We start from the raw sequence: 115343 nt of genomic DNA on the forward strand, positions 1-115343 counted from the left end.
GCCGTGGCCGCGGCGGCCCGCGAGGCCGGACGCCGGTCGGTGGTGCTGGTCAACGCAGCCACCCCGGTGCTGATGCCCTGGCGCGACGAGGTGGACGCGATCGTCTGGATCGGGCTGCCCGGTCAGGAGGGTGGCCACGCCGTCGCCGCCGCGCTGACCGGGGCGATCGAGCCCGCCGGCCGGCTGGTCACCACCTTCCCGGCGGCCGACGGTGCCGCCCCAGCCTGGGAGGTCGTGCCGACCGACGGTGCGCTCGCCTACGCCGAGGGCACCGCGATCGGCTATCGCGGCCACTTCTCCGGGACCGTCGACGGCCCGGTCGCGGCGCCGGCGTTCTGGCTCGGCCACGGGCTCGGCTACGCCGACTGGTCCTACGACGCGGTCGCCGGCGACACGTCCGCGGTGCGGGTGCGGGTCACCAACACCGGCAGCCGGGACAGCCGCGAGGTGGTCCAGGTCTACTACGCCCCGGCCGAGCCGGGCCAGCCCGTCCGGCTGGTCGGCTGGACCGCGGTCGAGGTCGCGGCCGGCGCCTCCGCCGAGGTCGAGGTCGTCCCGGACGCCCGGCTGTGGCGCCGCTGGGACACCGCGGCCGACGCCTGGGGCGAGCCGCTGACCGACGGCGAGCTGCTGGTCGCCCGCGGCCTCGGCGACGTCCGGGCCCGGCTGGCGGTCTGACCCCGGGCTCGACCCCGACGTCGCACCGTCGCCGGGCTCAACCCCCGCCCCGACGTCGCACTGTCGCCGGGCTCGACCCCGACGTCGCACCGTCGCCGGGCTCGACCCCCCACCCCGACGTCGCACCGTCCGCGGCCACCTCGCACCGCCTATACGTGGTGCGAGGTGGTACCGGGCGGTGCGACGTGGGGTGTTCGGGCGGCGTCGGCTGCCAGACTGTTCGGGTGCGCCACGTCACCGACACCGAGCGCCGCGCGCGACTGGCCCGGCGCCACGCGATCGCCCCGCCCCACCGGGTCGCCGATCCGGAGGAGGCCACCCGCGCGGTCGCCGTGCTGCACGCCACCGAGCCGGCGACGGTCTACCTCTCGGTGCACGCGCGGGTCGACGGCGTCCGGGTCGAGGACGTCGATCGGGCGCTCTACACCGACCGCAGCCTGGTCAAGCAGCTGGCCATGCGCCGTACCCTCTTCGTCTTCCCGCGCGAGCTGCTGCCGGCCGCCTGGGGCAGCGCCTCGGCGCGGGTGGCCGAGGCCGAGCTCAAGCGGATGGCCAAGGACGTCGAGAAGGCCGGGCTGACCGCGGACGGGACCGGGTGGGTGCTCCGGGCCCGCGAGCTGATCCTCCGCGAGATCGGCACCCGCCCGGACGGGATGACCGCGCTCGAGATCCGTGACGGGCTCCCTGAGGTGGCGGTGAAGTTCGACGTCACCGCCGGTTCGGTCTGGAACCACAGCCGGGTGCTCACCCACCTCGGGCTGACCGCCGACCTGGTCCGCGGGACGAACACCCAGCACTGGCGACTGTCCCGGCCGCGCTGGACGCGGATGGCCGACTGGCTGGGCGAGGTGCCCGAGGCCTGGCCGGTCGAGGACGGCTACGCCGAGCTGGTGCGGCGCTGGCTGGCCCGGTTCGGACCGGGCACCGAGGCCGACCTGGTCTGGTGGCTCGGAGCGACCAAGGGCGCCGTCCGGGAGGCCCTGACCCGGCTGGAGGCGGTTGCGGTCACCCTCGACGGTGGTGGCCGCGGCTGGCTGCTCCCCGAGGACCTCGAGCCCGAGCCCCCGGTCGCACCCTGGGCGGCCCTGCTGCCGGTGCTCGACCCGACGGTGATGGGGTGGAAGGAGCGCGACTGGTACCTCGGCACCCACGGTCCCCAGCTGTTCGACAGGAACGGCAACGCCGGCACCACCGCCTGGTGGGACGGGCGGATCGTCGGCTGCTGGGTGCAGGACGACGCCGGCGTGGTCGAGGTGCGGCTGCTCGAGCCGGTGCCCGCAGTGGCGCAGCGGGCGCTGCGGACCGAGGCCGAACGCCTCACCGCCTGGCTCGACGGCGTCCGCATCGGCACGGTCTACCCATCGGCCGCGATGAAGCCGGTCGCCACCGTCACCGGCTGAGCAGCTCCGGCTCTGGAGCGCCGCGACGCGGCGCGATCGGCGGTGCGATTGCACCCGACGCTCTCGCCGCGAGCGACTTTCTTTCCTTTCCGTCACAACCGGTGGGGTCTCGCTACCGTCGGGTCCATGAGAACCCTTCGCGGCGCGGGCGCGGTCCTGACCCTGCTCGTGCTGTGCGGCTGCTCGGGCGGGGCACCGGACGGACCGGCGACCCCTCCCGCGACCGACGCCCCGTCCGGCTCGACTCCCGGACCGGGCCCGGCGTCACCGTCCCCCTCGGGCTCCACCGGCGACCCGGCCCAGCAGATCATCGGACCGGTGCCGATCGGCACCGTCGCCCGGACGCCTGACGGGGTCAGTCTGCAGCTGATCACGATCACCGCGGCGGCCCCGGACAAGGTCAGCTTCGTGCTCCGGCTGACGAACCACTCGGCGTCGACGGTCTTCGCCGATGCCGGGCAGATCCAGGTGACCCCGGACGAGGGCGCCACCAGTTACCCGGTGCTGCACCCTCTGGGTGCGCGACCTGAGGAATGGAGCGTGACCGACGGCGTGCCGCCGGGAGCCCGGGCCGACGAGGTCTTCGTGGTGAGCAAGGAGCCCTCCGCGCTGCGTCGGGTCGACGTCGCCGTCGGGGGCCCGGCCGCCGCCGGCGCGGCGGACCCGCCGCCGGTCGTGTTCCGCGGCAGCCTGGTGCCCGAGCCCGGACGCGGCTGACCGCGACGCGGCCGGTGAGCCGGCGACGCGCAGCGGGACGTCAGTCCCGTCGGTGGGCGTCCAGTCGGCGGCCGAGCACGAAGCTCAGCACATACAGCGCGAGGAACATGATCCCGACCACGAACATGCTCGGGGTGAGCACGCCGAGCGCGATCCCGGCCAGCTGGGCCAGCCACCCGAGCGGATAGCCGAGCGACGTACGGAACAGCCCGGCGGCCACCGCGCAGAACGCGGCCACCGCTCCCCCGGCGATCGCCGCGGTGCCGGGGTCGACCGACGACACCTTGATCATCACCGGGATCGACAGCGCGAACGCGATCACCTCGAGCAGCAGCGTGGTCATCAGCACCCGCCCCATCGGGTTCCCGGCGGACAGCGCGATCGGCGACCGGGACGCGGTCACACCGATCCCCCGCGCCCATGATCGGGACCGGCGTCGCGACCACGATCAGGACCGTGATCAGGACCGTGGTCATCGCGGGCGGTGCCGTCGGAGTCGGTGTAGTCGCGGGCCCCGATCTCGTCGAGCAGCCGGCGGTCGTCCTCGGTGAGCTCGTCCTCGTCGAACTGCTCGCCGTACTCCGGCCCGTAGCTCAGGTCCTTCTCGCCGTCGTCGTCCTCGTCGTCGAGCTCGTCCTCGTCGTCCTCGTCCTCGTAGCCCTCGTCGTAGCCCTCGTCGTCAGGCCCGTCGACGGTGTCGTCGTAGCCGTCGAAGCTGCGTGCCCCGAAGGCATCCGGGCCGTCGACGCCGTCGACCGCACGGACCTCGGCGAAGTCGGCCAGCTCGGCCCGGTCGGGCTGCTCGTCCTCCTCCACCGGCCGCCGGTCCTCACCGGCGCCGACCAGCAGCGTCCGGGCCTCACCGACCGCGACCACCGAGCCGGTGATCAGCACGCCCGGCGACTCGGCGGCGTCGTTCTCGGCGATGGTCACCGCCCGCTCGATCGCGTCGTCGAGCCGCGGCACCACCTCCACCCGGCCCGCGCCGAAGATCCCCTCGGCCAGCTCGCCGAGCTCCTCGGCCGGCGTCCCGCGCTCGGTGGAGGCGACCCGGGTGATCACCACCTGGTTGAGCAGCGGCTCCCAGATCCGCAGCATCCCCTCGGCGTCCTTGTCGCGCATCGCGGCGATCACGCCGACCAGCGGCGAGAACGCGAACGACTCCTCGATCGCCGCGGCGGCCGCGGTCGCCCCGTGCGGGTTGTGCGCGGCGTCGAGCAGCACCGGTGGGGACCGCCGGACGATCTCCAGCCGCCCCGGCACCCTGACCTGCGCGAAACCCTCGCGGACCAGGTCGGGGTTGATCGCCTTCATCCCGAGGAACGCCTCGGCGGCCGCCAGCGCCTGAGCCGCGTTCGCCGCCTGGTGCGCACCGAAGAGCGGCAGGAAGACCTCGTCGACCGGGCCCTCGGCCGCGTTGAGCCGGAGCATCTGGCCACCGACCGCGACCCGGCGATCGAGCACCCCGAACTCGAGCCCTTCGCGGTGCACCAGCGCACCGACGTCGGCGCACCGCTGGAGCAGCACGGTCGCGGCCTCCGGGTCCTGCCCGGCGAGCACCGCGTTGGCGCCCGGCTTGATGATCCCAGCCTTCTCGGCAGCGATCTCGGCCACCGTGTCGCCGAGCAGGTGGGTGTGGTCGAGGTCGATCGGCGTGATCACCGCGACCGCGGCGTCGGCGACGTTGGTGGCGTCCCAGGTGCCACCCATCCCGACTTCCATGATCGCCACGTCGACCGGAGCGTCGGCGAAGGCGGCGAACGCCATCCCGGTGACGATCTCGAAGAAGGTCATCGAGACGCCGTCGATCGCGCGCTCGTCGACCATCCGGACGTAGGGCTCGATGTCGTCCCAGGTGCGGGCGAAGTCCTCGCGGCTGATCGGGGCGCCGTCGATCTCGATCCGCTCGGTGACGTCCATCAGGTGCGGGCTGGAGAACCGGCCGGTCCGCAAACCCGAGGCCCGCAGCAGCGATTCGATCATCGCGCCCGTGCTGCCCTTGCCGTTGGTGCCGGTGATCGCGATCACCGGGTAGCTGTGCTGAGGGTCGCCGAGCAGCTCGCAGAGCGCCTGGATCCGGCCGAGCCCACGGGCCACCCGGTGCTCGGGCCAGCGGGCGGTGAGAGCGGCGACCAGCTCGGCGTGCGCGGCGTCGTCCGCCGGTGACGCCGAGGAGGACGGGGACGGGGATCCAGACAGTTCAGACATGGCCTCTCGAGCTTAGTGGGACCGACGTATCCAGCGGCCGTCCCGGCGCTCCGTCCGGGTGAGGCACCGACCGCACACCGCACCCACCAGGAGGACCCGATGACGTTCCCGCGACCGACCCACTCGATCTCCCACTCCGGCCACACTGCCGGCCGCCACTCCGACCAGCGCTCGCGCGCCGCCCGGCTCGTCCCGCTCGGGCTGGCCACCGGCGCCCTGGTCGTCGGCGGACTGAGCCTGGGCGGCCCGACCGCCCAGGCCGCCCCGTCGGCGCCGGCCTTCGCCACCGGACGCGTGGTCGCCACCGGCGGGGTGACCGCGCGCAGCCTGCCGACGACCGCCTCGACCGGGTACGGCGCCTACCCGCACGGCGACCGGCTGACCCTGCTGTGCAAGGTCCGCGGCTCGACCGTGGCCGGCAACGCCACCTGGTACCTCGTGCCGGCCGAGGGCTGGGAGTTCGTGTCGGCGCGGTACGTGGCCAACGTCGGCCCCGCGCCCGCCTTCTGCGGCCGCGCCGGCGACGCCGCCGGGCGCACCACCGGCGCCGTCCGCACCCGGGTCGCACCGACCACCCGTGCCGCGGCTGCGGCCACCCTGCCCCGGGGGACCCGGGTCTCGCTGCGCTGCGAGGTCGAGGGACCGGCCGTCCAGGGCAACCGGACCTGGTACTACCTCGACAACCACCGCTGGGTCAGCGCCCGCTACGTCGCGAACGTCGGCCACGCCCCGCGGTCCTGCTCTCCGGGCTGACCGGGGACCGCGGCTTGAGTCTGGCCGGGAAGCGGGCACGATCGCAGGGTGACCGAGCCCGCACCCCGGACCGCCGAGCCCCGCCGCCCCGCACGGATCGTGGTGGTCGGTGCCGGGCTCGCGGGGCTCTCCACCGCCCGCGCGCTCCGGTCCGGGGGCCACGACGGTCCGCTGACCGTGGTCGGGGCGGAGCCGCACCGCCCGTACGACCGGACGCCGCTGTCCAAGGAGCTCCTCACCGGCGCGCTGACCGAGGCCGACCTCTTGCTCGAACGGCCGCACGAGGACCTCGACGTCGACTGGCGGCTCGGTCGTCCCGCCGTCCGGCTCGAGACCGGGCCCGACGGCCACCGGGTGGTGCTCGCCGACGGCACCGCGCTGTCCGCGGACGCGGTGGTGCTGGCCACCGGCGCCCGGGCCCGCAGTCTCGGCGCCGAACTGCCGGAACCGGGCAGGCGGACCGGCGTGCACACCCTGCGCACCCTCGACGACGCCCGCGCGCTGCTCCCCGAGCTGGAGCCCGGCCGACGGCTGGTGGTGATCGGAGCCGGCTTCGTCGGCTCGGAGATCGCCTCGTCGGCGCACAGCCGGGGAGTCGACGTCACCGTGCTCGAGGCCGCTCCGGCTCCGCTGTCGGTGCCGCTCGGGGCCGAGGCCGGAGAGCTGGTCGCCGGGTTGCACGCCGCACACGGCGTCACCCTCCGGGTCGGCGCCGCGGTGGCTGGGATCGTCGGGGAGGACCGGGTCACCGGGGTCGCGCTGGCCGACGGCGAGGTGGTGCCGGCCGACGTGGTGGTGATCGGGATCGGCGCCCGGCCGGACGTCGACTGGCTGGCCGGCTCGGGCGTCCGGACCGGCCCGGACGGCGTGCGGTGCGACGCCACCGGTGCCACCACGGTGCCCGGCGTGTACGCGCTCGGCGACTGCGCCTGCTGGTTCGACCCGGCGCTCGGCCGGCACCACCGGGTCGAGCACTGGACCGACGCCAAGGACCGCGGGCCGGTGGTGGCCGCCGCACTGCTCGGGGCCGCCCCGGTGGCGCCCAGGGCGCCGTACTTCTGGTCCGACCAGTACGGCACCAAGATCCAGTTCGCCGGGCGTCGCCACGGGGACGAGACGCTGGTGGTCGAGCACCGGGACGACGACGGCCTGTTCGCCACCTACCGGCGCGACGGGGCGGTCACCGCGGCGCTCGCGGTCGGCCGGCAGCCGGAGTTCGCCCGGCTGCGCAAACGACTCGCGGCCGGACCGGTCGTTCTGACAGCCTGACGCGGTGCCGGAGCTGATCACCGTCCCGCTGACCGACGACCTCTTCCACGGGGCCGTCGAGCTCGAACGCGTCGACGACGCGGTCGTCCCGCACCGGCTGCCTGCGCGGGCCCGCGCGCAGGTGGACGACCCGCAGCTGGCGATGGCCGAGTCGCAGCCCTCGGGCGTCCGGCTCGTCGTCGACACCGAGGCGACCGTCCTCGAGCTCGTCACCCGCCCGACCAAGATCGTCTACGTCGGGGCGCCGGCCCGGCCGGACGGCGTCTACGACCTGCTGCTCGACGGCGTCCTGCACACCCGGGCCACCGCGGCCGGCGGCCGCACCCTGCGGATCGACTTCAGCGACGGCTCGTTCACCCCGGTCGACGGCCCGCCCGCCGTGGTCCGGTTCGCCGGCCTGCCCGCCGGTGACAAGCGGGTCGAGGTCTGGCTGCCGCACACCGAGGCGACCCAGGTGCTCGGCTTGCGGTGCGACGCGCCGGTCCGGGCCGCGACCAGCACGCGTCCGGTCTGGGTGCACCACGGCAGCTCGATCAGCCACGGCTCGAACGCCGACTCCCCCACCGGCACCTGGCCGGCCCTGGCGGCGGCGGCCGGGGGCGTCGAGCTGGTCAACCTCGGTTTCGGCGGCAGCGCGCTGCTCGACCCGTTCACCGCCCGCGCGATCCGCGACCTGCCCGCCGACCTGATCAGCGTCAAGCTCGGCATCAACCTGGTCAACGCCGACCTGTTCCGCCGCCGCGCGCTCGGGCCCGCGGTGCACGGGTTCCTCGACACCATCCGCGACGGTCACCCGGACACCCCGCTGCTGGTGGTCTCGGCGCTGCTCTGCCCGATCCAGGAGGACACCCCCGGGCCGCTGGCCCCGGACTTCTCCGCCGCCGCTGAGGGGGTCGTCCGGTTCGTCCCCACCGGCGACCCGGCCGAGGTCACCGACGCGCCCACCGGCCGGCTCTCGCTCCGGGTGATCCGCGCCGAGCTGGCCCGGATCGTCGCCGAGCGAGCGGCGACGGACCCCGCCCTGCACTACCTGGACGGCACGACCCTCTACGGCGCGGCCGATGTCGACACCCACCCGCTCCCCGACGCCCTGCACCCGGACGCCGCCACCCACCGGCTGATCGCCGAGCGGTTCGCCGCCCACGCGTTCGCCCCCGGCGGCCCCTTCGCCGCCCCCACCTCAGCTCCCTGAGCGAGCGCCGCCCTTTGAGCACCCCCCCATCCCCGCCCCCTGAGCCTGTCGAAGGGGTGAACGCGCTTCGACAAGCTCAGCGCACGGATCGGGCTTCCACAAGCTCAGCGCACGGGCTCCCGCGGTGCCCTGAGCAACCCACCCACGGTGGTGCTCTGAGCAACCCAGCCACGGTGCCCTGAGCCTGTCAAAGGGCGAGGAGCGCACGACTCGACCGGCTCAGCGCTCGGGGCGGGCGGCGCGCGGCGCCACAACCCATCGGGCAGCCTGGGACGGTGAGCGACCGACGGGTGGCCGAGGGGCCCGAGGACGTGGCCCGGCTGGCCGGCAGCGCGCCGGACGCGTCCGCGCTCGAGGCCGGGATCGTCGGCTGCCGGGCCTGCCCGCGACTGGTCGCCTGGCGCGAGGAGGTCGCGGCCTCCAAGCGCCGCGCGTACGCCGACCAGACCTACTGGGGACGCCCGGTGCCCGGCTTCGGCGTCGAGCACCCGGCGATCATGATCGTCGGGCTGGCGCCGTCGGCCCACGGGGCCAACCGGACCGGCCGCAACTTCACCGGCGACCGCTCGGGCGACGTGCTGTTCGCCGCCCTGCACCGGACCGGCCTGGCGAAGCTGCCGATCTCGGTCTCCCGCGACGACGGCAACCAGCTCCTTCACACCCGGATGAGCGCCGCCGTCCGGTGCGCGCCACCGGACAACAAGCCGACCGCGGCCGAGCGCGACACGTGTCTGCCGTGGCTGGTCCGCGACCTCGAGCTGGCCTGGCCGAGCCTCCGCGCGGTGGTGGTGCTGGGCGGGTTCGGCTGGCAGGCGCTGTGGCCGGCGATCGCCGGGCTGGTCCCGCTCCCGACCCCGCTGCCGCGGTTCGGCCACGGCACGGTGGTCGACCTGGACGAGCGCCGGCGGGTGTTCGGCTGCTTCCACGTCAGCCCGCAGAACGTCAACACCGGACGGCTCACTCCGTCGATGCTCGACGAGGTGCTGACCACCGCGCGGACCTGGGCCGGGCTCGGCCCGCCGGCCGGCTAGAGGTCGAGCTCGCGGCGCAGGAACCGCAGGCTGTCCCGCATCGCCGCGCCCCACTGGATGCTGAACGTGTGTTCCTCGCCGCGCCGCTCGCTGAGGATGACCCGCACCCCGGCCTGCTCCATCAGCGCGGCCGTCCGGCGCGACCACCGGATCGGGCAGGTCGAGTCGCTGGTGCCGTGCTCGATCCGTACCGGGACGGCGATCCCCGGTCGAAGAAGCTCCGCGGCGACAGGTCCGCATAGAACGGCTTCGCGTCGTCGGGTGTCCCCCACCGCCGGCGCAGCTCGTCGGCCGTCCCGCCGCGCTTGGGGGCGGTCCAGCGCTCGTAGTTGTCGGTGAAGCTCGAGCTCACCGGCGCCCAGACCAGCCCGGCCCGGACGACCTCGGGAGCCACCACCAGCGCGCTGTAGGTCACCCCGCCGCCCATCGACCGACCGAACATCGCGATCTTGTCGTCGGCGACCTGCGGCATCGCGCGCAACGCCTGCGCGGCGTTGACCGCGTCGACCGCGTACCCCAGTCGCAGCTCGCGTTCGAGGGCGGAGGCGCGGCTCGACCGGGCGTGCCCGCGGTAGTCGGTGTGCAGTACCACGAACCCGCGGTCGGCCAGGTAGCGCTGCTCGCGCGGCATGCCCTGACCGCTCCAGTAGGTCCGCGGATCGATGTAGCCGTGGTTGAGCACTACCGCCGGGTGCGGCCCGTCGCCGCGCGGCGTCCAGAGCACGCCGCTGATTGTTGCGTCCCCGCTGCGGTAGCGGATCGCCGTGGACGTCCACCGGTCGTTCCGCTCGAGCGTCCGCACCCGGCGCGGTGCCGCGCTGCGGTAGGTCCCGCGCATCAGCGCGGGCAGGGACCGCGGGTCGCGGACCGGCGGCAGCTGCTCCTCGGCCGGCGCGGCCGACCCGGTCGAGGGGGCCGACGGCGTCGCCGGCGTGGCGGAGCCGGTGGCGGACGGGGTGGCGGACGGGGTGACGGACGGGGTGACGGACGGTGTCGTCGAGGCGGAGGCACCGGGCGTCGCGCTCGTCCCGGCCGGGGGCACGACCCGCGACGGGCTCGGTCTGCCGGACCCGTCGCCCGCCGGGCTGCACCCGGCGGCGACGCCCACCGCGCTCGCTCCGAGCAGCCCGGAGCCGAGCACCAGCAGGTCGCGGCGGCGGAGGCGGTTCACCCCGTCCACGGTAGCCAGCCGGGCCACCCGCCCTCGGCGGCCGGGAGCTCCGCGGGCCCGCAATCGATGTGCGACCGGCGTGGCCCGCTCCGTAGGATCGGGACCATGACGACCACCGATTCCGGCACCCGACCCGACGCACCGCTCCCCGGCGCGCCGGTCGTACCGGACCGCCCCGCGCTGGAGGGGCTGGAGTCGGTCTGGCGCGAGCGCTGGGAGAACGACCAGACCTACGCGTTCGTGCGTCCCGAGGGTGACCCGGCGGCCGCGCGTGCCTCGGTGTTCAGCATCGACACCCCGCCACCCACCGTGTCCGGGTCGCTGCACGTGGGCCACGTGTTCTCCTACACCCACACCGACCTGATCGCGCGCTACCAGCGGATGCGCGGCAAGCACGTCTTCTACCCGATCGGCTGGGACGACAACGGGCTGCCCACCGAGCGCCGGGTGCAGAACTTCTACGGCGTGCGGTGCGACCCGAGCGTGCCCTACGACCCCGACTTCACCCCGCCCGCCAAGCCCGACCCCAAGCGCCAGGTGCCGATCAGCCGGCGCAACTTCGTCGCGCTCTGCCACGAGCTGACCTCGGTGGACGAGAAGGCGTTCGAGGACCTGTGGCGGACCGTCGGGCTGAGCGTGAACTGGCGGGGGCTCTACACCACCATCTCTGACGACAGCCAGACCGTGGCGCAGAAGGCGTTCCTGCGCAACGCGGCCCGCGGCGAGGCCTACCTCTCCGAGGCCCCGACGATGTGGGACGTCACCTTCCAGACCGCGGTCGCCCAGGCCGAGCTCGAGGCCCGCGACTACCCCGGCGCCTACCACCGGGTGGCCTTCCACCCGACCGCGGCCGGGGATCCGGTGTACATCGAGACCACCCGGCCCGAGCTGATCGCGGCCTGCGTGGCGTTGATCGCCCACCCCGACGACGAGCGCTACCAGCCGCTGTTCGGCACCACCGTGACCAGCCCGGTGTTCGGCGTCGAGCTGCCGGTGCACCCGCACCCGGCGGCCGAACCGGACAAGGGATCCGGGCTGGTGATGTGCTGCACCTTCGGCGACCTGACCGACGTGACCTGGTGGCGCGAACTGCAGCTGCCGGCCCGGGTGATCATCGGCCGCGACGGCCGGATCCTCCGCGACACCCCGGACTGGATCCCGTCGGGCGCGACCGGTGCCTACGACCAGCTGGCCGGCAAGACCACGTTCAGCGCTCGCGAGGCGATGGTCGCTCTGCTGCGCGAGAGCGGTGACCTCGACGGCGACCCGAAGCCGACCCAGCGGATGGCGAACTTCTACGAGAAGGGCGACAAGCCGCTGGAGATCGTCTCGACCCGGCAGTGGTACATCCGCAACGGCGGCCGCGACGAGGACCTGCGCCGGCAGATGCTGGCCAAGGGCGACGAGCTCGCCTGGGTGCCGCAGCACATGAAGTACCGCTACGACAACTGGGTGAGCGGGCTCAACGGCGACTGGCTGATCAGCCGGCAGCGCTTCTTCGGGGTGCCGTTCCCGGTCTGGTACCCGCTCGACGCGAACGGCGAGCCGCGTCACGACAGCCCGATCTTCGCCGCCGAGGACAGCCTGCCGGTCGACCCGAGCAGCGACTGCCCGCCCGGGTTCGACGAGCAGCAGCGCGGCGTGCCCGGCGGGTTCGTCGGCGACCCCGACGTGATGGACACCTGGGCGATCAGCTCGCTGACCCCGCAGATCGTCTGCGGCTGGGAACGCGACGACGAGCTGTTCGCGATGACCTTCCCGATGGATCTGGCCCCGCAGAGCCACGACATCATCCGCACCTGGCTGTTCTCACGGGTGGTGCGGGCCTGGTTCGAGAACGGCTCGCTGCCCTGGGCGCGGGCCTCGATCTCGGGCTTCGTGATGGACCCGGACCGCAAGAAGATGAGCAAGTCCAAGGGCAATGTGGTGGTGCCCACCGACGTGCTCGAGACCTACGGTGCCGACGCCGTCCGCTGGCGGGCGGCCCGCGCCCGGCCGGGGCTCGACTCCCCCTTCGACGAGAAGGAGATGAAGGTCGGCCGGCGGCTCGCGCTCAAGGTGCTCAACGCCAGCAAGTTCGCGCTCGGCTACGGCACCCCGGATCCCGACGCGCCGATCACCGAGGCGGCCGACCTGGCGCTGCTCGCCCAGCTGCGTCGGGTGGTGGTGGAGGCGACCGAGGCGTTCGACCGGTTCGACTACACCGGGGCGCTGGACGCCACCGAGCGGTTCTTCTGGCAGTTCTGCGACGACTACCTCGAGCTGGTCAAGGAGCGCGCGTACGGGTCGATGGGCGCCGGTCCGGCGGCCAGCGCGCACGCCACCCTGCGGCTCGCCCTCGACGTGGTGCTGCGCCTGCTCGCGCCGATCATGCCCTTCGTCACCGAGGAGGTGTGGTCGTGGTGGAAGACCGGATCGATCCACACCGCGTCCTGGCCGACCGAGGCGGAGATCGACGCCGCACCGACCGCCGGGAGCGCCGATCCGCTGCTGCTCGACGACGTGGCCACCGCGCTGATCGCCATCCGCGGCGCCAAGAGCAAGCAGAAGGTCTCGATGAAGACCGAGGTCGAGCGGATCGAGTTCTCCGGTCCGGGTGAGGCCCTCGAGCGGCTCCGGCTGGTCGAGGCCGACCTGCGCGCCGTCGGCCGGCTGACCGGCGAGGTGCTCTGGGCCGAGTCGGACACCCCGGTCACGGTCGAGGTCGAGCTGGCCGAGGCCACCGCCTGACGCTCGCTGAGCCGGTCGACGCCCCCTCCGCCCGCTGAGCCTGGCGAAGCGCCCTCCGCCCCTTCGACAGGCTCAGGGCGCGTGGGTGGTGAACGCGCGCTGAGCATGTCGAAGCGCCCCGCCGCCCTTCGACAGGCTCAGGGCCCGTGGATGGTGAACGCGCGCTGAGCATGTCGAAGCGCCGTCACGGGTGCATGCGCGCACCCTTGGTGATCTTGTCGACGGCGCTCCGCGGCCCGTGCACGGCCAGCCCCACCAGGTCGAGGTCGGCGGTGCGGACCCCGCGCACCGCAGCCCGGTTGGCGGAGTCGTGGCCGGTGGCGAACAGCTCGGCGGTGAAGATCGCCGGCGTCAGCCCGCGGGCGAGCGCCCGCGCGTGGGCGGCGGCCAACCGGGTCGCGTCGGCCTCGAACACGAGGGTCGGCTGCCGGAACATCGGCAGGTACTCGACGTCGTCGGCGTCGCGGTAGGGCTCACCGACCAGGTCGGGGTGCCGCGCGGCCAGTCCGCTCACCAGGAACGCGGTGACGTTGAGCCGCTGCCAGACCGCGAGGTCGTCGCGGACCAGCACGGCGAGCTTGGTGTCGAACCGGACCGGCGCGTCGGGGTCGTCGGCGCTGGGGACGGGTGTCGTGGTCACCGCCCCAGTCCAGCCCGGGTGGGCGCGTGCTTCTTGTACGTTCTTCGCATGCCCGCCGCCAACCGCGTCCGAGCCTGGCGGCCGCAGACCGCGGGGATCCGCGAGGTGTTCTGGGCCGAGTTCACCGACCACGCCTACCCGATGCACACCCACGACAGCTGGACGGTGCTCACCATCGAGACCGGCGCGGTCCGCTATGCCCTCGACCGCCGTGAGCACGGTGCGCTGACCACGCTGGTCACCGTGCTGCCGCCGCACGTCGCGCACGACGGCCAGGCCGCCCAGCCGAGCGGGTTCCGCAAACGGGTGCTGTATCTCGAGCCCGCGACGCTCGGCGAGCGCCTGATCGGTTCCGCCGTCGACCGGCCCGAGATCGACGACGCCGCGCTGCAGCGCCGGATCGGTGCGCTGCACCGGTCGCTGGCCGCGGCTCGTGACGGCCGGGCGGACGGCTGGGAGACCGACAGCCGGCTGGCGCTGGTGACCGGTCGGCTCCGCGACCACCTCACCGGAGATCCGGAGCGAAGGGGGCCGGTCCGCACCCGGGCCGGCGACCGGCTGGCCGACGGGCTTCGCGCCCTGCTCGACGCCGACCCGGTCGCCCCGCCCGACCTCGTCACGGCCGGGCGGCTCCTCGGCGCCGACCCGCGGCACCTGGTCCGGACCTTCAGCGCCCGGTTCGGGTTGCCACCGCACCGCTACCTCACCGGGGTGCGGGTCGACCGGGCCCGCCGGCTGTTGCTGGCCGGGGTGCCGGCCGCCGACGCGGCGACGGGTGCCGGCTTCTACGACCAGTCGCACCTGGCCCGGCACCTGCGGACCATGATCGACACCACCCCGGGGCGGTACGCCGGGGGCATCGGGCGCAGCCGCTGAGGCTCCGCCCTTCGGCGGGCTCAGGGCACCGTGGTGGGGCAGAACGCGCGCTGAGCCTGTCGAAGCGCCCCCGCCGCCCTTCGACAGGCTCAGGGCACGTGGGTGGGTGGTGAGCCCCTGCGCGTCGCTCCTGGTCAGCGCTGGTGAAAAGCCCACCGGGAGTGCTGGACAGGGGTGAACTTCCGGCGTTTGATGGTCCCGCCGCTCGCTGTCCCCCGCGGGGCGTGACGGCACCGGATCGTGACACGAGGGAGTGTTGTCGATGGGAGCCACGCTGACCCGTCGCCGGCTGCTGGCCGGCGCGGCCGGGGCAGCCGCGGCCGCCGCGCTCGGCGGCTGCGGGACGGACGACCCGAACACCCTGGTGGTGATGGGGAACAACCCGGCCGAGGTCACCGACCAGGACGTCGCCGAGTTCGTGCACGCCCATCCCGGGGTCACGGTGAAGTTCGTCGCGGTCGACCAGAGCCTGCTCACCGCGATGTTCGCGGCCGGCAACCCGCCGGATCTGGTCCGCGACCAGGGGGTCAACAACACGCCCTATCTGGTCGCGCGCGACCTGGCCGAGAACCTCGACCCCTACTTCGCCCGCAGCACCGCGCTCAGCGTCGACAAGCTCGCCCCGGCCAACGACGTCTGGCGCTACGACGGCAGCCGACAGGGCTCCGGTCCGCGGTACGGGCTGGTCAAGGACTACTCGCAGGACGCGATGTTCTGGTGCAACACGACGGTGTTCGACGCCGCCGGGGTGGACCTGCCCTCGACCACCGAACCGATCGACTACGACGAGTGGCTCGACCTGGCGCGTCGGCTGACGAAGCGCAACGGCGCCCAGTACCGCACCTACGGGCTGGTCCCGCCGTTCGACAACAGCCTCTCGGCCGGGTTCATCAACATGGTCTCCTCGGCCGGCGGGTCGATCTTCAGCGAGGACTTCAGCACCGTCGACTTCAGCTCGCCCGAGGCTGCCGCGGCGCTCCGCTGGTACCTGACCTACGCCGCCGACCAGGTGGGCAGCACGGTGGCGCGGCCGCTGCCGGCCGGCTCGTCGCCGACCTTCAGCGCCGACCAGCTGGCCATGCTCGGCTACGGCTACTGGTTCTCCGGGCTGGTCAGCGCCGACGACACCCTGGCCAAGGACGTGATGTTCTTCCCGGCGCCGCGGTTCGGGCCCAAGCGCACCAGCCCGTGCCTGGCCGGGACGGGCTTCTGGATCCCCAAGCGGGCCAAGCACAAGGACCTGGCCTGGGCCTTCTGCGAGCACTACTTCGGCGGCCCGCCGGCCACCCGCCGGGCCCAGTCCGGCTGGGGGCTGCCCGGGATCACCTCGCTGCTGTCCGACCTGCCCTCGGACAAGCCGTACCAACGGCAGGCCCTCGGCGTGCAGAAGACCGAGCTCGACCACTTCTCGGTGCTCGACTTCTCCCCCTACGTCGCCTACACCGCGCTCGACGCGTCACTCTCGCAGCAGCTGCGCAAGGGCATCGAGGCCGGGCTGCCCGCCGGCAAGGTGGCGGACCTGATCAACGACACCCTCAACCCGCTGCTCAAGCTCGGGAAGGAGCTGGTCTCGTGACCGCCACCCAGACCGGCGGGACGCTCCGGGTCCCGGCCCGCACCACCGCCGGCACCTCGTCTGCGGCCCGCGGCTGGCGCCGCTACCGGCCGGCCACCTTCTACGGCTTCATCGCGCCGTGGCTGGCCGGCTTCGTGCTGCTCACGCTGTTCCCGCTCGGCTACGCGCTCTGGCTCAGCACCACCAACTACGACGGCATGACCGGCCGGTACCGCTATGTCGGGCTGGACAACTACACCGCGATCGCCAGTGACCCCGACGCGCTGCACGCCCTGGCCCGCACCGGGCTCTACACCCTCGGCACCGTCCCGCTGAGCATCGCCTTCGGGCTGCTGCTGGCCGTCCTGCTCAACCAGCAGATCCGGGCCCGCGGAGCCTTCCGGGCCCTGATCTACCTGCCCGCGGTGGTGCCGATCGTCGGGTCGGCGCTGTGCTTCAAGATGCTGTTCAACGCCGACTTCGGTGCGGTCAACGCGGTGATCGGCCTCGTCGGGATCCCGCCGGTGGACTGGCTCTCCGACCCCGGGGTGTTCGTGGTGCTGGTCGCGGTCACGCTGTGGGGCGTCGGCGCGAGCATGATCATCTCGCTCTCGGGTCTGCAGGGCATCCCGCGCGAGCTGCAGGAGGCAGCTCGGGTCGACGGTGCCGGGGCCTGGCAGGTGTTCAGCAAGATCACCTTGCCGCTGCTCAGCCCGATCATCCTGTTCCAGGTGATCACCGGGATCATCGGCTCGGTGCAGGGCTTCGTCGCACCGCTGCTGCTGACCGCGAGCTCGGGCACCGCCTCGGTCACGTCGGTCCCGCAGAGCACCTACCTCTACATGATCCACGTCTACGCCCAGTACTTCGCCTACGGCCGGTTCGGGTACGCCTCGGCGCTGCTCTGGGTGCTGTTCGTGCTGATCCTGCTGCTCACCGTGGTGATCTTCCGGGTCAGCGCCCGCGCCGTCTTCTACGAGAACGCGCCGGACACCCCCACCCGACGACGCCGGACCCGCGAGACCCCGGAGGTGACCCGGTGACCGTCCTCGAACGCCCCGCCACCCTGCCGACGCCGGCGCTCGGCCCGGCCCCCTCGCGGCGCGCCGGTCGCCGCCGGCGCCGGGCCGTCTACGTCCCGCTGGTGGTGATCGCGGTGGCGTTCCTGATCCCGCTGGTCTGGCTGGTGTCGATCTCGCTCAACGACGACGCCGGGCTGGCCAGCGGGAGCCTGCTGCCCAAGACCCTGCACTGGTCGAACTACCGCGACGCGGTGACGCTGATCCCGTTCGGCCGGTACGCGGTGACCTCGCTCCTGCTCGCCGGCGTGCACGCGGTGCTGGCCACCCTGAGCTCGGCGATGGTCGGCTTCGGGTTCGCCCGGCTCCGGGCGCGGGGCAAGGGCGTGCTGTTCATGATCGTCATCGCGACGATGATGGTCCCGGCCATCGTCACGCTGATCCCGACCTACCTGATCTTCGCCCGGATCGGTCTGGTCTACACCTACTGGCCCTGGGTGCTCTGGGGCCTCGGCGGGTCGGCGTTCCTGATCTTCCTGTTCCGGCAGGCCTTCAGCGCGATGCCCTCCGACCTCGAGGACGCCGCCATCATCGACGGCTGCGGCTGGATGCGGATGTTCGTCTCGGTGTTCCTGCCGCTGGCCAAGGCGCCGTGCCTGGCCGGGTTCATCCTCACCTTCACCGGCGGCTGGGCCGATTTCATCTCCCCGTCGCTGTTCCTGTCCAACGACCAGACCACCCTTGCCGTGGGGCTGTCCGCGGGCTACACCACCCCGGCCGGGACCCCGCTCTACACCACCCTGGCCGCCGGCGCGGTGCTCTACATCCTGCCGGTGCTGGTGATCTTCCTGGTGCTCCAGCGCGGCTTCGTCAACGGCTTCGTCACCTCCGGGATGAAGTAGGGGCACTCGCTCCCCCGCCGGGCTCCGGCGCGCCACCCACCGCTCCACGCCCCCGCTGGCTAGCCTGCGACCAGGATCGTTGGACGCCAGGAGGCGGCGATGAGTGCCCACACCCTCGGTTCTGCCCGCCCGACCGGGCCCGACCCGGCGCACGCACCCGGGGCGAGCGTCGAGGCGGTGCTGCCCGCCCCCGAGCCACCGCCGGTCGTGCTGCACCGGCCCACCCCGCCGGCCGTCGCGCTGGCCGTGGCCGGGCTGCTCTTCGCGCTGTTCCCGGTGCTCCGCCCGTTCGCGGCCGACGCCGCCGGGCTGACCGCCGCCGACGGCTGGTCGTCGCCGGCCTGGCTGGTCGCCCACCTCTGCGCGATCGTCGGTTACGTCGCCGCCGGGTTCGGGGTGCTCGGCCTCCGCGACGCGCTCGCCGGATTCCTCGGTGGCCGGGTCGCCGGGGCCGCGCTCGCGGTCTGGTGGGCCGGAGCCGGGCTGGTGCTCGCCGCGCTCGGCGCCGAGGCGTTCGGGCTCGGCACCCTCGGCGACTGGATCGAGCGGACCCGGCAGTTCGACCTGGTCGCCCTCGGCGGTGCGCTGGACCACGGGCAGCCGCGGTTCGGGCTGCACCTGGCCGGGCTGGCGCTGCTCGGCGTCGCCGGGGTGCTGGTCGCGCTCGCGGTGCTCCGGTCGGACGCGATGCCCCCCGGCGCCGGGGTGCTGTTCGGGCTCGCCTTCGTCGCCGCGCCGGTCCAGCTGGTCGCGCCGACCTGGGTGCAGGTCCTGCTCGGGATCGTCACCGCGCTCGGTTGCCTGGTGCTGGCCCTCCAGCTTCGCCGGCTCGGCGCCCCGGTCACGGTCGCCACCGAGGAGGCCGCCGGGGACGACGGTCTCGACGACCCCGACGCCTGACCGGGATCAGCCCGCCGCCACCAGTCGACGGGCGGCCGCGCCGTGCTCGGCGAGCACCGCGGGCAGGTCGAGACCGACCACCGCACCGTCGGTGACCCGCCAGCGGCCGTCCACCATCACCCGGTCCGCCCGGTGTGCCCCGCACAGCAGCAGCGCGGCCACCGGGTCGTGGCTGCCCGAGAACGCCGGCTCGTCCAGCCGGAACAGGGCGAGGTCGGCCGGACGGCCGGGCGCGATCACCCCGAGGTCGTCGCGTCCGAGGGCCCGGGCGGAGCCGCGGGTGGCCCAGCCGAGCGCGCGGGCCGGGCTGACCGCCTCGGCGCCGTACCGCAGCCGCTGGAGCAGCAGCGCCTGCCGAGCCTCGACCATCAGGTTGGAGTGGTCGTTGGACGCCGACCCGTCGACGCCCAGCCCGACCGCGCACCCGGCATCCTCGAGCTCGACCGCCCGGGCGATGCCGGAGGCCAGTCGCATGTTCGAGCTCGGGCAGTGCGCGACGCCGACGCCCGCGGCACCGAGCCGGGCCACCTCGTCGTCGTCGAAGTGGATGCCGTGGGCCAGCCAGGTGCGGTCCTCCAGCCAGCCGACGCTCTCCAGGTAGTCGACCGTGCGCAGCCCGAACCGCTCGCGGCAGAAGTCCTCCTCGTCCAGCGTCTCGGCCAGGTGGGTGTGCAGCGCGAGTCCACGCGCGCGCGCCAGCTCGGCGCTGTCGATCATGGTCTGCCGGGTCACCGAGAACGGCGAGCACGGTGCCAGGGCGACCTGAACCATCGCGCCCTCGCCGGCCTGGTGGTAGCGGTCGACCACCCGTTCGCAGTCGGCCATGATCACGTCCGGGTCCTGGACGGTCGACTGCGGCGGCAACCCGCCCTGGTCGCGGCCGAGCGACATCGACCCGCGGGTGACCACCGCCCGTAGCCCGAGCGTCCCCAGGGTGGCGACCTCGACGTCGATCGCCTCGGTCAGCTGGGCCGGGAACAGATAGTGGTGGTCGGCCGCGGTGGTGCAGCCCGACAGCAGCAGCTCGGCGGCGGCCACCGTGACCGCGAGCTCGAGGTCGCGCGGCGTGATCCGGGCCCACACCGGGTAGAGCCGCTGCAACCAGTCGAACAACGCGGTGTCGATCACCGGCCCCCAGGCCCGGGTCAGGGTCTGGTAGAAGTGGTGGTGGGTGTTGACCAAGCCGGGCAGCAGCACGTGCGCCGAGCAGTCGACGACCTCCGCGCAGGCCTCCGACGGACGTCCGCCGGTCGGCACCAGCTCGGCCACCAGCGAACTCTCGACCACCACCCCACCGCCGGCGTCTCCCCCGCCGTCACTCCGCGGACCACCTCGGCTGTCGAACGAGTGGCCGGACGGGTCACCGGTCCAGACGGCCAGTGGGTCGCGCAGCCAGACACGCCGCCGGGGACCGGCAGCGTGCGCGTCGAAGGTGGGGGCGGTCATCGCCGGTCCTCTCGTCGGGGGAACCGGGGCCGGCTCCCGAAGGTGCCAGCTCAGTGACCTGTCTGCTGATCCAGGGACGCACCGGCGGGCCGGACGTCGCCGTCACTGAAGCAAAACCACGCCCGGTCGTCAAGAGCGGACCGGTCCGGACGGCGCCACCGGTCACGGCCCCGGGAGCCCCGGTGCGGGGAGGTGTCGGACCCCTCCGGCAGGATGGACCGAGTGACTCCGAGATCAGTCCCCCACCCGCGGGGCGTCAGGTTGGTCGAGGGCGGCGCAGACGTTGCCGTCTACACCGAGTCGGCTGAGGCGGTCGAGTTCTGCCGCTTCGACTCCGACGGCAACGAACACCGCACCCGGCTCGACCAGCGCACCGGCCACACGTTCCACGGATTCGTCCCGGACGTGGAGGTCGGCACCCGCTACGGGCTGCGGGTGCACGGACCCTGGGACCCGGCCAACGGGCTGCGGTTCAATCCGAACAAGCTGCTGCTCGACCCCTACGCCACCGCCGTCGAAGGCGGCTACGACTGGGGTCAGCCGGTCTTCGGCCACGACATGAACAACCCCGACCAGCTCGACGAGTCCGACTCCGCCGGCTCGGTCCCGCGCTGCGTGGTCACCGACCGGCACAGCTTCGACTGGGGCGACGACCGCCCGCCGCGGACCCCGCTGGCCGAGACGATCGTCTACGAGACCCACGTCAAGGGCTTCACCCAGCGGTTCCCCGGGATCGACGAGTCGCTCCGCGGCACCTACGCCGGCCTGGCCCAGCCCGCGGCGATCGAGTACCTGACCGACCTCGGCGTCACCGCGGTCGAGCTGCTGCCGGTGCACCAGTTCGTCCAGGACAGCCACCTCGGCGAGAAGGGGCTGCGCAACTACTGGGGCTACAACTCGATCGGCTTCCTCGCCCCGCACAACGAGTACGCGGCCGGCGGCGACGGCGGCCAGCAGGTCGACGAGTTCAAGGCGCTGGTCAAGGCGCTGCACGCGGCCGGGCTCGAGGTGATCCTCGACGTGGTCTACAACCACACCGCCGAGGGCAACCACATGGGCCCGACGCTGGCGCTCAAGGGCATCGACAACGCCTCCTACTACCGGCTGGTCCCGGACGATCGGGCGCACTACTTCGACACCACCGGCACCGGCAACAGCCTCAACGTCGGCCACCCGGCCGCGCTGACGCTGATCATGGACTCGCTGCGCTACTGGGTCACCGAGATGCACGTCGACGGCTTCCGCTTCGACCTGGCCACCACGCTGACCCGGCAGGGCGGCGACGCCGACGTGCACAGCGCCTTCCTCGACCTGGTCGCCCAGGACCCGACGCTGGCGCCGATCAAGATGATCGCCGAGCCCTGGGACACCGCCGGCTATCAGGTCGGCGGTTTCCCGGCCGAGTGGTCGGAGTGGAACGGCAAGTTCCGCGACGACGTCCGCGACTTCTGGCGGAGCGCCGACTCGGTGCTCGGCACCGTCTCGCAGCGGATCCTGGGCAGCCCGGACGTGTACGAGCCGACCCGCCGCTCGCCGCTGTGCAGCGTCAACTTCATCACCGCGCACGACGGCTTCACCCTGGCCGACCTGACCTCCTACGACCAGAAGCACAACGAGGCCAACGGCGAGGACAACAACGACGGCGAGAGCGACAACCGCTCGTCCAACAACGGCGCCGAGGGGCCGACCGACGACCCGGAGATCAACGACCGGCGCAACCGGCAGCGGCGCAACTTCCTGGCCACCCTGCTGCTCTCGGCCGGGGTGCCGATGATCCTCGGTGGCGACGAGATGGGCCGGACCCAGGGCGGGAACAACAACGCCTACTGCCAGGACGACGAGATCTCCTGGTTCGACTGGGACGCCGCCGACCAGGGTCTGCAGGAGTTCACCCGGATGCTGATCCGGCTGCGTCGGCGCGAGCCGGCGCTGCGGCCCGAGTGGTACCGGCGCGGCCCGCGGGACCGCAGCACGCCCGACCGGGTGCAGATCCTGCGCAGCGACGCCAAGGGCTTCGACCCGCCGGACTGGAACAACCCGACCGCGAGGACGATCACCTTCGTCTTCCACCACGACGACGCGGACAGCTTCGCGCTGCTGCTCAACGCCGCCGAGAACGGGGTCGAGTTCACCGTGCCCAAGGCGCCCGGGCAGGAGTGGCGGCTCGAGCTGAGCAGCGACGACGCCCAGCGGGTCGAGGGCAAGGTGACCACGCTCATCCTCGAGGGCCGCTCGTTCACCCTGCTCCGGTCGGTGACCCGCAAGGACGTTCGCGGTTGGGCCCGCGCGCACGGGTACGAGGTGAGCAGCAAGGGCAAGGTGCCCCGCCAGGTGCAGCAGGCCTTCGACGACGCCCACCGCTGAGCCGGGGCCGCTCCCGGCCACCTCCGGCCCGCTCCGGAGGAGGTCATCGTCGTGGTCCGACGGCCGAGCCGGCCGCGAGGGTGGTGCCCTCGCGGCCGGCTCTTCGCTACGGTGTCGTGGTCGATCACCACCGTCGTCGGATCGAGGAGTCGTGATGGCCGTCTTCCGGACCAAGAGCATCGAGCAGTCGCTGGCCGACACCGACGAACCGGAGTACTCGCTCAAGAAGAACCTCAGCGCGCTCGACCTGACCGTCTTCGGCATCGGGGTGGTGATCGGCGCCGGCATCTTCACCCTGACCGGCAAGGCGGCGGCCACCATGGCCGGGCCGGCGATCGTGATCAGCTTCGTGATCTCGGCGGTGGCCTGCGCCCTGGCCGCGGTCTGCTACGCCGAATTCGCCTCGACCGTCCCGGTGTCCGGCTCGGCCTACACGTTCTCCTACGCCAGCCTCGGCGAGATCATCGCCTGGATCATCGGCTGGGACCTGATCCTCGAGCTGCTGGTCGGCGCGGCCAACGTCGCGCAGGGCTGGAGCGCCTACGTGATCGCCCTGCTCGACCAGGCCGGGATCACCTTCCCGAAGGCGATCGGCAACGAGGGTGGCTTCAACCTGCTGGCGGTGCTCCTGGTCGCCGCGCTGAGCGTGCTGATCACCATCGGGGTCAAGGAGTCGCTCCGGGTCAACATGGTGCTGGTCGCGGTAAAGCTTTTCATCGTCGTCTTCGTGATCGTCGCCGGGCTGTTCTTCGTCAGGGCCTCGAACTACTCGCCGTTCATCCCACCCACCCAGCCCGGCGACGGTGAGACCGGGCTGACCCAGCCGCTCATCCAGGCGGTGCTGGGGTTGCAACCGACCGCCTTCGGCGTCGGCGGGATCTTCGCCGGGGCCGCCCTTGTCTTCTTCGCCTACATCGGGTTCGACGTGGTGGCCACCACCGCCGAGGAGGCCCGCAACCCGCAGCGCGACCTGCCGATCGGCATCATCGCCTCGCTGACCATCTGCACCGTGCTCTACGCCGCGGTCTGCCTGGTGATCACCGGCATGGTCAAGTACGACCGGATCGACCCGAGCGCGGCGCTGGCCAAGGCGTTCAGCTCGGTCGGCCAGGGCTGGATGGCGGTGGTGATCTCCGCCGGCGCGGTGGCCGGTCTCACCACGGTGGTGCTCACCCTGCTCACCGGCGCGGCCCGGGTGGTGTTCGCGATGTCGCGCGACCACCTGTTGCCGCCGACGCTGAGCAAGGTGCACCCGCGGTTCAAGACGCCGTACGTGATCACCGCGGTGCTCGGGGTGCTCGGCATGCTGATCGCCGGGTTCGTGCCCTTCGACGCGCTCAGCGAGATGGTCAACATCGGCACCCTGACCGCGTTCATCCTGGTCTCGATCGGGGTGATCGTGCTGCGCCGCACCCGGCCCGACCTCAAGCGCGCCTTCCGGGTGCCGGGCGTGCCGGTGGTGCCCGCACTGGCCGCCCTAGTCTGCTTCTATCTGACGATCAACCTCTCGGTGGAGACCTGGATCCGGTTCCTGGTCTGGATGGCCGTCGGCTTCGTGATCTACGCGATCTACGGCTACCGCAAGGCCCGGCTCGGCACCGGCGAGACACTCCAGCAGATGTCGGCCGAGCACGGTCTGCACGCCGAGACCGACACCAAGCTCTGAGGGTGCCCGAACTGATCGAGCCCCAGCTGGTCGAGCCCGAGACCGAGCGGCTCCGGCTCCGCCGGTGGCGCCCGGAGGACCGCGAGCCGTTCGCCGCGCTCAACGCCGACCCGGTGGTGATGGAGCACTTCCCCGCGGTGCTCACCCGCGAGCAGTCGGACGCGACCGTCAACCGGATCGAGGCGGCGATCGCCGGGCAGGGCTGGGGGCTGTGGGCGACCGAGGTCCGTGAGACGAAGGAGTTCATCGGCTTCGTCGGGCTGGCCCGGCCGAGCTTCGAGGCGCACTTCACCCCGGCGATCGAGATCGGCTGGCGGCTGGCTCGGCCGTTCTGGGGCCACGGCTTCGCCACCGAGGCGGCCCGCGCGGCACTCGACGTCGGCTTCGACCGGCTGGGTCTGGACGAGATCGTCTCCTTCACCGCGGCCAGCAACCTGCGCTCGCAGGCGGTGATGCGCCGGATCGGGATGACCCACGACCCCGCCGACGACTTCGACCACCCCCGGCTCCCCGAAGGCCACCCGATCCGCCCGCACGTGCTCTACCGGATCCGCCGCCCCCGCGGCTGACCCCGCCACCGTGCCCTGAGCCCGTCGAAGGGCGCGAGCCTGGGTCAGAGCAGGTCGCGCCAGCGGGTGCCCGGACCCGAGCCGGGCTCGGGGAGGCCGAACCCGGGCAGGTCGGGGGCGCCCAGGCTGCGGCCGTCGAACCGGTAGGCCGACGTGTCGAGGCCGTCGACCCGGCCGGGCACGGCCTCGAGCTGGACCACGGTGCCGAGGCCGCGGGCCAGCTGCGCCGCGTAGAGCGTCTTGGGCAGCTCGCCCCAGGCGTGCGGCGAGGAGGCGACCCCGAGCCCGGCGAGCCGCGGCACCAACGAGCGCCAGGCGGTGAAACCGAATCCGATCACGTCCATCAGCAGCACGTCGACCAGCCCGTCGGCGGCCAGCGCCACCACCGCCTCGACGTCCGGGCAGGTCTCGCCGTCGGCGACCAGCAACGACGACCCGTTCTCGTCCCGCCAGCGCCGCAGCACCTCCAGGTCGGACCGGTTCTCGACGAACGGCTCCTCCAGCCAGAACAGCCCGCAGTCGGCGGTCGCGTCCAGGTAACGCAGCGTGGTGGCCAGGTCGTAGCCGTCGTTGGCGTCCACCAGCAGCACGGCGTCGGGGTGGGCGTCGCGGACCGCGCGGGTGACGGCCACGTCGCGGGCCAGACCGTCCGCCGGATCGGTCCAGCGGTGACCGCGACCGATCTTGAGCTTGAACGCGGCGAAGCCGTCGGTGGCGTCCTCGGCCACGTCGGCCAGCACCACGCCCGCGGCCGGGCGGTCGCGGGCGTCGAGGTCGGAGAAGTAGATCCCGCCGTCGTAGACCGGGGTGGTCTGCGGGCCGGCGGTGCCGAGGAGGCGGTGGACGGGCAGGTCGAGCGCTCGACCGGCGAGGTCGTGCAGCGCGAGGTCGAGCGCCCGCGCGTCGGGGTCGACGACGCCGGTGACCGGGTCGAACAGCTCGCCCACCGTGCGTCCGACGAACCGCTCGACCGGGCCCGGGACCGCCCCGGCCAGACCCCACCCGCGCAGCCCGTCGGTGGTCTCGACGGTGACCGTGGTGCTGACCGGTCCGCGGCCGTGGTCGCCCAGCCGGGCGTTCTTGCCGATCAGCCGCGGGTAGCGACCGGTCAGCGAGCCCGTCTCCACCCGCCCGATCCGTCGACGGCCGAGCTCGTCGCTCACCCCGCCGCGTCGCCGTCCGACTCGGCCGGGACGGGCTGGGTGGGTGCCGGGCCGAGCTCGTCGAGCAGCTCCTGGAGCCGGACGTAGGCCCGGTTGCGATAGCTGATCAGCTCGGGCACCTGCTCGGCCGTCAGCGGCAGGAAGCCGCCACCGGTCTTGGTCCCCAGGTGACCGCCCTCGACCAGCTCGGCCAGCGCCCGCGGGGTCGCGAACCGCTCCGGATAGGTCTGCTGGAGCGAGCGGTAGCAGGCGGCGTAGACGTCGAGCCCGGCCATGTCGGCGATCACGAACGGCCCGAAGAACGGCAGCCGGAAGCCGAAGGTGGTGCGGACGATCGCGTCCACCTCCTCGGCGCTGGTCACACCCTCCTCGACCAGCCGGGACGCCTCGGTGAACAGCGCATACTGCAGCCGGTTGAGCACGAACCCGGTCACGTCCTTGATCACCGCACCGCGCTTGCCGGCCTCGGCGACGATCGCCACCGCGAGGTCGGTGGCGGCCTGCGAGGTCCGCTCGTGCGGGATGATCTCGACGCCCGGGATGAACGGCGCCGGGTTGGAGAAGTGCACCCCGAGGAAGCGCTGGGCGCCCTCGACCGCCTCGGCGAGCAGCGCGATCGACAGCGTCGAGGTGTTGGAGGCGATCACCGCGTCGGTGTTCGCCCGGCTGATCCGGGTGAGGATCGGGTGCTTGATCTCGACCTGCTCGGGCACCGCCTCCATGACGAACTCGGCACCCGCCACGGCCTCCTCGATGCTGTCCGACGCCTGCAGCCGGGCGGTCAGCCGCTCGACCGCGTCGGCCGGGAACAGCCCGTCGGCGGCGAACTGTCCGGCCTCGGTCAGGAGCCGGTCGTAGCTGGCGTGGGCGGCGGCCGCGGACACGTCGGCGAGCTTCACATCGGCCCCGGCCAGCCCGAGCACCTGGGCGATGCCGCCGCCCATGTAGCCGGCGCCGACCACGGCGATCTGCCGGCCGGCGCCGTCGCCCGGGCTCCCGGACGGGACGTGCGTGGGTGCGGTCGCGGCCTCGTCGGCGGCGGGGGTGGTCACAGGGCCTCCATCGGCTCGGGTTGGGTGACGTGGCTGGTGCCCAGCGCGTAGCCGGGACGCTTGGGCAGCGCGTGACGCCGCAGGTAGTCACGGTTGGTGGCGCTGACGCTGAGCCCGTCGCCGCCGTAGTGCTCGCAGCAGATCGCCCCCTGGAAGCCGCCGGCCAGCGCGATCTTGACCGCCTCGCGGTAGCTCATCACGCCGGTCTCCAGCGGCGTCGGGACCGCGGTGTAGAAGTCGCGGGCCTCGTCCTCGTCGCGGGCGTAGTTCTTGACGTGCCAGTAGTTCGCCCACGGCAGCGTGGCCTCGCACAGCTCGCGCCACGGCTCGATCGGCCGGTGCAGCCGGAGCAGGTTGCCGAGGTCGGGGTTGAGCCCGACGTTGTCCATCCCGATCTCGCTGACCAGCCGGACCGAGGAGGCCGAGGTGCCGAGGAAGGTGTCCTCGTACATCTCCAGCGAGACCAGCAGCCCCAGCTCGGCGGCGTGCCGGCCGAGCTCGCGGAACCGCGCGACCGCACGGTTCCAGGCCTCGGCGTCGTCGCGGTCGTCCTGGTGCCCGACGACCGTCCAGAACCAGAGCTGCTGCTTCTGCTCCTCGCTGAGCGCCTGGTGGAGCCCGAACGAGACCAGCGGGATCCCCAGTGCGGCCGCCGCCTCGAGCGTCCGGTGGCTGTAGGCGAGGTTGTCGTCGCCGTGCTCGGCGTCGATCACGCTGCGCCGGATCGCCGACACCGCCGGCGCCCGCAGCCCGGCCTCGTGGATCGCCTGGGCCAGCTCGACCAGCCGCTCCGCGCTCAGGTCCCCCGGCCGGATCGCCGCGTCGGTCAGGTCGACGAAGTCGAACCCTGCGTCCTTGATCTCGGTGAACGCCTCCAGCCACTCCTGGCCCGAGGCCTCGGTCAGCGGCGGGAACTGCAGCATGGCGGCCGCGATCGGCCAGTCCTCAGCGGTGTAGGTCATCGGCCCTCCTGACGGTGGACCTCGATCCTGTCAAAGCGACGAACGGCGTCCACCACCACCCCGGAGCGACAGCCCGCACGCAGTGCGGTCCTCCTCGGCCACCCACCCGGACGAGAGACAGGCCGAGACCGAGGAGGTCGGGTGCTCGGCGTCCCCGAGGGAGCGTGGATGGGCCTGGCCGTCGACCGAGCCTGCGAGGGAGACTGGTTGCGAACGAGGGGACGCCGAGCACCAGGCCGACGACCGCACCCACCGCGCTTCGACAGGCTCAGCGCACGTGCCACCGCGCTTCGACAAGCTCAGCGCACGTCCCACCGCGCTTCGACAAGCTCAGCGAGCGGTATCCCGCGCGAGCCTCAGGCGCTCTTGTCGCGTCGCTCCCGCTTGGCCAGCTTCTCGCGCGGCACCAGCGTCGGGAGGACGTTGTCGTTGACCACGTCGGCGGTGATGATGACCTGGGCCACGTCCTCGCGGCTGGGCACGTCGTACATCACGTTGAGCAGCACCTCCTCGAGGATGGCCCGGAGCCCGCGGGCGCCGGTGCCGCGGAGCAGCGCCAGGTCCGCGATCGCCTCGATCGCCTCGGGGGTGAACTCGAGCTCGACGCCGTCGAGCTCGAACAGCTTCTTGAACTGCTTGGTCAGCGCGTTCCGCGGTTCGACCAGGATCCGGATCAGCGCGTCCCGGTCGAGCGGGGCGACCGAGGAGATCATCGGCAGCCGGCCGATGAACTCGGGGATCAGGCCGAACTTGACCAGGTCCTCGGGCCGGACGTCCACGAACGGGTCGTCGGAGACCGGCTTGCGGGTCTCGAGGTCGTTGTTGAAGCCGAGCGGGCGCTTGCCGACCCGGCTGGCGATGATGTGGTCGAGCCCCGCGAACGCACCCCCGACGATGAACAGCACGTTGGTGGTGTCGATCTGGATGAAGTCCTGGTGCGGGTGCTTGCGGCCGCCCTGCGGCGGGACGCTGGCCGTGGTGCCCTCGAGGATCTTGAGCAGTGCCTGCTGGACGCCCTCACCGGAGACGTCGCGGGTGATCGACGGGTTCTCGCTCTTGCGGGCGATCTTGTCGACCTCGTCGATGTAGATGATCCCGGTCTCGGCCTTCTTGACGTCGAAGTCGGCGGCCTGGATCAGCTTGAGCAGGATGTTCTCGACGTCCTCGCCGACGTAGCCCGCCTCGGTCAGCGCGGTGGCGTCGGCGATGGCGAACGGCACGTTCAGCATCTTGGCCAGCGTCTGGGCCAGATAGGTCTTGCCGCACCCGGTCGGCCCGATCAGCAGGATGTTCGACTTGCCCAGCTCGACGCCGTCGTCCTCGGGACGCCGGGCGCCGCTGCCGGCGTGCGCCTGCACCCGCTTGTAGTGGTTGTAGACGGCCACCGCGAGCGCCCGCTTGGCGCTGTCCTGCCCGATGACGTACCCGTCGAGGAACTGCCGGATCTGCTGGGGCTTGGGCAGCTCCTCGAGCAGGCCGACGTCGGAGCCCTCGGAGAACTCCTCCTCGATGATCTCGTTGCAGAGGTCGATGCACTCGTCACAGATGTAGACGCCGGGACCGGCGATCAACTTCTTGACCTGCTTCTGGCTCTTGCCGCAGAACGAGCACTTCAGGAGGTCGCCGCTCTCTCCGATGCGGGCCATCACCTCTCCTCTCGGGGAGCGCTCCGGTGCGGGTTCAGGGCCCCCGACCGACGTGGACGGATCAGCCCACCCTAACCGGGTGGGAGTCCGACGGACAGGATTTTCTGCTGTGCGTCCGTGCCGCCCAGCTCAGGCCGGGACGGCCTTCAGCGAGGTCAGGACGTCGTCGATGATCCCGTACTCCTTGGCCTGCTCGGCCGTCAGGTACTTGTCGCGCTCGATGTCCCGGCTGATCTCGGTGACGTCCTTGCCGGTGTCGGAGCTGAGCATGTTCTCCATCAGCTCGCGGATCCGGAGGATCTCCTTGGCCTGGATCTCGATGTCGGAGGACTGCCCGTAGCCGCCCTCGGTGGCCGGCTGGTGGATCAGGATCCGGCTGTTCGGGAGCGCGAGCCGCTTGCCCTTGGTGCCGGCGGCCAGGATCACCGCGGCGGCCGAGGCGGCCTGCCCGAGGCAGACGGTCCGGACGTCGGGCTTGATGTAGCGCATCGTGTCGTAGATCGCGGTCAGCGCGGTGAACGAGCCACCCGGGCTATTGATGTAGATCTCGATGTCGCGGTCGGTGTCCATCGACTGCAGGCAGAGCAGCTGGGCCATCACCGCGTTGGCGATCTCGTCGCTGATCGGGGTGCCGAGGAAGATGATCCGGTCCTCGAACAGCTTGGTGTAGGGGTCGATGCGGCGCATCCCGTAGGAGGTGCGCTCCTCCCACTGCGGGATGTAGTAGTCCATCTGCGGCGCGAAGGGCTGCCCCTCGGCGAAGGGCGCGCCGAACGTGTTGCTTCTCATCACAGGCTCTCTCACTGGTTGGGCGCGTCGGCCGAGTCGGGGATCTGCGCGGCCGAGCTGAAGACGTGGTCGATGAAGCCGTACTCGAGCGCCTGCTCGGCGGTGAACCACCGGTCGCGGTCGGAGTCGGCCTCGATCTTCTCCAGCGTCTGGCCGGTGTGCTCGGCGATCAACTGCTGCATCACGTTCTTGATGTGCAGGCTCTGCTCGGCCTGGATCCGGATGTCGCTCGCGGTGCCGCCGAGGCCGCCGGACGGCTGGTGCATCATGATCCGGCTGTGCGGCTGGGCGTAGCGCTTGCCCTTGGTGCCGGCGCTGAGCAGGAACTGCCCCATCGAGGCGGCCAGCCCCATCGCCACGGTCGCGACGTCGTTGGAGATCCACTTCATGGTGTCGTAGATCGCCATCCCGGAGTCGACCGAGCCACCCGGGGAGTTGATGTAGAGCCAGATGTCCTTGTGCGGGTCCTCGGCGTTCAGCAGCAGCATCTGCGCGCAGATCGCGTTCGAGTTCTCGTCCTTGACCTCGGAGCCGAGGAAGATGATCCGGTTGGCCAGCAGGGCCTGGTAGACGTTGTCGTCGAGTCCGTAGCCCTGCGGGCGGGTCGCCATCCGCGGGCCGGGGAACGGGGTCCCGCCGGTCGGGTCGATGTGGTCGTTCACACCGGCGAACCTACAGCCGGGTGGGGACGAACCCGAGGGGTGTCTTGCCGTGTTCGCTGTGGGCGCACGACCCCGTCCGCACGACCGCCGCGGCCCCCGGGAGCGCGGTGCCCGCGCACTAGATTGGCGCCATGACGTCTCTCGCCGATTTCCGCGCCCGCAGCATCGACGGGCGCGAGGTGTCGCTGTCCGACTACCTCGGTCAGGTGGTGCTGGTGGTCAACACCGCCTCGCAGTGCGGCCTGACCCCGCAGTACGAGGGCCTGGAGAAGCTGTACCGCGACTACGCCGACCGGGGTCTGGTGGTGCTCGGCTTCCCGTGCGACCAGTTCGGGCACCAGGAGCCGGGTGACGACGCGAGCATCAGCGACTTCTGCTCGATGAACTACGGCGTGAGCTTCCCGATGTTCGCCAAGGTGGAGGTCAACGGCGACGACGCGCACCCGCTGTGGAAGTGGCTGCGCGACGAGAAGCGCGGGATCCTCGGCGGCGCCATCAAGTGGAACTTCACCAAGTTCCTGGTCGGCCGCGACGGGCAGGTGCTCGACCGGTACGCCCCGACCACCACGCCGGACAAGATCGCCCCCGACATCGAGAAGGTGCTCGCCGAGCAGGCGGCCTGAGCGCCTGACGGCCGGGAGAGCCGACGAGCCGGTGAGTTCGCCGCGATGTCGCGGCCGAACTCACCGGACAGTCCGGCGCAGGCTCAGGCCACGAGCCGGCAGCGGTGGCACCGGCTCGGCCTGCCGGGCCAGCCCCGGGCGGCCAGCACCCCGGCCACCTGGGCGGCGACCACGCACGGCCGGGTCGACACGTCGCGGTGGCCGTAGCGGAGCGTGACCAGCCCGTCGAGCGGGGCGACGTTGTCGCGGTCGAGGTCGCGGAACCGGGCCTCCCCGGTGTGCCCCGCCCGCCCGTCGAGCTCGACCAGGACGCCGAACTCGCGGGAGAGCGCGTCGGCCACGGTGCTGCGGCGACGCACCTGCCGTTCGGCCGCCGGCAGCCCGTGCGCCCGCTCGACGTCGTGCAGGTAGGCGATCTCGAGGGCACTGTGGGCGCCGGTCGCCAAGTCGTCGAGCAATCGGAGCACCAGCGCGCGGTGCCGTACCCGCTGACGCGCCTCCGCAGCGACCCGGAGCCGCTGGGGTGTGGTCCGGTGGCTCTGGACGGCGGCCGACAGCCAGGTCACGACGTCGTCCACCGCTGCCTCGCCGACCAGGTCGAGGGCGGTGTCCTCGACGGTGGTCCGTGGCGGGGAACCGGGTGAGCGCGGGCTCCGCACGCCCTCCTGCTCGCGGCGGAACCGCCAGCGGCCGTCGCGGCTCGGCGCCGAGCCCGCACCGGGGACGAGGACGTCGATCGGCTCCGGCGGGCTGCCGGTCCAGCCCCACGCGTGGGCGGCCGCTGTCCCACCGAGACGAGCGCGGTCGCCACCCAGGAGCACACCCGCCCAGGCGAGCGCCGGCCACCCGGCCGGACCGCCGCCGACCAGGTAGACCCCACGCGCCAGCGGCACCCAGAGGCCGTCGCGGACCAGCCGGACGATCGCGTGCCGGCCGAGGCCGCACCCGAGGGCCTGCTCGCGGGTGACCACCCGGTCCTGCAGGGCGGCCAGCCGGAGCAGCGCGGACGGAACGGGCTGGCGCGGGTGCACCCGTGCATCGTGGCCAGCGGACCGGCCCGGCGCCACCGCCCCTGTGGACAACCCCCGGAACGCCGACGAGCCGGTGAGTTCGCCGCGTTGTCGCGGCCGAACTCACCGGCTCGTGGTGAGGAGTCCGGGTCAGGCCTTCGACTCGACCTCTTCGGTGGCCTGCTCGGCGTCGCCGTCCTCGACGGTCGCCTCGTCAGTCGGCTCCGGGCTCGACTGCTCGGTGGACTCGTCGGTGGACTCGTCGGTGGTCTCGTCGGTGGTCTCGTCGTTCGTGGCGACCACGGCGTTCGGGTCGGCCAGCGAGCCGTCGGGCTGCAGGTTGACCAGGTCGACCGGCTCACCGTTGCTGTCGACGACCTTGGCGGCCTCGACCACCATGGCCAGCGCCTTGCCGCGGCGGATCTCGGTCATCCACTCGGCGGTGTGGTTGTGGTCGACCATGTGCCGGGCGACCTCGTCGGGGCTGACGCCCTCGGCCTGCGCGCGCCGGATGACGTGCTGGGTCAGGTCGTTCTGGTCGACCCCGATCTGCCGGTCGTCGGAGATCTTGTCGAGCACCATCTGCGCCTTGAGCGCGTCGGCGGACCGCTTCTCGCTGTCGGCCCAGAACTGCTCGGGGGTCTCGGCAGTCTCGTCCTCGGCGTCCTTGAGGTAGTCCTCGAGGGTCATCCCGGCCTGGCTCAGCTGGCCCTCGATCTGCTCGCGGCGGGCCGCGGTCTCGCTGGTCAGCAGGTTCTCCGGCACCTCGGCGTCGACCTTGGCGATCAGGTCCTCGAGCACCTTGTCGCGGGCCTGGCTGGCCTGCTCGAGCCGGGCCATGTTGGTCAGCCGGGCGCGCAGGTCGGCCTTGAGCTCGTCGATGGTGTCGAACTCGCTGGCCATCTGGGCGAACTCGTCGTCGGCGGCGGGCAGGTCCTGGACCTGCACCTTCTTCACCGTGACCTCGACGTCGGCCTCCTCGTCCTTGAGCGGACCGCCGACCAGGGTCGAGCGGAACTCCTTGGACTCGCCGACCGACAGCCCGGTCACGGCCTCGTCGAGGCCCTCGAGCATCGAGCCGGAGCCGACCACGTAGCTGAGGCCCTCGGCGGTGGCGTCCTCGAGCGGCTCGCCGTCCTTGCGGGCGACCAGGTCGATGGTCAGGTGGTCGCCGTCCTCCACGGGGCGGTCGACCTCGTCGAGCGAGCCGAACCGGCTGCGCAGGGTGTCGAGCTGGCTGTCCACCAGGTCGTCGGGGACGTCCAGCGCGTCGACGGTGGCGGTCAGGGTGTCGAAGGACGGGACGTCGAAGTCAGGCCGGACGTCCACCTCGGCGGTGAACTCGATCAGCTCACCGTCCTCGAGCTTGGTGACCTCGACCTCGGGCTGGGCCAGCGGGTTGAGGTTGTTGTCGGTGATGGCCTGACCGTAGAAGTCGGGCAGCGCCTCGTTGAGCGCCTCCTGCAGGATCACCCCGCGGCCGAACCGCTGGTCGATGATCCGGGGCGGCACCTTGCCCTTGCGGAAGCCCGGGATGTTCACCTGCTGCGCGATGTCGCGGTAGGCCTTGTCCATGCTGGGCTTGAGCTCGGAGAACGGGATCTCGACGGTGAGCTTCACCCGGGACGGGCTCAACTTCTCGACAGTGCTCGGCACGTGCTACTCCTGCGGGCTGCTGGTGGTGTGGTGCTGTCTGGTGGTCTCTGGTCTGGTTCTGCGGGCGCCGCGGGTCCGGCCGGAACACGGCGCGGAGGACGGTGCGCGACCGCCGGCAGCGGCGGCGCGGTCGACGTCCGGGCGTGACACAGGACGGCCCGAGGGCCTTCGCCATCCTACGGACGCGCGCAGGAGCGGCCAAAACGCGCGGGCAACGCGGTTGGTCGGCCGCGCGTCCACCGCTTAGGATCGAGCGCGCACCGCGCCCGCCGTCGCCCTCGGTCAGTGCCAGAAGGCAGCGGGGACCGGTGAGTGCGGGGCGTAGCGTAGTGGCTAGCGCGTCTGCTTTGGGAGCAGAAGATCGCAGGTTCGAGTCCTGTCGCCCCGACCGCGGACCCGGCGCGCCGGTCGTTCCGCCCGCGGGTGTAGCTCAATGGCAGAGCCCCAGCCTTCCAAGCTGGTCATGCGAGTTCGATTCTCGTCACCCGCTCCATCACCCACTCCACCGCCTGGTCACCGCCGGCGGAGCGCCTCCGGCGGCAGCACCGCGTGCACGCCCCAGGTCTGATTCGCGACCTGGGTCACCCGCAGGTCGACGCAGGTGCTGGCCAGGGCCAGCGCGGTCGTCCGCTCCACCGCCAGGTCGGCGGCCATCCAGGTGACCATGTCGTCGAGTGCGTCGCCCATAGCCTCGTTCAGATCGGCGGAGAACCCGAAGGTGATCGCCCCGGCCGGGGTCTCGGCGTGCACCGACCGCAGCGGGCGGTCGGACGCCAGGTCCACCGTGAGCTCGGTGGTCATCGGGCACTCGATGGCCGTCCCGCCGACCTCGCCGTCGCCCTGGGCGGCGTGGCCGTCCCCGAGATAGAGCAGGGCGCCGTCGACCTGGATGGGCAGGTACAGGGTGGAGCCGACGACCAGCTCGCGGCAGTCGATGTTGCCGCCGGTGCCCGGTCGCGGCGGGATGGTGGAGTGCTCCCCCGGTTCGGCCGGGGCCAACCCGACCACGCCGAGGAACGGGGCCAGCCGGCGCTCGAAGCCGTGGGTCTCCACCCCGGTGCCCGCGGCCGCGTCCAGCTCCCAGATCAGCCGGGCCGGCTCCGCCCCGGACACCCCGAGCCGGTCGTTCACCGGGGTCGGGAACCCGCCGGCCACCGTCCAGCCCCAGGCCCCGGGGGTCAGCGCATCGAACCGCACCGCGAGGACGTCCCCGGCGGTGACCCCGGTGACCGCGATCGGACCGGTGAGGCAGTGCCCGCGCCCGGTGGGGAACATCACCGGCGGATGGTGGTCCGGTCCGGTCGGACGCTCCAGAAAGCCCGACGCGTCCAGCGATCCGACGGTGAGCGTGTCGCCCGGCCGGATCTCCAGGACCGCGTCGTGGTCGCGGGAGAAGTGCTGGACGGTGGTCTCCGCGCGGGCGACGAGGCGGTGCGTGCTCATGCCCCGATGCTCGCAGCCGTCTCCGGCGCGGGTCGACCAGCCCGCGCAGGGGTCAGAGCTTGCGGAGCTTCCGGAACGGGCTCGGCACCCGGATCCCGCGGCCCTCGAAGTCGACGGTCACCCAGGCGGTGTCGACAGCGACCACGCGGCCGAGGCCGTAGGTGTCGTGAGTGACCCGTTCGCCCACCTCGAACACCTCGATCGGTGTCTCGGCTCGCGGCTGGAACGGGCTGCTGGGTAGGTGCGGTCGTCGCGCTGGCGTGCTCATCACCCCTCAGTCTGCGCCCAGTCGCTCACCGCAGCGACGCCAGGGCCGGACATGAGAACGAGTGTCGCGCCGAGAGCCCCACCTGGTTCATGTACCGCAGCACGATTCCCCAGGCCGAGACCAGGTTCGTCTCGGTGTAGGCGACGTCGTGGGCGCGGCAGTGCTCGCGGACCAATCGCCGGGCGGCGGCCAGGTGCGGCCGGGCCATGCTCGGGAACAGGTGGTGCTCGATCTGGTAGTTGAGCCCGCCCATCAGCGCGGTCGCCCACCAGCCCCCCGAGACGTTGCGCGAGGTGCGCACCTGCTTGCTGAAGAAGTCGAGCTTCTCCTCGCGCGGGACCACCGCCATCCCGATGTGGTTCGGGGCGAACGAGGCCCCCATGTAGAGCCCGAAGACCGCCAACTGCACCCCGAGGAAGGCGAAGGCCATCCCGAGCGGCAACGAGGCGAACACCACGGTGAGGACGACCACGAAACGTCCGGCCAGCACCGCCAGCTCGACCCTCCGGCCCGGCTGGGTGCGGGTGCGCCACAGGCTGCGGACCGACTTCGCGTGCAGGTTGAGTCCCTCGAGCAGCAGCAGCGGGACGAAGAAGAGCCCCTGGTGCCGGGTGATCCAGCGCAGCAGGCCGCGCGAGGCGGCCGCGTCCTCGGCGATGAAGGACACGGTGTCGACCTCGATGTCCGGGTCCTTGCCGATCCGGTTGGGGTTGCCGTGGTGCCGGGTGTGCTTGTCCATCCACCACGAGTAGCTGATCCCGACCAGCGCGACGGCGAGCCACCAGCCGACCCGGTCGTTGCCCTTGCCCGAGCTGAGCACCTGGCGGTGCGAGGCCTCGTGGCCGAGGAAGGCGACCTGGGTGAACAGCACGCCGAACGCGCCGGCGATCAGCAGCTGGAGCCAGGAGTGGTCGAGCAGGACGAACCCGGTGACGGCGCCGCCCAGCCCGAGCAGCAGCCCGGCGCCGAGGGCCAGGTAGAAGCCGCGGGCCCGCCGCAGCAGCCCGACCTCGCGGACCTGCTGGGCGAGCCCGGTGTAGACGTGGACCGCCCGGTCGGTGACGCGACGGCGTCCCGGGGCCAGGGCGGATGCGGTGATGAGTGCCCCCATGGGGTACCCCGATCGTGGTCAGGCTCCGCGGAGCCGGCGATGCCGCGCCCACCGTGAACGGTGGTCGACCGACCGGGCACGGGTGCCGGACGGGAAACACAGGCAAATCGCTCCGACGACCCACTGCATGACGACTCCTCCACGGTAGCAGTCGCTGCCGCACCCCGGGCCGCCTTCGCCCGGACGCTGGGTCGTCCCTCAGCCCAGGCTCGCGGCGGCCTCGCGGTAGCGGTCGAGCGCGGCGACGGCCATCGGGGCCAGCTCGTCGCCCTCACCCTCCGACCAGGCCGCGAACGCCTCCTTGAAGGCCAGCACGCCGAGCTCGGCGGCGGTGCTGGCCACCGCCTCGGCCACCCCGCGGGCGCGGAGCGCGTCGGCGATCGCCGCGGCCATCCCGACCTTCTTGAGCAGGGCGCGCTCCTGGAGCTCGGCGCTGGTGGCGATCACCGCCTCGATCCGCGGGCCGATCTCGCGGTTGAACGAGGTCATCGCGCCCGACGCGCGGACCAGCCCGGCCGAGACCGCCTCGAGCGGCGTCGCGGTCCCGGGAGCCGCCGCGATGCCCTCGGCGAACAACCGCGAGAGCGTCTCCTGACCGGCGGCCAGCACCTCGCGCTTGTCGCTGAAGTGCCGGTGGAACGTGCTCCGGGTCAGTCCGGCCCGGTCGGCGATCTGGGCGACGGTGGTCTCGTCGTAGCCCTGCTCGGAGAACAGCTGCAACGCGGCGGCGACGAACCGCTCACGCGCGTCCGGTTCCCAACGTGGCACACCGGAACGGTACCCGATGCGACATCTGTCGCATGACGTCGTACAGTGATGGGACAGATGTCGCATCACCGTCGGCGACCCGATCCGGGCTCCGACGTCAACAGCTCGTGTCAGGAGTCATCCCATGCGTGTTCTCGTCACCGGCGCCTCGGGCGCCATCGGCCGCGCCGTCACCGAGGAGCTCGTCGGCCACGGTCACCAGGTGCTCGGCCTGGCCCGCTCCGACCGCGCCGCCGAGCTGGTCAGCGCGGCCGGCGGCACCCCGCTGAGCGGAGGACTCGGCGACCTCGACGTCCTCGGCGAGGCCGCCCGCGACACCGACGGAGCGATCCACCTCGCCTTCAGCAACGACTTCTCCGATCTCGAGCGGAGCATCGCCGAGGAGGGTGCGGCGATGGACGCGATCGGGGACGCCCTGGTCGGGACCGACAAGCCGTTCGCGATCGTGTCGGGCACGACCTTCTCGGAGGGCCGGTTGGCCACCGAGCAGGACCCGCTGTCGACCACCGGACCGGTCGGCGGCCGCGGCACCAATGCGGCCCGGATCGTCGGGCTCGCCGACCGCGGCGTCCGCGCCACGGCGGTCCGGCTCCCCCGCTCGGTGCACGAGCGCTACGTCGCCTACGGCTTCGCGGGCATCCTGATCGAGGCCGCCCAGCGGTCCGGCGTCTCGGCCTTCGTCGGCGACGGCAGCCAGCGCTGGCCGGCGGTGCACCGCCGCGACGCCGCCAGCCTGTTCCGGCTGATGATCGAACGCGGTGAGCCCGGCACCGCGGTCAACGCGGTCGCCGACGAGGGCGACACCATGCTCGAGCTGGCCACGGTGATCGGCGAGCAGCTCGGGGTGCCGGTCCGCCGGGTGCCGACCGAGAGCTTCGGGCCGATCGGTCCGCTGTTCGCGATGGACCAGCCGGCCTCGAGCGCCTGGACCCGCACAACCTACGGCTGGCAACCGACCCACCCGAGCCTGCTCGCCGACCTCGCTGCGGGCGACTACCCGCCGCCGGTCGGCTGAGACGGCCGACCGCCCGTCAGCGGGCTGGCGACGACCAGGCCCGGAGCTTCTCCGGGTTGACCTGGAGCCAGACGTCGGTGACCACGCCGCCCCGGACGCCGAGGTTCAGCACGGCCCGGACCCCGGTGCCGTCGCTGAGCAGCAGGGCTGCGCCGTCACCGGTGCTGACCTCGCTGAACGCCAGGTCGGGGCTCTTGGTCCGGACGCCGGCCAGGAACCGGGCGACCTTGTCCGCCCCGAACACCGGGCGGCGGGCCGCCGAGACCACGCCGCCGCCGTCGGACCGCAGCACCACGGCCGGGTCGAGCAGGGCGGCGAGGGCGCCGAGGTCGCCCTCGCGGCTGGCCCGGGCGAAGGCCCGGACCACCTCGTCGTGCCGGGCGCGGTCGACCTCGCCGGGGGTCTGGCTCCGCACCCGGCGGCGCGCGGCGCTGGCCAGCTGCCGGACCGCCGCGGGGCTGCGACCGACGATCCCGGCGATCTCCGGGAACGGCACCGCAAACACGTCGTGCAGCACGAAGGCGACCCGTTCCGCCGGCGTCATCGACCCCATCACCACCAGCAGCGCGGTGCTGACCTCGTCGTCGAGCGTGACCTGCGCGAGCGGGTCGGCCCGCGGCGACGGCTCGGCCGGCGCCGGGACCGTGCCGCGGAACAGGTCGGCCGGCACCGGCTCGGGCAGCCACTCGCCGACGTAGCGCTCGCGGCGGGCCCGGGCCGAGCCGAGCAGGTCGAGGCAGATCCGGCTGGCCGTCCGGGTCAGCCAGCCCTGCGGGTTGAGCACGGCCTCGCGCTCGCGCTGCTCCATCCGGTACCAGCGGACGTAGGTCGCCTGGACGGCGTCCTCGGCCTCGGCCAGCGAGCCGAGCATCCGGTAGCAGAGCGCGAGCAGCCGCCGGCGCTCGGCGACCACCGCCTCGAGGTCGACGTGCTCGGGGTCGTCGTCGAGCTCGCCCGCGGTCACCGCCGCTCCCCCGCCGGTTCCGCGGCTCGCTCGCCCGTCTGCTCGGCCGCCCGGACCGCAGGTCGCCGCGGCACCCCGCCGCGGACGAACGCGTCGCGGGGCGCGGCGAGGTCGGCGAGCGAGACGATGTCGCGCCCGGCCACCAGCTGGCCGAGCCAGACCAGCAGCACCCGCACCTTGCGCTCCCACGACGGCACCGCGAGCACGTGGTAGCCGCGGTGCATCAGCCAGGCCAGCGGCCCGCGGATCACCAGCCGGTGGTACTCGAAGACGCCGTGGCCGACGCCGAGGGTGGCCACCGTGCCGAGCGAGTGGTGGACGTACGGCCGGGGCGGCCGTCCGCGGAGCGCCGCGACCAGGTTCTCCCCGAGCACCCGGCCCTGGCGGACGGCGTGCTGCGCGTTGGGGACGGTCCGCGCGCCGGGCCGGTCGGCGGCCAGGTCGGGCACCGAGGCGTCGTCGCCGGCCGCCCAGGCGTGCGGGACCACCACCGGCTCGGCCCCGTCCGCCCCCAGCGCGACGACCCGCAGGTCGGCGCCGACGGTCACGAACCCGCGCTCGTCCAACGGCAGGTCGGTGTGCCGGGCCACCACCGGGTTCGCGCCGTTGCCCGCGGTCCAGACGACGAGGTTCGCGTCGAACGCGGTGCCGTCGGACAGCACGACGTGCCCGTCGACGGCCGAGACCAGCTGGGTGCCGAGGTGCACCCGCCCGCCGCGTTCGCGCAGGTGCTCCACCACCCACCGCCCGGTCCGGGGAGCGACCTCGGGCAGGATCCGGTCGGTCGCCTCCACCAGGTGGATCGAGACCTCCTCGGCGCTCAGCTCCGGATAGCGCGCCAGCAGCGCGCGGGTGAAGGCCAGCGTCTCACCGAACCCCTCGACGCCGGAGAAGCCGCCGCCGACGAAGACGACGGTGAGCAGCCGCGACCGCTCGGGCCCCGGCGGCAGCCCCGCAGCCCGGTCGAACGCGGTGAGCACGCCGTTGCGGATCGCCACCGCCTCCTCGATCTGCTTGAGCCCGATCGCCTGCTCGAGCAGCCCGGGGACGGCGAAGGTGCGGGTGACCGCGCCGGCGGTGACCACCAGCTCGTCGTAGTGCTCGGTGCGCTCGCTGCCGTCGGGCAGCGTGATCACCGCCCGGCGTTCGGCGTGCACCACCTCGGTGACCCAGCCGCCGACCACGCGGGTGCGACGCAGGTGGCGGCGCAGCGAGACCGCCGCGTGCCGGGCCTCGACGCCGCCGGCGGCCACCTCGGGCAGGAACGGCTGGTAGGTCATGTAGGGCCGCGGGTCGACCACGGTGACCCGCGCCTCACCGTGGCGGAGCTGCTTCTCTAGCGTCCAGGCCGTGTAGAGCCCCGCGTACCCACCGCCCACGATCAGGATGTGCCTCACATCGTCCCTCCTCGTCACCGTCGCTCACCGAGCGCCGTCACCGTGGTGACGAGACAGCCGGGCCGGGTGTGAGGTCGGGCCCGCGGGCGGCTCAGGGGCGCGTCGCGCGGGCCGCCCGGGCCAGTGCCCGGAGGGTGAAGGGCCCCGACGGCCGACCGAGCCGGTCGTCCAGCGCCGCCCGGATCGCGGCGCGACGCTCCGCGTCCTGGGCCAGCAGGTAGCTCCCGGCCGGCCCGATCCCGGCCAGCAGGGTGTCCCAGAGCTCGTCCACGTCGCGGTAGGTCGACTCGACCCGGAGCAGGTGCTCCTCGGCGTCCACCAGCCCGCCGGCGGTGAGCAGGTCGGTGATCTTGTGCTCGCCGCCGAACCGCAGCGTCCGTGCCTCGTCCGGCGCGGCCGGGTCGACCCGGAGCGCGGCGTCCCAGAAGAACCGGAGCAGCTCCATCCCCTCGGCGAAGTCCCACACCGCCGCGGCGACGGTGCCGCCGGGCCGGGTGACCCGCGCCATCTCGGCGACCGCGACCTCGGGCCGGTCGACGAAGTGCAGCACCAGCTGGGCCGCGGTGACGTCGAAGGCGGCCTCGCCGAACGGGATCGCCTCGGCCGGTGCCTGCCGGACGTCGACGCCGGGGAAGCGGCTGCGGTAGAGCTCGACGAACCCCGGGGTCGGGTCGAGGGCGCACAACGCGTCCGGTCCGACCCGCTCGACCGCCACCGCGCTCAGCGCACCCGGGCCGCACCCGACGTCGAGCACCCGCATCCCCGGTGCGATCCGGCAGACGTCGGCGAACAGCGTCGCGAGCGGCGTCGCGTAACGGCCCATGAACCGGTCGTAGGCGCTCCCCGCGTGCGCGAACGTCCGGGTGCCCGGTACCTCGGTCATCGCTTCTCCTCCCCACCCCGATCGTTCGGACGGCTCACCGCGATGATCCGGACGCTAGCCCCGGGCCCGCCCGCCGTCATCCACCCGGGGACGGACCTGCCCGGGAGCCGGTCGGGTACGTTCAGCACCGGATCGCGGAAGGAGCCGACGCCAGGTGAACCAGTACGAGGTGACCGTCCATCCGAGCGGCGAGGGATTCCCCCGCGACCAGGAGCTCGCCTGGCGGCTCGCGGAGCTCGCCGCCGACCCGGCCGAGGTGACCGACGCGGTCGCCGAGATGGTGATCAACCGGGTGATCGACAACGCCGCGGTGGCGGTCGCCTCGCTGGGCCGCTCACCGGTCGTGGTGGCCCGCGACCAGGCCGACGCGCACCCGGCCGGTCCCGGCGGCGCCGGGGCCACGGTCTTCGGTCAACCGGCGAGCCGACGGGTCGCCCCCGAGTGGGCGGCCTGGGCCAACGGCACCGCGGTCCGCGAGCTCGACTACCACGACACCTACCTGGCCGCCGAGTACTCGCACCCGGGCGACAACATCCCGCCGCTGGTGGCGGTCGCCCAGCACGCCGGGCGGGACGGCGCCGCGCTGGTCCGCGCCATCGCCGTCGGCTACGAGGTGCAGGTCGACCTGGCCACCGCGATCTGCCTGCACGCCCACAAGATCGACCACGTCGCGCACCTCGGGCCGTCGGTCGCCGCCGGGCTCGGCACCCTGCTCGGTGCCCCGGTCGGGACGACCTACCAGGCGATCGGGCAGGCGCTGCACACCACCACCGCCACCCGGCAGTCGCGCAAGGGGGCGATCTCGAGCTGGAAGGCGTTCGCCCCGGCCCACGCCGGCAAGGCGGCGATCGAGGCCTTCGACCGCGCGCTCCGCGGCGAGGGGGCCCCGGCCCCGATCTGGGAGGGCGAGGACGGCGTGATCGCCTGGCTGCTCGACGGCCCGGACGCCCGCTACACCGTCCGGCTGCCCGGACCCGGCGAACCGCGCGACGCGATCCTGCGGACCTACACCAAGGAGCACTCGGCCGAGTACCAGGCGCAGGCGCTGATCGACCTGGCCCGCAAGCTCCGCGACCGGGTGCCCGACACCGACCGGGTGCAGAGCATCGTCATCCACACCAGCCACCACACCCACCACGTGATCGGGACCGGGGCCGGCGACCCGCAGAAGCTCGACCCGCACGCCAGCCGCGAGACGCTCGACCACTCGATCATGTACATCGTCGCGGTCGCCCTGCAGGACGGCCGCTGGCACCACGTCGACAGCTACCGGCCCGAGCGCGCGCAGCGGCCGGACACCGTCGCGCTCTGGCACAAGATCACCACCGTCGAGGACCCGGAGTGGACGCGCCGCTACCACGACCCGGACCCCGACCGGCGGGCCTTCGGCGGGCGGGTGGTGATCACCCTCGACGACGGCACGGTGATCACCGACGAGCTCGCGGTCGCCGACGCGCACCCGGCCGGGGCCCGGCCGTTCGCCCGTCCCGACTACGTGGCCAAGTTCCGCACACTGGCCGAGGGCGTCGTCTCCGCGGCCGAGCAGGACCGGTTCCTCGGGCTGGTCGCCCGGCTGCCCGAGCTCGGCCCGGACGAGCTCGACGGGCTGACCGTGGTCGCCGACCTCGTCGAGCTGCCGACCGGCGCCGCGGGGCTGTTCTGATGACCGCGGTCCCCGCCGGGACGGGCGTCCCGGCCCCGCACCCGGCGAGCGCAGCCCGGCGCGCCTTCCGGGCCGGGCTGGAGAGCGGGCGGCTGCTCCGCTTCCCCGGCGCGTTCACCCCGCTGTCGGCGAAGTTGATCACCGAGCTCGGCTTCGACGGCGTCTACATCTCCGGCGCGGTGCTCTCGGCCGAGCTCGGCCTGCCCGACATCGGGCTGACCACGCTGACCGAGGTGGCCGGCCGGGCCGAGCAGATCATCACCGCCACCACGCTGCCGACGCTGATCGACGCCGACACCGGCTTCGGCGAACCGCTCAACGTGGCCCGCACCGTCCGCACCCTGGAGGCCAAGGGCGTCTCCGGCTGCCACCTCGAGGACCAGGTCAACCCGAAGCGGTGCGGCCACCTCGACGGCAAGGCGCTGGTCGGGCCCGACGTGATGGTGCAGCGGATCGCGGCCGCGGTCGCCGCCCGCACCGATCCCGACTTCGTCATCTGCGCCCGGACCGACGCCCGCGGCGTCGACGGGTTCGACGCGGCGGTCGAACGGGCCCGCGCCTACGTCGCCGCCGGTGCCGACCTGGTCTTTCCCGAGGCGCTCTCCGGCCCCGACGAGTTCGCCGCCTTCCGGGCCGCGGTCGACGCCCCGCTGCTGGCCAACATGACCGAGTTCGGCAAGTCACCGCTGCTCGACGAGGCCACCCTGGCCGACCTGGGCTTCAACCTGGTGATCTATCCGGTGACCCTGCTCCGGCTGGCCATGGGAGCGATCGAGGACGGGCTGCGGACGATCGCCGAGCGCGGCACCCAGCGCGACCTGGTCGACCGGATGCAGACCCGGGCCCGGCTCTACGAGCTGGTCGGCTACGCCGACTACACCGCCTTCGACTCCGAGATCTTCGCCTTCGACGTCCCTGCCGGCGTCGAGCCGCCCACCACCGACGAACAGGACCCCGCATGAGCGAGCAGACCGAGCCGACCATCCACCGCGGGCTGGCCGGGGTGGTGGTCGACACCACCTCGGTGTCGATGGTCAACCCCGAGACCAACTCGCTGACCTACCGCGGCTACCCGGTGCAGCAGCTGGCGGCCGCGTGCACGTTCGAGGAGGTCGCCTACCTGATCTGGCACGGCGAGCTGCCCGACCCCGGCCAGCTCGAGGCGTTCACCGCCGACGAGCGGTCGCGGCGGGCGATCAGCCCCGAGCTGCAGCAGGTGCTGCTGGCGATGCCCACCGACTGCCACCCGATGGATGTGCTGCGCACCGCGGTGAGCTGGATCGGCGCCGCCGACCCGACCGAGGAGGACGCCTCCCCCGAGGCCAACCTGGCCAAGTCGGTCGACCTGCTGGCCAAGCTGCCCACCGTGGTCGCCCTCGACCAGCGGCGGCGCCAGGGCCGGGAGCCGATCGCGCCCGACCCCGAGCTCGCCTACACGCCGAACTTCTTCCGGATGTGCTTCGGCGAGGTGCCCGGCGACGACGTGCTGCGCGCCTTCGACGTCTCGCTGATCCTCTACGCCGAGCACAGCTTCAACGCCTCGACCTTCACCGCGCGGGTGGTCACCTCGACGCTGTCGGACCTGCACAGCGCGGTCACCGCGGCGATCGGCGCGCTCAAGGGCCCGCTGCACGGTGGCGCCAACGAGGCCGTGATGCACACCCTGGACGAGATCGGCACCGCCGACCGGGTCAGCGGCTGGCTCGACGAGGCGCTGGCCACCAAGCGCAAGATCATGGGTTTCGGCCACCGGGTCTACAAGAACGGCGACTCCCGGGTGCCGACCATGCAGGCCGAGCTCGACAAGATCACCGCCGACGGCCGGGCCGGCGACCTGCGGGCCACCTACGACGCGCTCGGGGCCGAGATGCTGGCGCGCAAGAGCATCCACCCCAACCTCGACTACCCGAGCGGGCTCGTCTACCACCTGATGGGGTTCGAGACCGCGGTGTTCACGCCGATCTTCGTGATGAGCCGGATCACCGGCTGGACCGCGCACGTGATGGAGCAGCTGGCCGGGAACGCGCTGATCCGGCCGCTGAGCAGCTACGTCGGACCGGCCGAGCGCGCGGTCCCGCCGCGTTCCTGACCGTCCGGCGGCAGCACCGCCGGCGGCTCAGCCGTGCCGGCCGGTCTCGTGGTCGGCGTGCCCGGCCGGCTCGAGCTGGAAGGTCGAGTGCTCGACGCTGATCGGGAAGTGCTCGGCCACGCAGCGCTGCAGGCTGTCGAGCAACCGGGGGACGTGCCCGTCGTAGAAGCAGTCGGGGTCGACCACCACGTGCGCGGTCAGCACCGGCAGCCCGGTGGCGATCTGGGTGGCGTGCAGGTCGTGCACCTCGCGGACGTGCGGCAGCTCGACGATGTGCGCGCGGACGTCGTCGAGGTCCAGCCCGGCCGGGGTCGACTCGAGCAGCACCCCGGCGGTCTCCCGGAGCAGCCGGACGGTGCGGGGCACGATCAGGGCGGCGATCAGCAGCGACACCACGGCGTCGGCGCGCAGCCACCCGGTCAGCGCGATCACCGCGGCGGCCACGATCACCGCCACCGACCCGAGGGCGTCGTTGAGCACCTCGAGGAAGGCGGCCCGCAGGTTGAGGTTGGCGCCGCGCCGGGCCGACAGCACCGCCATCGAGACCGCGTTGCCCACCAGCCCGACCACGCCGAAGACCAGCATCCCGGTGGAGGCGACGGACTCCGGGCTGATCAGCCGACGGATGCCCTCGACCAGGACGTAGCCGCCGACGCCGAGCAGCAGCAGGGCCTGGGCCGCCGCGGCCAGCACCTCGGCCCGCCGGAACCCCCAGGTCCGGGCCTTGCTGCTGGGCAGCCCGACCAGGTGGGCGGCGACCAGCGCGAGCACCAGCCCGACCACGTCGGTGAGCATGTGGCCGGCGTCGGCGAGCAGCGCGAGGCTGCCGGTGAGCCCCGCCCCGACCACCTCGGTGACCAGCACCACGCTGGTGATCCCCAGCACCACGGCGATCCGGCGCCGGTCGGCCGGGTCGTGCGCGTCGCCGTGGCTGTGCCCGTGTCCTGTCCCGTGTTGGGGACCCTGCGCGTGGTGGTGCCCGTCGTGGGCGTGACCGCTCATCGATCCATCCCGGCGTCGACCCGGTGGGCGGGATCGACCACCAGCGCCAGGTCGACCAGATCGCCGAGCGCGTGGGCGATCCGGGCGTCGGCCAGCTCGTAGCGGCTGCGACGGCCCTCCGGCGCCACGACCACCAGTCCGCACCCGCGCAGGCAGGACAGGTGGTTGGACATCTTCTGTCGGCTCACCCCGGCCAGCTCGGCGAGGTCGGCCGGGTAGGCGGGACCGTCCCGGAGCGCCAGCAGGACCCGGGTGCGGGTCGGGTCGGAGAGGGCGTGGCCGAAACGGGCCAGGGCCTCAGGACCGGCCGTGAGCACCGGGATCGCTGCGCGCACGGCGCTACGGTACATCCGAAGCTGTATCCAGCCGATGCTGTGGCGCTGCTCGAGCGGAGGCGTTCCGGCCCCAGAAACCCCGAAGGGCCCTCGCGCCTCCACACGCGAGGGCCCATCGTGAACCGCCACCGTGGCCGGGGACGATCAGTTGGGGTCGGCACTGCCGATCGGGTGACCAGGGAGAACGCTCAGCATCCGCTCCGGCTCCGTCCTCCCATTCAATCAAAGGAGAGCGCCCGGACCGAAGTCGAGGTCCGCATCCCGGCACCCGACCCGGTCAGCCGGCCGGATCGGGGGTGCTCCCGGCCGCGGCCGGCGGACGGGTGACCCCGGTGATCGCCACGGCCAGCGCGAGCAGGGCGGCGACCACGACCACGGCCCGCAGCACCCCGACGTGGTCGCCGAGGAAGCCGACCAGCGGCGGCCCGCCGAGGAAGGCGCAGTAGCCGACCGAGGCGATCACGCTGACCCGCGGCGCCGCCATCGCCGGCTCGTCGGCCCCGGCACTCATGCCGACCGGGAAGCCGAGCGACGTCCCGACACCCCACAGCACCAGGCCGAGGAACGCGACCACCGGGAGCTGACCGAACACGAACAGGGCCACCCCCAGCACCGCGAGCCCGGCCATCACCCGGATCACCACCACCCGGCCGTGCCGGTCGAGCAGCCCGGGGCCGAACCAGCGTCCGGCGGTCATAGCGGCCAGGAAGACCGCGAACCCGAGGGTGCCGAGGCTGGCGGGCAGCCGGTAGCCGTCGATCAGCGCCACGCTGGTCCAGTCGTTCCCGGTGCCCTCGGCGAACGCGAAGGTGAGCACGAAGACGCCGATCAGCACCGTCCGCGGCTCGCGCCAGGCGCGCAGCGCGTGCAGCCGAACGGCCGTCGGCCCGGGGGCCGCCTCCAGTGCGGACGCCGTGGCCGGCTCGTGGTCGTGGTCGGGCAGGAAGCGGCGGACGCCGAACGGCACCACCACGGCGACCAGCACGCCGACCACCAGCAGGTGCGCGCTCACCGGCACCCGCAGCGCGACCATCGCCGCCCCGGTCAGGGCGCCGGCCACGGTGCCGACGCTGAAGCCGGCGTGGAACCGCGGCATGATCGCCCGCCCCAGCCGGCGCTCGGCGAGCGCGCCCTGGACGTTCATCGCGACGTCCCAGGCCCCCTGGCCGAACCCGAAGAGGAACAGCCCGACCACCACCACCGGGACGCCGAGCAGGAACCCGGCGGACACCACGAGCAGCGCGACGCCGTCGAGCACGGCCATCAGCCGCACGGTCCGCCGCGAACCCAGGTGGCTGACCAGCACCCCCGACAGCGGCAGCGCGATCAGCGACCCGGCCGCGATGGCCAGCAGCACCAGCCCGAGCTGGGCCGGATCGAGGCGGAAGTGGTCGCGGACCTGCGGGATCCGCGAGGCCCAGCTGGCGAAGGCGAACCCGGTCGCGATGAAGGCCAGGTAGGTCGCGCCGACGGCGCCCCGTACTTCCGCGGCCGGTCGGGTGCCGGTCGCCGGGGCTCCGTCGGTGCCGCTCGTCATCACCCCAGCCAACACGATCGTCGCGGGAGCGGGCGACCCGGTTCCCGGGTCGGAGTAGGTTGCCGGGCACAGCCCCACAGCCGATCCAGGAGGTCAGCGATGCCGAAGAAGAGCGCCGATCCCGGCCCCAGCGTCAAGGACCCCGAGCTCTACGAACGGCTCCGCGACGAGGGCAACAGCAAGCAGAAGTCGGCCCGGATCGCCAACGCCGCCGCCAACAGCTCGCGGAGTGCCGTCGGCAAGAAGGGCGGCCGGTCCGGGGACTACGAGGACTGGAGCAAGCAGGACCTCTACGACCGGGCCAAGGAGATCGGCATCGACGGCCGGTCCTCGATGAGCAAGAGCCAGCTGATCGACGCGCTCCGCCACAGCTGAGCCGCCGGTTCGGCCGGCTCAGGCCGTCGGCAGCCGGTCGCGGGCGGCCTCGTCCAGCGGGGTCCCGGCCCGCGCGGCCGCGGCCAGCGCGGCGCCGATCACCGGTGAGAACCTCGGCTCGGTGATGGTGTAGCCCTCCTCGCCGGACCCGGCCTCGAGCCCGCGGCGGAAGGCGTCGCGGACCAGGTCGGCCTGGAAGACGCCACCCGAGTAGGACACCGGCACGACCTCGCCCTCGGCGAAGTCGAGCCGGTGGCGGGCGGTGCGGACCAGCGTGATCAGCTCGACCGCGGCGTCGGCCAGCACCTCGGCGGCGGCCCGGTCGCCCGCCTCGGCGGCGCGGACCACCAGCGGGGTCAGCGCGGCGATCCGGGCCCGGTCGCCGCCCCAGCGGTGGTGCACGAGCTCGACGAGGTCCCAGGGGCTCGGCAGCCCGAGCTCGTCCTCGAGCAGCTCGAGCAGCGGCCCGGCCGTCCGCCGGCCGTCGCTCATCCGGGTGGCCTGGGCCAGCGCGCGGACCGCGATCCAGTACCCCGAGCCCTCGTCGCCGATCAGCTCGCCCCAGCCGCCCACCCGGGCGGTGGCCTCGCCGCGCTGGCCGTAGGCGATCGAGCCGGTCCCGGCCACGACGTTGATCCCGTCGGCCAGCCCGAGCGAACCGGCCCAGCCGCAGACCATGTCGTTGTCGACGGCGTACCGGTCGTGGCCGAGGATCCCGGCCGGGATCGCGTCCAGCGCGGCGACGTCGCCGCTGGCCTCGCCGTAGCCGGGCAGGGTCACGAACGCGTAGTCGAGCCCGGCCGGCGTGAGCCCGGCGTCCGCGCAGACGGTGGGGATCGCCTCGCCGAGCACCCGGGCGACCAGCCCGGTCCCCTCGGTGGACCCGGCCTCGAGGTAGTAGCAGGTCGGGGCACGGTGCTCGGCCAGCACCCGGCCGGTCTCGTCCACCACGGCCAGGGCCGTCTTGGTGCCGCCGCCGTCGATCCCCAGGTAGCTCCGCACCCGCCCATCCTGCCCGGTGGCCGGAAGCGGCGTCGCCGGGCTCAGGGCTCGAGCGGGTGGATGGTGACGCCCTGGACCACCCGGTTCACCTGGCCGCCGGGGAACGGGTTGTCCGGGGTCAGCCCGGCGCGGACCGAGCAGGCCAGCGCGAAGAGCTGCACCGCGACCGCGAACGGCACCGCGAGCACGGCGTCGTCGAGGCCCTCGAGCCCGGGGAGCACCAGGTCGTGCTCGCCCGCCGGGCCGTCCGTCCGGGCGGTGAGCCGGAGCACGTGGTCCGACCCGACCGCACCGACCAGCTCGGCGGCGATGTCGTCGTCGTAACGCGCGGTGTAGGCGTCGTCGGACCGGAAGGCGATCACCAGCGTGGCGTCGTCCAGCACCGCCTTGGGTCCGTGCCGGAAGCCGAGCGAGCTGTCGTGGAAGCTGACCGTCCGGCCGGCGGTGAGCTCGAGCAGCTTGAGCGCGCCCTCCTGGGCCAGTCCGGCCAGCCCACCGCTGCCCAGGTAGACCACCCGGGCGTAGTCGCGGGCGGCCAGCGCGGTGACCGGTGACGGGTCGGCGAGCAGCGGCTCGACCGCGATGGCCAGCCGGTCGGCCAGCGCGGCCGGCTCGGCCGCGCCGGTGAGGGTCAGCCAGCAGCCGAGCACCATCGAGGTGAAGCTCGAGGTCATCGCGAAGCCGGTGTCGTTGGTGGCCGGCGGCATCAGCACGACCAGCGATCCGTCGCGCGGGCCGGCGTCCGGGTGGTGCCGGCTGGCCAGCTCGCCACCTGGGTTGCAGGTGATGATCAGGTGCGCCACCGAGGTCAGGCACTGCTCGGCCAGCTCGGTGGCGGCCACCGACTCGGGGCTGTCGCCGGAGCGGGCGAACGAGACCAGCAGCGTCGGGACGTCGTCGGCGAACACCTCGCGCGGGTTGGAGACGATGTCGGTGGTGGGGACGGCCTCGACCCGACGGGCCAGCTCCCGGCTCAGCGACGGCGCCAGCACCCGACCGGCGAACGCCGAGGTGCCGGCGCCGGTGAGCACGATCCGGGTCCGGGCGTCGGCCAGCAGCGGGGCGAGGAACGCCGCCCGCTCGGCGGCGTGCTCGGCATGATCACGACCGACCTGGCGCCAGACGGCGGGCTGCTGGGCGATCTCCCGGGCGGTGGCCACCTCGGGGCCGCCAAGGGCGCCGGCACCGATCACCGGCTCGCTGCCCGTCGTGGTCGCCGCCTGTGTCGTCGGGCTCGTCATGATCGTTCCTTCCCCTCGCCAGCGTCGTCGTCGTGGTCCCCGTCCCCCGGTGCCGCCCCGAACACCGCCGGGACGGTGCCGGCGGCGACCGCGTCGTCGATGATCCTCGCCGCCACCGCCGGACCCGGCACCAGCGGGTCGAGGGCGAGCGCCTGCACCGCGAGCGCGCGGTCACCGGTCAGCGCCGCACGCACCACGATCTCCTGCTGCGCCGCGCGGGCGGCCAGCACCGCGGTGATCCCGGCCGGCAGCGCGCCGACGGCGAGCGGGGTGACGGTGCGGCCGATCACCGCCGGCACCTCGACCACCGCCTCGTCGGGCAGCCCGGCGATCGCCCCGCGGTTGGGCAGGTTGACCGCGAGCTCGAGCCGGTCGGCGCCCTCGACCAGCGCCGCGCAGATGGCCACCAGCCGCTCGGCCTCCTGAGCGTCGGGCGCCGCGGGTAGCGGCTCCATTCCGGCGGCCTGGGCGCGCAGCCGGTCCCACAGGTCGGTCTTCTCGTCGATGTAGCGGTCGGTGTCGTCGCGGCCGTGCTGGAGGCCCCAGCGCAGCGCCCCGGGGTCCTCGCCGGTCAGGTACCAGCCGAAGAACTCCGAGACGTGGCGGTCCCCCGGCGCCGGGTAGCGACCGAAGGTGCGCAGCAGGTCGGCCGACACCGGCTGGGCCAGGCCCTCCCCCTGGCTCGGTGGCGCGTCGATCCCGCCGGCGCGCTCCTCGACCAGGGCGAGCACCCGCGGGTAGAGGTCCTCGGCCCCGAGCCGCAGGTCGAGCAGCCAGCAGAGGTGGTTGAGCCCGGCGAAGGTGGCCCGGACGTCGCCGCTCCGGTCGGTCAGCCCGAGGTCGCGGACCAGGGCCGCCAGCGTGTGCATGGTGCCGTGGCACAACCCGATCACCGCCAGGTCGGTGGTCGAGGTCACCGCGCGGACGTTGGCGGTCAGCGGGTTGGAGTAGTTGATCATCGTCGCGGCCGGGGCCAGCTCGGCCACGTCGGCGGCGATCGCGGCCAGCTCGGGGACGTGCCGGAGCGCGCGGAGCACCCCGCCGGGCCCGACGCTGTCGCCGACGGTCTGGGTGATCCCGTGCCGCTGCGGGAGGTCGAGGTCGGCGCGCCAGCCGTCCGCCCCGCCGACGGCGACGGTGGTGGCCACGAACCGGGCACCGAGCAGCGCTTCGCGCCGGTCGGTGTGCGGCTCGAACCGGAGGTCGGCGCCGGTTGCCGCGGCCATCCGGGTGCCCAGCCGGGCCATCACCTCGGCCGCCTCGGGGTTGAGGTCGACCAGGTGGACCGTCCAGCCGGCGAACACCGGCGTCCGGGCCAGGTCGGCCATCAGGCCCGGAGTGAAGACCGTACTCCCGGCGCCGATCAGCACCAGCGACCGGCCGGCCCCTGAACGCGGGGAGGTCCCTGCGCGGCCGGTCACCGGGTGCTGCCGGCGAGCAGGCCGTTGACGATGTAGCGGTTGAAGGCCAGCGCCAGCACCGCCGGGACGATGATCGCCAGCACCCCGGCCGCGTTGAGCAGGCTGGCCGGGACGACGTGCCGGCCCTGGAGCGAGGCGATCACCACGGTCAGCGGCTGGGTGGAGAGATCGCTCGAGAGCACCAACGGGAACAGGAACTGTCCCCAGGCGAACAGGAAGGTGATCAGGGCGGTCGAGATGATCCCGGGCCGGGCCAGCGGGAGCAGCAGGTGCCAGAGCACCTGCAGCCGCTTGGCGCCGTCGACCAGCCCGGCCTCCTCGATGCTCTCGGGCAGGCTCGAGAAGTAGTTGTGCAGCACCCAGGTGGCCAGCGGCAGGAAGCCGGAGACGTAGACCAGCACGATGCCCGTGTAGGTGTTCACCAGACCGAGCAGGCTCATGATCCGGTAGAGCGGGATCAGCGTGGTGTACGGCGGGAAGGCCATGGTGGCCAGCACCGCGTAGAAGAGCACGTTGCGGCCGCGGAACCGCATCCGGGCGAACGCGTAGCCGGCCAGGGTGGCCAGCAGCACGGTGACGACGGTGGCCGCACCGCACTCGACCACGATGTTCAGCGCCGCCCGCCGGATCTGCCCGGGCACGTCCGAGTCGGCGGTGAGCAGCGTCCGGTAGTTCTCCAGCGTCGGCCGCAGCGGGACGTACTGCGCCGGGTTGGCGCGGGCGTCGGCGTCGGTCTGGAAGCTGGTCTTGACCGCCCAGTAGATCGGGATCACCGACCACAGCAGGGTGAGCGCGACCCCGATCCCGCGCCCGGTGTTCCCGGCGCGCGCGCCCGGCCGGCTCACAGCTCCACCCGCCGGTAGATCGTCCGGACCACCACCAGGCTGATGATCAACGTCACCACGGTGATCATGAGGCTGAGCGCGTAGCCCTGGCCGAAGTCGAGGTCCTGGAAGCTGATGAAGTAGGTCTGCATGGTGATCGAGGACCCGGTGGCCGCGGCGCCGTTGAGCACGTAGGGCTGGTCGAAGACGTTGAGGGTGGCGATCACCGCCTGCACCATGCAGACCGCGATGCCCGGCCGGGCCAGCGGCAGGGTGATCCGGCGGAAGGCGCCCCAGCGGGTGCAGCCGTCGATCTCGGCGGCCTCGTAGAGCTCGCCGGGGATCAGCTGGAGCGCGGCCAGGATCAGCAGCACCGACAGCGGGGTGATCTGCCAGACCTGGACCAGCTCGATCAGGCTGATGGTCAGCAGCCGGTTCTGGCCGAGCAGCAGCGTGGTGCCGCCGGCGCCGGTCCCGAAGATCTGGCCGACCTGGGTGACGATGCTGTTGATCAAGCCGGCGTTGGGGTCGAAGATCCCGGTCCAGAGGATGCCCTCGACCACCCCGGGGAGCGCCCAGGGCAGGATCAGCACGGCGATCACCAGGCTGCGGCCACGGAACGGACGCTGCAACAGCACCGCCATCGCGATCCCCAGCACGGTGGAGAGCGTCACCCCGACCACCACGTAGAACGCGGTGTTGCCGAGGCTGCCGATCACCGCGTCGTCGGCGAGCAGGGCACGGAAGTTGCCCAGCCCGGTGAACCGGGTCGGCGGGTCGAGCGGGTTGACCTTGAAGAACGACTGCACGACGGTGAACACCGCGGGGATCAGCGCGAGCCCGACGATGAAGATCGCCACCGGGGCGACCAGCAGGTAGGGCAACGGGTCGAAGCGGCGTCCGCGCCGGCGGACCGGGGCGGTCGGCCGGGCCTCGGCAGTCAGGCCGGGGCCCGGCGTCGCCGAGCGGGTCAGGCTCACGAGCCGCTGGCCAGCCGATTGGCGGTGTCGGCGATGGTCTTGATCGCCGCGTCGACCGTCATCGACCCGGTGGCTGCCGCGTGCAGGTTGGTGTAGACGGCGTTGGAGAACTGCGGGTACCAGGCCGGGGCGCCCTCGGGGAACACCGGCTTTGAGCCCTGCAGCATCGGCACCAGCGACTTGCCCTCGGGCAGCGTCCCGGACTCGCTCATCTTCTGCAGCACCGACAGGTGCGACGGCAGCGCGTAGCCCTGGAAGATCTTGTCCTGCCCGTTGAGCCCGGCGAAGTCCTCCTGCTTCTTGGCGCTGGTGAACCACTCGATGAACTTGGCCGCGGCCTGCGGGTACTTGGCCTGCTTGGGGATCCCGATGCCGTCGGGGTTACCGAGGTTGGCCGCGGTGCCGGTGACGCCGGGCGTCGGGATGTACTTGACCTGGTCGACCACCGACGAGGCCGACTTGATGTTGTACAGCGTGCCGATCCCGCCCGAGTAGTCGGAGAAGATGCTGGCGACCTGGCCCTTGGCCATCAGGGTCTGCGAGCCCTGGCTGTCGGTGACGTTGATGTTGCCGGGCGGCACCAGGCCGTTCTTGATCGCGTCGACCATCCAGGTGGCGGCCTTGTAGCCGGCCGAGTCCGGGGTGGTGAACTGCGGCTTGCCGGCGCCGTCGAGCACGGTGCCGCCGAACGCGCCGGTGGTCTCGTACCAGTAGGTCGAGAGCCCCTCGGCAGCGGCGAACGGGATGTTGAGCGGGTACTTGACCACGCCCGCGCTCTTCACCTTGTTGAGCGCGGCGGTGTAGTCGTCGATGGTCTTCGGCATCTCGGTGACGCCGGCCTTCTGGAACATCTTCTCGTTGACCGTGGTAACCATGAACGAGGCGTCGTAGGGGATGCCGACGACGTGGCCGTCCTTGGTGAACGAGGTGAGCTGCGGCATGTCGGAGGCCATCGTCTTGGTGTCGACCATGGTCTCCATCGGGTAGAACCAGCCGAGCTTGCCCAGCTGGCCGACCCGCGACCAGTCGACGTCGGTGGCGTCGGCGAAGTAGGTCTTCGCGGTGGCCGCGGCGCTGATCTTGGTCTGCAGGCTGTCCCAGTCGATGTTGACCCAGTTGACCTTGATCCCGGTCTCCTTGGTGAACTCGTCCAGCGCCGCCTTGGGCGGCGGGTCCGAGGCCAGCGCGACGGTGATCGTCACCCCGCTGGTCTGGCTCGAGCCCCCGCTCGCGCTGCCGCCGCTGCTCGACCCGCCGCAGGCCGACAGGGTGAGCGCGAACGCCGCCGCCCCGGCCGCCCCGGCCAGCAGGGCCCGACGAGATGTCCTGGTGATCATGACTGCCTCCGTCTCCCCGAGCGGGGGGCGCTCGCTGCGCGATGCGCAGATGAGCAGCCGTGAACGGCCGCCTGCGCACTTGATGGCCTGAACGTAAGGCTGGTGCGCGAAGCGGTCAACACAACTCCCCAAACGAGCACAAACTTGCACACTTGTCCACGAACTGCGCACTCGAATGTGTCAGGACTGTTACCGTGACGACGTGCGACGCGAGCAACGCCTGAGCGCGATCCTCGACCGGGTCGGCGCCGACGGACAGGTCGACGTGGCCACGCTCGCCGACCAGCTGGGCGTCTCGGGGGCGACCGTGCGCCGGGATCTGCAGGCCCTGAGCCGGAGCCAGCTGCTGGTGCGGACGCACGGCGGCGCGACCTCGGCGCAGAGCGGCGAGGAGGTGCCGATGCGGGTCAAGGCCGCGCTGCGGCTGCCCGAGAAGCGCCGGATCGGACGCGCCGCCGCGGACCTGATCGCCGACGGGTCGGTGGTCGGGCTGACCGGCGGCTCGACCACCCGCGAGCTCGGCCGGGCGCTGGCCGGCCGGCGCGGGATCACCGTGGTCACCAACGCCATCGACATCGCCGGCGACCTGGCCAGCGGGCACCTCGGTGCGCTGGGCATCCGGCTCGTGGTGATCGGCGGGATCGTCCGGCACTCGCTCGAGCTGGTCGGACCGGCCGCCGAGGCGATGCTCGCCAACTACCACCTCGACGTCGCCTTCGTCGGAGCCGACGGGCTGACCGCGCAGGACGGCTGCACGACCTACGACGAGATGGAGGCACAGACCGACGCGGCCTTCCTCCGCCGGGCCGACCGCCGGGTGGTGATCGCCGACAGCACCAAGCTCGGCCGCGCGACTTTCGCCCGGATCGCCGACCTCACCGACCTCGACGACCTGGTCACCGACCGCGGCGCCGACGAGGCCCGGCTGGCCGAGCTCCGCGCCGCCGGTCTCCGGGTCACCACGGTGTGAGCCCGACCCCGTCGGCCGAGCCTGCCGAAACCGGCCGAAGCCGACTCCGCCGGCTGAGCCTGTCGAAGCCGGCCGAGCCCGTCTAAGCCGGTTGAGCCTGTCGAAGCCAGCTGAGCCTGTCGAAGCCGGCTGAGCCCGTCGAAGCCAGCTGAGCCCGTCGAAGCCAGCTGAGCCTGTCGAAGCCGGCTGAGCCCGTCGAAGCCAGCTGAGCCTGTCGAAGCCAGCTGAGCCCGTCGAAGCCGGCCGAGCCGACCCCGCCGGCTGAGCCTGTCGAAGCCGCTACCCCGCGACCGCGTCCAGAGTGGCCAGCAACCGGGCGACCGCACGGGTGAACCCGTGCTCGGGCGGCGTGCCGTAGCCGACCACCAGGGCGGGCGGGCGGCTGGCCACCGGGCCGGGGAGCAGGGAGGACGATCCGGTCAGCCGGTAGTGGTCGAGCCCGTCGAGGTCGACCCCGTGGCGCCGGCCCGCCTCGACCGCCTCCGCCTCGGAAACGCGCGACGGGAGGCCGACCACCAGGTGCAGTCCGGCGTCGAGTCCGGTGACCGGCAGTCGCGGGTGCCGCCGGGCCAGCGCCTCGACCAGCCGGTCGCGGCGCCGTCGGTAGGCCAGCCGCCTCGCCCGGACCTGACGGTCGTAGCCGCCCTCGGTGATCAGCTCGGCGAGGGTCAGCTGCTCGAGGGTCGGGCTCAGCCGGTCGGCGAGCTCCTTGGCGGCCAGCACGGGACCGACCAGCGGCTCGGGCAGCACCATCCAGGCCAGCCGCAGCGCGGGCGCCAGGCTCTTGCTCGCGGTGCCCAGGTAGACCACCCGGTCGGGGTCGAGGCCCTGCAGCGCCGCCACCGGCTGCCGGTCGTAGCGGAACTCGCCGTCGTAGTCGTCCTCGATGATCATGCTGTCGGTCCTCCGCGCCCAGGCCAGCAACGTCCGGCGGCGGTCGGGTGACAGCGCCGAGCCGAGCGGGAACTGGTGCGCGGGGCTGACCAGCACCGCGCCGTGCGGCCCTCCGCGCCGACCGTCGCGGGTGACGAGCGGCTCCGGGTCGACCCCGTCGTCGTCGGCGTCGAGCACGGTGGTGCCGAGCCGGTGCGCGCCCGCGATGCGCGGCACCACCGGCAGTCCGTACGGCTCGAGCGCGAGCACCGCTTCGGCCCGGCCGGCCAGCACCCGGGCCAGCAGGTCCATCGCCTGCACGAAGCCGCCGCACACCACCACCCGGTCGGGCGTGGTGGTGACGCCGCGCACCCGCGCCAGGTAGTCGGTCAGCGCGGCCCGCAGCTCGGGCCGCCCCTGCGGATCGCCGTACCCGAACGCCTCGGCGGGCGCCCGGTCGAGGGCCTTGCGGCTCGCGGCCAGCCAGGCCGCGCGGGGGAAGGCCGCCACGTCGGGCGCCCCGGGACGCAGGCTGAGCCGGGCCGGTTCGCGGGCCGCGACCTCGGCAGGGGCCGGCGGCCGGGCGGCGGGAAGGTCGTCGGCGACCGCCGTGCCCGACCCCTGCCGGGCGGTCAGCCAGCCCTCGGCGACCAGCTGGGCGTAGGCCTCCGCCACCGTGTTGCGGGCCAGACCGAGGTCGGCGGCGAGGGCCCGCGACGGTGGCAGCCGGGCTCCCGCCGGCAGTCGTCCGCTCCGGATGGCGCCGCGCAGCGCCTTCTCGAGCCGGACGCGGGACCCTCGCGCCGGCCCGCGGACCACCCGGAGGTCGAGCGGCAGGTCGACTCCGGTGGTCATCGATTGGCCCACGAACTTCGCACAGAAGTGGACCTTACTGCCGGGCCGCCCGCCCGTTAGCGTCGTCGTCATGACCACCACCGATGACCCCACCCGGACGACCGCCGACCGGGCTGAACGGGCCGCCGACCAGGCCGTCGAGGTGCCGGTGCGCCTCGAGGTCGACCAGCTGGCTGCGAGCTTCCTGCGGGCGATGGGAACCCTCGACGCGGCCGCGACCCGCGAGCTCGACCGGGCCGGCATCGACCCCGGCCTCCGCGAGCTGGTGCGCGTCCGCGCCTCGCAGCTCAACGGCTGCGCCTACTGCGTCGACCAGCACACCCGGGACGCCGCGGCCGGCGGTGAGTCCGCGCAGCGGCTGAACGCCGTCGCGGTCTGGCGCGAGTCGCCGTGGTTCACCGCGCGCGAACGGGCCGCGCTGGCCCTCACCGAGTCGATCACCCGGCTCAGTGAGACCCACGTCCCCGACCGCGACCACGCCGCCGCGGCGGAGCACTTCGCGCCGCCCGAGGAAGCCGCCCTGATCGCGCTGATCACCACCATCAACGCCTGGAACGCGCTGTCGGTGGCCACCCGGGCCTGGACCCCGGTGCTCGGTGCCGCCTGAGCGACCCACCCGACGAGAGGAGACGACGATGACCACCACCCCACGCGAGCTGGCCACCGACTACTTCGAAGGCTGGCGGACCGGCGACTTCGACCGGGTCGCCCGCACCCTGGCCGAAAAGGTGACCTTCCGCGGTCCGCTGGGGAGCGCCGACGGTCGCGAGGAGTGCCTCCGCGGGCTGCGCGGCATGGCCGCGATGATCACCGGGATCGACGTCCAGACCATGATCACCGCCGGGGACGGCGACCAAGGCGAGGTGATCACCTGGTACGACCTGCGGACCAGCGGCGCCGACCCGCTTCCGACCGCCAACTGGAGCCGGGTGCGCGACGGACGGATCGTGACGATCCGGGCTGCCTTCGACCCGCGGCCACTGCTCGGCTGACGTCGATCCACCCGGACACGGATCGCCTCCGGCACCTCCCCACGGCGAGGCTCAGCGGACGCTAGGGTTCCTTCACCGGTCGCACCGCAGCGGCCCGACCGAAGGGCGCGTCATGGGTATCGGAGTGGGCATCTTCCTGCTGGTCGTGGGCGCGATCCTCGCGTTCGCGGTGGAGTTCAAGGTGAGCGGGATCGACCTGCAGACCGTCGGCTACATCTGCATGGTGATCGGCGTGATCGCGCTGGTGCTGTCGCTGGTGCTGCAGCTGCGGCGTCGCAAGACCGTGCACACCTCCGTGGTGGAGCGGCACGACGACCGGACTCCCCCGCCCGTCGTCTGACCACGAACGACCGAGCACGACGAGAGTCGTCGATCGAACGGGGGTGCGATCGTGTCCGTGCTGAGCTCACGCCGGCGGGTGTCCGCGCTGGCCTGGCTGGTCGCCGTGGTGACGGTGGCCGGCTGCGGGTTGACCGGTCCGACGGCCGGCGGCGGTGCCGACCCGACCACGTCGGCGGCCGCTCCGCCGAGCAGCGGGCCGAACTCGACGTCGAGCGCGTCGTCGAGCGGGACGCCCAGCGAGTCGTCCAGTGCCGCGTCGTCGAGTGCCACGTCGCCCAGCGCGTCGGCGTCCTCGAGCGAGACGCCAGGGATCGGGGCCACCGTCCTGCCCGCACCGCCGAAGGCCAACACCGGCGTGCTCGCGGTCAAGGCGGCGGTGCTCACCGGTCGCGAGCGGAACCTGCGCTGGACCATCCGGGTGCCGCAGTTCTCGGGCACGCCCCGGGCGCAGACGGTCAACCAGCGGATCCGCGCCTCGGCCGGGGACGCGATCACCGCGGCCCGGCGGACCGCCCGCGAGAGTCCGAACGACCGGGTCACGCTCGACGGTCGCTACACCCTGAGCACCAACGACGGCCGGACGGCGCAGGCCGCGTTGACCTTCGACACCTACACGGCGGGCGCGGCGCACGGCAACGGATTTGTCGGCACCACGGCGATCGACGTCACCACCGGGAAGCCGATCCTGCTCACGGACGTCTTCCGCAGCGAGTCGGCCGCGCTCCGGGTGATCGCGCCCAAGATCAAGGCGATCGCGGAGAGCGAGGGCGAACCGGTCTCCGACCCCTCGGGGCTGCGTCCGGTGCACGCGAACTTCGCCAACTGGCAGAGCACCGGGGCGGGCATCACCTTCTACTTCCAGGACTACCAGCTCGGCGGCCACGGCCTGCGGATGTACACCGTCGGCTGGAACGACCTCAGCGGTCTGATCACCGACTACGCCCGCCGGACGCTGGCCCCACCGCGCCGCTGACCAGCCGCGCGCTGAGCCTGTCGAAGCGCGCACTCGCACGCTGAGCCTGTCGAAGCGCGCACTCGCACGCTGAGCCTGTCGAAGCGCGCCCCGCACGCTGAGCCTGTCGAAGCGCCGGTTTTCCACAGATGCGAAAGCACCAGGCCGTGGTGCCGGTAGGACGGGTGACGATGCCGGTGTGCCGTACACCTACCTCCTCGAGTGCTCCGACGGTTCGTACTACGTCGGCAGCACCCGCAACCTCGACCAGCGCTTGGCTCAACACGCCGCCGGTGTCGTGGACGGTCACACCGCCGCACATCGACCCGTGACCCTCGTGTGGTGGCAGGAGTTCGACCGCGTCGACGAAGCGCACGCGATGGAACGTCGAATCCACGGCTGGCGTCGGGCGAAGAAGCAGGCGCTGATCGAGGGGCGACTCGCTGACCTCCCTCGTCTGTCGCAGACGAGCGCCACCTCTCAGCGCTTCGACAAGCTCAGCGCACGTAACCCCGCAGGCTGAGCCTGTCGAAGCCCACCGGCCGACTCTTCTCCACGTCTCGCTTCGACCAGCTCAGCGCACGCTCGGCCCTTTCCGCGGGCTGAGCCTGTCGAAGCCCACCGGCCCGAACCCTCCGCGCGTCGCGCTTCGACAAGCTCAGCGCACGAAGCCGCGCTTCGACGAGCTCAGCGCACGTCACCCGCTTCGACAGGCTCAGCGCACGGAACCGCGCATCGACGAGCTCAGCGCACGGAGCCGCGCATCGACAGGCTCAGCGCACGGAACCGCGCATCGACAGGCTCAGCGCACGGAACCGCGCATCGACAGGCTCAGCGCACGGAACCGCGCATCGACAGGCTCAGCGCACGGAGCCGCGCTTCGACAGGCTCAGCGCACGTCATCCGCTTCGACAAGCTCAGCGCACGTGACTCCGCGGGTCAGGCTTCGGAGCCGTTCTCGCCCTTCTCGTAGAGCTGGGTGGCGGGGCCGACGATCAGCGGGTCGGGGGTGCCGACGATGTCGTCGTCGCGGCCGGTGTAGTCGTACTTGCTGAGCACGAAGCGCATCGCCTCGAGCCGGGCGCGCTTCTTGTCGTTGCTCTTCACCACGGTCCAGGGCGCCGCCTTGGTGTCGGTGGCGGCGAACATCTCCTCCTTGGCCGCGGTGTAGTCGTCCCACTTGTCCAGCGAGGCGAGGTCCATCGGGGAGAGCTTCCACTGCCGGACCGGGTCGATCTGGCGGATCAGGAAGCGGGTGCTCTGTTCCCCGCGGGAGACCGAGAACCAGAACTTGGTCAGGTCGAAGCCGTCGCGGGTCAGCAGCTTCTCGAACATCGGCGCCTGCCGGAGGAAGCGCTCGTGCTGCTCGTCGGTGCAGAACCCCATCACCCGCTCGACACCGGCGCGGTTGTACCAGGACCGGTCGAAGAGGGTCATCTCGCCGCGCGCCGGCAGGTGGGCGACGTAGCGCTGGAAGTACCACTGCCGGGCCTCGAGGTCGGTGGGCTTCTCCAGCGCCACCACGTGCGCGTGCCGCGGGTTGAGGTGCTCCATGAACCGCTTGATCGCCCCGCCCTTGCCCGCGGCGTCGCGCCCCTCGAACAGCAGCACGTGCCGGCGTCCGGTCGCCTTGATCCAGTTCTGCAGCTTGAGCAGCTCGATCTGCAGCAACCGCTTGGCGTACTCGTACTCCTTGGCGCTCATCCGCTCGTCGTACGGGTAGTCCTCGCGCCAGGTGTCGACGACGTCGCCGCCGACCGCCCGGAGCACCGGGTCGTCGTCGTCGAGCTCCTCGACCACGAAGTTCTCGGCGCCGTACCGCTCCCGCAGCTCGCGCAGCTGGCTCTCCAGATCGGCCATGTCCCCTCCCCCTCTCCGGCGGCGCGTCCCACCGCGGACCCGGGCCGATTGCCGGGTGCGCCGCGGACTGCGAGGGTGGCACCGCCGGACGAACAGCAGGTTACGTTCGCCGCTCGTCACCAGCTCCGGGAGGACCGATGACCACCGCCGACACCAGCCGCGCCGCCCACCTGGTCGGGAGCCTGCCGGGCGCCACCGCGGCCGAGGCGATGGCCACCGCGCTCGACGTCCTCGGTCCGCACCTGCGCTCGATCCCCGACGGCGAGACCGGCGAGCGCCGCAACTGGGTCATCTCGATCGTCGAGTCGCTCCGCGACCACCCGGACCTCGAGCTGGTCCGGCAGGGCCACTGGACCGACTACGACGACCTGCCCCGGCTCCGGGTCCGCCCCGGCCACCGGCTCTACGGCGCCAACCTCGACTTCGGCCACGTGGCGGCGGTCCGCGACAGCTACCCGGCGCTGGAGGAGCTCCGCACGCAGCACGGCCGGCCCGACCTGGCCTTCCAGTCGGGCGTCCCCGGCGACTTCGACCTGGCCATGTTCACCCTCGGTCCGGTCGGCGCGCTGACCAACCGGCGTCCGTTCACCGAGGCCACGCTGACCGAGATCCGCGGGGTCGCGGCCGCCACCCGGCCCGACACCGTCTTCCAGATCGAGGTGCCGGTCGAGCTGGTGCTGCTGACCAAGCTGCCGCCGCGGGCCCGGCCGGCCGCCGCCGCCCGGTTCGGCGCGGTGATCGCCGGGCTCGCGCAGGCCAGCCCGGCCGGCACCCGCTTCGGGTTGCACCTGTGTCTGGGCGACATGAACAACCGGCCGTTCGGGACCATGGGCGACGTCTCGCCGCTGGTGCTGCTGAGCAACGCGGTGACCCGACGCTGGCCCGACGGCCGTCCGCTGGAGTACGTCCACGCACCGTTCGCGGCCGCCGACCAACCGGCGCCGGTCGGAGCCGGTCACGAGGCCTACTACGCCCCGCTCCGCGACCTCCGGCTCCCGTCGGGCACCCGGTTCGTCGCCGGCTTCGCCCACGAGTCCCAGGACCTCGCCGACCAGCTGCGGATCCGGACGCTGGTCGACGAACTGGTCGGACGCCCGGTCGACGTGGCCGCCGCCTGCGGACTGGGCCGGCGGAGCGTCGAGGACGGACGCCGGGTGCTCGAGCGGACCGCCGAGCTGGTCACCGCCTGAGATCCGGCCGCGCCCGCCGCCGGTCCCGCCAGGCGATTTGATAGCTTGACGCTGAATCGATACAGCGAGCCCCGGCAGCAAGGCGACGTGAGCACTCCCAGCAGCAGGCCCGGCAGGGCCGACCGGTCCAGCACGACCGACGACCGTCCGTACGACCCCGCAGCGGAGTCGACCGTGGAGTCGGCCGTCGAGTCGGCCGTCGAGCTCGGCTCCGATCCGGCGGGCGCGACCGGCGCCGCCGACCCCGGTCCGGCGGTCACCCGGCCGTCCGCGCTGCGGATCGTCCTCAAGACGCCGTTCTACCGGTCGGCGGTGATCGCGCTGATCATCTCGGGCATCGCGGTCTCCTCCACCACGCCACAGCTCACACTCTTCCTGGTCAACGACCTGCACGCCTCGGTGCCGGTGGCCGGGCTCTACTACCTGGTCAACCTGGTCGCCCCGGTCGCCGGGTTCGCGCTCGGCAGCCTGTCCGACCGGTCGCGCGACCGGTTGCTGCTCTACCGCGTCTGCGCGGTGGTCGGCACGGTCGGCTGGCTCGCGATGGCCGCCGCGACGCGGATCTGGATGCCGTTCGTGATCGGCGCGCTGGCCCTCAGCGTGGCCGGTGGCGCGATGGGCCAGATGTTCGCCGCGGTCCGCGACGAGCTCAGTCGGCACCCGACCGGGGTCGACAACCAGGTGATCGCCACGGTCCGGATGGCCTTCTCCGGGGGCTGGATCGTCGGCCCGGTACTCGGCAGCTGGTTCGGTGCCGCCTTCGGACTGCGCTCCCTGCTGGTCGCCACCGCGGTGTTCAGCCTGCTGCAGATCGTCGCCCTCGGGCGCCGGGTGGTCCCGCGGTACGTCCCGGTCGGCACCACGGTCGCCGACGGGTCGCTGACCGCGGTGGCGCCGCCGGACCGGAGCTGGCGGGCCCGTCGACCGCTGTTGATCTTCGCCGGGTGCTGCGTGCTGGTGATGTGCGGCGACACCATGAAGTACGCGTTCCTCCCGATCTACATGGCCGACCAGCTGCACGTCTCCGACACCGTCCGCGGCAGCGTGATCGCCATCCAGCCGTTCCTCGAGCTGATCCTGATGGGACCGTTCGCCCGGCTGGCCCAACGGCTGAGCGCGGCGCGGATGGTGACCCTCGGGGCGTTGTTCGGGGTGGGCGCGCACCTGGCCTACGCGACCAGCACCGGTGTCGCAGGCCTCTACCTCGGCCAGACGCTGATGTCGTGCCTGTGGGCGGCGATCGCCGGGCTCGGGGTGACCGTGGCCCAGCAGCTCTACCCGCAGGGCATCGGGCTGGCCTCGTCGGTGTTCATGAGCTCGATCGCCCTGGCCGGCGGGCTCGGCGGCGCGATCGGCGGGCTCGGCACGGCCTGGCTGGGCCTGCCGCACGTCTTCTTCCTACCCGCGGCGCTGTCCAGCGTCGGCGTGGTCGGGCTGTTCGTGACCACCCGGCGCTACCGACCCGACGACGCCGCCTTCGCCCGCGCGTCCGGGGCGGCGGCTTCCTCGCGCAGGTAGAGCGCGCGGACCGGGCAGATCCGGACCGCCTCGAGCGCGGTGCCGCGGTCGAGCGGCCGCGGGTCGACGACCGGGTAGCCCCACTCGTCGAGCCCGATCCGCTCGGGGAGCAGCGCGGCGCACAGGCCGCGGCCGTCGCAGGCGATCCGGTCGACCGCGACGGTGGCGTCGGCCGACGTGCGGGCGACGGTGATCCTGGGCATCTCAGACTCCTCGGGTGGCGGGACAGGCCGGACGGCCGGCGCTGCGTCCACCGCCCTGAGCATGGGTCGGCAGGTGGTCGGCGAAGACCCGGAGCGCGCTGGCGGCGTTCCTCGCCGCCCCGTCGGGGTGGTGACAGCCGCCGCGGCCGGGCAGCAGCCCGAGTCGACGGCGCAGCCGGTCGAGGACCCCGGGCTCGCCGGCAGTCAGGCGGCGCCAGTCGTCGGCCACCGCGGGCAGTCCGAACAGGCACGGGCCGCACTGTCCTGCCGAGGCCCGGGCCAGCGCGTCGAGCTGTGCGCCGACCGCGACCAACGGGCAGACCGAAGCGGGCAGCAGGTGGACGATGCCGTTGCCGACGCCGGCCCCGAGCGGACGCAGGCCTTCGTCGGACCACGGGACCAGACCGGCCTCGGCCCAGCCCAGCCAGCTGCCGGACCAGCCGCTCGCCAGCACGGCGCGGACCGGCTCGGTGTAACCCCCGACCGCGGCGACCAGCTCGGCCAGCCCGACGCCGGCGCCCGCCTCGACCACCCGGGGACCACCGGCGACCGCGCCGGACAGCGAGAAGAACCGCGGGCCCGGCTCGTCCGGCGTTCCGTGCCGACGGAACCAGTCGACGCCGCGGTCGAGCAGCTGCCCGACCCGGTAGACGGTCTCGGCGTTCTGGACGACCGCCGCCGGGTGCCGGCGGTCACCCACCGCGAGCGGGGCGCGGTGGGTGACCGGCACCGCCGGACCGCCGTCGAGGAACGACACGAGCGCCGACGCCTCGCTGGCCACGTAGCCGCCCGGCGCGCCCAGCAGCTCGATCCCGTGACCGTCCAGGTCGAGCCGCTCGGCGGCGCGGTGGGTCGGCGAGCCCTCGTGGACGGCGAGCAGCACCCGTCGGGCGCCGACGGCCCGGGCCAGCGCGGTCGCGCCCGCCAGCAGCGGGCCGGGATCGTTCTCGACGATCCAGCGGTCCTTGACCGACCACGGCTCGCCCTCGCAGGCGTTGACGACCAGCCGCGGTCGGCGGCCGACCGCCGCGGTCAGCTTGCGGTGCACCGGGAAGGAGCCACCACCCCGGCCGGTGAGCCCGGACTCGGCGACCAGGTCGATCACCCGGGTGGACGCGGGCGCAGTCAGGACGCTCATCGGCCCGCTCCGGTCGTGACCAGCGAACGCCGGGGCCCGGGCTCGGCCCCGAGCTCGCGGAGGGCGCGGCGGCGCGGATCGCGGAGCGCGGCGACCGTGCGGTACCCGAGCGCGGCACCGCCGACCAGCAGGCACCCGAGGCTGACCGCGCCGACCCATCCGCCGTCGACGCTGGCCGCCCGCCAGCCGTGCAGCAAGCCGATCGGCCAGAGCGCGTAGGTGGCCCAGTGGACCGCCCGGAAGAGCCGCGGCGGGATCCACGGCCGCAGCAGCCCGGTGATCATCACCGCGAGCAGCAGATCGAAGGCGACGGTGCCGAGACCGACCCAGAGGGTGCGGTATCCGGACGTGAACGGCACCAGCGCGCTGATCCAGTCGATCGAGACGTAGGTCTCGACGATCGAGGTGGCGATGTGCACCAGCAGGAAACTGAACGCCAGCAGCGAGATCGACCGGTGGGTGCGCAACAGGGTGACCGCCACCTCCGGGCGGCGGGCGCGCCGGACGGCGACCACGCAGCCGAGCACCACGACGGCGGTGAGCAGCAGGATGCCCACCACCGCGGTGGCCCGGGTGGCGTACCAGAGCAACAGGTTGAGCGTGGTGCTCACGACGAGGTCCTCTCGGGGTCGGTGGCCGTGCCGGTGGTCGTGCCGGTCTCGATCTCGGTGGGAAGGGGCGCGACATCGGCGGGCCAGCCGCCGACCAGGACCGGCCGGTGATCGCCGGCGCGGGCCGGCACCAGCCGGGCGGCGAAGCCGTGGGCGGCCAGCCAGGCGGGAGCGGTCTCGCCGAGCACCACCGCCGCGGTGCTGGCGGCGTTGGCCGTCCGGCAGTCGCCGGCGTGGACGCTGACGCACCGCCACACCGGCTGGGCCGGCAGCCCGGTCCGCGGGTCGAGGACGTGGTGGCGACCGACGCCGCGGCTGCTCCACACCCGCACCGCGGTCGAGGAGGTGGCCAGCCCGCCGGTGCCGATCCGCACCGCGGTCCGGGGCGGCCGCGGATCGTCCCGGCCGGACTCGTCGATCGCGATCTCCCAGGGCGCACCCGTCTCCGGCCCGGGCAGGACGGCGAGGTCGCCACCGAGGTTCACCAGGCCACCGGTCCCCGCCAGCTCGTCGGCGGCGAGCAGCGCGGCGATCCGGTCGGCGCTCGCCGCCTTGCCGATCGAGCCCAGGTCGAGGGCGACACCCGCCGGGACGCGGACCGTGCCGGAACCGTCCGGCCCGGTGCGGTCGAGGACGATCCGGCGCCAGCTCTCGGCCGGCGGCCGTTCGGCGGGCAGGGCCCGCGCCGCCGGCGTGCCGGTCGCCCCGTCCGTCACCCGGACCGGGAGCAGGGCGAGGTCGCGGTCGTAGCCGAGCCGGACCAGCGGGCGTCCGAGGGTCGGCACCACCAGCCCGCCGGTGCGACGGGCCGCGTCGAGGGCGTCGGCGAGCAGGTCGAGGAACAGCGCCGAGACCGGGTGCGGGACGTCCGGACGGGCGTTGACGGCGGTCAGCTCGCTGTCCGCGCGGAACCGGCTGATCGCCCGGTCGACGGCGTCGAGCTCGCGGCGCATCCGGGCCACCGCGCGGTCGTGCCGGCGCGGGTCGGCTCCCCGGGTCACCAGGGCGACCTCGCATCCCCAGGTCCGCCAGCGCGTCGTCAGCACAGCGGGCTCGCTCGGCGAGGTGCGGCGGTCGACACCGACGGTCGCGCTGGTCACGATCCCCCGCTCGAGCTGTGGGAGGTCGAACCCGAACCGCTGCTGACCGACCCGCCGCCCGAGGAGCCCTGCGACGAACCGCCGGACGACCCGCTCGACGAACCGGTCGCGCGCGACGTGTCACCACCCGACCGCTGTGACGTGTGGGTGCGGGTGTGCCGGCCGGAGGTGGAGGTCCCGTCGGACGCCGCCGGGGTCCGGGTGTCCGAGGAACCCGGTGCTCCCGCGTCCGAGGACGCGGAGGTGTCGGGAGCGCCACCGGCGGCGGCACCGCTGCCGGCCGCCAGCCCGATCCCGAGCGCCCCGGCCCCGGCGACCGCGCCGGCCGCGGTCAGGGTCGTGACCCACCGGGTCCGGCGCCGGATCCTCGTCCTCGCGTCCACCTGCGACTCCTCGCTGCTGCGGGAGCCTGCCCGGCTCCCTGGTACGGCGAGTATCGAGAGAGCGTCTGTGCGGTTTCTTTGCCCTCACAGTGAACTCTCGGTGAGTCCGAGCGGGCGTCGACGCCATCCCGCGCCAGAGCCGTAACACGGGCGTCACCCGTCGCGCTCGGCAGGCTCCTAGGTTGCCGGACAGAGCACCTGACCCCTCGCCTCCCGGGAGAACGCCATGGCCGACACCGTCGACATCGGGACCGCCACCGGAGCGGTCGGCGCGCCGCCGTCACCCAGGCCGGGTGATCATCCCGCCGGCCCGGGCGTGCTCAAGCCGTCGTACTCAGACCGACTGGCCAACGAGGACCTGGCCCCGCTGAGGAAGCAGACCTGGTCGTCCTACAACATCTTCGCCTTCTGGATGTCCGACGTGCACAGCGTCGGCGGCTACCTGACTGCGGGCACGCTGTTCAGCCTGGGCATCGCCAGCTGGCAGGTGCTGATCAGCTTGCTGGTCGGGATCACCATCGTGATGGTGTTCTGCAACCTGGTGGCCAAGCCGAGCCAGATCACCTCGGTGCCCTACCCGGTGATCAACCGTGCGATCTTCGGGGTCCTCGGGGCCAATCTGCCAGCGATCGTCCGCGGGTTGATCGCGGTCGCCTGGTACGGCGTCCAGACCTACCTGGCCAGCCAGTCGTTGATCATCATCTTCCTCAAGTTCATCCCGGGATCGGCCGCGCTCAACAGTCCCGAGCTCGCCTTCCTCGGTCTGCCGCCGCTCGGTTACATCGCCTACGCGATCCTCTGGGTGGCGCAGGCCGCGGTCTTCTGGCGCGGCATGGAGGCGATCCGCCGGTTCATCGACTGGGCCGGACCCGCGGTCTACGTGGTGATGGTGATCATGGCCGTCTACCTGGTGGCGAAGGCGGGCCTGGGCAACCTCGACCTGTCGCTGGGCTCGCGACCGATGGGCGTCGGGGCCCAGCTCGCCACCATGCTGGTCGGCGTCGCCATCGTGGTCAGCTACTTCTCCGGTCCGATGCTCAACTTCGGCGACTTCAGCCGCTACGGCCGCGACTTCCGCACCGTGCGGCGGGGCAACCTGCTCGGCCTGCCGCTGAACTTCCTGTTCTTCTCGCTGCTCACCGTGATCACCGCGGCGGCCACCGTGCCGGTGTTCAAGGAGCTGGTCACCGACCCGATCGAGACCGTGCAGCGGATCGGCACGCCGTTCGCGGTGCTGCTCGGCGGGCTGACCTTCGTCACCGCGACCGTCGGCATCAACATCGTGGCCAACTTCATCAGCCCGGCCTTCGACTTCTCCAACGTCAGTCCGAAGAAGATCAGCTGGCGGATGGGTGGGATGATCGCGGCCGTCGGTTCGGTGCTGCTGACGCCGTGGAACTGGTACAGCTCCAACACCGGCATCCTGTTCAGCCTCGGCATCCTCGGTGCGCTGATCGGTCCGCTCTTCGGCATCCTGATCGCCGGCTACTTCCTGGTCAGCAAGCAGCGGGTCTGGGTCGACGACCTCTACACGCTGGACCCGAAGGGCCGCTACTGGTTCCGCAACGGCACCAATCCCAACGCGATCCTCGCCGTGGTGCTGGCCGGCGTCCCCTCGATCGCCATGACGCTGATCGCCGGGATCGTCGACGGCGGCCGGCACCACATCGGCGAGTTCAGCTGGTTCCTCGGCTGCGGCCTGGGGTTCGTCTTCTTCACCCTGCTCGAACGGCGGCGTCCGATGATCGGCCGGCTCGAGGAGGACCGGGTCTCGGCCACCGACGGGACCGTGCTGCCCTCCGGCGTGGTGCCCACGCTGCCGCACGCGTCCGGGGACAGCCAGGGCTGACCGGCACCGCCCCGCCGGGCACCGCGCCGTCACACCGTCAGCGCGGCGTTCGTCATGATGGCGTGGTGAGCGACGCGGAGACGCTGGCCCGCAGGTTCGAGGTCGAACGGCCGCGGCTGCGGGCGGTCGCGCTGCGGGTGCTCGGCTCGCCCGACGAGGCGGACGACGCGGTGCAGGAGGCCTGGGTGCGGCTGAGCCGCCAGGACGCCGGCACCATCGACAACCTGCCCGGCTGGCTGACCACGGTGACCTCACGGATCTGCCTGGACGTGCTCCGGAGCCGGCGCAGCCGACGGGAGGAGGCTCTCCCCGAGCACGGTGACCCGGAGCCCGGGCGCGCCTCCGAACCTCCGCCGTCGGACCCGCAGACCCAGGCGGAGCTGGCCGACGGCCTCGGGGCCGCCCTGCTGGTCGTCCTCGACACGCTGGCGCCCGCCGAGCGACTGGCGTTCGTGCTCCACGACCTCTTCGACGTGCCCTTCGACGAGATCGCTCCGATCGTGGACCGGACCCCGGCCGCCGCCCGGCAACTGGCCAGCAGGGCCCGGCGTCGGGTGCGGGGCGGGCCCGAGCTGGCGTCCGGCACCGAGACCGGTCGGCAGCGGCGCCGGGCCGTGGTCGACGCCTTCCTGGCTGCGGCCCGGGCCGGCGAGTTCACCGCACTGGTCGCCCTGCTCGACCCGGACGCCGCGATGCGCGCCGACGCCACGGCAGCGCAGATCGGGGCCAGCCCGGAGCTGCGCGGAGCCGAGTCACTGGCTCAGCTGCTCGCCGGCGGTGCCCGGGCGGCCCGGCCGGCCAGCCTGGACGCCGAGCCCGGGCTGGTCTGGGTGCACCGTGGTGCGGTCCGGGTCGCGTTCGTGTTCGGCTTCGACGATCCCGAGCGGCCGTCCAGGATCACCGCGATCGACCTGGTCGGCGATCCGACCGTGCTGGCAGGGATGGCGATCGAGCACTGGGCACCGCCGCCGGTCGCCGCGACCCGCGCCACCGACAGCCCCTGGAGCGGTCCGCCGCCACCCTGACTCCCGCGTCGGCCCGCCTCCCGCGGCTCCGCCCTGCTCGGCCCCGGACTGTCGGTGGGATGAGGAATCATGGGGCGGAGATGAGATCCCAGCCGTCGGTCCTGCACCTCGACCTCGACGCGTTCTTCGCCTCGGTCGAACAGCGGGACAAGCCGTCGCTCCGCGGCAAGCCGGTGATCGTCGGCGGGGTCGGGGCCCGCGGGGTCGTCTCCACCGCCTCCTACGAGGCGCGGGTGTTCGGGGTGCACTCGGCGATGCCCGGCCACGAGGCCCGGCGCCGCTGCCCGCACGCCGCGTTCCTCTCCGGCCGCTTCGATGCCTACCGGGTGGCCAGCCGACAGGTGATGACCGTGCTCCGCGACCTGAGCCCGCTGGTCGAGCCGCTGAGCCTCGACGAGGCCTTCGTCGACCTGGCCGCCGCCCGACGCCCGGTCGACCTGAGCGTCCCCGGGCTCGAACGGCTGATCGGCGAGCTCAAGGCCGAGGTCGCCGCGGTCACCGGCGGGCTGACCGCCTCGATCGGCGTCGGCAGCTCGAAGTTCATCGCCAAGGTGGCCACCGAGCTGGGGAAGCCGGACGGGCACCACATCGTCCCGGCCGGCGGCGAGGTCGCGCTGCTCAGCCCGATGAGCGCGCGGGTGATCCCCGGCGTCGGACCGGTGACCGGCGAGAAGCTGCGCCGGATCGGCGTCGAGACCGTCGCCGACCTGCAGCGGATCGCGCTGGACGACCTGGTCCAGGTGATCGGCCGGGCGCACGGCACCGGGCTCAAGGCGCTGGCCTTCGCCGAGGACGACCGGGCGGTCGAGCCCGAGCGCGAGGCCAAGTCGATCTCGGTCGAGGACACCTTCGACCGCGACCTGGTCGACCTCGCCGAGCTGGCCACCATCGTCGACCGCGACGCACACCAGGTGGCAGCCCGGCTGACCGCGGCCCGGCTGCTGGCCCGGACGGTGACGATCAAGATCAGGCTGCACGGCTTCGTCACCCACACCCGGAGCCGGACGCTCACCGGCGGCACCGACCGCGCCGCGCTGATCAGCCGGATCGCCACCGACCTGCTCGGCGAGGTCGACCTGACCCCCGGCGTGCGGCTGGTCGGTGTCGGGGTGGCCGGGCTGACCGACGTCCTGCAGGAGGACCTGTTCAGCACCGACGACCCGGAGGCGGTCGCCGCCGAGCCCGAGGTGGCCGACGACGTGCCGGCGGACGGACCGGTCGCGGTGGATCCGGATCCCGCCGCCGGGGCGGACGCGGACCGGCCCGCGGTGACCGAGCACCGGGCGGCCCGGTCGGCGGGCTGGCCGCCGGGTGCCGACGTCGAGCACGACGTCCACGGCCGGGGCTGGGTCTGGGGGGCCGGACGCGGCCGGGTCACCGTCCGGTTCGAGACCGCCGACACCCCGCCGGGGCCGGTGCGCACGTTCGCCGACGACGACCCCGCCCTGCGCCGGGTCTGAGCCGGACCGCCCCGGTAGCGTGGCCGGCATGTGGATCGGGTGGATCGAGTTCGACCTGATCATCGAGCAGGCGAGCTCGCTCAAGGAGAAGCGGGCGGTGGTCAAGCCACTGGTCGCCGACCTGCGGCAGTTCGGGGTGAGCGTCGCCGAGGTCGACCACCTCGACCGGCACCGCCGCTGCGGGATCGGCGTCGCTGCGGTCTCACCCGACCGGTCGCACCTGGTCGACCTGCTGGACCGCTGCGAGCGCACGGTCGCCGCGCGCTGGGACACCCAGCTGCTGCGCGCCGAGCGGACGCTGCGGCGCTCGACCGACGTGTGAGCCCGGCCCGGCTCAGCCGGCGCGGTCGCGCAGCCGGAGCACCGCGTCGACCACGGCGTCGGGCCGGTCGAGCATGATCATGTGGCGCGAGTCGGGCAGCACGACGTGCTCGGCGTCGAGCATCCGGGCGTACCGGGCCTGGTCCTCGGCCCACCCGGCGTTGTCGCCGGCCGCCCCGGTGACCACCACCGTCGGGACGTCCGGCCAGTCGCCCTCGGCGCGCAGCGCGTCGAGGTCAGCGAGCTGGCGTCCGTAGGCGGCCTGCTCGGCGATCACCATCGCCACCGCCTCCGGGTCGCGGTAGGCCCAGCCGGCCCACGGCGGCATCAGCGCCACCTTGGTCCGGGTGCTCTGCGCGCCGATCATCATCCGGTCGGCCCAGACGGCCAGCGCCTGCAGCGGGGCCACTCCCATCGACGCGTGCGCGGTCCGCGCCGCGCGCAGCCACGCCGTCTCGAACCGGCTCGGGCGCGGCCGCCACTCGTTCGAGCCGTCGAGCAGCACCAAGCCGGCCACCAGGTCGGGACGCCGCCGCACCAGCGCCTCGCCGTGCGGGCCGGCCATCGAGTGCCCGACCACCACCGTGGGGCGGCCGATCCGCTCGATGATGGCGACCAGGGTGTCGACCTCCTCGGCGAGCAGCGGCAGCCGCCCCGGCCAGCGCGAACCGGCCATCCCCGGCCGGTCCATCAGCACCGTCCGGACGTGGTGCTCGTCGCGGAGCGTCTCGACCACGAAGTCCCAGAGCGTGTACTGGACGCCGCAGCCGCCGAGCAGCAGCACCGGGGGCTCGTCGCCACCGATCTCCAACCAGTGCACGTCGCGGCCACCCAGGTTCTCGATCACCCCGGTGGGCAGGCGCGGGCGGTCGGTCGCGTCGGTCGCATCGGTCGCGTCGGTCGACGGGTCAGTCATCGCACTCCTCGGTCTCACCCACCGCTCGCTCCCCGCGGCCCGCCGGTCAGCCGCGGGTGCGCGGCCGGACCAGCGGGAAGGCGATGGTCTCGCGGATGGACGTCTCGGTCAGCAACATCACCAGCCGATCGATTCCCATCCCGAGCCCGCCGCTCGGCGGCATCGCGTACTCCAGGGCGGTGAGGAACTCCTCATCGAGCTCCATCGCCTCCGGGTCGCCCTCGGCGGCCAGCAGCGACTGCTCGGTCAGCCGCTCGCGCTGGACCACCGGGTCGACCAGCTCGGAGTAGGCCGTGCCGATCTCGGCCCCGAAGGCCACCAGGTCCCAGCGCTCGGCCAGCCGCGGGTCGACCCGGTGCTGTCGGGTCAGCGGCGACACCTCGGCCGGGAAGTCGGTGTAGAAGGTCGGCTGCACGGTGCGGTCCTCGACCAGGTGCTCGTAGAGCTCGAGCAGCACCGCGCCGCGGGTCCAGGTCGGATCGACCCCGATCCCCAGCCGGTCGGCGAACCGGACCAGCGCCGCCCGGTCGGTGTCCGCGGTCACCTGCTCGCCCAGCGCCGACGAGATCGCGTCGTTGACCGTGATCACCGGCCACTCGCCGGCCAGGTCGACCTCCTGCCGCACCCCGTGGTGATCATGACCGCCGAGCACCGTGCCCCCGGTGGCCGCGAGCGCGGCGTCGGTGATCAAGGAACGGGCGACATGCCGCATGGTGGTGTAGTCGCCGTAGGCCTCGTAGGCCTCCAGCATGGTGAACTCGGGGTTGTGGGTGGCGTCCGCGCCCTCGTTGCGGAAGTTCCGGCCGATCTCGAAGACCCGGCCCATGCCGCCGATCATCAGCCGCTTGAGGTAGAGCTCGGGGGCGATCCGCAGATAGAGCGGCAGGTCGTAGGCGTTGATGTGGGTGCGGAACGGACGGGCGTTCGCCCCACCGTGGATGGTCTGCAGGATCGGGGTCTCGACCTCGAGGAAGCCGCGGCCGAGGAGTCCCTCGCGGACCGCGCGGATGGCCGCCGACCGCGACCGCAGCTGGCGCTGCGACCCGGGATTGGTGGCCAGGTCGAGATAGCGCTGACGGACCTTCGCCTCGGGGTCGGTGAGCCCGCGGTACTTGTCTGGCATCGGGTGCAGCGACTTGGCCGTGATCAGGAACTCGGCGACGCCGACCGACGGCTGGCCGGTCCGCGACAACGCCACCACCCCTTCGGCGCCGAGATGGTCGCCGAGGTCGACGGTGGACCGGAACCGGGCCATCAGGTCGGCCCCGATCCGGTCGCGCTCGAGCAGCAGCTGGGTCTCGCCGTCGGCGTCCCGCAGGGTGGCGAACAGCACGCCGCCGTGGTCGCGGACCCGCATCACCCGCCCGGCCACCGAGACCGCCGCGCCGACCCGGTCGGCGGTGATCCCGGTGCTCGCCGTGGTCGGCCGGAACCACGGCGGGTACGGGTCGGTGCCGGCCTCGAGCAGCCGGGCCCGGACGTCCATCCGGTTGCGGGTCTGCTCGTCGAGCCGGACGCCGTCGGCGGCCGAGCGGTGCACCCGCTGGTGCCGGGTCGGCTCGGACAGCCCGGTCGGCAGCTCGGCGGCCACGGCGCCGCCCGCAGCGGCGGTGGCGGCGACCCGCGGAGCGGTGGTCCCGGCGAGTGCCCGGGCCGGCGGCACCGGGGGCCGGAGGAAGCTCGGCAGGTCGATGAAGCCCTCGGCCACCCCGCTGGCCGCGCCCACCAGGGCGATGTCGCGGGTCTCGGCGAAGCAGAGGAAGCGGGGCACCCAGTCGGGTCGGTACTTGACGTTCGAGCGGTAGAGCGACTCGATCTGCCACCAGCGCGAGGCGACCAGCAGCAGCCGCCGCCACAGCCGCAGCACCGGGCCGGCGCCGATCCGGGCGCCCTCCTCGAAGGCGGACCGGAAGACCGCGAAGTTGAGCGAGATCCGCCGCACCCCGACGTCGCCGGCGCCCTCGGCCAGCGCGGTCACCATCAGCTCGGTGACCCCGTTGTCGGCCTGCGGGTGCCGGCGCATCACGTCCAGCGAGAGACCGTCGCTGCCCCACGGGACGAAGGAGAGGATGCCCGCCACGTCGGCGGTGGGGTCGCCCGCACCCGGACCCGGCGCCGGCGTGGCGCCGTCGCTCCCGGCCGGTGCGCTCGGCGCCTGGCCGCGCGCGAACAGCGCCTCCACCATCAGGCAGTCGCCGTCGGCCGGGTCGCCGAGCCGGCTCAGCGCCATCGAGAAGCCGCGCTCGGTCTCGGTGTCGCGCCAGGCGTCGGTCTTGCCGATCAGGGCCGCCAGCTCACCGGGCTCGATGTCGCGGTGCCGCCGGATCCGGGTCCGGTAGCCCTGCCGCTGCAGCCGGTTGACCGCCTGCCGGACCGGACGCATCTCGCGTCCCTCCAGGCTGAACCGGGCCGGCTCGATCACCGCCTCGTCGCCGAGCCGGATCACCCGCAGCCCGGCCTGGGAGTAGGCCCGGGCGCCCGCCTCGCTGGCCCCGATCACCGCGGGCGTCCAGCCGTACTCCTCGACCAGGCGCAGCCACGCGTTGATCGCGCTCGGCCAGTGGTCGGGGTGTCCGAGCGGGTCGCTGCTGGCCAGACAGACCCCGAGCTCGACGCGGTAGGTCACCGCGGAGCGCTGGTCCCTGCCGAAGATCACCGACTTGTCCCGCCGGGTGGCGAAGTAGGCCAGCGAGTCCGCCGAAGAGGCCGGCAGCAAGGACCGGACGGCGGCCTCGTCGTCGGCGGACAGGAAGGCCGCCCGCCGCTGCGACCGGGTCAGGACGATCATGGCCGCGACCAGCGACGCGCTGATGAACAGGCCGGTGATGGTGCCGGTCCAGGTCGGCGGCGCGGTGGTCGTGCGGCTGAGGTCGTCGTTGTCGAAGCCGAAGACCTGGTTGGCCAGCCAGGCGATCCGGCCACGCGGCCGGAGCAGGTCACCCGGGAACACCGTGGTCAGCAGCAGCCCGACGCCCGCGCTGATCACCATCCCGACGGCGAGGGTGAGCACCGCCTTGCGGACGTTGCCGGCCTGCCGGCGGGCCCGGAACTCGCCGCGGTAGCGGATCAGGACGGTGACGACCGCGCCCATGGTGGCCAGGTTGAACGCGAACCGGGCCAGCAGCAGCGTGTTGCCGACCCCGATGGTGACCCCGCGGATGATCAGCACGGTGAAGAACACGACGAGCACCAGCAGCGCGGCGAGCCAGACCAGGCTGATCACCGTCGTCACCCACCAGGCGACCCGTTTCCGGCGGGCCATCGCACCGCCGAGGATGATCGCGAACGCAGCCAGCCCGATCCCGGAGGAGTCGATCGGGATGAAGATCGTCGAGTAGACGTCGGCGGCCCGGCCGAACCAGAAGACCCCCGGGAACAGCGCCTGGAGCACCAGGATCGCCGCGGCGAGGAAGTAGATCCGGCTGGCCAGATAGGGCAACCGCCGGATCCGGCCCGGAGGCGCGGTGCGCGTGCTGGTGGTGTGCCGCAGCGCGGAGCCGGGGACCGTCAGCTCAGTCACCGGTCAAGAATCGCAGACCCGACCTGTGAAACCACCGTCATCGGGCCGCCCGCCGCCATGATCATCCGGCCTGCCCCGGGCCAGCGGCCGGCGGGTGCCGGCACCGCTCAGACCGGCGGCTGACCGAGCACCAGCCAGGCCAGGGTCGGGGCGAGCACGGCGTCCGGAGGTTCCGCGCCCGCCGGCGGCGCGTCGAGCGCGGCCAGCGCCCGGCGGCGGACCTGGTCGGCCAGTGCCTGCGGCCCGAGCAGACACCAGCGGGTCAGACCGCCCGCACCGGCCTCGGGGACCATCCCGAGCACCGCGGCGACGTGGGCCAGCCGGTCGGCCGGCCAGGGCACCGGCGGGCCGCCGGGCAGCCCGCCGCCGACCGCGGTGCCCAGCTCGCGGACCAGGCCGATCAGGTCGTCGCCGACCCGGGCGGCCTGCCGGCGGCTGATCAGCACCAGCTCGAGCCGGGCGGCGACGACGCCGGCGCGCTCGGTCGCGTCCGACGGGTCGGGGCTCGGACCGGTCGGGTCGACGGCCAGTCGCCCGACGTGGTCGACCAGGTCGCCGATCGGACGTCCGGCCGCCAGCGCGGCCAGCCCGACCCGGGTGGTGGCGAGCCCGAGACCGGGCACCGGGCGCTCCGCGGCCAGCACCCCGGCCCGGGCGGCGGTCGCGCAGTCGGGGTCGCCGGTGCGGAGCGCCTCACCGGCGAGCAGCGCCAGCTCGAAGGCGTCGGGCTCGGGCCCCGGGTCACGGTCGAGCAGCCGGGCGGTCAGCCGCTGCAGCGCCTCGGCGGCCGGACCGTCGGGATCGGCCAGCCGGCCGTGGTCGGCCTGGAGCACCAGCGCGGCCGCCGCCCCGGGCAGCCGCACCACTCCGGACGGCGTCCGGTCCCCGGTCAGCCAGCGCTCGCCGGCCGCCCGCACCCAGTCCCCGACCGGACGGACCCAGCTGACCGCGAACCGGACGGTGCCGCGCGCGGCCCGGAGCTCGACGCGGTGGGTGCCGCGGTCCCCCTGCAGCACCGTCACCTCGCCCTCGGTGCCCACGGCCACGTCGGCGGCGACCACGGCCGCGTCGGTGCCCGCGATCTCGCACGGCTCGTGCTCGGGGAAGATCGTGCGGGCCGGCAGCACCGAGGCCCGGCGACGCTCGAACACCCCGGCCGAGGCGCTCCAGTCGAGCTGCCACTGGAGCACGAACCGCCCGCCGGGCTCGAGCCGCACCGGACCCGTGCGCCAGCCCTGCGGACCGAAGCCGTCAACCTCGCCGTGCTGCAGGACCGCGGCGAGCACCGGACCGGCGCCGTCGGCCGGCTGGGTGAGCCAGAACGCCTCCGCTCCGGCGGCGAGCGCCCAGACCGCCGCAGACCCCGAGTCCCCGCGGGGCTCCGGTCCGACGGTCAGCCGGTCGACGACCAGCGGCTCGGGGCCCGCGTGGTCGAGGGTGTAGCGCTGCAGCCAGGTGCCCCCGACGCTGTGCCGGACGAGCAGCCGGAGGGCGGGCAGGCCGTCGACCACCCAGGTCAGGTCGACCTCGTCGAGGTCGGCGCCGTGGCGTTCGAGCCGGCAGGTCCGCTCGACGCCGTCGACCACCAGCCGGGGCGTGCCGCCGCCGGCGTCGTAGCGGTGGTCCGGGCGGTCGGGGTGGGTGGCCGCGCAGCCGTCGGCCGCGACCAGCGCCTCGCCGTCGCCGAGCGAGAACCGCCAGCCGTCCGGACCGCGCTCCGGGATCAGTGGCGTCGTTGGCACCGGCCGCACCAGAACAGGTTCCGTCCGGCCAGCACCTCGGTCCGGACCTTCGCGCCGCAGACGAAACAGGGCATCCCGGGTCGGCGGTAGACGTAGACCTCGCCGCCGTGGTCGTCCTCGCGCGGCGGCCGCCCCATCGCCTCGGGCGTGTGCTCGGGACGGACGGTGTCGATCGTGCCGCTGGCCACCCCGAGCGGCATCAGCTCGACCAGGTCGGCCCACATCGCCGTCCAGCTGCGCCGGGTCAGCTGCTTGCCCGGGGTGAACGGGTTGACCCGGGCGCGGAACAGCACCTCGGCGCGGTAGACGTTGCCGACGCCCGAGAGCACCGCCTGGTCCATCAGCAGGGCGGCCACCGGACGCGACGAGCGCTGGATCCGGCGCCAGGCGAGGTCCGGGTCGGCGTCGGCGCGCAGTGGGTCGGGGCCGAGCTCGGCGATCACCGCGCTCACCTCGGCCGGGCCGACCAGCCGGCAGATCTGCGGCCCGCTGAGGTCGGCGACCGCCTCGTCGGTGGCCAACCGGAGCCGGATCTCCCCCCGCGGCGGCTGCGGCGCCGTCCGCTCGACCCGGAGCTTGCCGATCAGCCCGAGGTGGATGTGCAGCACCCGGTCGCCGGCGAAGTCGCAGAACAGGTGCTTGCCGTGCGCCGACCCCGACAGGAAGGCGGTGCCGTCGATCAGCGCGGCCGACTCGGCGAACCGTCCCTGCGGGCTGCTGACCCGCGGCCGGGTGCCGGCGAAGGCCGCGTCGAGCGCGCCGGCGAGCCGGTGGAGGGTATGGCCTTCGGGCACCGGGGCAGCGTACGCGGTGCGGCCGGGGCGCCTAGATTGGCGGAGTGGACAAGCGGGGCGACGGCGGGGACTGGCCGCGCGACTTCGGCCGCGACGGCGTCTCGGGGCTGGTAGACCACGACCGCGCGATGCGCGCCCGCGACGTCTCCCGCCCCTCCGCCGCGGACGAGGACGCGGCCGCCGCGGTCATCGACGACCTGATCGCCCGCGCCTCCGGTCGCCGCCGCCGCTGAGAGCATTCATGGCCGGCTCGCGGAGGAGAGGACGCTCGCCGGCCGGCCGGCTCGCGGAGGATGGGCCGCTCGCCGGCGGACCCTGGGCCGCTCGTCGGCGCTTCGACAAGCTCAGCGCGCGTCAACGGGCTCAGCGCGCGTCAACGGGCTCAGCGCACGTGAGCCGCAACTCCGGGCCCTGAGCCTGTCGAAGGGCGGCTCAGCGACCCCGCTCGTACTCCGCGAGCAGGTCGATCCGGCGCTGGTGGCGCGGCTCGTTGCTGAACGGGGTGGCCAGGAAGGTCCGGACCAGCGCGGTGGCCTCGTCGAGGCTGTGCATCCGGGCGCCGATGCCGAGCACGTTGGCGTCGTTGTGCTGGCGGGCCAGGGTGGCGGTCTCGGTGTCGTAGCCGAGCGCGGCGCGCACCCCGGTCACCTTGTTGGCGGCGATCTGCTCGCCGTTGCCCGAACCGCCGATCACGATGCCCAGGCTGCCCGGGTCGGCCACCACCGCCTCGGCCGCCGGGATGCAGTAGGCCGGGTAGTCGTCCTCGGCGTCGTAGCCCGGGGCGCCGTGGTCGACGACCTCGTGGCCGTCGGCGCCGAGCACCTCGACCAGATGGTTCTTCAGCTCGTACCCGGCGTGGTCGCTGGCGATGTGGACGCGCATGCGCCGATTGTGGCAGCCGCCACCCCTCCCCGAGCTGCGACCCGACCCTCCACCCCAAGGTGACGGTGCTGTCACGGTCGCTGTGCCGTCCCGGCCGCTCCCACTAGGATGCACAGCGAGCTCGGGGGCTCGGCACGGGACGCAGGACGCGGTCCCGTCGACGCTGTTCGCCACGGCCGGTCCGCCGGCCACGACCTGCAGAACGGATCCCCCCGATGTTCTGTGCCGCACGTCCCTGCGCCGACCGGTCGACCCCTCGCCGTCGGCCCGCCCTCCGGTGGGCCGACCGATGAGCACCTCGATCCACCCCGCCCGCGCCGACGCCCGGCGCGCCCGGGTCGCGCCGGTCGCCCCGCTGGCCAGCTGGGCCGCGCTGATCGGTCCGCCCGGCCCCGAAGGACGCCGGTCCCGGCTGCTGGCGCGGTTCGGCGGCTTCGTCGCCGTCACCGTGCTCGCCGTCTACGTGACCTGGCGGATCCTCTTCACCCTGCCCTCCGGCACGTTCAACCTGGTCGCCGCCTGGCTGCTGATCGCCTTCGAGCTGCTGCCGCTGCCCGCGCTGGTGATCCGGCTGGTCAACCAGTGGAACATCGACAACCGAGCCCCGCGCCGGGTGCTGACCGCCGAACCGGACCGCCGGACGGTGATCTTCATCCCGACCTACAACGAGCCGGTCGAGGTGATCGCACCGACCATCACCGCCGCCTGCCGGCTCGAGCCCGCGCACCAGACCTGGGTGCTCGACGACGGCGACCGGCCCTGGGTGGCCGACCTCTGCCGCAGCCTCGGCGCCCGCTACGTCACCCGGACCGTGCACGACCACGCCAAGGCCGGGAACATGAACCACGCGCTCGAGCTGATGGCCGAGGAGGAGGCCGCCGGCGCGGAGCCGCTCGACGTCGTCGCCGTGCTCGACTGCGACCACGTGCCGCTGCCGACCTTCCTCACCGACACCCTCGGCTGGTTCGACGACCCGCGGATCGCCCTCGTCCAGGGGCCGCAGAACTACTACAACGCCGGCGCCTTCGACGACGACGGCGAGACCGGCGAGCAGGGCGTCTTCTTCCACGTCCAGCTCGCCGCCCGCAACCACGACGGCGCCGGGCCGTTCTGGTGCGGCTCGACCGCACTGGTCCGCACCGCCGCGCTCCGCGAGATCGGCGGCGTCGACACCCGGACCATCGTCGAGGACATGCACACCACGCTCGGCCTGCTCAAGGCCGGCTGGAAGACCGCCTACCACCACCAGACGCTCGCCGTCGGGCTGGCGCCGGACACGCCCGGACAGTACCTGCTGCAGCGCCGCCGCTGGGGGCTGGGCTGCATGCAGGTGCTGGTGCTCGAGAAGCTCTGGGCGGCCAAGCGCTGGCTCGGCTGGCGCAACTTCTACGAGTACCTGACCGCGACCGTCTGGTGGCTCGAAGGGGTGGCCACCGTCTTCGCCTTCCTGGTCCCGGCGATCGTGCTGGTCAGCGGGGCCACCACCTCGACGCTCAACCCGCTGCTGTTCACCGCGGTGTTCCTGGTCCAGTTCGCGATCCGGATGTGGGGCGTCCAGCGGCTCTTCCGCGGGCACCTCAAGTGGCGCTCGGCGTTCGCGCTCCGGATCCTGCGGATCCCGATCGGGCTGTCCTGCGCCTGGTGGCTGCTGACCCGGCGCGAGCTGACCTTCCAGGTGACCCCGAAGTCCGGCGCCGACCAGCGGGTCCGCGGCACCGTCCCGCGGATCCTCTGGTGGCTGCTCGGCGTCAACGTCCTGGTCGTGGTCTACGCCTTCCTCGGGCTGACCGACGCCGTGCCGTGGAAGGTCAGCCCGCCGAGCGTCGGCGCCTCGGGCGTCTGGCTGGCGCTGTCCGGGCTGGTGCTGGTGCTCGGCATCCGGCGAATCCAGCAGGACCAGTACCTGACCTCCCGGCGCAACGCCTACCGGGTGCCGGTGCGTGCCCGGGTGAGCATCGGCGGCCGCCAGGCCGAGCTGGTCGACGTCTCGATGGGCGGGGCCGCGGTGCTGGCCGACGCCGATCTCGCCGACGCCGTCGCCACCCAGGGCGCGCTCGATCTGGTGCTGCCCGGGGCCGACCCGGTGCTGCTCGACGTGATCCGGCAGCGGCCGCACCCCGACGGCGGGACGCTGCTCCACCTCCGGGTCCGCGCGGGCGACTGGAACTCGTTCCGGGCCCTCGCGGTGTGGCTGTTCCACACCCCGGCCGGCGTGGTCGAGGGGCTGCCGCCCGGCGTCCCGGCGGTGGCCGCCATCGACCCGGAGGCCGGGCTCAACCCGCGCACCCTGATCCGGCAGCAGACCTGACGAGCCGCACGTGACGACGACGAGCAGCACGGCCCGCACCGAGGGCGGACCGACCGGTCCCGAAACCCCGCCGCCCGTGGAGGGTCCGCCGACCCCGGCGCCCCCGGCCGGGACGCGCCGGGTGCCGCTGTGGGCGGGCTACGCCGCCGGCGGGGCGCTGCTGGTCGTCGTCCTGCTGCTGCTCCCCCACGGGCTGGTCCGCGACGGCGTCTACCTGCTGATCGGGCTGCTCGGGATCGCCGGCGTCCTGGTCGGCGTCCGGCTGCACCGGCCGAGGCAACGACTGCCCTGGTACCTGATGGCCGCCGGCCAGGGCTTCTGGGTGGCCGGTGACCTGCTGACCAGCGTCCAGGAGGACGTGCTGCGGGTGACGATGTTCCCCTCGCCCGCCGACGTCGTCTACGTCCTCGGCTACCCGCTGATCCTGGCCGGGCTCAACCTGCTGGTCCGGGCCCGGATCGTCCGGCAGGACAGCGGCGGCGTGCTGGACAGCCTGGTGGTGACCACCGGGCTGGCCCTGCTCGGGTGGGTGCTGCTGGTCCAGCCCACCGTCGAGAGCTACCGGACCGACCCGGTGGCCGCGGCGGTCGCACTGCTCTATCCGGTGGCCGACATCGCCGTGCTCGGGACGCTGGTCCAGCTGCTCACCCGCTCGCACGGCCGCAACCGCTCGGTCCGGCTGCTGCTCGCGGCCGTCGTCCTGCTGGTGCTGGCCGACGCCGTCTCGACCTCGCTCAGCCTGTTCGGCTCCGACACCGGCCCGCTCGACGCACTCTGGCTGCTGTCCTATCTGGTCTGGGGCGCCGCCGCGCTGCACCCGTCGATGCGCGAGGCCTGCGAACCCGCACCGGCGCCGCAGGAGCGGCTGAGCCGGACCCGGCTGGCGGTGCTCGGGGCGGCGGTGCTGGTGGCCCCGGCGATCCTCGCCGTCGAGGCGGCCCTCGGGCTGCGGCTGTCGGTCTGGCCGGTGGTGGTCGGGGCGACGGTCGCGTTCGGTCTGGTGGTGGCGCGGATGGGGGCGGCCAACGCCGCGCTCGCCCGGGCCAACGACGCCCGCGAGCAGGCGCAGGCCGAGCTGGTGCGGCAGGCCGCGCAGGACCCGCTGACCGGGCTGGCCAACCGGGCCCAGGCCCGCCAGCTGCTCACCCAGGCGCTCAGCCGGGCCCAGCGGACCGGTGCGCTGATCGGCGTCCTCTTCGTCGACCTCGACGGCTTCAAGGCGGTCAACGACAACCTCGGCCACCGGGCCGGCGACGAGGTGCTGCAGACCCTGGCGCAGCGGATGCAGACCGCCGTCCGGACCGGCGACGTGGTCGCCCGGCTCGGCGGCGACGAGTTCGTGGTGGTGCTCGAACCGCTCGACGAGGAGGCCTCGGCGGTGCTGGTCGGCGAGCGGCTGATCGCGGTGATCTCCGCGCCGATCACCCTGAGCAGCGGACGCAAGACCTGGGTCGGCGCGAGCGTCGGCGTCGCGCTCAGCCAGGACGCCCGGATCGAGCCCGACCACCTGCTCAACGAGGCCGACGTCGCGGTCTACCGCGCCAAGGAGGCGGGACGCGGCCGGATCGAGGTGTTCGACGACCGGCTCCGGGCCGAGCTGGCCGAGCGGAGTGCGCTGGAGAACGGGCTCGCCCGGGCGATCGAGAACGACGAGCTGGTGCTGCACTACCAGCCGATCGTCGGGCTCCGGACCGGCGAGGTCGAGGGCTACGAGGCGCTGGTCCGCTGGCAGCGCCCCGGGCACGGGCTGCTGCTCCCCGGCGCCTTCCTGCCGGTGGCCGAGCGGTCCGACCTGATCTGCGAACTCGACGCCTGGGTGCTCCGCGAGGCCTGCCGGCAGCTGGCGGTGTGGCGCGCCGCCGACCCGGCCACCGACCTGGTGGTCAGCGTCAACCTGTCCCGCCGGCACGTGGCCCGGGCCCGGGTGGTCGAGGACGTCGCGCTCGCGCTGGCCGCCGCCGGGCTCGAGCCGCGCCGGCTGGTGCTCGAGGTCACCGAGGACGCGCTGGCCGAGGACCTGACCGCGATCGGGCACCTGGCCGAGATCCGCGAGCTCGGGGTGCGGATCAGCATGGACGACTTCGGCACCGGCTACAACTCGCTGGCCCGGCTCGAGCACCTGCCGGTCGACGAGGTCAAGATCGACCGCAGCTTCCTCACCGGCACCGGCGCCTCGGACCGGCTGCTCCGGCTGGTCGTCCAGGCCGCGCACGCCTTCGACCTGGCGGTGGTCGCCGAGGGGGTCGAGCGCCCCGAGCAGCTCGACACGCTCCGGGCCATCGACTGCGAGGCGGCACAGGGCTATCTGCTCGGCCGGCCGGAGGTGGCCGGCCGGGCTCAGTCGCGGGTCGCCGAGCTGGGCAACCGGCCGTCGACGGTGGACGCCAGCATGGCCACCAGGTCCTCGACCGGGACGGCCGGCGACCAGAGGTAGCCCTGGGCGTGGTCGCACCCGAGCGCCCGGGCCAGCTCGGCCTGCTCGGCGGTCTCGATCCCCTCGATCGTCACCTGGAGCCCGAGCTCGCGGGCCGCGGCGATGAGCGCCCGGATGATCGCGTCGTCGGCGTGGCTGCCGAGCTCGTCGGCGAACGACCGGTCGAGCTTGATCCCGTCCACCGGCAGCTGCATCAGGTCCTGCAACGCCGACCAGCCGGTGCCGAAGTCGTCGAACCAGATCTCGAATCCCTGGTCGCGGACCCACTGCATGGTCGCCGCGCCGCTCGCCGGGTCGGCCGGCCTGGCGGTCTCGGTCAGCTCTAGCTCGACGGTCTCGGGGGCCACCCCGGCGGCGCGGGTCAGCGCCAGCACCTGCTCGGCCCAGTCCCGCCGGTCGAGCTGCCGGCCGGACAGGTTGAGGCTCATTCGCAGCCCCGGGTAGCCCTCCTGGAGCACAGCCAGGTCGGTCAGCGCCCGCCGGATCACCGCCAGGTCGAGGTCGACGATCTGGTCGGTCCGCTCGGCCAGCGGGATGAAGGTCTGCGGGCCGACCACCGCCCCGCTGGGCATCCTCCTCCGGGCCAGCGCCTCGACCCCGATCACCCGGCCGGTGGCCAGGTCGAGCATCGGCTGGTACCAGGGGACGATCTCACCGCCGCGGATGGCCGCGGCCAGCTCGGCGCCCGCCCGGTGGTCGTCCTCGAGCGCATCGGCCCGCCGGAGCAGGTCGAGCTGGTCGCCGGTGATCGCCGCCAGGTCGCGCACCAACCGCAGGTGCCGGTCGCGGAGCACCCGCGGCTGGCCGTCGGAGACCGCGAGCACCCCGATCGGCAGCCCGGCGCTGTCGCGGACCGGGACGCCGAGGTAGGCGCCGGACAGGTCGCTCCGCCCGGTCATCGGCTCTCCCGTGGCTGGCCCGGCGTGCTCGAGGGCGGTCGCGACCTCGGGTGCGGTCCGGTCGAGCGCGGTCAGGTCGCCGGCCAGCACCGGCCGGCCGTGCCCGGCGACCCAGGCGTCGAGCGCGTGCAGCCGCGGCGGACGGTCGTCCCCGGAGGCGGCGAGCACCCGCCCGGCCGGACCGTCGACGAAGACCAGGACCGCGGTGGACAGCCCGGTGATCTGGACGGCGAGGTCGGTGATCCGGTGCAGCGGGTCGTGCCCGCCGGCCCGGTCGATCCGGTCGCCGGTGACGAGCAGGGGCCGACCGCCTGCCGGGGTGGGAGTCGGGGTGGGATCCGGCGCGCGGTCCGGCGTCGGGTTCGGGGCGGGGGGCGGGGTCATCGCGGGGGCGGGGTTGTCGTCGGTTCCGGGCGGCCGTCAGTCGAACGCCGGGTCGGCGGTCCGCGAGCGTTTGAGCTCGTAGAACCCGGGGGTGTCGAGCAGCGTCCGCACCGCGTCGAAGGCCCGGCCGGCCGCCTCGCCCTTCGGCCGCGGGGTGAGCACGGGCCCGAAGATCGCCTGGTCGCCGATCCGGATCACCGGTGTCCCGACCTCGGTGCCGACCAGGGCCATCGCCTCCTGGTGGGCGGCACGCAACGCGTCGTCCTCGTCCCCCACCTCGCCGACCTCGGCCAGCTCGGCGGGCAACCCGACGTCGGTCAGGGCCGCCTCCAGGGTGGCGCGGTCGCGGGCCTCGCCGCGGTCGTGGAACCGGGTGCCGATCGCGGTGTAGAACGCCCGGAGCTGCTCTTGTCCGTACTGCTGGCCGACGGCCAGCGCGATCCGGACCGGGCGCCACGCGTCGTCCATCTTCCGCCGGTAGTCCTCGCTCAGACCCTCGCGGTCCTGATTGAGCACCGACAGGCTCATCACCTTGAAGACGGTGCTGACCGGGCGCACCTGCTCGACCTCGAGCATCCAGCGCGAGGTGATCCAGGCCCACGGGCAGAGCGGGTCGAAGTAGAAGTCGACGCTGACCGTCTGGGCGGCCACGCCGGCGGGGGCCGCGGGACGGTCCTCGCCGCGGAGCCGCTCGACCACTCGGTCGGCGACCAGGGTGGCGAACGTCTCGGCGGCCGCCTTCCTCCCCGACTTCCGGGACGTCGACGCGTGCCGGTCGGCCTTGCCGGGCTTCGCCGACTTCACTGGCTTGGCCGACTTCGCCGACTTCGTGGACTTCTTGGGCGTGGCGGACGCGGGCTTGCGGGGGTTCTTCGCCGACGGGGCCATGGCGGCAGCGTACTGAGCGGGTCGAGGTTCCCGACCCAACCACCCGGGAGGGCTGGTCGCACCGCGGGTCGCGCCGGTGACAGCGCCGCCGAGAACGCGGTCGGTACGGCCCGGTCGCCGGCTGAGGTCAGGGCTGGGGTCGTGGCTGGGGTCGTGGCTGAGGTCGTGGCTTGGGCCGGGGGTCGGGTCGCGTGATTGGATCGCCCCCATGTTCGCCCACAACCTGACCCGGGCCGAGGCGACCGAGCGTTCGGCGCTGCTCCGCGATCCGGAGCACCCCGTCGACTACAGGATCTCGCTCGACCTCACCGGCGCCGACGGCGCCGGGCGGCCCCTGCCCCAGCCCGAGACCACCTTCGCCAGCACCACCGCGGTGACCTTCCGCAGCCGCGACGCGGGCGAGACGCACCTCGACCTGATCGCCGAGCGGGTGGTGGAGGCCAGCCTCGACGGCGAGCCGCTCGACCCCGCCTCCTACGACGGGGCGCGGCTGCCCTTCCGGGTCACCCCGGGCGAGCACCGGCTGGTGGTCCGGGCGGTCTGCCGCTACAGCCGCAGCGGCCAGGGTCTGCACCGGTTCGTCGACCCCGCCGACGACCGGCTCTACCTCTACACGCAGTTCGAGGTCAGCGACGCCCGGCGGGTGTTCGGCACCTTCGAGCAGCCGGACCTCAAGGGCCGCTACACCCTCGACGTCCGCGCGCCCGCCGACTGGACGGTGATCGGCAACACGGTTCCGGAGCAGCAGCCGGCCGACCCGGACCCGCAGGGCGCTCCGACCGCGCTCTGGCGGTTCCCGACCAGCGCCGTGTTCTCCACCTACCTGGTCGGGCTGGTGGCCGGGCACTACGCCGTGGTCACCGACGAGCACACCACCGCGGCCGGGCGGCTGCCGATGTCGGTGCTCTGCCGGCGTTCGGTGCTCGACGACCTCGACGCCGACCGGGTGTTCGCGATCACCAAGGCCGGCTTCGACGTCTTCGAGGAGGCGTTCGGCTTCGCCTACCCGTTCGGCAAGTACGACCAGGCGTTCGTGCCGGAGTACAACATGGGCGCGATGGAGAACGTCGGCTGCGTGACTCTGCGCGACGACCTGGTCTTCCGGTCGCGCACCACCCGCGCGTCGTACGAGTCGCGCGACAACACGATCCTGCACGAGCTGGCGCACATGTGGTTCGGCGACCTGGTCACCATGACCTGGTGGGACGACCTGTGGCTCAAGGAGTCGTTCGCCGAGTGGGCCTCGCACCACGCCCAGTCGCAGATCGACGCGACGACGACGAGCGCGGACGGGCGTCCCGGCGACGGGCTGCACGCCTGGGCGACCTTCGCCAACGGCCGCAAGACCTGGGCCTACCGGCAGGACCAGCTGCCGAGCACGCACCCGATCGCTGCCGACATGGTCGACCTCGAGGCGGTCGAGTCGAACTTCGACGGGATCACCTACGCCAAGGGTGCCTCGGTGCTCCGCCAGCTGGTGGCCTACGTCGGGCGCGACGAGTTCCTGGCCGGCGCCCGTGCGTACTTCGCCCGGCACGCCTACGGCAACACCCGGCTCGACGACCTGCTCGCGGTGCTGACCGAGGCCTCCGGGCGGGACCTGTCCGGCTGGTCGGGCCAGTGGCTCGAGACGTCCGGGGTGAACACGCTCCGGCCGGTCTTCGAGACTGACGACGCCGGGGTGATCACCCGGTTCGCGGTCGAGCAGGACGGCGCCGTGCTCCGCGACCACCGGGTGGCCGTCGGGCTCTACCGGCGTACCGCGGACGGCCGGCTCAGCCGGGCCGAGCGGGTGGAGATCGACGTCACCGGGGCGCGGACCGAGGTGCCGGACCTGGTCGGGCTGGCCCGTCCCGAGCTGTTGCTGGTCAACGACGACGACCTCACCTACGCCAAGGTGCGGCTCGACGCCGTCTCGACCACCACCCTGACCACCGACCTGCACCGGCTCGACAGCTCGCTGGCCCGCGCCGTCTGCTGGGGCGCGGCCTGGGACATGTGCCGCGACGCCGAGCTGCCGGCCACCGACTACGTCCGGATCGTGCTGGCCGGCGTCGGGGTCGAGGACGACCTGACCGCCGTCCGCGCGGTTCTGGCCCAGGCGCAGACGGCGATCGACAGCTACACCCCGGTGGCCGACCGACCCGGGCTGGCCGAGGAGTGGGAGGCCGGCCTCGCCGGGCTGCTGGCCGCCGCCGAGCCGGGCTCGGACCACCAGCTGGCGCTGGCCCGGGCCTACGCGTCGGCGGTGACCGGCGACTCCGGTGCGGCGGTGCTGTCCGGCTGGCTGGCCGGGGACGGGGTCCCGGGCGGATTGGTGGTGGACACCGACCTGCGCTGGTGGGTGCTGATCCGGCTGGCCCGGCTCGGTGCCGCGACCTCGGCGCAGATCGACGAGGAGCAGTTCCGCGACGCCACCGTCACCGGGGCCGAGCTGGCCGCCGCGGCGCGCGCCGCGTTGCCGGACGCCGGGGCCAAGGCGGCGGCCTGGCGGGCGGCGGTCACCGACAACGCGATCTCGAACGCCCAGCAACGGATGGTCTGCGCGGCCTTCTGGCAGCCGGGTCAGGACGAGGTGCTGGCGCCCTACCGCGACCGCTACCGCGACCTGGCGCTCGACATCTCGCGCGGCAGCAACGGCTGGGCGGCCAAGGGCACCGCGCTCCAGGAGAACGCGCTGGGCGGGCTGTTCCCGCGGTTGGCCGACGACCCGTCGGCCGTCGAGGACCTGGCGGCGTGGGCCGAGCGGGTCGAGCTGACCCCGAAGGTGCGGCGGCGGATCGTCGAGGGTCTGGACGACGCGCGGCGGGCCGTCCGGGCCCAGCAGGCCGCGGCCCGCGTCGGCGCCTGAGCACCGTCCTGGGCCTGTCGGAGTCGGCGGTCTCCGCCCTTCGACAGGCTCAGGGCACGGTGGTCGGGTCCGGGAGGCGCGGGAGAGGTCACGCGCGCTGAGCCTGTCGAAGCGCTCGGAGATTGGGTGACTCGCTGACAGCCTCCGGCTCCCACAGCCGAAGACCGACAGCGACCGCGTCGTTTCTGATCCCCCCGGTCAGAACCGACATCGGACGCGCGCTGCGCCACGTCTCCGACAGAGCCGCAGGAGGCGCACACGCTTGACGGGAGAATACCGCCGCCGTCACGACTCGCCCAGAGCGTGCCGGTTATTTCTGATAATGAATAAAGTGCCGCTGCCGCGTCAGCCGGTGCTGCGATCCAGGTGCAGGGTGCGTGGGCGGCTCGCCGCCTGCCCCAGCTGGACGAGCCCGGCCACCAGTCCCCCGGTGATGTCGCCCGCGGCCAGGTTTCCCTGCATCGAGGCGGCCGCGAGCCGGCACGCGTAGTCGTCGAGCACCCGCCGGGACTGCTCGCCGGTGACGATCTCGAGCGCCCGCTGCGCCGGGTCGCAGAGCACGACCACCGATCGCTCCGGATCGTCCAGCTCGCCGAGCAGCCGCAGCGCGGTCCGTCGCGGCGTGGTGTCGGCCAGCCCGATGTGGACGGCGAAGGTCAGGCCGGAACGCTGCTCGGCCAGCCGCCGGGCGCGGTCGATCCGTCGTTGGTCGACCTCGGCGAGCTCGGGGGTCGGCAGCAGGCCGCGCTCACCAGCGGGCACCGGCACCCCCGGCACCCTGCGTCCCGGCGCCCTGGGCCTCGGCGGCCTCGGCGGTGTCCGCGTCGGCGGAAGCGTTGCGGGTGACCACCTCGGTGTCACCCGACTGCTCGGCCGGCAGCGCCGCCGCGGCCCCGGAGCCGCCGAGCGTCTCGGGGCTCGGGGTCGGGCCGACGGCGTGTTCCTCCCACGCCTCGCGCGGGCGGCTGGCGGCGACCTTGTGCCCGACCAGCCCGATCGTCGTGATGATCGCGATCGCGATCGCCGGCAGCACGATCAGCAGCCCGATCGCGTCCAGAGGGGTGACCGCCGGCGCCACCGGCCACCCGGGCAGGGTCTCCAGGGGCACTAGCATGCTCACGAGTTCGCTCACCAGGCCAACGGTAGCCGCATTCACCCGAGTCGGCGTCGACCCAGAACGGAGATCGTCCATGTCGGTGCCCGGGTCCGCTCCGGTGCCGCCGCCCGGTGGCGAGACCCCCGGTGACCGGGTGGTGCTCGACGCCGAGGACATCAGCCGGGCGCTGACCCGGATGGCCCACCAGATCCTCGAGGCCAACCGCGGCGCCGACGGCCTGGTGCTCGCCGGGATCCCCAGCCGCGGGGTCCCGCTCGCCCACCGACTGGCCGCCGCGATCGCCGCCGCCGAGCCGGGTTCCGGAGCCGGCTCGGTCCCCACCGGCGCCCTCGACGTGACGATGTACCGCGACGACCTGCGCAGCCAGCCGACCCGGGCGGTCGGGCCCACCCGGCTGCCGGTGTCGGTCGACGGCGCGGTGGTGGTGCTCGTCGACGACGTGCTGTTCTCCGGCCGCACCGTCCGGGCCGCCCTTGACGCGCTCGGCGACCTCGGACGGCCGCGGGCGGTCCGGCTCGCCGTGCTGGTCGACCGCGGCCACCGTCAGCTGCCGATCCGCGCCGACCACGTCGGCAAGAACCTGCCCACCGCCGCCGACGAGCGGGTGCTCGTCCGGCTCGCCGAGACCGACGGCGTCAACGAGGTGCGGATCGTCCGCCCCGGCGGCGCCCCGACCCGACGAGAGGTCTGATGCGCCACCTGTTGTCCGCCGCCGACGTCGACGCCGCCACCGCGAACCGGATCTTCGACCTCGCCGAGGAGATGGCCGACGTCCAGAACCGGCCGGTCAAGAAGCTCCCCGCCCTCCGCGGCCGCACCGTGGTGAACCTGTTCTTCGAGGACTCCACCCGGACCCGGTCGAGCTTCGAGATCGCCGGCAAGTGGCTGTCCGCCGACGTGATCAACATCTCGGCCAAGGGGTCCTCGGTCTCCAAGGGCGAGTCGTTGCGCGACACCGTGCAGACGGTGGCCGCGATGGGCGTCGACGCGATGGTCATCCGGCACGCCGCCTCGGGCGCGCCGTGGCAGGCCGCGCAGTGGACCAGGGCGCAGATCGTCAACGCCGGCGACGGCACCCACGAGCACCCCACCCAGGCGCTGCTCGACGCGTTCACGCTGCGCCGGCACTTCCGCGCCGCGGCGAATGGCGGCAGCACCGGGACCGACCCGTTCGCCGGCCGGACCGTCGCCGTGGTCGGCGACATCACCCACTCCCGCGTCGCGCGGAGCAACGTGCTGCTGCTGACCACCCTCGGCGTCCGGGTGGTGCTGGTCGCCCCGCCGACGCTGCTGCCGTCGGGGGTGGAGACCTGGGGGTGCGAGGTCACCGGCAACTTCGACGCCGCCATCGCCGAGGCCGACGCGGTGATGATGCTGCGGGTCCAGCGCGAGCGGATGTCCGGCGGCTACTTCCCGACGCCGCGCGAGTACACCGTCGGCTACGGGCTGACCCGCGACCGGGTCGCCGCGTTGCGGCCGGGGACCGCGATCTGTCACCCGGGCCCGATGAACCGCGGGCTGGAGATCTCCGCCGACGCCGCCGACGCGGCGAACTCGCTGGTGCTCGACCAGGTGGCCGCGGGCGTGGCGGTCCGGATGAGCGTGCTTTACCAGCTGTTGGGCGGCGACGACGCGTGGGTGAGCCAGGGAGGCCAGGGCTGATGGGCGAGACGACGACCGACCTGCTGATCACCGGGGCCACCCGGGTCGGCGGGCTGGCCGACGAGGGCGGCGACCTGCTGGTCCGCGACGGCGTGCTGCTCGACCCGGCCGAGGCCGGCCGCGACGGCAGCCGCGAGCTGGTCCGGATCGACGCCGACGGCCTGCTCGCCGTCCCCGGGCTGGTCGACCTGCACTGCCACCTGCGCGAACCGGGCCGCGAGGACGCCGAGACGGTGGCCACCGGCGCCGCCGCGGCCGCCCGCGGCGGGTTCACCGCGGTGCTGGCGATGGCCAACACCGTCCCGGTCACCGACACCGCCGAGGCCGCGCGGCACGTCCGGGCGCTGGGCGAACAGGCCGGGCTGGGCGCGGTGGTCCCGATCGGCGCGGTGAGCAAGGGCCTGGACGGCCAGGAGCTGGCCGAGCTCGGATTGATGGCCCGCACCGGCGTCCGGGTGTTCAGCGACGACGGCCACTGCGTGTCCGACGCCCGGCTGATGCGCCGCGCGCTCGAGTACGTCCGGGCCTTCGACGGCGTGATCGCCCAGCACGCGCAGGACCCGCGGCTGGCCGGGCCGGACGCCTGCTGCCACGAGGGCGAGGTCTCCGGGCGGCTCGGGCTGGCCGGCTGGCCGGCGGCGGCGGAGTCGACGATCATCGCCCGCGACGTCCAGCTGGCCGCACTGACCCGATCCCGGCTGCACGTCTGCCACGTGTCCACCGCCGAGTCGGTCGAGGTGCTGCGCTGGGCCAAGCAGCGCTATCCGCAGGCCGACATCACCGCCGAGGTCACCCCGCACCACCTGCTGCTGACCACCGACCTGCTCGCCGGTTACGACCCGACCTTCAAGGTCAACCCGCCGCTGCGGCCGGCCGAGGACGTCGAGGCGGTCCGGGCCGCGCTGGCCGACGGCACCATCGACGCGGTGGCCACCGACCACGCCCCGCACGCCCGGCACGACAAGGAGCACGCCTTCGCCGACGCCGCGTTCGGGATGGTCGGGCTGGAGACCGCGCTCGGGGTGGTGGTCGAGACGATGGTCCGGACCGGGCTGGCCGACTGGGAACGGGTGGTCGAGGCCACCTCGACGACCCCGGCCCGGATCGCCCGGCTGACCGACCAGGGCCGCCGGCTCGCGGTCGGCGCCCCGGCCACCCTGACCCTGGTCGACCCGACCGCGCGGGCGGTGGTCGACGCGGCCGACACCCGCTCGCTGTCGCGGAACAACCCGTGGCACGGGCGCGAGCTGCCCGACCCGGTGGTCGCCACCGTCGCCGCGGGCCGGCTGACCTACCGACGCTGAGCGTTCTCCGGGACCCCTCGGGTCCTCGGCCGGGCCCGCGTTAGGATTCACTTAGCCCTGCTAAGTTCACGATGGTGTGGCGTAGCACCCGCCGCCCCGAAGGAAGCTCTCCGTGACCGTCACCGAGACCCGCGTCGTGCCCCGGCACGCGCTCGACCTGCCGCGCCACTCCTCCGCCCCGGAGCACCGGGGCGTCGACTACAAGTGGATCGCCCTGACCAACACCACCCTCGGCGTCTTCATGGCCACGGTGAACTCGTCGGTGGTGCTGATCTCGCTGCCGGCGATCTTCCGCGGCATCCACCTCAACCCACTGGCCGCCCAGAACGTCAGCTACCTGCTGTGGATGCTGATGGGCTACATGCTGATCACCGCGGTGCTGGTGGTCTCGCTCGGCCGGCTCGGCGACATGTACGGCCGGGTCAAGATCTACAACGCCGGATTCGCGGTGTTCGCGCTCGCCTCGGTGGCGCTCGCGCTGGTCCCGTTCGACGGCGGCGCCGCCGCGCTCTGGCTGATCGGGTTCCGGGTGGTCCAGGGCATCGGCGGCGCGATGCTGATGGCCAACTCGACGGCGATCCTGACCGACGCCTTCCCGGCCCACCAGCGCGGCATGGCGCTGGGGATCAACCAGGTGGCCGCGCTGGCCGGCTCGTTCGGCGGCCTGGTGATCGGCGGCATCCTCAGCGAGTGGCACTGGCGGGCGGTGTTCTGGGTCAGCGTCCCGGTGGGCGTCGTCGGCGCGATCTGGGCCTACCGGTCGCTCCGCGAGATCAGCCAGCGCCGGGCGGGCCGGATCGACTGGTGGGGCAACCTCACCTTCGCGGTGGGCCTGATCGCGGTGCTGGCCGGGATCACCTACGGCATCCAGCCCTACGGGGGTTCGGCCGAGGGCTGGGGCAACCCGGCGGTGGTCGCGGCGCTGGTCGGTGGCGTGCTCGTACTGATCGCCTTCGTGGTCATCGAGCGTCGGGTGGCCCAGCCGATGTTCCACCTCGAGCTGTTCCGGATCCGCACCTTCTGGACCGGCAACTTCGCGACCCTGATGAGCTCGGTGGCCCGCGGCGGGCTCCAGTTCATGCTGATCATCTGGCTGCAGGGCATCTGGCTGCCGCTGCACGGTTACGACTACGAGTCCACCCCGCTGTGGGCCGGCATCTACCTGCTGCCGCTGACCGTCGGCTTCCTGATCGCCGGTCCGCTGTCGGGGTTCCTGTCCGACCGGTTCGGCCCGCGGCCGTTCACCGTCGGCGGGCCGCTGCTGGTCGCGGTCAGCTTCGTCGGGCTGCTGCTGCTCCCGGCCGACTTCTCCTACCCGGCGTTCGCGGCGCTGCTGGCCCTCAACGGCATCGGCTCCGGGCTGTTCTCGGCGCCGAACACCACCGCGATCATGAACGCCGTCCCGCGCGAGCAGCGCGGCGCGGCGGGCGGGATGAGCTCGACGTTCATGAACGCCGGCATGGTGCTCTCGATCGGGGTGTTCTTCTCGCTGCTGATCGCCGGGCTGGCCGGCAGCCTCCCGCACGCGATGCAGACCGGTCTGGCCGCCCAGGGCGTCCCGGCCTCCTCGGCGGCCTCGATCGCGGCGCTGCCCCCGGTCGGGATCCTGTTCGCCGCGTTCCTCGGCTACAACCCGATCGCCCAGCTGCTGACGCAGACCGGCGCCGTCCACCATCTGTCCTCGGCCCAGCTGGCCGTGCTCACCGGCAAGGAGTTCTTCCCGCACCTGATCGCCGACCCGTTCCGCTCGGGGCTGGTGCTGGTGTTCGCCATCGCCACCGTGATGGTGCTGCTGGCCGGGGTCGCGGCGGCGCTGCGCGGCAAGAAGTACGTGTACGCCGAGCCGACCGACGCCACCGACGAGCAGGCGCACCAGACCTCCTGATCCCCCTCTAGGGTTTCGGCCATGCCCGATTGGCTGAAACAGGTTCCGGACACCTGGCTGTTCGTCCCGATCAAGATCGTCGTGCTGCTGGCCGCCGGCGGCATCCTCCGATGGGTGCTGCACCGGGTGATCGACCGGGCGATGCGGCAGGCGCTGGCCTCGCAGCCGCGGCACCGGCTCCGGGCCGCCCAGGCGCTGGCGGCCGCGGCGAGCCTGGGCCACGAGCGTCGGAGCCAGCGGATCCGGGCGCTCGGGTCGCTGGCCAAGAGCCTGGTCACGGTGGTGCTGCTGCTGATCGTGGTGCTCGAGGTGCTGGACCTGCTGAGCTTCCCGGTGACCACCATCGTCGCCTCGACCACGGTGATCGGCCTCACCGTCGGCTTCGGGGCCCAGAACATCGTCAAGGACCTGATCAGCGGGGTGCTGCTGCTGGTCGACGACCAGCTCGGGGTCGGCGACTACGTCGAGATGGCCGAGAGCTCGGGCGGCGCCAGCGGGATCGTCGAGGCGGTCGGCTTCCGGGTCACCCAGCTCCGCGACGACGACGGCACGGTCTGGTACGTCCGCAACGGCGAGGTGCTCCGGGTGGGCAACTACAGCCAGGGCGGCGCCGGCCGTCCCCCGGTCAAGCGCGACCTCAAGCCGATCGCCGTCCGCCCGCCCGGCCGACGGCTGCTCCGCACCCGCTGACCCCGCAGCCCCGAGCCTGGCTCGCACCCCCGTGCCCTGAGCCTGTCGAAGGGCGCTTGGACCGGCTCAGCGCGCGTCCGAAGCACCGCCATGGCCCAGAGCCGCGAGGATCTGGGCCAGCACCAGCTCCGGGTCGTCGGCGAGCATCCGCCAGGTGAACCGGAGCACGGTCCAACCGGCGAGGACGAGGGCGTTCTGGCGGGCCCGGTCCGACTCGAACGCCTCGGCGGTGTCGTGGACCGCGCGACCGTCCACCTCGACGGCGAGCCGGGCCGCCGGGAAGGCGACGTCGAGGAAGAAGCGTCGGCCGCCGACCACCACCTCGTGGTTCGCCCTCCACCCACCGCACCCGGCGCTGCGGAGCAGCCGGTGCAGGGTCCGCTCGGCGGCCGACCAGGGTTCGTCGCGCGAGTCGAGCAGCAGCGCGCGTCGGAGCCGGTGACCCCGGCGGCCCGGCACCGCGTCGAGCGCCGCGCGCATCCGGGCCAGCGTGCTCGCCCGCGTTCGCAGGGCCGCGTCGATACCGTCGACGCCGACCTCGTCGCACAGGTCGACGGCGGTCAGCGCCGGGTCGGTGTACCGCACCGCTCCGCGGACACAGACCCAGTCGGGCGGGATCCGGCGCCGCACGCCGAGGAAGCCCGCCCGCGGAGCGACCTCCGCCGCGGCAGCGAAGGTGATCGTCGGCAGCGGCACCGAGGGCCAGAACACCCGGGCGGCCGCGGCCCCGGTGAGCACCGCGTCGGGGTGCCGTCGCATCAGCGCGGCGATCCGCACCCGCGGGTCCCGGGCCACCGCGGCGCTCGCGTACACCCCCGGAAGCACGGCGACCAGGGTCCCGGCGCGGAGCTCACGGTCCAGCGCCGCCGCGAGGTGCGGGTGGTCACGGCGAGCCACGACCCCTCCGCCCTCGCGCAGCGCGGCGACCACCACATCCCTCACACCAGGGAAAGGCCCGCCTCGGAGCCCGGATGTGAGCCGACCCGTTAAAATCCCGCACTCGGGACCGGCGGGACGCTGGCCGCAGGCGGGCAGGTCCGCGATGGGCGGCGTCGAGTGCGGGTTTCTCAGCGTGCGGGAGAATGGCGGCGATGGCTACCCCGAATGCGCACCCCACCTTCTACGAGGCGGTCGGCGGACACGAGACGTTCGCCGGCATCGTCCGGCGGTTCTACCAGGGCGTCGCCGGGGACCAGCCGCTGCGCGCGCTCTATCCCGAGGAGGACCTCGGGCCGGCCGAGGAGCGGCTGCTGCTGTTCCTCGAGCAGTACTGGGGCGGCCCGACCACCTACAGCGAGCAGCGCGGCCACCCGCGACTACGGATGCGGCACGCCCCGTTCGCGGTCACCCCGGACATGCGCGACCGCTGGCTGACCCACATGCGGGCGGCGGTCGACGGGGCCGGGTTGCCGGCCGAGCTCGACGCGATCCTCTGGGAGTACCTCGCACGCGCCGCACAGGCGATGGTCAACAGCTTCGGCGAGGAGGAGCCGGCCTGGCGCCGGTCGCTGCTCTGACCGCTCCCCTCACCGCCCGAGCGCGGTCCGCTCGTCGTCGGTCCACGGGGTCGACCGGCCCGTCCCCGGGTCCACGCGGACCACCACGCTGACCGCGCGGGCGAACCGGCGTCCGTCGTCGGGGTCGACGATCTCGGCCGCCAGCCGCGCCGACGAACGCCCGACCTGCTCGACCGCGGTCCGCACCTCGTACGGCGCCCGGCGGAAGTCGATCGGGAGCAGGTAGTCGAGGTCCTGGCGGGCCACCACCCAGCCGACCTCCGGGGTACCCGGTGCCGCTGGGTCGAGACCGGTCACCGCGGCCAGCAGCAGGTTGCGGGCCTCGGAGACGTAGTCGAAGAACTTCACGTTGTTGACGTGGCCGTAGACGTCCATCTCCGACCAGCGGGTCCGCGCCGACGCCCGGTGCGCGTCAGCCGGCAGCACCCCGGGTCGCGGCAGCGGGCTCAGCTCGACCGGCGGCTCGGCCATCGCGGTCAGCTGCTGCCGCTCCTCGGCGGTCAGCCGCCGCATCGCCCCCGCGCGCAGGTCGTAGGAGACCAGGAACGTCCGGGCCCGGGCCACCAGCCGCGGCTCCGGGCCGGACACGTCGCTGAGCCGGTAGCTGATCGAGAACCGGGCCCCGCCGACCTGGTCCACCCACAGGTCGATCCGCAGCGGGACCGGCCCGGCGAACACCTGCTCGAGGTACTCGACGTGGTGCGCGGTGACCAGCACGCCCTCGTCGAGCATCACGCCGAGCGGCGCGGGCTGCGAGGTGAGCAGCTCGACCCGGGCTTCCTGCAGGTAGTCGACCACCACGCAGTGGTCGACGTGCCCGGCGGCGTTCAGGTCGGCCCAGCGGAGCGGGCAGTCGTAGCGGTGCGGCACCCGGGCATTCTGCCGACCGGCGTCCCGACGCTCGCCCGCGGGCGACCGGTTAGGGTCGCGCCATGAGCGACGACGCCAGCACCCGGACCGCCCTTGTCACCGGCGGGGCCCGCGGGATCGGGGCGGCGATCGCCCACCGGCTCTCCCGTGACGGGTTCGCGGTCGGCGTCGTGGACCTGGACGAGGCGGGTGCGGTGGCGACCGCCGAGGCGATCACCGCCGCCGGCGGTCGGGCGGTCGGGGTGGGCGCGGACGTCGCCGACGAGGCCCGGGCGAACGCGGCGGTGGCCACGGTCACCGACCGGCTCGGGCCGGTGCTCGCGCTGGTCAACAACGCCGGCGTGATCCGGGACAACCTGCTCTTCCGGATGAGCGTCGACGACTGGGACACGGTGCTCGGCGTCCACCTGCGCGGGGCGTTCCTGATGACCCGCGCGGTTCAGGCGCAGATGGTCGAGGCGGGCTGGGGCCGGATCGTCAACCTGTCCTCGACCTCGGCGCTGGGCAACCGCGGCCAGGTCAACTATGCCGCGGCCAAGGCGGGCATGCAGGGCTTCACCAAGACCCTGGCCATCGAGCTCGGCCGGTTCGGGGTGATCGCCAACGCGATCGCGCCGGGCTTCATCGAGACCGAGATGACCCGGGCCACCGCGGCTCGGGTGGGCGCCGACTTCGACGCGTGGGCGCAGGCCGCCGCGCAGGAGATCCCGGTCGGACGGATCGGTCGCCCCGACGACATCGCCGGGGTCGCCTCGTTCCTGTGCAGCGAGGACGCCGCGTTCGTCTCCGGCCAGGTGATCTACGTGGCCGGCGGCCCCAAGGACTGACACGGCCCGGCTGGGTCAGTCCTTGTCGTAGAGCCCGTCGAGCACGTCGGCGTACTTGGACTCGACCGACTTGCGCTTGACCTTCATGCTCGGCGTGACCTCGCCCTCCTCGACGGTGAGGTCCTGCGGCAGGATCGCGAACCGCTTGATCGTCTCCCACCGTTCGAGCTGGCCGTTGGCCTGGTTGACGTAGCCGTCGATCAGCGCGTGCACCTGCTCGGTGCGCGCCAGGTCCTCCGCGCTCCTGCCACCGAGCCCGTTCTGCTCGCCCCACTCGACGATTGCCTCGGGGTCGAGGGTGATCAGGGCGGTGACGTACTTGCGGCCCTCGCCGTGCACGATCACGTTGCTGACGTAGGGGCAGACCGCCTTGAACGCGCCCTCGACCTTCTGCGGGGCGACGTACTTGCCGCCCGAGGTCTTGATCAGGTCCTTCTTGCGGTCGGTGATCGTCAGGTAGTGGTCGGCGTCGAGCTCGCCGACGTCACCGGTGGCGAACCAGCCGTCGACCAGCGTCTCCGCGGTGGCCTCGGGCAGCTCGTGGTAGCCGTCCATCACGCCGGGTCCGCGGACCCAGATCTCGCCGTCCGGCCCGATCTTCACCTCGGTGCCGGGGACCGGCGGGCCGACGGTGCCGAACCGCGGTCGGTAGGGGTCGTTGACGAAGGTGGCGGCGGAGGTCTCGGTCAGTCCGTAACCCTCGATCACGGTGAGCCCGGCGGCGTAGAACCACTCCTGCACCTCGCGGCTCAGGGCGGCCGACCCGGAGACGAAGAACCGGATCCGGCCGCCCATCCGCTCCTTGATCTTGCTGAACACCAGCCGGTCGGCGAGCGCGTACTGGGCGGCGAGCGCCCCGGTCAGCGGCCGTCCCTCACGGCGGATCGGCACCGACCGCGCGCCGACGCCGAAGGCCCAGCCGAAGATCCGGCCGCGGACGCCCTTGCTCGCCTGCAGGGTGACCCGGGCCTTGACCTTCTCGAAGATCCGCGGCGCGCCGGCCATGAACGTCGGCTTGACCACGGCGAGGTTGTCGACGATCTGGTCGATGTTGCCGTCGACGGCGGTGCTGAACCCGATCCGCAGCTGGATGGCGATCAGCAGCTTGCCGAACACGTGCGACAGCGGCAGCCACAGGTACTGGACGTCCTCGGCCGAGAGGATGTTCATCTCGTCGATGGCCGCGGCCTCGTAGCTCCAGCTGTCGTGCAGCAGCCGGACGCCCTTGGGCTTGCCGGTGGTGCCCGAGGTGTAGATCAGCGTGGACAGCGTGTCGGAGCGGACACCGGCGATCCGGTCGGCGACCGCCTCGGGGTGCTCCTCGAGGTGCCGGCGGCCCCGGTCGGCGAGCTCGGCCCAGCTGATCACCGGCGCCTGCTGGCCGTCGGCGCCGGCGGGCGGGGTGCCGTCGATCTGCACCACGGCGAGGATCCCGTCGAGCTCGTCGAGGTGCCGGAGCACCTTGGCCGTCTGGTCGGCGTCCTCGGTGATGATCACCCGCGAGCGCGAGTCGCGGAGGATGTAGGCGACGTCGGCGTGCTGGGTGTTGGGGTAGACGGTGGTGGTGGCGGCACCGGCGCACATGATCGCCAGATCGGCGAGCACCCACTCGATCCGGGTGCCGGAGGCGATCGCCACCCGGTCCTCGCGCTCGAGGCCGAGCGCCAGCAGGCCACCCGCGATCGCGTACACCCGGTCGCGGGTCTCGGACCAGCTCAGCGAGACCCAGCGGTCCCCGTCGCGGTAGCGGAACGCCTCGCGCGGACCCGAGCGCTCGACCTGGCTGGCGAACATCTCCCCGACCGAGGACGGACGCGCGGCGATGCGCTCGGCTGCTTTGTCCACGACCGAAGCCTAGTCGAGGGGCGCCCCCGGGTCAGGGCAGTGTGTTCCGGGTCGGGACCGTGTTCGGATCAGGACAGGCGCTGCAGCACGAGGGCCATGCCCTGCCCGCCGCCGACGCAGAGGGTCTCGAGCCCGAAGGTCGCGTCGCGCTGCTGCATGGCGTTGAGCAGGGTGGTGAGGATGCGAGCGCCGGTGGCCCCGAACGGGTGACCGAGCGCGATCGCCCCGCCGTGGACGTTGAGCCGGTCGAGGTCCATCCCGAGGTCGGCGGCCGAGGCGAGCACCTGGACCGCGAACGCCTCGTTGATCTCGTAGAGGTCGATGTCGGTGATCGACAGCCCGGCCCGGTCCAGCGCGCGGCGGCTGGCCTCGACGGGGCCGAGGCCCATGATCTCCGGGCTCAGCGCGCTGACGCCGGTGGAGACGATCCGGGCCAGCGGGGTCAGCCCGAGCTCGTCGGCACGGACGTCGCTCATGATCACCACCGCGGCGGCGCCGTCGTTGAGCGGGCAGCAGTTGCCCGCGGTGACGGTGCCGTTCTCGCGGAACACCGGCTTGAGCGCCGAGACGGCCTCGAGCGTGGTTCCCGCCCGCGGGCCGTCGTCGGTGCTGATCACCCGGCCGTCGGGCAGGGTCACCGGGGTGATCTCGCGCTCGAAGACCCCGTTGGCGATCGCCTTCTCGGCGAGGTTCTGACTGCGGACGCCCCACTCGTCCTGCTCGGCGCGGGAGATGCCGCGCAGGGTGGCGACGTTCTCGGCGGTCTGGCCCATCGCGATGTAGACGTCGGGCAGCTCGCCGTCGTCGCGCGGGTCGTGCCAGCGGCTGTTCGCCTCGGCGGTCGCCCGGGTCCGGGCCTGGGCGTCGGCGAACAGCGGGTTCTGGGTGTCGGCCGGGTCGACGCCGGCCGAGCCGAAGCCGCGGTAGCGCGAGACGCACTCGACCCCGGCGGCCACGAACGCGTGACCCTCACCGCTGCGGATGGCGTGGTAGGCCATCCGGACGGTCTGGACGCTCGAGGCGCAGAACCGGTTGACGGTGGCGGCCGGGACGCCGTCGAGACCCAGCTGCACGGCGATCCGCCGCGCGACGTTGCCGCCGTGCTCGTCCCGCGGCTCGGCGCAGCCGACGTAGATGTCGTCGAGGGTGCGCGGGTCGAGCGCGGGCACCTGGGCCAGGGCGGCCCCGACCGCGCCGGCGGCGAGGTCGTCCGGGCGGACCGAGACGAGTGAACCCTTGCCGGCCCGCCCGATCGGGGTCCGGGTAACGGCGACGACGACGGCCTCAGGCGACATTGCCTGTTCCTCCTGCGCTTCGACGGTGCGTGAACCGCACCAGTCTCCCCCGCACCCGGCCGAAACACCGACCGGGGCGGCGCGGACCCGGCAGTTTCTCAGCCGGCCCGCCGCCGACGACCCGCGCGAGGACCGTGACGCCGGTCATGGCGGCTGACCCGTCGGTCGGCTTGGCTGGAGCCATGACCGACCCGACCGCCGACCGCGCCGCCTCGAGTGCACCCCTGTTCGCCAACGCGGTGACCGCATTCGTGCTGGCGGCCTCGGTCGCGGTGACGCTGCACGAGACCGCGCACGCGTTGGCCGGGCTGGTGATGGGCAGCCCGGTGCGGCTGCTGAGCTTCGCCGCCGGCGCCCTCGGCCCGCTCGACGCGGAGCAGGACGCGGTGATGGCCGCCGCCGGCCCGCTGTTCTCGCTGGTCCTCGGGCTGGTGGTACTCGCGCTCACCGGTCGGGCCGGGCGCGGCTTCGGCCGGCTGTTCTGGCTGTGGCTCGGGTTCGTCTCGACGATGAACTTCGTCGGCTACCTGATCATCACGCCGTTCGGCGCCGGCGACACCGGCGAGATCGTCCGCGACCTGCGGCTCGGCACGCCGGTCGCCGCGCTGATGTGCGCGGTCGGCGTGCTGGCCTTCGTCGGCCTGTCGCTGCTCTTCGTCCGCCGGCTCGGCCGCTACGCCACCGACGACGGCGCGATGCGCCGGCTGGGGCTGATCCCCTGGCTGGCCGGTACGGCGTTCGTGGTCGTGCGCACGCTGGTCGAGCTGGCCATCGGGGGCGCCGACGGCACGACCGCGGCGACGGTGGCGGCCGGGGCCGCGGCCTGCGGGGTGTTCGCGCCGGTGTTCAGCACCCGCTGGCGTCGGCTGGCCGACGGCCACGAGACGCTCGCGCTGCGGCGTCCGATCGGCTGGGCGGTGCTGGCCGCCGTGGTAGTGGTGCTCCAACTGGCCGTGCTGGCGCCGGGGGTCCGGCTGGGCTGACGGGTCCAGCCGGGCGGTGACCGCCGGGCCCGGATGGGCCGGCGGTCACCCGCACGTCGTCAGGCCTGGCCGCCCTCGGCGTCCCGGGTGGCCTCGATGGTCAGGGTGATGTCGATCTTGTCGCCGATCAGCAGCTTGCCGCCCTCGAGCGGGACGTTGAAGTCGATCCCGAAGTCCTTCCGGTTGATGCTGGTGGTGGCCTCGGCGCCGAGCCGGGTCACGCCGTAGGCGTCGGTGGCCACGCCGAGGAACTCCGCGGCCAGCTCGACCGGACGGGTGACGTCCTTGATCGTCAGGTCGCCGTGGATCACGTAGCCGTCGGCGTCGCCGGTCACGCCGGTGCTGACGAAGGTCATGGTGGCGTGCCTCTCGGCGTCGAAGATCTCGGCCGAACGCAGGTGGCCGTCGCGCTGAGCCTGGTTGGTGTCGATCGAGGAGAGCACGATCTCGGCGCGGACGGAGGAGTCGGTCGGCTGGGCGCCGGTGCTCACCGAGCCGGAGAACTCCGCGAACCGGCCGCGGACCTTGCTCATCAGGTGCCGGACGGTAAAACCGACCTCGGAGTGGGCGGCGTCGATGGTCCAGGTGCCGGGGACGAGCTCGCCGGCGGTCAGGGTGTCGGTGCTGGGCGTGGTCATGCGGAGTTGTCCTTCCAGGGCGGTAGTTGACTTTTCAACCAGTTGGCACGATAGACCCATTTGCTTCAAACTTCAACCATTCCCGTGTTCTGCGCTAAGCTGAGAGCGTGCCCACCACGACCAGGACGCGTTGGCTGACCAAGGACCAGCAGCGGATCTGGCGTACCTACCTGCTGGGCAGCGCCCGGCTCACCGAGCGGCTCGGCGCCGACCTGCGCCAGTTCGGGATCGACCTGCCCGAGTACGAGATCCTCGTCGCGCTCTCCGAGTCCCCCGACCGCCGGATCCGGATGTCCGAGCTCGCCGACGCCGTGCACCAGTCGCGGTCGCGGCTCACCCACACCATCAGCCGGATGGAGCTGGACGGCCTGGTCGTCCGGACCACCTGCCCGACCGACCGGCGCGGCGTCTGGGCCGAGCTCACCGACGCGGGGATGTCGCTGCTGGAGACCGCCGCCCCGAGCCACGTGGCCTGCGTCCGGAAGAACTTCGTCGAGGCCTGCGACCCCGAGGACTTCGCCGCCCTCGGCCGCGTCTTCGCCGCGGTGCTCGCCGCCGGCCAGGACTGACCCGCACCTCGTCCACCGCACCTGGTCCGCCCGGGCCCGGCTCGGTGCGGCGCTGAGAGCCGCCGGGCCGGACGCCGCCGCCCGATTAGGCTGAGCGGCGATGGCCATCCTGCTGCGCACCGACCCGACCGGCTCCGAGGTCGGTGCCGATCTGCTCGCGGCGATCCGCCGCCACCGGCTCGACGACCTAGTCGACACCAGCACCCTGACCCGCGGGTTGTACTCGACCGACGCCTCGCTCTACCGGGTGGTCCCGCAGGCGGTCGCGCACCCGCGCACCGAGGCCGAGCTGGTCGACGTCCTCGGGGTGGCCCGCGAGGTGGGGGTCCCGGTGACCAGCCGCGGGGCGGGGACGTCGGTGGCCGGCAACGCCGTCGGCCCGGGTCTGGTGATCGACTTCCGCCGTTCGCTCAACGGGATCCGCCGGATCGACCCGGAGCAGCGGCTCGCCGTGGTGCAGCCGGGCGTGGTCCAGGCCGCGCTGCAGAAGGCGGCCGCGCCGCACGGGCTGCGGTTCGGGCCGGACCCGTCGACCCACACCCGCTGCACGATCGGCGGGATGATCGGCAACAACGCCTGTGGTCCGCGGGCCCTCGGCTACGGCAAGACCGCCGACAACGTGCTCGGCCTCGACCTGATCACCGGGTCCGGCGAGCGGTTGCAGGTCGGCACCGACAACGCGCCGTCGGGGTCGCCCACGCTGACCGCGCTGCAGCGGCTGGTGCAGGACAACCTCGGCACCATCCGCACCGAGTTCGGCCGGTTCGGCCGGCAGGTCTCCGGCTACAGCCTCGAGCACCTGCTGCCCGAGCGCCGGTTCGACCTGGCCCGCTTCCTGGCCGGCACCGAGGGCACGCTGGGCACGATCGTCACCGCCACCGTGCGGCTGGTCGCCGACGCGCCGCACCACGTGCTGGTCGCGCTCGGCTACCCGAGCATGCCCGAGGCGGCGGACGCGGTGACCGCGGTGCTGCCGTTCGGGCCGACCGCCTGCGAGGGGCTGGACTCCCGGCTGGTCGACGTGGTCCGCGAGCGCCAGGGCACCGGTGCGATCCCGCCGCTGCCGCGCGGCGAGGGCTGGATGTTCGTCGAGCTCAGCGGCGACGACCCGGGCGAGCTCGCCGACCGCGCCGCCCGGGTGCTGGCGGCTGCCGAGCCGCTGGACGGCCGGGTGGTCACCGACGTCGCCGAGGCCGCCGCGCTGTGGAAGATCCGTGAGGACGGCGCCGGTCTGGCCGCCGTCGGTCTGGGCCGGCCCGCGCACGCCGGCTGGGAGGACTCGGCGGTGCCGCCGGCGCAGCTGGGTCGCTATCTGCGCGACTTCGACGCGCTGCTCACCGAGCACGGTCTGGCCGGGCTGCCCTACGGCCACTTCGGCGACGGCTGCACCCACATCCGGATCGACTTCCCTTTCCAGGACTCGTCCGGTCCGGCGGTCTACCGCGGGTTCGTCGAGGCGGCCGCCGATCTGGTCGCCGGCTACGGCGGGTCGATGTCGGGCGAGCACGGCGACGGCCGGGCCCGCTCCGAGCTGCTGCCGCGGATGTACTCCCCCGCCGCGATCGCGCTCTTCGGACAGGTCAAGACGATCTTCGACCCGCAGGACCGGATGAACCCCGGCGTGCTGGTCGCGCCGCGTCCGCTCGACGCCGACCTCCGGGTCGCCGAGTCCGTCCGGCGCCCGCTGGCGCTCGCCGATCCGCACTTCAACACCGACGTGCACCGGTGCACCGGCGTCGGCAAGTGCCTGGCCGACACGACGCCCGGGCTCGGGGTGATGTGCCCGTCCTACCAGGCCACCGGCCGGGAGAAGGACTCCACCCGCGGTCGCGCCCGCGCCCTGCAGGAGATGATCAACGGCGAGCTGGTCACCGGAGGCTGGTCGGCCCCCGAGGTGCACGAGGCGCTCGACCTCTGCCTGTCCTGCAAGGGATGCCGGCGCGACTGCCCCACCGGGGTCGACATCGCGGCGTACAAGGCCCAGGTGCTCGACCGGACCTACGCCGGCAGGCTGCGCCCGCGCAGCCACTACGCGCTCGGCTGGCTGCCGCGCTGGGGCCGGATGATCACCCGGGTGCCCGGACTGGCCGCCCTGGTCAACCTCACCACCGGGCTGCCCGGGCTGCGTTCGCTGGTCCGCTGGAGCGCCGGCGTCGACCAGCGTCGCAGCCTGCCGAAGTTCGCCGACCGATCGGCCCGCGAGCGGGTCAGCCCGCCCACGGGGGATGCCCCGCTCGGCGAGGTCGTCGTCTGGGTCGACTCTTTCTCCGACTCCTTCACCGGACACGGCGTCGAGGCGGTGACCGGTCTGCTGGCCTCGGTCGGGTACGCGCCACGCTTCCTCGAGCGCGACGCCTGCTGCGGACTGACCTGGATCAGCACCGGCCAGCTCGACGGTGCCCGCCGCCAGCTGCGACAGGCGCTCGACGTGCTCACCCCGTACGCCCGCGCCGGGGTCCCGATCGTCGGGCTGGAGCCCTCGTGCCTCGCGGTCTGGCGCAGCGATGCCCCCGAGCTGCTCCCCGACGACGACCGGGTGCCGCTGGTCGCGGGCGCGGTCCGGACGCTGGCCGAGCTGCTCACCGACCTGAGCGACCGCGGGCAGTGGCAGCCGCCGGACCTCGCCGGTCTCGAGGTGGTGGCCCAGCCGCACTGTCACCACGCGTCCGTGCTCGGCTGGCAGACCGACGCGCGGCTGCTGGAGGCCACCGGCGCGACCGTCACCACGGTCGGCGGGTGCTGTGGGCTGGCCGGCAACTTCGGCGTCGAGAAGGGCCACTACGAGGTGTCGCTCGAGGTGGCCGAGCACGACCTGCTGCCGGCGGTCCGGAAGCACCCGGACGCCGTGGTGCTGGCCGACGGGTTCTCCTGTCGGACCCAGCTGGCCGAGCTCGGCGGCAAGGACGCGGTCACGCTGGCCGAGCTGCTGACCCTCAGGAGCTCCTGACCGCCTGCAGCGTGTAGCTCAGCGGCAGCCGCTCGGGACGGTCGACGAGTCGGTACTCGCCGACGCCCACCGGTTCCATCTGGTCGCCGAAGGCGCGGAACGGCGCGGTGTCGTGCTCCTCGAATGCGGTGAGGCGCAGGTCGTGGCCGAGCACCGCGGTGATCAGCTCGCCGAGGCCGTGGCTGAACCAGTGGCTGCGGGTGGCGGTCAGCGCGCGGCTGGTGGCGACGTAGCTGACGGCGACGTCGTCGATCTGCGCCTCGGGCTGCTCGAACCACGGCTGCTCGACCGCCAGCCGGCCGTCGTCGGTGGCCACCACCGCGGTCGCCGCCGGGTGGAGCTCGCGGAGGAACAGCCGACCGCCGGGACGGAGCAGGTCGGCGACCACCGCGGCCCAGCGGTCGACCGACGGCAGCCAGCCGAGCGAGCCGAGGCTGACGTAGACGAGGTCGTACGCACCGCGCGCGTCGCCGGTCCCGAGCGTCGGCCCGAGCGCGGCGACCGCGTCGTACACGTCGCTGACCACCCAGGCGACCTCCGCGCCGGTCCGCTCGGCCAGCTGCTCGGCCTGCCGGATCGACCCGGGTGAGAGGTCGAGCCCGGTCGGCCGGGCACCGAGCCGCGCCAGGCTGACGGTGTCGGTGCCGATGTGGCACTGCAGATGGACGGCGCGCAGACCGCCGACGTCGCCGAGCCGCGGGAGGTCGAAGCGGACCGCGTCGCTGAGGACGGTCGGGTCGGCCAGGAACTCGGCCACCCGGTAGTCGGGGCTCTCGGCGTGCAGGATCGCGCGGTCGTCCCAGTTGGCCCGGTTGTCGCGCAGGTAGTCCGGCTCGGCCGTCCGGTCATGGCTGGTCACGGGGCGCGATGCTGCCACGCCGCTCGGCAAGACGGTGCCCTGAGCCTGCCGACGGGCGGTCGCGCTCGCTCGACCAGCGTCAGTTCGCCGCCGGGAGCGGGGCGAAGAGGTCGACGGGGTTGCCGTCGGGGTCGTGGACGACGGCGTACCGCATGCCCCAGAAGGCGTCCCAGGGTGCGAGGTGCGGTTCGCCCGGGCCGGCGACCAGCGAGGCGTAGGTGGCGTCGACCTCGGCCGAGCTGGCGCAGGCGAAGGCGAGCGCCTGGCGGTGGCCGCCGGTCGGCGGGGTCCAGTCGGGGTCGAAGCTGTGGATCACCGCGACCGTGTCCCAGGCCAGCCGCAGCCCGCCCGGCAGGGTCACCTCGGCGTGCGGCGCGTCGTCCGCCTCGGCGGGGACGTCCAGCCCGAGGGCTCGGTAGAACGCCAGCGACCGCGCCATGTCCTGGACGACGATCTCGATCACGGCCAGTTGTGGAGTGCTCATGCCGCTCACGCTAGGCACCCGCACTCCCGGTGTCTTGAACGAATCGGCCACAGCCGCGCGCCCGCAACCGGGACGACCGTGCTCGAACCAACCGGACCGAAGAAAGCGCGCTCAGCCCGTGGAACGCCCAGCACGCCCCTCCGCGCGCTGAGCCTGTCGAAGCGTCCAGCTCGCCCGTCCGCGCGCTGAGCCTGTCGAAGCGCCGAGCATGTTCGTCCACTTGCCCTTGGACAGGCTCAGGGCACCGTGGTCGCGACCCGCGCTCAGGGCGCCGTCGTGGGGAACGCGCGCTGAGCCTGTCGAAGCGCCGAACACACCCAGTCGCCCTTCGACAGGCTCAGGGCACGGTGGTCGCGAGCCGCGCTCACGGCACCGCGGGGAGGAACGCGCGCTGAGCCTGTCGAAGCGCACGGCCCGCCCGCCCGCGCGCTGAGCCTGTTTGAAGCGCCCGGGCCGCCCGTCCGCGCGCTGAGCCCGTCGAAGCGCACGGCTCGCCCGTCCGAGCTCAAGGCGTGGTGCGAAGAGCGGTCGGCGTGCGGCCGGTGAGCGCGCGGACCTCGCGGGTCAGGTGCGGTTGGTCGGCGTACCCGGCGGCGGAGGCGATCCCGGCGAGCGAGTCGCCGGCGCGGAGGCCGGACAGGGCCTGCTGGAACCGGAGGATCCGGGTCAGGGTGCGGGTGCCGTAGCCGAAGGCGGCGAGGGCGCGACGGTGCAGGGTCCGCTCGCTCCAGCCCGTCCGGGCGACGATCGCCCGGTTGCTCAGACCGGCTCGGCACCAGGCGGCGACCCGCGGCATCGCCGGGTCGGCGGTCCGGTCGGCCAACAGCCCGAGCGCCACGGTCTCGAAGCAGCCAGGATCGCGAGCCATCCGGTCGCGTCGGCGGTGCACCGTGCCGCTCGGCCAGAGCTCGTCGAGCGGCACCCGGCGGTCGCGCAGCGTTCCCGCGGGAACGCCGAGCAGACACGGCAGCAGCCCGGACCCGAACCGCAGCCCCGTCACCGGACCGGGGACACCGTCGGAGGTCTGCGGGCGGGTGTCCGGCCCCGCGACCACGAGGTCGCCACCGAGCCAGAGCAGGTCGACGCAACCGTCGGGCAGGACCACGCCGTCCTCCGGCGCGGCCGGATCGTCGGCGGTCGTCGTCCAGAGCCCGGCCCCGGCGAACGCCGACGGCCGTTCCCGATACATGACGCCATCCTGGCAGCCCGGCCTGACACCTGCTGCGGGGCTCGTCCACCTGCCCTTCGACAGGCTCAAGGCACCGAGATCGAGAACGCGCCCTGAGCCTGTCGAAGCGACGGTCCGCGCACCGCACTCGCCCTTCGACAGCCTTCGGGCACCGTGGGTCGGCCCTTCGACAAGCTCAGGGCACCGTCGGTCGGCCCTTCGACAAGCTCAGGGCACCGTGGGCCCGCCCTGCGACAGGCTCAGGGCACCGTGGGCGGGAAAGTCCGCTGAGCACCGAGATCGAGAACGCGCGCTGAGCCTGTCGCAGCGCCGGCCCGCGCACCGCACTCGCCCTTCGACAGGCTCAGGGCACCGTGGGCCCGCCCTTCGACAGGCTCAGGGCACCGTGGGCCCGCCCTTCGACAGGCTCAGGGCACCAGGGGTCGACCCTTCGACAAGCTCAGGGCACCGTCGTCAGCTGCGGGTGAGGCGGCGGTGGGTGGCCCGGTGCGGGCGGGCGGCTTCGGCGCCGAGGCGCTCGACCTTGTTGGCCTCGTAGTCGGCGAAGTTGCCCTCGAACCAGAACCACTGGGACTGGTCCTCGTCGTCGCCCTCCCAGGCGAGGATGTGGGTGGCGACCCGGTCGAGGAACCACCGGTCGTGGGAGATCACCACGGCGCAGCCGGGGAACTCGAGCAGGGCGTCCTCGAGCGACTGCAGGGTCTCGACGTCGAGGTCGTTGGTCGGCTCGTCGAGCAGCAGCAGGTTGCCGCCCATCTTGAGCGTGAGGGCCAGGTTCAGCCGGTTGCGCTCACCGCCGGAGAGCACCCCGGCCGGCTTCTGCTGGTCCGGACCCTTGAAGCCGAACGAGGCCACGTAGGCCCGCGACGGCATCTCGAAGTTCGCCACCTTGATGAAGTCCAGCCCGTCCGAGACCAGCTCCCAGACGTTCTTCTTCGGGTCCAGGCCGGCACGGCTTTGGTCCACGTAGCTGATGCTGACCGTCGAGCCGACGCTCAGGCTGCCCTCGTCCGGGGTCTCCTCCCCGACGATCATCCGGAACAGGGTCGACTTGCCGACGCCGTTCGGGCCGATCACGCCGACGATGCCCGCCCGCGGCAGCGAGAAGCTCAGCCCGTCGAACAGCTTGCGGTCCCCGAACCCCTTGACCAGCTTGCTGACCTCGAGCACCTGGCTGCCCAGCCGCGGGCCACCGGGGATGTTGATCTCCTCGAAGTCGAGCTTGCGGGCGCGCTCGGCCTCGGCCGCGAGCTCCTCGTAGCGGGCCAGCCGCGCCCGGTTCTTGGCCTGTCGCGCCTTCGGGTTCGACCGCACCCAGTCGAGCTCGCGCTCGAGGATCTTGGCCCGCTTGGCGTCCTTGCGGCCCTCGAGCTGGAGCCGGGAGCGCTTGGTGTCGAGGTAGGTCGAGTAGTTGCCCTCGTAGGGGTAGGTGCGGCCGCGGTCGATCTCGAGGATCCACTCGGCCACGTTGTCGAGGAAGTACCGGTCGTGGGTGACGGCGAGCACCGCGCCCGGGTAGCTCTTGAGGTGGCCCTCGAGCCAGTTCACGCTCTCGGCGTCGAGGTGGTTGGTCGGCTCGTCGAGCAGCAGCAGGTCCGGCTGCTGGAGCAGCAGCTTGCACAGCGCCACCCGGCGCCGCTCGCCACCCGAGAGCACGTCGACCTGGGCGTCGCCCGGCGGGCAGCGGAGCGCGTCCATCGCCTGCTCGAGCTGGCTGTCGATCTCCCAGGCCCCACGGCGGTCGAGCTCGGTCTGCAGGTCGCCCATCTCAGCCATCAGCGCGTCGAAGTCGGCGTCCGGGTCGGCCATCGCCGCCGAGATCTCCTCGAACCGCGCCATCATCTGCTTGGTCTCGGCGACGGCCTCCTCGACGTTCTCCAGCACCGTCTTGCCCTCGGTCAGCGGCGGCTCCTGGAGCAGGATGCCGACGCTCGCCTCCTTGGCCAGGCGGGCCTCGCCGTTGTTGGCGTTCTCCAGCCCGGCCATCAGCTTGAGCAGGGTCGACTTGCCGGTGCCGTTGGGACCGACCACGCCGATCTTGGCCCCCGGCAGGAAGTCGAGGGTGACGTTGTCGAGCACGACCTTGTCGCCGTGCGCCTTGCGGACGTTGCGCAGCGAGTAGATGAACTCAGCCATGGTGGGTCGGATCCTTCACAGACGATCGAGGTCGGGTGCCGGCCGTCGCCCGGGCTCCAGCTTCTGCCAGGGCGGCGCGGAGCGCCACGGACGGCCGGTGGACCAACCTATCGCGTCCCCCAACCCTGACGCCCGTCCGCGGGGAGGGCTGCCCCGGGGCCGCCGCGGCGGGGCCGGGATCCGTCGAGCTCAGGGAGCGGGGACGAGGTCGACCCGGTCGTCGAGCTCGTCACCGGTCTGCTCGCCGGCCTGCTCCGACGGCGTGACCCACGGGTCGGCGGAGACGACGCCCGCCCCGGCGTCGGGGTCGCCGGTGTGCTCGCCGGTCCCGGCCGCCTCCGTCGCCGGCCGGTCCGAACGCCGGAAGTGTGTGGTGCCCCGGGTGAGGTCGTGGCCGACGCTGGCCGCGTCGATCTCGGCCCGCTCGTGCCGGACGCCCTTGTCGTCGTTCCAGACGCTGGTCCGGAGCCGCCCGACCACGACGACCGGGTCGCCCTTGCGCAGGCTGGTGGCCACGTTCTCGGCCAGCCAGCGGTAGCAGCGGACGGTCATCCAGGTGGTGTCGGTGTCGGTCCACTCGCCGCTGCTGGCCCGGTAGCGCGGGGTGCACGCCACCCGGAAGGTGGCCATCGACTGCTGGTTGCGGGTGGCGCGGACCTCCACCTCGGTGCCGACGTTGCCGGTGATGCTGATCTGGGCGTCCATCGCCGTCCCTCTCGGTCGTCGCGGGCCGGGTGGCACCGCTCTCGACCAGCACCCTGGGACGGTCGGCCGAAGGGCAGCACCGGAGAGAGCGCGCCTGTGGACGGCACTTCGGGGGTGAGTGGAGCTGTGGACGGGCTCAGCCCGGCGGCGGCTTCCACTCGGGGTCGACCTCCGAGTACTGCACCGCGGCGGGACCGATCGGCGCGCTCCCCGGCAGCTGACCGGGCGGCGGCGCCGGATAGCCGGGGTAGGCCGGG

The 115343-nt window shown here is 73.3% G+C and carries 103 protein-coding genes, 2 tRNA genes and 1 pseudogene (2 of these 106 only partly in view); 50 read left to right on the plus strand and 56 right to left on the minus strand.

All coding sequences use genetic code 11. The annotated features are described in order from the left end of the window. From FHX74_RS18165 to FHX74_RS18175, 3 genes are all read left to right on the plus strand, one after another. Positions 1-678: the final stretch of a beta-glucosidase family protein gene (locus FHX74_RS18165; RefSeq protein ID WP_182561602.1), read on the plus strand. The gene continues 1788 nt to the left of window position 1, outside the view; the window shows 678 of its 2466 coding nt (coding positions 1789-2466); its start codon lies off the left edge, out of view; the stop codon is at positions 676-678. A gap of 224 nt (positions 679-902) precedes the next feature. Further along, positions 903-2078: a winged helix DNA-binding domain-containing protein gene (locus FHX74_RS18170; protein WP_182561603.1), complete on the plus strand. Its 1176-nt coding sequence runs from the start codon at positions 903-905 to the stop codon at positions 2076-2078. Positions 2079-2204: 126 nt separating this feature from the next. Then, positions 2205-2795, plus strand: coding sequence for a hypothetical protein (locus tag FHX74_RS18175; RefSeq protein WP_182561604.1), 591 nt, complete (start codon positions 2205-2207; stop codon positions 2793-2795). 40 nt (positions 2796-2835) lie between these two features. Here the strand turns inward: FHX74_RS18175 and FHX74_RS18180 are convergent, their stop codons facing one another. Then, the gene (locus FHX74_RS18180; RefSeq protein WP_328823914.1) at positions 2836-3198 is read right to left on the minus strand and encodes a DUF4233 domain-containing protein; all 363 of its coding nucleotides are present in this window, start codon (positions 3196-3198) and stop codon (positions 2836-2838) included. 344 nt (positions 3199-3542) lie between these two features. Next, positions 3543-5003, minus strand: a pseudogene (locus FHX74_RS18185) (bifunctional folylpolyglutamate synthase/dihydrofolate synthase); the annotation flags it as partial. A 99-nt stretch (positions 5004-5102) separates the two neighbouring features. Here FHX74_RS18185 and FHX74_RS18190 point away from each other — a divergent pair. From FHX74_RS18190 to FHX74_RS18205, 4 genes are all read left to right on the plus strand, one after another. Then, on the plus strand, positions 5103-5756 hold the full coding sequence (locus FHX74_RS18190; protein ID WP_182561606.1) for a hypothetical protein: 654 nt from the start codon (positions 5103-5105) through the stop codon (positions 5754-5756). 48 nt (positions 5757-5804) lie between these two features. Further along, positions 5805-7025, plus strand: coding sequence for an NAD(P)/FAD-dependent oxidoreductase (locus FHX74_RS20535; RefSeq protein WP_220484156.1), 1221 nt, complete (start codon positions 5805-5807; stop codon positions 7023-7025). 4 nt (positions 7026-7029) lie between these two features. Continuing rightward, positions 7030-8217, plus strand: a complete 1188-nt coding sequence (locus FHX74_RS18200; protein ID WP_182561607.1) for a GDSL-type esterase/lipase family protein — start codon at positions 7030-7032, stop codon at positions 8215-8217. A 275-nt stretch (positions 8218-8492) separates the two neighbouring features. Further along, positions 8493-9248, plus strand: a complete 756-nt coding sequence (locus FHX74_RS18205; protein WP_220484157.1) for a uracil-DNA glycosylase — start codon at positions 8493-8495, stop codon at positions 9246-9248. Here the strand turns inward: FHX74_RS18205 and FHX74_RS20825 are convergent. Then, complete coding sequence (locus tag FHX74_RS20825; protein ID WP_268926109.1) at positions 9245-9370, minus strand: hypothetical protein; 126 nt, start codon at positions 9368-9370, stop codon at positions 9245-9247. The genes FHX74_RS18205 and FHX74_RS20825 overlap by 4 nt on opposite strands. After that, a complete protein-coding gene (locus FHX74_RS18210) occupies positions 9370-10419 on the minus strand; it encodes an alpha/beta hydrolase family protein (protein WP_182561608.1) in 1050 nt (349 codons plus the stop codon). Before FHX74_RS18210 ends, FHX74_RS20825 begins: the two co-directional genes overlap by 1 nt. Positions 10420-10524: 105 nt before the next feature. Between FHX74_RS18210 and valS the strand changes: the two genes are divergently transcribed. Further along, positions 10525-13149: a valine--tRNA ligase gene (valS, locus tag FHX74_RS18215; protein ID WP_182561609.1), complete on the plus strand. Its 2625-nt coding sequence runs from the start codon at positions 10525-10527 to the stop codon at positions 13147-13149. 184 nt (positions 13150-13333) lie between these two features. Here the strand turns inward: valS and FHX74_RS18220 are convergent, their stop codons facing one another. After that, positions 13334-13789, minus strand: a complete 456-nt coding sequence (locus FHX74_RS18220) for a DUF2000 family protein (protein ID WP_182561610.1) — start codon at positions 13787-13789, stop codon at positions 13334-13336. 48 nt (positions 13790-13837) lie between these two features. On the opposite strand from FHX74_RS18220, the gene FHX74_RS18225 reads away from it, so the two are divergent. The 5 genes from FHX74_RS18225 to FHX74_RS18245 all read left to right on the plus strand — a co-directional run bounded on the left by FHX74_RS18225 (position 13838) and on the right by FHX74_RS18245 (position 19041). Next, positions 13838-14665 carry an AraC family transcriptional regulator gene (locus FHX74_RS18225; protein WP_182561611.1) on the plus strand — a complete coding sequence of 276 codons (828 nt, stop codon included), beginning with the start codon at positions 13838-13840 and terminating at the stop codon, positions 14663-14665. Between the two features lie 262 nt (positions 14666-14927). After that, positions 14928-16241 carry an extracellular solute-binding protein gene (locus tag FHX74_RS18230; protein WP_182561612.1) on the plus strand — a complete coding sequence of 438 codons (1314 nt, stop codon included), beginning with the start codon at positions 14928-14930 and terminating at the stop codon, positions 16239-16241. Further along, positions 16238-17263 carry a carbohydrate ABC transporter permease gene (locus FHX74_RS18235; protein ID WP_182561613.1) on the plus strand — a complete coding sequence of 342 codons (1026 nt, stop codon included), beginning with the start codon at positions 16238-16240 and terminating at the stop codon, positions 17261-17263. Before FHX74_RS18230 ends, FHX74_RS18235 begins: the two co-directional genes overlap by 4 nt. Beyond that, the gene (locus tag FHX74_RS21240) at positions 17260-18141 is read left to right on the plus strand and encodes a carbohydrate ABC transporter permease (RefSeq protein ID WP_220484158.1); all 882 of its coding nucleotides are present in this window, start codon (positions 17260-17262) and stop codon (positions 18139-18141) included. The genes FHX74_RS18235 and FHX74_RS21240 overlap by 4 nt, the downstream gene beginning before the upstream one ends. Before the next feature lie 99 nt (positions 18142-18240). Continuing rightward, on the plus strand, positions 18241-19041 hold the full coding sequence (locus FHX74_RS18245) for a hypothetical protein (protein ID WP_182561614.1): 801 nt from the start codon (positions 18241-18243) through the stop codon (positions 19039-19041). A gap of 6 nt (positions 19042-19047) precedes the next feature. Here the strand turns inward: FHX74_RS18245 and FHX74_RS18250 are convergent, their stop codons facing one another. Beyond that, positions 19048-20487: an 8-oxoguanine deaminase gene (locus FHX74_RS18250; protein ID WP_182561615.1), complete on the minus strand. Its 1440-nt coding sequence runs from the start codon at positions 20485-20487 to the stop codon at positions 19048-19050. A 213-nt stretch (positions 20488-20700) separates the two neighbouring features. Here FHX74_RS18250 and glgX point away from each other — a divergent pair, with 213 nt between their 5' ends. The 3 genes from glgX to FHX74_RS18265 all read left to right on the plus strand — a co-directional run bounded on the left by glgX (position 20701) and on the right by FHX74_RS18265 (position 25086). Beyond that, positions 20701-22851, plus strand: coding sequence for a glycogen debranching protein GlgX (glgX, locus tag FHX74_RS18255; RefSeq protein ID WP_182561616.1), 2151 nt, complete (start codon positions 20701-20703; stop codon positions 22849-22851). A 154-nt stretch (positions 22852-23005) separates the two neighbouring features. Then, positions 23006-24517 carry an amino acid permease gene (locus FHX74_RS18260; protein WP_182561617.1) on the plus strand — a complete coding sequence of 504 codons (1512 nt, stop codon included), beginning with the start codon at positions 23006-23008 and terminating at the stop codon, positions 24515-24517. A gap of 2 nt (positions 24518-24519) precedes the next feature. Then, on the plus strand, positions 24520-25086 hold the full coding sequence (locus FHX74_RS18265) for a GNAT family N-acetyltransferase (protein WP_328823916.1): 567 nt from the start codon (positions 24520-24522) through the stop codon (positions 25084-25086). A gap of 44 nt (positions 25087-25130) precedes the next feature. Here the strand turns inward: FHX74_RS18265 and FHX74_RS18270 are convergent, their stop codons facing one another. From FHX74_RS18270 to FHX74_RS18295, 6 genes are all read right to left on the minus strand, one after another. Next, positions 25131-26249, minus strand: coding sequence for an enolase C-terminal domain-like protein (locus FHX74_RS18270; protein WP_182561618.1), 1119 nt, complete (start codon positions 26247-26249; stop codon positions 25131-25133). Then, the gene (locus tag FHX74_RS18275; protein WP_328823917.1) at positions 26246-27301 is read right to left on the minus strand and encodes a 3-hydroxyacyl-CoA dehydrogenase family protein; all 1056 of its coding nucleotides are present in this window, start codon (positions 27299-27301) and stop codon (positions 26246-26248) included. The genes FHX74_RS18270 and FHX74_RS18275 overlap by 4 nt, the downstream gene beginning before the upstream one ends. Next, positions 27298-28263 (minus strand): sugar phosphate isomerase/epimerase family protein, encoded by a 966-nt coding sequence (locus tag FHX74_RS18280; RefSeq protein ID WP_182561619.1) that lies wholly within the window; start codon positions 28261-28263, stop codon positions 27298-27300. Before FHX74_RS18280 ends, FHX74_RS18275 begins: the two co-directional genes overlap by 4 nt. Before the next feature lie 356 nt (positions 28264-28619). Continuing rightward, positions 28620-29909 carry an ATP-dependent Clp protease ATP-binding subunit ClpX gene (clpX, locus tag FHX74_RS18285; RefSeq protein ID WP_182561620.1) on the minus strand — a complete coding sequence of 430 codons (1290 nt, stop codon included), beginning with the start codon at positions 29907-29909 and terminating at the stop codon, positions 28620-28622. A 129-nt stretch (positions 29910-30038) separates the two neighbouring features. After that, entirely contained in the window at positions 30039-30698 is a 660-nt protein-coding gene (locus FHX74_RS18290) for an ATP-dependent Clp protease proteolytic subunit (protein WP_235970900.1), read from the minus strand. A gap of 11 nt (positions 30699-30709) precedes the next feature. Next, positions 30710-31309, minus strand: coding sequence for a ClpP family protease (locus tag FHX74_RS18295; RefSeq protein ID WP_182561785.1), 600 nt, complete (start codon positions 31307-31309; stop codon positions 30710-30712). A 182-nt stretch (positions 31310-31491) separates the two neighbouring features. Between FHX74_RS18295 and FHX74_RS18300 the strand changes: the two genes are divergently transcribed. After that, positions 31492-31983, plus strand: a complete 492-nt coding sequence (locus tag FHX74_RS18300) for a glutathione peroxidase (RefSeq protein ID WP_182561621.1) — start codon at positions 31492-31494, stop codon at positions 31981-31983. An 83-nt stretch (positions 31984-32066) separates the two neighbouring features. On the opposite strand, the gene FHX74_RS18305 is transcribed toward FHX74_RS18300, so the two are convergent. Then, positions 32067-33014, minus strand: coding sequence for a type IV toxin-antitoxin system AbiEi family antitoxin domain-containing protein (locus FHX74_RS18305; RefSeq protein WP_182561622.1), 948 nt, complete (start codon positions 33012-33014; stop codon positions 32067-32069). 129 nt (positions 33015-33143) lie between these two features. Beyond that, positions 33144-34649: a trigger factor gene (gene tig, locus FHX74_RS18310; protein WP_182561623.1), complete on the minus strand. Its 1506-nt coding sequence runs from the start codon at positions 34647-34649 to the stop codon at positions 33144-33146. A 315-nt stretch (positions 34650-34964) separates the two neighbouring features. Here tig and FHX74_RS18315 point away from each other — a divergent pair. Beyond that, positions 34965-35037: transfer RNA gene (locus tag FHX74_RS18315), tRNA-Pro, on the plus strand. 31 nt (positions 35038-35068) lie between these two features. Further along, positions 35069-35142: transfer RNA gene (locus FHX74_RS18320), tRNA-Gly, on the plus strand. 20 nt (positions 35143-35162) lie between these two features. On the opposite strand, the gene FHX74_RS18325 is transcribed toward FHX74_RS18320, so the two are convergent. From FHX74_RS18325 to FHX74_RS18340, 4 genes are all read right to left on the minus strand, one after another. Beyond that, positions 35163-36092 (minus strand): acetamidase/formamidase family protein, encoded by a 930-nt coding sequence (locus tag FHX74_RS18325; protein ID WP_182561624.1) that lies wholly within the window; start codon positions 36090-36092, stop codon positions 35163-35165. Between the two features lie 52 nt (positions 36093-36144). Continuing rightward, complete coding sequence (locus FHX74_RS18330; RefSeq protein ID WP_182561625.1) at positions 36145-36360, minus strand: hypothetical protein; 216 nt, start codon at positions 36358-36360, stop codon at positions 36145-36147. 25 nt (positions 36361-36385) lie between these two features. Next, a complete protein-coding gene (locus tag FHX74_RS18335) occupies positions 36386-37471 on the minus strand; it encodes a fatty acid desaturase family protein (protein ID WP_182561626.1) in 1086 nt (361 codons plus the stop codon). Positions 37472-37669: 198 nt separating this feature from the next. Beyond that, the gene (locus FHX74_RS18340) at positions 37670-38239 is read right to left on the minus strand and encodes a TetR/AcrR family transcriptional regulator (protein WP_182561627.1); all 570 of its coding nucleotides are present in this window, start codon (positions 38237-38239) and stop codon (positions 37670-37672) included. Positions 38240-38363: 124 nt separating this feature from the next. Between FHX74_RS18340 and FHX74_RS18345 the strand changes: the two genes are divergently transcribed. Next, a complete protein-coding gene (locus FHX74_RS18345) occupies positions 38364-39254 on the plus strand; it encodes an SDR family oxidoreductase (protein ID WP_182561628.1) in 891 nt (296 codons plus the stop codon). A 16-nt stretch (positions 39255-39270) separates the two neighbouring features. Here FHX74_RS18345 and sigJ read toward each other — a convergent pair whose 3' ends face one another. The 3 genes from sigJ to FHX74_RS18360 form a co-directional block, all read right to left on the minus strand. Then, positions 39271-40218, minus strand: a complete 948-nt coding sequence (sigJ, locus tag FHX74_RS18350; RefSeq protein WP_328823918.1) for an RNA polymerase sigma factor SigJ — start codon at positions 40216-40218, stop codon at positions 39271-39273. Next, positions 40215-41615 (minus strand): NAD(P)/FAD-dependent oxidoreductase, encoded by a 1401-nt coding sequence (locus FHX74_RS18355; protein ID WP_182561629.1) that lies wholly within the window; start codon positions 41613-41615, stop codon positions 40215-40217. Before FHX74_RS18355 ends, sigJ begins: the two co-directional genes overlap by 4 nt. Positions 41616-41706: 91 nt before the next feature. Continuing rightward, a complete protein-coding gene (locus FHX74_RS18360; protein ID WP_182561630.1) occupies positions 41707-42498 on the minus strand; it encodes a class I SAM-dependent methyltransferase in 792 nt (263 codons plus the stop codon). Between the two features lie 154 nt (positions 42499-42652). Between FHX74_RS18360 and FHX74_RS21245 the strand changes: the two genes are divergently transcribed. Genes FHX74_RS21245 through FHX74_RS18375 form a run of 3 tightly spaced genes read left to right on the plus strand, consistent with a single transcriptional unit; the run spans position 42653 to position 46250 of the window. Beyond that, positions 42653-44161, plus strand: coding sequence for an MmgE/PrpD family protein (locus tag FHX74_RS21245; protein WP_182561631.1), 1509 nt, complete (start codon positions 42653-42655; stop codon positions 44159-44161). Further along, a complete protein-coding gene (prpB, locus tag FHX74_RS18370; RefSeq protein ID WP_182561632.1) occupies positions 44161-45123 on the plus strand; it encodes a methylisocitrate lyase in 963 nt (320 codons plus the stop codon). Before FHX74_RS21245 ends, prpB begins: the two co-directional genes overlap by 1 nt. Further along, positions 45120-46250, plus strand: coding sequence for a bifunctional 2-methylcitrate synthase/citrate synthase (locus FHX74_RS18375; protein WP_182561633.1), 1131 nt, complete (start codon positions 45120-45122; stop codon positions 46248-46250). The genes prpB and FHX74_RS18375 overlap by 4 nt, the downstream gene beginning before the upstream one ends. A 27-nt stretch (positions 46251-46277) precedes the next feature. On the opposite strand, the gene FHX74_RS18380 is transcribed toward FHX74_RS18375, so the two are convergent. From FHX74_RS18380 to FHX74_RS18390, 3 genes are all read right to left on the minus strand, one after another. Beyond that, on the minus strand, positions 46278-47252 hold the full coding sequence (locus FHX74_RS18380; RefSeq protein WP_182561634.1) for a cation diffusion facilitator family transporter: 975 nt from the start codon (positions 47250-47252) through the stop codon (positions 46278-46280). Then, positions 47249-47587, minus strand: coding sequence for an ArsR/SmtB family transcription factor (locus FHX74_RS18385; RefSeq protein WP_328823919.1), 339 nt, complete (start codon positions 47585-47587; stop codon positions 47249-47251). The genes FHX74_RS18380 and FHX74_RS18385 overlap by 4 nt, the downstream gene beginning before the upstream one ends. 277 nt (positions 47588-47864) lie before the next feature. Further along, positions 47865-49124 (minus strand): MFS transporter, encoded by a 1260-nt coding sequence (locus FHX74_RS18390; protein ID WP_182561636.1) that lies wholly within the window; start codon positions 49122-49124, stop codon positions 47865-47867. A gap of 99 nt (positions 49125-49223) precedes the next feature. On the opposite strand from FHX74_RS18390, the gene FHX74_RS18395 reads away from it, so the two are divergent. Continuing rightward, positions 49224-49499, plus strand: a complete 276-nt coding sequence (locus FHX74_RS18395) for a DUF7218 family protein (RefSeq protein ID WP_182561637.1) — start codon at positions 49224-49226, stop codon at positions 49497-49499. 18 nt (positions 49500-49517) lie between these two features. On the opposite strand, the gene FHX74_RS18400 is transcribed toward FHX74_RS18395, so the two are convergent. Genes FHX74_RS18400 through FHX74_RS18425 form a run of 6 tightly spaced genes read right to left on the minus strand, consistent with a single transcriptional unit; the run spans position 49518 to position 56304 of the window. Further along, the gene (locus tag FHX74_RS18400) at positions 49518-50501 is read right to left on the minus strand and encodes an N-acetylglucosamine kinase (protein ID WP_182561638.1); all 984 of its coding nucleotides are present in this window, start codon (positions 50499-50501) and stop codon (positions 49518-49520) included. 41 nt (positions 50502-50542) lie between these two features. Then, positions 50543-51742, minus strand: coding sequence for an SIS domain-containing protein (locus FHX74_RS18405; protein WP_182561639.1), 1200 nt, complete (start codon positions 51740-51742; stop codon positions 50543-50545). Beyond that, the gene (locus tag FHX74_RS18410; RefSeq protein ID WP_182561640.1) at positions 51739-53163 is read right to left on the minus strand and encodes a family 4 glycosyl hydrolase; all 1425 of its coding nucleotides are present in this window, start codon (positions 53161-53163) and stop codon (positions 51739-51741) included. Before FHX74_RS18410 ends, FHX74_RS18405 begins: the two co-directional genes overlap by 4 nt. Beyond that, positions 53160-54008, minus strand: a complete 849-nt coding sequence (locus FHX74_RS20560) for a carbohydrate ABC transporter permease (RefSeq protein ID WP_182561641.1) — start codon at positions 54006-54008, stop codon at positions 53160-53162. The genes FHX74_RS18410 and FHX74_RS20560 overlap by 4 nt, the downstream gene beginning before the upstream one ends. Next, positions 54005-54967, minus strand: coding sequence for a carbohydrate ABC transporter permease (locus tag FHX74_RS18420; protein WP_182561642.1), 963 nt, complete (start codon positions 54965-54967; stop codon positions 54005-54007). Before FHX74_RS18420 ends, FHX74_RS20560 begins: the two co-directional genes overlap by 4 nt. Then, the gene (locus FHX74_RS18425) at positions 54964-56304 is read right to left on the minus strand and encodes an extracellular solute-binding protein (RefSeq protein WP_182561643.1); all 1341 of its coding nucleotides are present in this window, start codon (positions 56302-56304) and stop codon (positions 54964-54966) included. Before FHX74_RS18425 ends, FHX74_RS18420 begins: the two co-directional genes overlap by 4 nt. 202 nt (positions 56305-56506) lie before the next feature. Between FHX74_RS18425 and FHX74_RS18430 the strand changes: the two genes are divergently transcribed. Then, positions 56507-57274, plus strand: a complete 768-nt coding sequence (locus tag FHX74_RS18430; protein ID WP_182561644.1) for a DeoR/GlpR family DNA-binding transcription regulator — start codon at positions 56507-56509, stop codon at positions 57272-57274. A 279-nt stretch (positions 57275-57553) separates the two neighbouring features. Here FHX74_RS18430 and pdxR read toward each other — a convergent pair whose 3' ends face one another. Continuing rightward, a complete protein-coding gene (gene pdxR / locus FHX74_RS18435; protein ID WP_182561645.1) occupies positions 57554-59002 on the minus strand; it encodes a MocR-like pyridoxine biosynthesis transcription factor PdxR in 1449 nt (482 codons plus the stop codon). Positions 59003-59072: 70 nt separating this feature from the next. On the opposite strand from pdxR, the gene FHX74_RS18440 reads away from it, so the two are divergent. The 5 genes from FHX74_RS18440 to FHX74_RS18460 all read left to right on the plus strand — a co-directional run bounded on the left by FHX74_RS18440 (position 59073) and on the right by FHX74_RS18460 (position 61811). Then, on the plus strand, positions 59073-59609 hold the full coding sequence (locus FHX74_RS18440) for a carboxymuconolactone decarboxylase family protein (protein WP_182561646.1): 537 nt from the start codon (positions 59073-59075) through the stop codon (positions 59607-59609). A 28-nt stretch (positions 59610-59637) separates the two neighbouring features. Further along, positions 59638-59994 carry a nuclear transport factor 2 family protein gene (locus tag FHX74_RS18445; RefSeq protein WP_182561647.1) on the plus strand — a complete coding sequence of 119 codons (357 nt, stop codon included), beginning with the start codon at positions 59638-59640 and terminating at the stop codon, positions 59992-59994. A gap of 112 nt (positions 59995-60106) precedes the next feature. Beyond that, complete coding sequence (locus tag FHX74_RS18450; RefSeq protein ID WP_182561648.1) at positions 60107-60334, plus strand: DUF6458 family protein; 228 nt, start codon at positions 60107-60109, stop codon at positions 60332-60334. A gap of 51 nt (positions 60335-60385) precedes the next feature. After that, positions 60386-61309 carry an LptM family lipoprotein gene (locus FHX74_RS18455; protein ID WP_182561649.1) on the plus strand — a complete coding sequence of 308 codons (924 nt, stop codon included), beginning with the start codon at positions 60386-60388 and terminating at the stop codon, positions 61307-61309. Positions 61310-61487: 178 nt separating this feature from the next. Then, positions 61488-61811 carry a GIY-YIG nuclease family protein gene (locus tag FHX74_RS18460; RefSeq protein WP_182561650.1) on the plus strand — a complete coding sequence of 108 codons (324 nt, stop codon included), beginning with the start codon at positions 61488-61490 and terminating at the stop codon, positions 61809-61811. 416 nt (positions 61812-62227) lie between these two features. Here the strand turns inward: FHX74_RS18460 and ppk2 are convergent, their stop codons facing one another. Beyond that, positions 62228-63148 (minus strand): polyphosphate kinase 2, encoded by a 921-nt coding sequence (gene ppk2, locus FHX74_RS18465; RefSeq protein WP_182561651.1) that lies wholly within the window; start codon positions 63146-63148, stop codon positions 62228-62230. A gap of 137 nt (positions 63149-63285) precedes the next feature. Here ppk2 and FHX74_RS18470 point away from each other — a divergent pair, with 137 nt between their 5' ends. Further along, entirely contained in the window at positions 63286-64338 is a 1053-nt protein-coding gene (locus tag FHX74_RS18470) for a hypothetical protein (protein WP_182561652.1), read from the plus strand. Positions 64339-64425: 87 nt separating this feature from the next. After that, positions 64426-65856, plus strand: coding sequence for an MFS transporter (locus tag FHX74_RS18475; protein ID WP_182561653.1), 1431 nt, complete (start codon positions 64426-64428; stop codon positions 65854-65856). On the opposite strand, the gene FHX74_RS18480 is transcribed toward FHX74_RS18475, so the two are convergent. The 4 genes from FHX74_RS18480 to FHX74_RS18495 are packed head-to-tail and all read right to left on the minus strand — an operon-like array spanning position 65793 to position 68908. After that, positions 65793-66059 (minus strand): ferredoxin, encoded by a 267-nt coding sequence (locus FHX74_RS18480; protein ID WP_182561654.1) that lies wholly within the window; start codon positions 66057-66059, stop codon positions 65793-65795. The two genes, FHX74_RS18475 and FHX74_RS18480, sit on opposite strands and share 64 nt — an antisense overlap. A 1-nt stretch (position 66060) precedes the next feature. Then, the gene (locus FHX74_RS18485) at positions 66061-67197 is read right to left on the minus strand and encodes an NADH-ubiquinone oxidoreductase-F iron-sulfur binding region domain-containing protein (protein WP_182561655.1); all 1137 of its coding nucleotides are present in this window, start codon (positions 67195-67197) and stop codon (positions 66061-66063) included. Then, complete coding sequence (locus FHX74_RS18490) at positions 67194-67808, minus strand: ferric reductase-like transmembrane domain-containing protein (RefSeq protein WP_182561656.1); 615 nt, start codon at positions 67806-67808, stop codon at positions 67194-67196. Before FHX74_RS18490 ends, FHX74_RS18485 begins: the two co-directional genes overlap by 4 nt. Further along, positions 67805-68908: an FAD:protein FMN transferase gene (locus tag FHX74_RS18495; RefSeq protein ID WP_182561657.1), complete on the minus strand. Its 1104-nt coding sequence runs from the start codon at positions 68906-68908 to the stop codon at positions 67805-67807. Before FHX74_RS18495 ends, FHX74_RS18490 begins: the two co-directional genes overlap by 4 nt. A 609-nt stretch (positions 68909-69517) precedes the next feature. On the opposite strand from FHX74_RS18495, the gene FHX74_RS18500 reads away from it, so the two are divergent. From FHX74_RS18500 to FHX74_RS18515, 4 genes are all read left to right on the plus strand, one after another. Continuing rightward, positions 69518-71140 (plus strand): NCS1 family nucleobase:cation symporter-1, encoded by a 1623-nt coding sequence (locus FHX74_RS18500; protein ID WP_182561658.1) that lies wholly within the window; start codon positions 69518-69520, stop codon positions 71138-71140. A 65-nt stretch (positions 71141-71205) separates the two neighbouring features. Continuing rightward, positions 71206-72165: a sigma-70 family RNA polymerase sigma factor gene (locus FHX74_RS18505; RefSeq protein ID WP_182561659.1), complete on the plus strand. Its 960-nt coding sequence runs from the start codon at positions 71206-71208 to the stop codon at positions 72163-72165. An 80-nt stretch (positions 72166-72245) separates the two neighbouring features. Then, a complete protein-coding gene (locus tag FHX74_RS18510) occupies positions 72246-73625 on the plus strand; it encodes a DNA polymerase IV (RefSeq protein WP_182561660.1) in 1380 nt (459 codons plus the stop codon). Between the two features lie 28 nt (positions 73626-73653). Beyond that, a complete protein-coding gene (locus tag FHX74_RS18515; protein ID WP_182561661.1) occupies positions 73654-73947 on the plus strand; it encodes a DUF503 domain-containing protein in 294 nt (97 codons plus the stop codon). 12 nt (positions 73948-73959) lie between these two features. Here FHX74_RS18515 and FHX74_RS18520 read toward each other — a convergent pair whose 3' ends face one another. The 4 genes from FHX74_RS18520 to FHX74_RS18535 all read right to left on the minus strand — a co-directional run bounded on the left by FHX74_RS18520 (position 73960) and on the right by FHX74_RS18535 (position 80918). Continuing rightward, a complete protein-coding gene (locus FHX74_RS18520; protein WP_182561662.1) occupies positions 73960-74862 on the minus strand; it encodes an alpha/beta fold hydrolase in 903 nt (300 codons plus the stop codon). Between the two features lie 46 nt (positions 74863-74908). Beyond that, positions 74909-78382, minus strand: a complete 3474-nt coding sequence (gene lysX, locus FHX74_RS18525) for a bifunctional lysylphosphatidylglycerol synthetase/lysine--tRNA ligase LysX (RefSeq protein WP_328823920.1) — start codon at positions 78380-78382, stop codon at positions 74909-74911. Between the two features lie 107 nt (positions 78383-78489). Beyond that, entirely contained in the window at positions 78490-80124 is a 1635-nt protein-coding gene (locus tag FHX74_RS18530) for a hypothetical protein (protein WP_182561663.1), read from the minus strand. Beyond that, the gene (locus FHX74_RS18535) at positions 80106-80918 is read right to left on the minus strand and encodes an Fpg/Nei family DNA glycosylase (RefSeq protein ID WP_182561664.1); all 813 of its coding nucleotides are present in this window, start codon (positions 80916-80918) and stop codon (positions 80106-80108) included. The genes FHX74_RS18530 and FHX74_RS18535 overlap by 19 nt, the downstream gene beginning before the upstream one ends. 44 nt (positions 80919-80962) lie before the next feature. Between FHX74_RS18535 and FHX74_RS18540 the strand changes: the two genes are divergently transcribed. Continuing rightward, the gene (locus FHX74_RS18540) at positions 80963-81151 is read left to right on the plus strand and encodes a hypothetical protein (RefSeq protein WP_182561665.1); all 189 of its coding nucleotides are present in this window, start codon (positions 80963-80965) and stop codon (positions 81149-81151) included. 199 nt (positions 81152-81350) lie between these two features. Here FHX74_RS18540 and FHX74_RS18545 read toward each other — a convergent pair whose 3' ends face one another. Then, on the minus strand, positions 81351-81800 hold the full coding sequence (locus tag FHX74_RS18545) for a ribose-5-phosphate isomerase (RefSeq protein ID WP_182561666.1): 450 nt from the start codon (positions 81798-81800) through the stop codon (positions 81351-81353). 289 nt (positions 81801-82089) lie between these two features. On the opposite strand from FHX74_RS18545, the gene FHX74_RS18550 reads away from it, so the two are divergent. Together FHX74_RS18550 and FHX74_RS21250 are read left to right on the plus strand one after the other, a co-directional pair. Further along, a complete protein-coding gene (locus FHX74_RS18550) occupies positions 82090-84108 on the plus strand; it encodes a glycosyltransferase family 2 protein (protein ID WP_182561667.1) in 2019 nt (672 codons plus the stop codon). 10 nt (positions 84109-84118) lie between these two features. After that, a complete protein-coding gene (locus FHX74_RS21250) occupies positions 84119-86542 on the plus strand; it encodes a putative bifunctional diguanylate cyclase/phosphodiesterase (protein WP_182561668.1) in 2424 nt (807 codons plus the stop codon). Here FHX74_RS21250 and FHX74_RS18560 read toward each other — a convergent pair. Next, positions 86446-87825 carry a sensor domain-containing phosphodiesterase gene (locus FHX74_RS18560; RefSeq protein ID WP_182561669.1) on the minus strand — a complete coding sequence of 460 codons (1380 nt, stop codon included), beginning with the start codon at positions 87823-87825 and terminating at the stop codon, positions 86446-86448. The genes FHX74_RS21250 and FHX74_RS18560 overlap by 97 nt on opposite strands. A gap of 36 nt (positions 87826-87861) precedes the next feature. After that, positions 87862-88713, minus strand: coding sequence for a mycothiol-dependent nitroreductase Rv2466c family protein (locus FHX74_RS18565; RefSeq protein WP_182561670.1), 852 nt, complete (start codon positions 88711-88713; stop codon positions 87862-87864). A gap of 208 nt (positions 88714-88921) precedes the next feature. On the opposite strand from FHX74_RS18565, the gene pepN reads away from it, so the two are divergent. Continuing rightward, on the plus strand, positions 88922-91564 hold the full coding sequence (gene pepN / locus FHX74_RS18570) for an aminopeptidase N (RefSeq protein ID WP_182561671.1): 2643 nt from the start codon (positions 88922-88924) through the stop codon (positions 91562-91564). Positions 91565-91909: 345 nt separating this feature from the next. Here pepN and FHX74_RS18575 read toward each other — a convergent pair whose 3' ends face one another. Both FHX74_RS18575 and FHX74_RS18580 read right to left on the minus strand, forming a co-directional pair. Next, positions 91910-92332, minus strand: a complete 423-nt coding sequence (locus FHX74_RS18575) for a DUF5130 family protein (protein ID WP_328823921.1) — start codon at positions 92330-92332, stop codon at positions 91910-91912. Further along, positions 92313-92696, minus strand: a complete 384-nt coding sequence (locus FHX74_RS18580; protein WP_182561672.1) for a hypothetical protein — start codon at positions 92694-92696, stop codon at positions 92313-92315. Before FHX74_RS18580 ends, FHX74_RS18575 begins: the two co-directional genes overlap by 20 nt. Before the next feature lie 58 nt (positions 92697-92754). Here FHX74_RS18580 and pyrR point away from each other — a divergent pair, with 58 nt between their 5' ends. From pyrR to FHX74_RS18605, 5 genes are all read left to right on the plus strand, one after another. Beyond that, complete coding sequence (gene pyrR, locus FHX74_RS18585) at positions 92755-93372, plus strand: bifunctional pyr operon transcriptional regulator/uracil phosphoribosyltransferase PyrR (RefSeq protein ID WP_182561673.1); 618 nt, start codon at positions 92755-92757, stop codon at positions 93370-93372. Then, positions 93372-94343, plus strand: coding sequence for an aspartate carbamoyltransferase catalytic subunit (locus FHX74_RS18590; protein WP_182561674.1), 972 nt, complete (start codon positions 93372-93374; stop codon positions 94341-94343). Before pyrR ends, FHX74_RS18590 begins: the two co-directional genes overlap by 1 nt. Beyond that, positions 94343-95647, plus strand: coding sequence for a dihydroorotase (locus FHX74_RS18595; protein ID WP_182561675.1), 1305 nt, complete (start codon positions 94343-94345; stop codon positions 95645-95647). The genes FHX74_RS18590 and FHX74_RS18595 overlap by 1 nt, the downstream gene beginning before the upstream one ends. Positions 95648-95759: 112 nt before the next feature. Continuing rightward, positions 95760-97532 carry an MFS transporter gene (locus FHX74_RS18600; RefSeq protein ID WP_328823922.1) on the plus strand — a complete coding sequence of 591 codons (1773 nt, stop codon included), beginning with the start codon at positions 95760-95762 and terminating at the stop codon, positions 97530-97532. A gap of 21 nt (positions 97533-97553) precedes the next feature. Continuing rightward, positions 97554-98222, plus strand: coding sequence for a mechanosensitive ion channel family protein (locus FHX74_RS18605; protein ID WP_182561676.1), 669 nt, complete (start codon positions 97554-97556; stop codon positions 98220-98222). Between the two features lie 66 nt (positions 98223-98288). Here FHX74_RS18605 and FHX74_RS21255 read toward each other — a convergent pair whose 3' ends face one another. Then, positions 98289-99119 carry an endonuclease domain-containing protein gene (locus FHX74_RS21255; RefSeq protein WP_182561677.1) on the minus strand — a complete coding sequence of 277 codons (831 nt, stop codon included), beginning with the start codon at positions 99117-99119 and terminating at the stop codon, positions 98289-98291. A gap of 194 nt (positions 99120-99313) precedes the next feature. Between FHX74_RS21255 and FHX74_RS18615 the strand changes: the two genes are divergently transcribed. Further along, complete coding sequence (locus FHX74_RS18615; RefSeq protein WP_182561678.1) at positions 99314-99739, plus strand: globin; 426 nt, start codon at positions 99314-99316, stop codon at positions 99737-99739. 9 nt (positions 99740-99748) lie between these two features. Here the strand turns inward: FHX74_RS18615 and FHX74_RS18620 are convergent, their stop codons facing one another. Further along, entirely contained in the window at positions 99749-100609 is an 861-nt protein-coding gene (locus tag FHX74_RS18620) for an acyl-CoA thioesterase (protein WP_182561679.1), read from the minus strand. A gap of 62 nt (positions 100610-100671) precedes the next feature. Here FHX74_RS18620 and fabG point away from each other — a divergent pair, with 62 nt between their 5' ends. Beyond that, positions 100672-101436 (plus strand): 3-oxoacyl-ACP reductase FabG, encoded by a 765-nt coding sequence (gene fabG / locus FHX74_RS18625; RefSeq protein ID WP_182561680.1) that lies wholly within the window; start codon positions 100672-100674, stop codon positions 101434-101436. Positions 101437-101451: 15 nt separating this feature from the next. On the opposite strand, the gene FHX74_RS18630 is transcribed toward fabG, so the two are convergent. Both FHX74_RS18630 and FHX74_RS18635 read right to left on the minus strand, forming a co-directional pair. Further along, a complete protein-coding gene (locus FHX74_RS18630; RefSeq protein WP_328823923.1) occupies positions 101452-103281 on the minus strand; it encodes an AMP-dependent synthetase/ligase in 1830 nt (609 codons plus the stop codon). Positions 103282-103349: 68 nt separating this feature from the next. Then, positions 103350-104576, minus strand: a complete 1227-nt coding sequence (locus FHX74_RS18635) for an acetyl-CoA C-acetyltransferase (protein WP_182561681.1) — start codon at positions 104574-104576, stop codon at positions 103350-103352. Between the two features lie 182 nt (positions 104577-104758). On the opposite strand from FHX74_RS18635, the gene FHX74_RS18640 reads away from it, so the two are divergent. Continuing rightward, positions 104759-105559: a hypothetical protein gene (locus FHX74_RS18640; protein ID WP_182561682.1), complete on the plus strand. Its 801-nt coding sequence runs from the start codon at positions 104759-104761 to the stop codon at positions 105557-105559. 59 nt (positions 105560-105618) lie between these two features. Here the strand turns inward: FHX74_RS18640 and FHX74_RS18645 are convergent, their stop codons facing one another. Beyond that, a complete protein-coding gene (locus tag FHX74_RS18645) occupies positions 105619-106197 on the minus strand; it encodes a YceI family protein (protein WP_182561683.1) in 579 nt (192 codons plus the stop codon). 107 nt (positions 106198-106304) lie between these two features. On the opposite strand from FHX74_RS18645, the gene FHX74_RS18650 reads away from it, so the two are divergent. Next, positions 106305-106766, plus strand: coding sequence for a MarR family winged helix-turn-helix transcriptional regulator (locus FHX74_RS18650; protein ID WP_182561684.1), 462 nt, complete (start codon positions 106305-106307; stop codon positions 106764-106766). Between the two features lie 100 nt (positions 106767-106866). Then, on the plus strand, positions 106867-109713 hold the full coding sequence (locus FHX74_RS18655; RefSeq protein WP_182561685.1) for an FAD-binding and (Fe-S)-binding domain-containing protein: 2847 nt from the start codon (positions 106867-106869) through the stop codon (positions 109711-109713). Here the strand turns inward: FHX74_RS18655 and FHX74_RS18660 are convergent. From FHX74_RS18660 to FHX74_RS18685, 6 genes are all read right to left on the minus strand, one after another. Next, positions 109700-110572: a class I SAM-dependent methyltransferase gene (locus FHX74_RS18660; RefSeq protein ID WP_182561686.1), complete on the minus strand. Its 873-nt coding sequence runs from the start codon at positions 110570-110572 to the stop codon at positions 109700-109702. The two genes, FHX74_RS18655 and FHX74_RS18660, sit on opposite strands and share 14 nt — an antisense overlap. A 79-nt stretch (positions 110573-110651) precedes the next feature. Beyond that, positions 110652-111056 carry a VOC family protein gene (locus FHX74_RS18665; RefSeq protein ID WP_182561687.1) on the minus strand — a complete coding sequence of 135 codons (405 nt, stop codon included), beginning with the start codon at positions 111054-111056 and terminating at the stop codon, positions 110652-110654. A gap of 505 nt (positions 111057-111561) precedes the next feature. Further along, positions 111562-112245 (minus strand): helix-turn-helix domain-containing protein, encoded by a 684-nt coding sequence (locus FHX74_RS18670; RefSeq protein ID WP_182561688.1) that lies wholly within the window; start codon positions 112243-112245, stop codon positions 111562-111564. Between the two features lie 453 nt (positions 112246-112698). Next, complete coding sequence (gene ettA, locus FHX74_RS18675; RefSeq protein ID WP_182561689.1) at positions 112699-114381, minus strand: energy-dependent translational throttle protein EttA; 1683 nt, start codon at positions 114379-114381, stop codon at positions 112699-112701. Between the two features lie 189 nt (positions 114382-114570). Beyond that, positions 114571-115086 carry a single-stranded DNA-binding protein gene (locus tag FHX74_RS18680; protein WP_182561690.1) on the minus strand — a complete coding sequence of 172 codons (516 nt, stop codon included), beginning with the start codon at positions 115084-115086 and terminating at the stop codon, positions 114571-114573. A gap of 136 nt (positions 115087-115222) precedes the next feature. Further along, positions 115223-115343, minus strand: the final stretch of a protein-coding gene (locus FHX74_RS18685; protein ID WP_182561691.1) for a PrsW family intramembrane metalloprotease. The gene runs 1424 nt beyond the window's last position; 121 of the gene's 1545 nt are visible here — the last part of the coding sequence; its start codon lies beyond the right edge, outside the window — the gene reads right to left on this strand; the stop codon is at positions 115223-115225.

The organism is Microlunatus kandeliicorticis (genome assembly GCF_014137855.1).
Taxonomy (GTDB): Bacteria; Actinomycetota; Actinomycetes; order Propionibacteriales; family Propionibacteriaceae; genus Microlunatus; species Microlunatus kandeliicorticis.

Bases quoted from the DNA above. Each gene is read 5' to 3' on its own strand.
- FHX74_RS18645 (WP_182561683.1), bottom strand. From the start codon at position 106,197: ATGACCACGCCCAGCACCGACACCCTGACCGCCGGCGAGCTCGTCCCC.
- FHX74_RS18550 (WP_182561667.1), top strand. From the start codon at position 82,090: ATGAGCACCTCGATCCACCCCGCCCGCGCCGACGCCCGGCGCGCCCGG.
- FHX74_RS18280 (WP_182561619.1), bottom strand. From the start codon at position 28,263: ATGACCTACACCGCTGAGGACTGGCCGATCGCGGCCGCCATGCTGCAG.
- FHX74_RS18545 (WP_182561666.1), bottom strand. From the start codon at position 81,800: ATGCGCGTCCACATCGCCAGCGACCACGCCGGGTACGAGCTGAAGAAC.
- FHX74_RS18330 (WP_182561625.1), bottom strand. From the start codon at position 36,360: ATGAGCACGCCAGCGCGACGACCGCACCTACCCAGCAGCCCGTTCCAG.
- FHX74_RS18470 (WP_182561652.1), top strand. From the start codon at position 63,286: ATGACCACCGCCGACACCAGCCGCGCCGCCCACCTGGTCGGGAGCCTG.
- clpX (WP_182561620.1), bottom strand. From the start codon at position 29,909: ATGGCCCGCATCGGAGAGAGCGGCGACCTCCTGAAGTGCTCGTTCTGC.
- FHX74_RS18500 (WP_182561658.1), top strand. From the start codon at position 69,518: ATGGCCGACACCGTCGACATCGGGACCGCCACCGGAGCGGTCGGCGCG.
- prpB (WP_182561632.1), top strand. From the start codon at position 44,161: ATGACCGCGGTCCCCGCCGGGACGGGCGTCCCGGCCCCGCACCCGGCG.
- pepN (WP_182561671.1), top strand. From the start codon at position 88,922: ATGTTCGCCCACAACCTGACCCGGGCCGAGGCGACCGAGCGTTCGGCG.
- FHX74_RS18250 (WP_182561615.1), bottom strand. From the start codon at position 20,487: ATGACCGCCCCCACCTTCGACGCGCACGCTGCCGGTCCCCGGCGGCGT.
- FHX74_RS18485 (WP_182561655.1), bottom strand. From the start codon at position 67,197: ATGAGCGTCCTGACTGCGCCCGCGTCCACCCGGGTGATCGACCTGGTC.
- FHX74_RS18590 (WP_182561674.1), top strand. From the start codon at position 93,372: ATGCGCCACCTGTTGTCCGCCGCCGACGTCGACGCCGCCACCGCGAAC.
- FHX74_RS18440 (WP_182561646.1), top strand. From the start codon at position 59,073: ATGACCACCACCGATGACCCCACCCGGACGACCGCCGACCGGGCTGAA.
- FHX74_RS18670 (WP_182561688.1), bottom strand. From the start codon at position 112,245: ATGTATCGGGAACGGCCGTCGGCGTTCGCCGGGGCCGGGCTCTGGACG.
- FHX74_RS18245 (WP_182561614.1), top strand. From the start codon at position 18,241: ATGAGTGCCCACACCCTCGGTTCTGCCCGCCCGACCGGGCCCGACCCG.
- ppk2 (WP_182561651.1), bottom strand. From the start codon at position 63,148: ATGGCCGATCTGGAGAGCCAGCTGCGCGAGCTGCGGGAGCGGTACGGC.
- FHX74_RS18295 (WP_182561785.1), bottom strand. From the start codon at position 31,309: ATGGCGACCCGCCCGCAGGGCTACGGACTCGACGACAACGTCTACCAG.
- glgX (WP_182561616.1), top strand. From the start codon at position 20,701: ATGGACCGAGTGACTCCGAGATCAGTCCCCCACCCGCGGGGCGTCAGG.
- FHX74_RS18390 (WP_182561636.1), bottom strand. From the start codon at position 49,124: ATGACGAGCGGCACCGACGGAGCCCCGGCGACCGGCACCCGACCGGCC.
- FHX74_RS18615 (WP_182561678.1), top strand. From the start codon at position 99,314: ATGGCTACCCCGAATGCGCACCCCACCTTCTACGAGGCGGTCGGCGGA.
- valS (WP_182561609.1), top strand. From the start codon at position 10,525: ATGACGACCACCGATTCCGGCACCCGACCCGACGCACCGCTCCCCGGC.
- FHX74_RS18190 (WP_182561606.1), top strand. From the start codon at position 5,103: ATGACGTTCCCGCGACCGACCCACTCGATCTCCCACTCCGGCCACACT.
- FHX74_RS18290 (WP_235970900.1), bottom strand. From the start codon at position 30,698: ATGAGAAGCAACACGTTCGGCGCGCCCTTCGCCGAGGGGCAGCCCTTC.
- fabG (WP_182561680.1), top strand. From the start codon at position 100,672: ATGAGCGACGACGCCAGCACCCGGACCGCCCTTGTCACCGGCGGGGCC.
- FHX74_RS18680 (WP_182561690.1), bottom strand. From the start codon at position 115,086: ATGGACGCCCAGATCAGCATCACCGGCAACGTCGGCACCGAGGTGGAG.
- FHX74_RS18260 (WP_182561617.1), top strand. From the start codon at position 23,006: ATGGCCGTCTTCCGGACCAAGAGCATCGAGCAGTCGCTGGCCGACACC.
- FHX74_RS18665 (WP_182561687.1), bottom strand. From the start codon at position 111,056: ATGAGCACTCCACAACTGGCCGTGATCGAGATCGTCGTCCAGGACATG.
- FHX74_RS18595 (WP_182561675.1), top strand. From the start codon at position 94,343: ATGGGCGAGACGACGACCGACCTGCTGATCACCGGGGCCACCCGGGTC.
- FHX74_RS18375 (WP_182561633.1), top strand. From the start codon at position 45,120: ATGAGCGAGCAGACCGAGCCGACCATCCACCGCGGGCTGGCCGGGGTG.
- FHX74_RS18450 (WP_182561648.1), top strand. From the start codon at position 60,107: ATGGGTATCGGAGTGGGCATCTTCCTGCTGGTCGTGGGCGCGATCCTC.
- FHX74_RS18520 (WP_182561662.1), bottom strand. From the start codon at position 74,862: ATGACTGACCCGTCGACCGACGCGACCGATGCGACCGACGCGACCGAC.
- FHX74_RS18380 (WP_182561634.1), bottom strand. From the start codon at position 47,252: ATGAGCGGTCACGCCCACGACGGGCACCACCACGCGCAGGGTCCCCAA.
- FHX74_RS18345 (WP_182561628.1), top strand. From the start codon at position 38,364: ATGCGTGTTCTCGTCACCGGCGCCTCGGGCGCCATCGGCCGCGCCGTC.
- pyrR (WP_182561673.1), top strand. From the start codon at position 92,755: ATGTCGGTGCCCGGGTCCGCTCCGGTGCCGCCGCCCGGTGGCGAGACC.
- FHX74_RS18515 (WP_182561661.1), top strand. From the start codon at position 73,654: ATGTGGATCGGGTGGATCGAGTTCGACCTGATCATCGAGCAGGCGAGC.
- FHX74_RS18405 (WP_182561639.1), bottom strand. From the start codon at position 51,742: ATGACGAGCCCGACGACACAGGCGGCGACCACGACGGGCAGCGAGCCG.
- FHX74_RS18225 (WP_182561611.1), top strand. From the start codon at position 13,838: ATGCCCGCCGCCAACCGCGTCCGAGCCTGGCGGCCGCAGACCGCGGGG.
- FHX74_RS18445 (WP_182561647.1), top strand. From the start codon at position 59,638: ATGACCACCACCCCACGCGAGCTGGCCACCGACTACTTCGAAGGCTGG.
- FHX74_RS18510 (WP_182561660.1), top strand. From the start codon at position 72,246: ATGAGATCCCAGCCGTCGGTCCTGCACCTCGACCTCGACGCGTTCTTC.
- FHX74_RS18480 (WP_182561654.1), bottom strand. From the start codon at position 66,059: ATGCCCAGGATCACCGTCGCCCGCACGTCGGCCGACGCCACCGTCGCG.
- FHX74_RS18635 (WP_182561681.1), bottom strand. From the start codon at position 104,576: ATGTCGCCTGAGGCCGTCGTCGTCGCCGTTACCCGGACCCCGATCGGG.
- FHX74_RS18605 (WP_182561676.1), top strand. From the start codon at position 97,554: ATGCCCGATTGGCTGAAACAGGTTCCGGACACCTGGCTGTTCGTCCCG.
- FHX74_RS18300 (WP_182561621.1), top strand. From the start codon at position 31,492: ATGACGTCTCTCGCCGATTTCCGCGCCCGCAGCATCGACGGGCGCGAG.
- FHX74_RS18560 (WP_182561669.1), bottom strand. From the start codon at position 87,825: ATGACCCCGCCCCCCGCCCCGAACCCGACGCCGGACCGCGCGCCGGAT.
- FHX74_RS18395 (WP_182561637.1), top strand. From the start codon at position 49,224: ATGCCGAAGAAGAGCGCCGATCCCGGCCCCAGCGTCAAGGACCCCGAG.
- FHX74_RS18175 (WP_182561604.1), top strand. From the start codon at position 2,205: ATGAGAACCCTTCGCGGCGCGGGCGCGGTCCTGACCCTGCTCGTGCTG.
- pdxR (WP_182561645.1), bottom strand. From the start codon at position 59,002: ATGACCACCGGAGTCGACCTGCCGCTCGACCTCCGGGTGGTCCGCGGG.
- ettA (WP_182561689.1), bottom strand. From the start codon at position 114,381: ATGGCTGAGTTCATCTACTCGCTGCGCAACGTCCGCAAGGCGCACGGC.
- FHX74_RS18425 (WP_182561643.1), bottom strand. From the start codon at position 56,304: ATGATCACCAGGACATCTCGTCGGGCCCTGCTGGCCGGGGCGGCCGGG.
- FHX74_RS18230 (WP_182561612.1), top strand. From the start codon at position 14,928: ATGGGAGCCACGCTGACCCGTCGCCGGCTGCTGGCCGGCGCGGCCGGG.
- FHX74_RS18655 (WP_182561685.1), top strand. From the start codon at position 106,867: ATGGCCATCCTGCTGCGCACCGACCCGACCGGCTCCGAGGTCGGTGCC.
- FHX74_RS18360 (WP_182561630.1), bottom strand. From the start codon at position 42,498: ATGACCGAGGTACCGGGCACCCGGACGTTCGCGCACGCGGGGAGCGCC.
- FHX74_RS18565 (WP_182561670.1), bottom strand. From the start codon at position 88,713: ATGGCCCCGTCGGCGAAGAACCCCCGCAAGCCCGCGTCCGCCACGCCC.
- FHX74_RS18335 (WP_182561626.1), bottom strand. From the start codon at position 37,471: ATGGGGGCACTCATCACCGCATCCGCCCTGGCCCCGGGACGCCGTCGC.
- FHX74_RS18640 (WP_182561682.1), top strand. From the start codon at position 104,759: ATGACCGACCCGACCGCCGACCGCGCCGCCTCGAGTGCACCCCTGTTC.
- FHX74_RS20825 (WP_268926109.1), bottom strand. From the start codon at position 9,370: ATGGAGCAGGCCGGGGTGCGGGTCATCCTCAGCGAGCGGCGCGGCGAG.
- FHX74_RS18325 (WP_182561624.1), bottom strand. From the start codon at position 36,092: ATGAGCACGCACCGCCTCGTCGCCCGCGCGGAGACCACCGTCCAGCAC.